The sequence below is a fragment of the Kitasatospora sp. NPDC036934 genome, from assembly GCF_055608425.1.
Genome location: NZ_JBVJQR010000016.1, coordinates 1 through 114481, shown reverse-complemented (window position 1 = coordinate 114481; position 114481 = coordinate 1). Strand labels below are relative to the sequence as shown.

General features: G+C 72.1%; 97 protein-coding genes, 1 tRNA gene and 3 pseudogenes (1 of these 101 cut by a window edge). 42 read left to right on the top strand and 59 right to left on the bottom strand.

Features of this window, described 5'->3' with window-relative positions; translation table 11 throughout:
- The 4 genes from mshB to ACZ7BZ_RS24845 all read left to right on the top strand — a co-directional run.
- Positions 1–159 carry the final stretch of an N-acetyl-1-D-myo-inositol-2-amino-2-deoxy-alpha-D-glucopyranoside deacetylase gene (gene mshB, locus ACZ7BZ_RS24860; RefSeq protein WP_470360206.1) on the top strand. Its footprint begins 771 nt before the window's first position, so only the last 159 of its 930 coding nucleotides appear in the window; its start codon lies beyond the left edge, outside the window; its stop codon occupies positions 157–159.
- A complete protein-coding gene (locus ACZ7BZ_RS24855) occupies positions 156–614 on the top strand; it encodes a DUF6113 family protein (protein WP_470360205.1) in 459 nt (152 codons plus the stop codon). The genes mshB and ACZ7BZ_RS24855 overlap by 4 nt, the downstream gene beginning before the upstream one ends.
- A gap of 239 nt (positions 615–853) precedes the next feature.
- Positions 854–3208 (top strand): peptidoglycan binding domain-containing protein, encoded by a 2355-nt coding sequence (locus ACZ7BZ_RS24850; RefSeq protein WP_470360204.1) that lies wholly within the window; start codon positions 854–856, stop codon positions 3206–3208.
- 160 nt (positions 3209–3368) lie between these two features.
- A complete protein-coding gene (locus ACZ7BZ_RS24845; RefSeq protein WP_470360203.1) occupies positions 3369–5090 on the top strand; it encodes an ABC transporter family substrate-binding protein in 1722 nt (573 codons plus the stop codon).
- Positions 5091–5099: 9 nt separating this feature from the next.
- Here ACZ7BZ_RS24845 and ACZ7BZ_RS24840 read toward each other — a convergent pair whose 3' ends face one another.
- The 19 genes from ACZ7BZ_RS24840 to ACZ7BZ_RS24750 all read right to left on the bottom strand — a co-directional run bounded on the left by ACZ7BZ_RS24840 (position 5100) and on the right by ACZ7BZ_RS24750 (position 31541).
- Positions 5100–6149: an ABC transporter ATP-binding protein gene (locus ACZ7BZ_RS24840; protein WP_470360202.1), complete on the bottom strand. Its 1050-nt coding sequence runs from the start codon at positions 6147–6149 to the stop codon at positions 5100–5102.
- Between the two features lie 167 nt (positions 6150–6316).
- Positions 6317–7483, bottom strand: coding sequence for an ABC transporter ATP-binding protein (locus tag ACZ7BZ_RS24835; protein ID WP_470360201.1), 1167 nt, complete (start codon positions 7481–7483; stop codon positions 6317–6319).
- Complete coding sequence (locus tag ACZ7BZ_RS24830; RefSeq protein ID WP_470360246.1) at positions 7473–8528, bottom strand: ABC transporter ATP-binding protein; 1056 nt, start codon at positions 8526–8528, stop codon at positions 7473–7475. Before ACZ7BZ_RS24830 ends, ACZ7BZ_RS24835 begins: the two co-directional genes overlap by 11 nt.
- Positions 8529–8541: 13 nt before the next feature.
- Entirely contained in the window at positions 8542–9456 is a 915-nt protein-coding gene (locus ACZ7BZ_RS24825) for an ABC transporter permease (RefSeq protein ID WP_470360245.1), read from the bottom strand.
- Between the two features lie 76 nt (positions 9457–9532).
- A complete protein-coding gene (locus ACZ7BZ_RS24820) occupies positions 9533–10459 on the bottom strand; it encodes an ABC transporter permease (RefSeq protein ID WP_470360200.1) in 927 nt (308 codons plus the stop codon).
- A 108-nt stretch (positions 10460–10567) separates the two neighbouring features.
- Positions 10568–12190 carry a peptide ABC transporter substrate-binding protein gene (locus ACZ7BZ_RS24815; protein ID WP_470360199.1) on the bottom strand — a complete coding sequence of 541 codons (1623 nt, stop codon included), beginning with the start codon at positions 12188–12190 and terminating at the stop codon, positions 10568–10570.
- A 170-nt stretch (positions 12191–12360) separates the two neighbouring features.
- On the bottom strand, positions 12361–13377 hold the full coding sequence (locus ACZ7BZ_RS24810) for an ABC transporter ATP-binding protein (protein WP_470360198.1): 1017 nt from the start codon (positions 13375–13377) through the stop codon (positions 12361–12363).
- Positions 13370–14422 carry an ABC transporter ATP-binding protein gene (locus ACZ7BZ_RS24805; RefSeq protein ID WP_470360197.1) on the bottom strand — a complete coding sequence of 351 codons (1053 nt, stop codon included), beginning with the start codon at positions 14420–14422 and terminating at the stop codon, positions 13370–13372. Before ACZ7BZ_RS24805 ends, ACZ7BZ_RS24810 begins: the two co-directional genes overlap by 8 nt.
- Before the next feature lie 19 nt (positions 14423–14441).
- Complete coding sequence (locus ACZ7BZ_RS24800) at positions 14442–15383, bottom strand: ABC transporter permease (RefSeq protein WP_470360196.1); 942 nt, start codon at positions 15381–15383, stop codon at positions 14442–14444.
- Positions 15376–16302, bottom strand: coding sequence for an ABC transporter permease (locus ACZ7BZ_RS24795; protein WP_470360195.1), 927 nt, complete (start codon positions 16300–16302; stop codon positions 15376–15378). The genes ACZ7BZ_RS24800 and ACZ7BZ_RS24795 overlap by 8 nt, the downstream gene beginning before the upstream one ends.
- A 141-nt stretch (positions 16303–16443) precedes the next feature.
- Positions 16444–18090, bottom strand: coding sequence for a peptide ABC transporter substrate-binding protein (locus tag ACZ7BZ_RS24790; RefSeq protein ID WP_470360194.1), 1647 nt, complete (start codon positions 18088–18090; stop codon positions 16444–16446).
- Between the two features lie 432 nt (positions 18091–18522).
- The gene (typA, locus tag ACZ7BZ_RS24785; protein ID WP_380457914.1) at positions 18523–20427 is read right to left on the bottom strand and encodes a translational GTPase TypA; all 1905 of its coding nucleotides are present in this window, start codon (positions 20425–20427) and stop codon (positions 18523–18525) included.
- 288 nt (positions 20428–20715) lie between these two features.
- Complete coding sequence (locus ACZ7BZ_RS24780) at positions 20716–22497, bottom strand: ABC transporter family substrate-binding protein (protein ID WP_470360193.1); 1782 nt, start codon at positions 22495–22497, stop codon at positions 20716–20718.
- Between the two features lie 93 nt (positions 22498–22590).
- Complete coding sequence (locus tag ACZ7BZ_RS24775; protein WP_470360192.1) at positions 22591–25167, bottom strand: SpoIIE family protein phosphatase; 2577 nt, start codon at positions 25165–25167, stop codon at positions 22591–22593.
- 280 nt (positions 25168–25447) lie between these two features.
- Positions 25448–28183: a SpoIIE family protein phosphatase gene (locus ACZ7BZ_RS24770; RefSeq protein WP_470360191.1), complete on the bottom strand. Its 2736-nt coding sequence runs from the start codon at positions 28181–28183 to the stop codon at positions 25448–25450.
- 139 nt (positions 28184–28322) lie between these two features.
- Positions 28323–28769, bottom strand: a complete 447-nt coding sequence (locus ACZ7BZ_RS24765; protein ID WP_380453910.1) for a (deoxy)nucleoside triphosphate pyrophosphohydrolase — start codon at positions 28767–28769, stop codon at positions 28323–28325.
- 9 nt (positions 28770–28778) lie between these two features.
- Entirely contained in the window at positions 28779–28943 is a 165-nt protein-coding gene (locus ACZ7BZ_RS24760) for an SPOR domain-containing protein (RefSeq protein WP_470360190.1), read from the bottom strand.
- A 142-nt stretch (positions 28944–29085) separates the two neighbouring features.
- The gene (locus tag ACZ7BZ_RS24755) at positions 29086–30570 is read right to left on the bottom strand and encodes a DUF4190 domain-containing protein (protein WP_470360189.1); all 1485 of its coding nucleotides are present in this window, start codon (positions 30568–30570) and stop codon (positions 29086–29088) included.
- 134 nt (positions 30571–30704) lie between these two features.
- Complete coding sequence (locus ACZ7BZ_RS24750) at positions 30705–31541, bottom strand: methyltransferase domain-containing protein (protein WP_470360188.1); 837 nt, start codon at positions 31539–31541, stop codon at positions 30705–30707.
- A 182-nt stretch (positions 31542–31723) separates the two neighbouring features.
- Between ACZ7BZ_RS24750 and ACZ7BZ_RS24745 the strand changes: the two are divergent.
- Both ACZ7BZ_RS24745 and ACZ7BZ_RS24740 read left to right on the top strand, forming a co-directional pair.
- Positions 31724–32871, top strand: a pseudogene (locus ACZ7BZ_RS24745) (dihydrofolate reductase family protein).
- A 73-nt stretch (positions 32872–32944) separates the two neighbouring features.
- Positions 32945–33610, top strand: a complete 666-nt coding sequence (locus ACZ7BZ_RS24740) for an HAD-IA family hydrolase (protein WP_470360187.1) — start codon at positions 32945–32947, stop codon at positions 33608–33610.
- 266 nt (positions 33611–33876) lie between these two features.
- Here the strand turns inward: ACZ7BZ_RS24740 and ACZ7BZ_RS24735 are convergent, their stop codons facing one another.
- The 4 genes from ACZ7BZ_RS24735 to ACZ7BZ_RS24720 all read right to left on the bottom strand — a co-directional run bounded on the left by ACZ7BZ_RS24735 (position 33877) and on the right by ACZ7BZ_RS24720 (position 36127).
- A complete protein-coding gene (locus ACZ7BZ_RS24735) occupies positions 33877–34131 on the bottom strand; it encodes a Txe/YoeB family addiction module toxin (RefSeq protein WP_470360186.1) in 255 nt (84 codons plus the stop codon).
- The gene (locus ACZ7BZ_RS24730) at positions 34128–34421 is read right to left on the bottom strand and encodes a type II toxin-antitoxin system Phd/YefM family antitoxin (protein WP_470360185.1); all 294 of its coding nucleotides are present in this window, start codon (positions 34419–34421) and stop codon (positions 34128–34130) included. Before ACZ7BZ_RS24730 ends, ACZ7BZ_RS24735 begins: the two co-directional genes overlap by 4 nt.
- Positions 34422–34576: 155 nt before the next feature.
- Entirely contained in the window at positions 34577–35650 is a 1074-nt protein-coding gene (gene ychF, locus ACZ7BZ_RS24725) for a redox-regulated ATPase YchF (protein ID WP_380453901.1), read from the bottom strand.
- 84 nt (positions 35651–35734) lie between these two features.
- Positions 35735–36127: a VOC family protein gene (locus ACZ7BZ_RS24720; protein WP_470360184.1), complete on the bottom strand. Its 393-nt coding sequence runs from the start codon at positions 36125–36127 to the stop codon at positions 35735–35737.
- Between the two features lie 162 nt (positions 36128–36289).
- Here ACZ7BZ_RS24720 and ACZ7BZ_RS24715 point away from each other — a divergent pair, with 162 nt between their 5' ends.
- The gene (locus tag ACZ7BZ_RS24715) at positions 36290–36880 is read left to right on the top strand and encodes a DUF6542 domain-containing protein (RefSeq protein WP_470360183.1); all 591 of its coding nucleotides are present in this window, start codon (positions 36290–36292) and stop codon (positions 36878–36880) included.
- A gap of 18 nt (positions 36881–36898) precedes the next feature.
- On the opposite strand, the gene ppgK is transcribed toward ACZ7BZ_RS24715, so the two are convergent.
- Together ppgK and ACZ7BZ_RS24705 are read right to left on the bottom strand one after the other, a co-directional pair.
- Entirely contained in the window at positions 36899–37645 is a 747-nt protein-coding gene (ppgK, locus tag ACZ7BZ_RS24710; protein WP_470360182.1) for a polyphosphate--glucose phosphotransferase, read from the bottom strand.
- A gap of 167 nt (positions 37646–37812) precedes the next feature.
- Positions 37813–38787, bottom strand: coding sequence for a 4-hydroxy-3-methylbut-2-enyl diphosphate reductase (locus tag ACZ7BZ_RS24705; protein WP_465740829.1), 975 nt, complete (start codon positions 38785–38787; stop codon positions 37813–37815).
- Between the two features lie 110 nt (positions 38788–38897).
- Between ACZ7BZ_RS24705 and ACZ7BZ_RS24700 the strand changes: the two genes are divergently transcribed.
- From ACZ7BZ_RS24700 to ACZ7BZ_RS24685, 4 genes are all read left to right on the top strand, one after another.
- The gene (locus ACZ7BZ_RS24700; protein WP_470360181.1) at positions 38898–40256 is read left to right on the top strand and encodes an APC family permease; all 1359 of its coding nucleotides are present in this window, start codon (positions 38898–38900) and stop codon (positions 40254–40256) included.
- Between the two features lie 10 nt (positions 40257–40266).
- Complete coding sequence (xseA, locus tag ACZ7BZ_RS24695) at positions 40267–41487, top strand: exodeoxyribonuclease VII large subunit (protein ID WP_470360180.1); 1221 nt, start codon at positions 40267–40269, stop codon at positions 41485–41487.
- 150 nt (positions 41488–41637) lie between these two features.
- Positions 41638–41898, top strand: a complete 261-nt coding sequence (locus ACZ7BZ_RS24690; protein WP_465740832.1) for an exodeoxyribonuclease VII small subunit — start codon at positions 41638–41640, stop codon at positions 41896–41898.
- 141 nt (positions 41899–42039) lie between these two features.
- On the top strand, positions 42040–42642 hold the full coding sequence (locus ACZ7BZ_RS24685) for a malonic semialdehyde reductase (protein ID WP_380453885.1): 603 nt from the start codon (positions 42040–42042) through the stop codon (positions 42640–42642).
- Positions 42643–42718: 76 nt separating this feature from the next.
- Here ACZ7BZ_RS24685 and ACZ7BZ_RS24680 read toward each other — a convergent pair whose 3' ends face one another.
- Positions 42719–43255: a DUF4245 domain-containing protein gene (locus tag ACZ7BZ_RS24680; protein ID WP_470360179.1), complete on the bottom strand. Its 537-nt coding sequence runs from the start codon at positions 43253–43255 to the stop codon at positions 42719–42721.
- Between the two features lie 215 nt (positions 43256–43470).
- Between ACZ7BZ_RS24680 and glpX the strand changes: the two genes are divergently transcribed.
- Complete coding sequence (gene glpX, locus ACZ7BZ_RS24675) at positions 43471–44511, top strand: class II fructose-bisphosphatase (protein WP_470360178.1); 1041 nt, start codon at positions 43471–43473, stop codon at positions 44509–44511.
- 180 nt (positions 44512–44691) lie between these two features.
- On the opposite strand, the gene ACZ7BZ_RS24670 is transcribed toward glpX, so the two are convergent.
- Both ACZ7BZ_RS24670 and ACZ7BZ_RS24665 read right to left on the bottom strand, forming a co-directional pair.
- Positions 44692–45069, bottom strand: a complete 378-nt coding sequence (locus ACZ7BZ_RS24670) for a WhiB family transcriptional regulator (protein ID WP_380453915.1) — start codon at positions 45067–45069, stop codon at positions 44692–44694.
- Positions 45070–45382: 313 nt separating this feature from the next.
- Entirely contained in the window at positions 45383–46192 is an 810-nt protein-coding gene (locus ACZ7BZ_RS24665; protein ID WP_470360177.1) for a DUF1707 SHOCT-like domain-containing protein, read from the bottom strand.
- A gap of 146 nt (positions 46193–46338) precedes the next feature.
- Between ACZ7BZ_RS24665 and ACZ7BZ_RS24660 the strand changes: the two genes are divergently transcribed.
- Both ACZ7BZ_RS24660 and ACZ7BZ_RS24655 read left to right on the top strand, forming a co-directional pair.
- Positions 46339–48006: a fumarate hydratase gene (locus ACZ7BZ_RS24660; RefSeq protein WP_380453879.1), complete on the top strand. Its 1668-nt coding sequence runs from the start codon at positions 46339–46341 to the stop codon at positions 48004–48006.
- 204 nt (positions 48007–48210) lie between these two features.
- Positions 48211–48402, top strand: coding sequence for a hypothetical protein (locus ACZ7BZ_RS24655; RefSeq protein ID WP_470360176.1), 192 nt, complete (start codon positions 48211–48213; stop codon positions 48400–48402).
- A gap of 7 nt (positions 48403–48409) precedes the next feature.
- Here the strand turns inward: ACZ7BZ_RS24655 and ACZ7BZ_RS24650 are convergent, their stop codons facing one another.
- A complete protein-coding gene (locus ACZ7BZ_RS24650) occupies positions 48410–49168 on the bottom strand; it encodes a GntR family transcriptional regulator (RefSeq protein WP_470360175.1) in 759 nt (252 codons plus the stop codon).
- 137 nt (positions 49169–49305) lie between these two features.
- Here ACZ7BZ_RS24650 and ACZ7BZ_RS24645 point away from each other — a divergent pair, with 137 nt between their 5' ends.
- Positions 49306–49509: a hypothetical protein gene (locus ACZ7BZ_RS24645; protein ID WP_470360174.1), complete on the top strand. Its 204-nt coding sequence runs from the start codon at positions 49306–49308 to the stop codon at positions 49507–49509.
- Positions 49510–49756: 247 nt separating this feature from the next.
- On the opposite strand, the gene ACZ7BZ_RS24640 is transcribed toward ACZ7BZ_RS24645, so the two are convergent.
- A complete protein-coding gene (locus ACZ7BZ_RS24640) occupies positions 49757–50035 on the bottom strand; it encodes a hypothetical protein (protein WP_470360173.1) in 279 nt (92 codons plus the stop codon).
- A 214-nt stretch (positions 50036–50249) separates the two neighbouring features.
- On the opposite strand from ACZ7BZ_RS24640, the gene ACZ7BZ_RS24635 reads away from it, so the two are divergent.
- From ACZ7BZ_RS24635 to ACZ7BZ_RS24625, 3 genes are all read left to right on the top strand, one after another.
- A complete protein-coding gene (locus ACZ7BZ_RS24635) occupies positions 50250–53216 on the top strand; it encodes an AfsR/SARP family transcriptional regulator (RefSeq protein ID WP_470360172.1) in 2967 nt (988 codons plus the stop codon).
- A gap of 482 nt (positions 53217–53698) precedes the next feature.
- Positions 53699–54463 carry a class I SAM-dependent methyltransferase gene (locus ACZ7BZ_RS24630; protein WP_380453867.1) on the top strand — a complete coding sequence of 255 codons (765 nt, stop codon included), beginning with the start codon at positions 53699–53701 and terminating at the stop codon, positions 54461–54463.
- A gap of 71 nt (positions 54464–54534) precedes the next feature.
- Entirely contained in the window at positions 54535–56412 is a 1878-nt protein-coding gene (locus ACZ7BZ_RS24625; RefSeq protein WP_470360171.1) for an ATP-binding SpoIIE family protein phosphatase, read from the top strand.
- Between the two features lie 62 nt (positions 56413–56474).
- Here ACZ7BZ_RS24625 and ACZ7BZ_RS24620 read toward each other — a convergent pair whose 3' ends face one another.
- Positions 56475–58658 carry an MMPL family transporter gene (locus ACZ7BZ_RS24620; protein WP_470360170.1) on the bottom strand — a complete coding sequence of 728 codons (2184 nt, stop codon included), beginning with the start codon at positions 58656–58658 and terminating at the stop codon, positions 56475–56477.
- Positions 58659–58802: 144 nt separating this feature from the next.
- On the opposite strand from ACZ7BZ_RS24620, the gene ACZ7BZ_RS24615 reads away from it, so the two are divergent.
- Positions 58803–59423, top strand: a complete 621-nt coding sequence (locus ACZ7BZ_RS24615; RefSeq protein WP_470360169.1) for a TetR/AcrR family transcriptional regulator — start codon at positions 58803–58805, stop codon at positions 59421–59423.
- Here ACZ7BZ_RS24615 and ACZ7BZ_RS24610 read toward each other — a convergent pair.
- A complete protein-coding gene (locus ACZ7BZ_RS24610; protein WP_470360168.1) occupies positions 59420–60406 on the bottom strand; it encodes a LysR substrate-binding domain-containing protein in 987 nt (328 codons plus the stop codon). The genes ACZ7BZ_RS24615 and ACZ7BZ_RS24610 overlap by 4 nt on opposite strands.
- Positions 60407–60599: 193 nt before the next feature.
- On the opposite strand from ACZ7BZ_RS24610, the gene ACZ7BZ_RS24605 reads away from it, so the two are divergent.
- The 5 genes from ACZ7BZ_RS24605 to ACZ7BZ_RS24585 all read left to right on the top strand — a co-directional run bounded on the left by ACZ7BZ_RS24605 (position 60600) and on the right by ACZ7BZ_RS24585 (position 64187).
- On the top strand, positions 60600–61151 hold the full coding sequence (locus ACZ7BZ_RS24605; RefSeq protein ID WP_380453857.1) for a peroxiredoxin: 552 nt from the start codon (positions 60600–60602) through the stop codon (positions 61149–61151).
- 3 nt (positions 61152–61154) lie between these two features.
- Positions 61155–61697, top strand: coding sequence for an alkyl hydroperoxide reductase (locus ACZ7BZ_RS24600; RefSeq protein WP_380453855.1), 543 nt, complete (start codon positions 61155–61157; stop codon positions 61695–61697).
- 134 nt (positions 61698–61831) lie between these two features.
- Entirely contained in the window at positions 61832–62173 is a 342-nt protein-coding gene (locus ACZ7BZ_RS24595) for a WXG100 family type VII secretion target (RefSeq protein ID WP_470360167.1), read from the top strand.
- 12 nt (positions 62174–62185) lie between these two features.
- Positions 62186–63799, top strand: a complete 1614-nt coding sequence (locus ACZ7BZ_RS24590) for an alpha/beta hydrolase (protein WP_470360166.1) — start codon at positions 62186–62188, stop codon at positions 63797–63799.
- Complete coding sequence (locus tag ACZ7BZ_RS24585) at positions 63786–64187, top strand: hypothetical protein (protein ID WP_470360165.1); 402 nt, start codon at positions 63786–63788, stop codon at positions 64185–64187. Before ACZ7BZ_RS24590 ends, ACZ7BZ_RS24585 begins: the two co-directional genes overlap by 14 nt.
- 11 nt (positions 64188–64198) lie before the next feature.
- Here the strand turns inward: ACZ7BZ_RS24585 and ACZ7BZ_RS24580 are convergent, their stop codons facing one another.
- From ACZ7BZ_RS24580 to ACZ7BZ_RS24565, 4 genes are all read right to left on the bottom strand, one after another.
- Positions 64199–65695 (bottom strand): AI-2E family transporter, encoded by a 1497-nt coding sequence (locus tag ACZ7BZ_RS24580; protein ID WP_470360164.1) that lies wholly within the window; start codon positions 65693–65695, stop codon positions 64199–64201.
- A gap of 515 nt (positions 65696–66210) precedes the next feature.
- A complete protein-coding gene (locus ACZ7BZ_RS24575) occupies positions 66211–66933 on the bottom strand; it encodes an aggregation-promoting factor C-terminal-like domain-containing protein (protein WP_380453845.1) in 723 nt (240 codons plus the stop codon).
- A 451-nt stretch (positions 66934–67384) separates the two neighbouring features.
- Complete coding sequence (locus tag ACZ7BZ_RS24570) at positions 67385–68719, bottom strand: PhoH family protein (protein ID WP_380453843.1); 1335 nt, start codon at positions 68717–68719, stop codon at positions 67385–67387.
- Between the two features lie 335 nt (positions 68720–69054).
- Positions 69055–69849, bottom strand: a complete 795-nt coding sequence (locus ACZ7BZ_RS24565) for an isoprenyl transferase (RefSeq protein WP_380453841.1) — start codon at positions 69847–69849, stop codon at positions 69055–69057.
- A gap of 398 nt (positions 69850–70247) precedes the next feature.
- On the opposite strand from ACZ7BZ_RS24565, the gene ACZ7BZ_RS24560 reads away from it, so the two are divergent.
- Positions 70248–71861: a chitinase gene (locus tag ACZ7BZ_RS24560; protein ID WP_470360163.1), complete on the top strand. Its 1614-nt coding sequence runs from the start codon at positions 70248–70250 to the stop codon at positions 71859–71861.
- 113 nt (positions 71862–71974) lie between these two features.
- Here ACZ7BZ_RS24560 and ACZ7BZ_RS24555 read toward each other — a convergent pair whose 3' ends face one another.
- Positions 71975–72691, bottom strand: a complete 717-nt coding sequence (locus ACZ7BZ_RS24555) for a prepilin peptidase (RefSeq protein ID WP_470360162.1) — start codon at positions 72689–72691, stop codon at positions 71975–71977.
- A gap of 269 nt (positions 72692–72960) precedes the next feature.
- Between ACZ7BZ_RS24555 and ACZ7BZ_RS24550 the strand changes: the two genes are divergently transcribed.
- Positions 72961–74175 (top strand): pyridoxal phosphate-dependent aminotransferase, encoded by a 1215-nt coding sequence (locus ACZ7BZ_RS24550; RefSeq protein ID WP_380453835.1) that lies wholly within the window; start codon positions 72961–72963, stop codon positions 74173–74175.
- A gap of 263 nt (positions 74176–74438) precedes the next feature.
- Here the strand turns inward: ACZ7BZ_RS24550 and ACZ7BZ_RS24545 are convergent, their stop codons facing one another.
- Entirely contained in the window at positions 74439–76268 is a 1830-nt protein-coding gene (locus tag ACZ7BZ_RS24545; protein WP_380453833.1) for a phosphoenolpyruvate carboxykinase (GTP), read from the bottom strand.
- 285 nt (positions 76269–76553) lie between these two features.
- Between ACZ7BZ_RS24545 and trhA the strand changes: the two genes are divergently transcribed.
- Positions 76554–77246 (top strand): PAQR family membrane homeostasis protein TrhA, encoded by a 693-nt coding sequence (gene trhA, locus ACZ7BZ_RS24540; RefSeq protein WP_470360161.1) that lies wholly within the window; start codon positions 76554–76556, stop codon positions 77244–77246.
- Here trhA and ACZ7BZ_RS24535 read toward each other — a convergent pair.
- The 3 genes from ACZ7BZ_RS24535 to ACZ7BZ_RS24525 form a co-directional block, all read right to left on the bottom strand.
- Positions 77217–77822, bottom strand: a complete 606-nt coding sequence (locus tag ACZ7BZ_RS24535; RefSeq protein ID WP_470360160.1) for a hypothetical protein — start codon at positions 77820–77822, stop codon at positions 77217–77219. The genes trhA and ACZ7BZ_RS24535 overlap by 30 nt on opposite strands.
- Before the next feature lie 745 nt (positions 77823–78567).
- A complete protein-coding gene (locus ACZ7BZ_RS24530) occupies positions 78568–79431 on the bottom strand; it encodes a hypothetical protein (protein WP_470360159.1) in 864 nt (287 codons plus the stop codon).
- Positions 79432–79439: 8 nt separating this feature from the next.
- Positions 79440–80099 (bottom strand): papain-like cysteine protease family protein, encoded by a 660-nt coding sequence (locus tag ACZ7BZ_RS24525; protein WP_470360158.1) that lies wholly within the window; start codon positions 80097–80099, stop codon positions 79440–79442.
- 253 nt (positions 80100–80352) lie between these two features.
- On the opposite strand from ACZ7BZ_RS24525, the gene ACZ7BZ_RS24520 reads away from it, so the two are divergent.
- The gene (locus ACZ7BZ_RS24520) at positions 80353–81279 is read left to right on the top strand and encodes a hypothetical protein (RefSeq protein WP_470360244.1); all 927 of its coding nucleotides are present in this window, start codon (positions 80353–80355) and stop codon (positions 81277–81279) included.
- 10 nt (positions 81280–81289) lie between these two features.
- Here ACZ7BZ_RS24520 and ACZ7BZ_RS24515 read toward each other — a convergent pair whose 3' ends face one another.
- A complete protein-coding gene (locus ACZ7BZ_RS24515; RefSeq protein ID WP_470360157.1) occupies positions 81290–81877 on the bottom strand; it encodes a hypothetical protein in 588 nt (195 codons plus the stop codon).
- Between the two features lie 29 nt (positions 81878–81906).
- Positions 81907–83580, bottom strand: a complete 1674-nt coding sequence (locus ACZ7BZ_RS24510) for an alpha/beta hydrolase (RefSeq protein WP_470360156.1) — start codon at positions 83578–83580, stop codon at positions 81907–81909.
- Positions 83581–83706: 126 nt separating this feature from the next.
- On the opposite strand from ACZ7BZ_RS24510, the gene ACZ7BZ_RS24505 reads away from it, so the two are divergent.
- Positions 83707–84051, top strand: coding sequence for a hypothetical protein (locus ACZ7BZ_RS24505; protein ID WP_470360155.1), 345 nt, complete (start codon positions 83707–83709; stop codon positions 84049–84051).
- Between the two features lie 5 nt (positions 84052–84056).
- Here ACZ7BZ_RS24505 and ACZ7BZ_RS24500 read toward each other — a convergent pair whose 3' ends face one another.
- A complete protein-coding gene (locus ACZ7BZ_RS24500) occupies positions 84057–84923 on the bottom strand; it encodes a GNAT family N-acetyltransferase (protein WP_470360154.1) in 867 nt (288 codons plus the stop codon).
- Between the two features lie 80 nt (positions 84924–85003).
- A pseudogene (locus ACZ7BZ_RS24495) lies at positions 85004–87081 on the bottom strand (thioredoxin domain-containing protein).
- A gap of 342 nt (positions 87082–87423) precedes the next feature.
- Between ACZ7BZ_RS24495 and ACZ7BZ_RS24490 the strand changes: the two are divergent.
- Together ACZ7BZ_RS24490 and ACZ7BZ_RS24485 are read left to right on the top strand one after the other, a co-directional pair.
- Positions 87424–88590 carry a serine hydrolase domain-containing protein gene (locus ACZ7BZ_RS24490; protein ID WP_470360153.1) on the top strand — a complete coding sequence of 389 codons (1167 nt, stop codon included), beginning with the start codon at positions 87424–87426 and terminating at the stop codon, positions 88588–88590.
- Between the two features lie 114 nt (positions 88591–88704).
- Positions 88705–89877: a serine hydrolase domain-containing protein gene (locus ACZ7BZ_RS24485; RefSeq protein WP_470360152.1), complete on the top strand. Its 1173-nt coding sequence runs from the start codon at positions 88705–88707 to the stop codon at positions 89875–89877.
- Between the two features lie 101 nt (positions 89878–89978).
- On the opposite strand, the gene ACZ7BZ_RS24480 is transcribed toward ACZ7BZ_RS24485, so the two are convergent.
- Together ACZ7BZ_RS24480 and ACZ7BZ_RS24475 are read right to left on the bottom strand one after the other, a co-directional pair.
- Positions 89979–90680 (bottom strand): response regulator transcription factor, encoded by a 702-nt coding sequence (locus ACZ7BZ_RS24480; RefSeq protein ID WP_470360151.1) that lies wholly within the window; start codon positions 90678–90680, stop codon positions 89979–89981.
- Positions 90677–91906: a sensor histidine kinase gene (locus ACZ7BZ_RS24475; RefSeq protein WP_470360150.1), complete on the bottom strand. Its 1230-nt coding sequence runs from the start codon at positions 91904–91906 to the stop codon at positions 90677–90679. The genes ACZ7BZ_RS24480 and ACZ7BZ_RS24475 overlap by 4 nt, the downstream gene beginning before the upstream one ends.
- 321 nt (positions 91907–92227) lie before the next feature.
- Here ACZ7BZ_RS24475 and ACZ7BZ_RS24470 point away from each other — a divergent pair, with 321 nt between their 5' ends.
- On the top strand, positions 92228–94468 hold the full coding sequence (locus tag ACZ7BZ_RS24470; protein WP_470360149.1) for an MMPL family transporter: 2241 nt from the start codon (positions 92228–92230) through the stop codon (positions 94466–94468).
- A 225-nt stretch (positions 94469–94693) separates the two neighbouring features.
- On the opposite strand, the gene ACZ7BZ_RS24465 is transcribed toward ACZ7BZ_RS24470, so the two are convergent.
- Both ACZ7BZ_RS24465 and mca read right to left on the bottom strand, forming a co-directional pair.
- Positions 94694–94885 carry a hypothetical protein gene (locus ACZ7BZ_RS24465; RefSeq protein WP_031076542.1) on the bottom strand — a complete coding sequence of 64 codons (192 nt, stop codon included), beginning with the start codon at positions 94883–94885 and terminating at the stop codon, positions 94694–94696.
- Between the two features lie 48 nt (positions 94886–94933).
- Positions 94934–95839, bottom strand: a complete 906-nt coding sequence (gene mca, locus ACZ7BZ_RS24460; RefSeq protein ID WP_470360148.1) for a mycothiol conjugate amidase Mca — start codon at positions 95837–95839, stop codon at positions 94934–94936.
- 242 nt (positions 95840–96081) lie between these two features.
- Between mca and ACZ7BZ_RS24455 the strand changes: the two genes are divergently transcribed.
- Entirely contained in the window at positions 96082–96495 is a 414-nt protein-coding gene (locus ACZ7BZ_RS24455) for a DUF4307 domain-containing protein (protein ID WP_380453786.1), read from the top strand.
- Between the two features lie 308 nt (positions 96496–96803).
- Positions 96804–97304, top strand: coding sequence for a transcription elongation factor GreA (greA, locus tag ACZ7BZ_RS24450; RefSeq protein WP_380453784.1), 501 nt, complete (start codon positions 96804–96806; stop codon positions 97302–97304).
- 139 nt (positions 97305–97443) lie between these two features.
- On the opposite strand, the gene ACZ7BZ_RS24445 is transcribed toward greA, so the two are convergent.
- The 3 genes from ACZ7BZ_RS24445 to ilvA form a co-directional block, all read right to left on the bottom strand.
- The gene (locus ACZ7BZ_RS24445; RefSeq protein ID WP_470360147.1) at positions 97444–98301 is read right to left on the bottom strand and encodes an ABC transporter permease; all 858 of its coding nucleotides are present in this window, start codon (positions 98299–98301) and stop codon (positions 97444–97446) included.
- A 1-nt stretch (position 98302) separates the two neighbouring features.
- Positions 98303–99415: an ATP-binding cassette domain-containing protein gene (locus tag ACZ7BZ_RS24440; RefSeq protein ID WP_470360146.1), complete on the bottom strand. Its 1113-nt coding sequence runs from the start codon at positions 99413–99415 to the stop codon at positions 98303–98305.
- Positions 99416–99640: 225 nt separating this feature from the next.
- Positions 99641–100852, bottom strand: coding sequence for a threonine ammonia-lyase (gene ilvA / locus ACZ7BZ_RS24435; RefSeq protein ID WP_470360145.1), 1212 nt, complete (start codon positions 100850–100852; stop codon positions 99641–99643).
- A gap of 122 nt (positions 100853–100974) precedes the next feature.
- Here ilvA and ACZ7BZ_RS24430 point away from each other — a divergent pair, with 122 nt between their 5' ends.
- Positions 100975–101457 (top strand): MarR family winged helix-turn-helix transcriptional regulator, encoded by a 483-nt coding sequence (locus tag ACZ7BZ_RS24430; protein WP_470360144.1) that lies wholly within the window; start codon positions 100975–100977, stop codon positions 101455–101457.
- Positions 101458–101470: 13 nt separating this feature from the next.
- Here ACZ7BZ_RS24430 and ACZ7BZ_RS24425 read toward each other — a convergent pair whose 3' ends face one another.
- The gene (locus ACZ7BZ_RS24425; RefSeq protein WP_380453773.1) at positions 101471–102625 is read right to left on the bottom strand and encodes a cystathionine gamma-synthase; all 1155 of its coding nucleotides are present in this window, start codon (positions 102623–102625) and stop codon (positions 101471–101473) included.
- 117 nt (positions 102626–102742) lie between these two features.
- On the opposite strand from ACZ7BZ_RS24425, the gene msrA reads away from it, so the two are divergent.
- The 3 genes from msrA (at position 102743) to ACZ7BZ_RS24410 (ending at position 104736) form a co-directional block, all read left to right on the top strand.
- Positions 102743–103408: a peptide-methionine (S)-S-oxide reductase MsrA gene (gene msrA, locus ACZ7BZ_RS24420; protein WP_470360143.1), complete on the top strand. Its 666-nt coding sequence runs from the start codon at positions 102743–102745 to the stop codon at positions 103406–103408.
- 165 nt (positions 103409–103573) lie between these two features.
- Entirely contained in the window at positions 103574–104152 is a 579-nt protein-coding gene (locus tag ACZ7BZ_RS24415) for an SMI1/KNR4 family protein (RefSeq protein ID WP_470360142.1), read from the top strand.
- Positions 104153–104370: 218 nt separating this feature from the next.
- The gene (locus ACZ7BZ_RS24410) at positions 104371–104736 is read left to right on the top strand and encodes a cupin domain-containing protein (RefSeq protein ID WP_470360141.1); all 366 of its coding nucleotides are present in this window, start codon (positions 104371–104373) and stop codon (positions 104734–104736) included.
- 89 nt (positions 104737–104825) lie between these two features.
- Here ACZ7BZ_RS24410 and ACZ7BZ_RS24405 read toward each other — a convergent pair whose 3' ends face one another.
- The 3 genes from ACZ7BZ_RS24405 to ACZ7BZ_RS24395 all read right to left on the bottom strand — a co-directional run bounded on the left by ACZ7BZ_RS24405 (position 104826) and on the right by ACZ7BZ_RS24395 (position 108573).
- The gene (locus tag ACZ7BZ_RS24405) at positions 104826–106109 is read right to left on the bottom strand and encodes a L,D-transpeptidase (protein WP_470360140.1); all 1284 of its coding nucleotides are present in this window, start codon (positions 106107–106109) and stop codon (positions 104826–104828) included.
- Positions 106110–106297: 188 nt separating this feature from the next.
- Entirely contained in the window at positions 106298–106630 is a 333-nt protein-coding gene (locus ACZ7BZ_RS24400) for a hypothetical protein (protein ID WP_380453766.1), read from the bottom strand.
- Positions 106631–107172: 542 nt separating this feature from the next.
- The gene (locus ACZ7BZ_RS24395; protein WP_380453764.1) at positions 107173–108573 is read right to left on the bottom strand and encodes a cystathionine beta-synthase; all 1401 of its coding nucleotides are present in this window, start codon (positions 108571–108573) and stop codon (positions 107173–107175) included.
- Positions 108574–108804: 231 nt separating this feature from the next.
- On the opposite strand from ACZ7BZ_RS24395, the gene ACZ7BZ_RS24390 reads away from it, so the two are divergent.
- From ACZ7BZ_RS24390 to ACZ7BZ_RS24380, 3 genes are all read left to right on the top strand, one after another.
- Positions 108805–109884 carry an SGNH/GDSL hydrolase family protein gene (locus ACZ7BZ_RS24390; protein ID WP_470360139.1) on the top strand — a complete coding sequence of 360 codons (1080 nt, stop codon included), beginning with the start codon at positions 108805–108807 and terminating at the stop codon, positions 109882–109884.
- Between the two features lie 64 nt (positions 109885–109948).
- Complete coding sequence (locus tag ACZ7BZ_RS24385; RefSeq protein WP_380453760.1) at positions 109949–111169, top strand: acetyl-CoA C-acetyltransferase; 1221 nt, start codon at positions 109949–109951, stop codon at positions 111167–111169.
- A 290-nt stretch (positions 111170–111459) separates the two neighbouring features.
- The gene (locus ACZ7BZ_RS24380; protein WP_470360138.1) at positions 111460–112401 is read left to right on the top strand and encodes a hypothetical protein; all 942 of its coding nucleotides are present in this window, start codon (positions 111460–111462) and stop codon (positions 112399–112401) included.
- Between the two features lie 133 nt (positions 112402–112534).
- Here ACZ7BZ_RS24380 and ACZ7BZ_RS24375 read toward each other — a convergent pair whose 3' ends face one another.
- The 3 genes from ACZ7BZ_RS24375 to ACZ7BZ_RS24365 form a co-directional block, all read right to left on the bottom strand.
- Entirely contained in the window at positions 112535–112903 is a 369-nt protein-coding gene (locus ACZ7BZ_RS24375; RefSeq protein WP_470360137.1) for a hypothetical protein, read from the bottom strand.
- 84 nt (positions 112904–112987) lie between these two features.
- Positions 112988–113854: a Bax inhibitor-1/YccA family protein gene (locus ACZ7BZ_RS24370; RefSeq protein WP_470360136.1), complete on the bottom strand. Its 867-nt coding sequence runs from the start codon at positions 113852–113854 to the stop codon at positions 112988–112990.
- Positions 113855–113995: 141 nt separating this feature from the next.
- A tRNA-Leu gene (locus ACZ7BZ_RS24365) sits at positions 113996–114077 on the bottom strand.
- 257 nt (positions 114078–114334) lie between these two features.
- Between ACZ7BZ_RS24365 and ACZ7BZ_RS24360 the strand changes: the two are divergent.
- A pseudogene (locus ACZ7BZ_RS24360) lies at positions 114335–114481 on the top strand (ABC transporter ATP-binding protein); the annotation flags it as partial.

The following is a 114481-nucleotide window of genomic DNA, read 5'->3' as shown; positions in this document are numbered from 1 at the left end:
AACCACCTCGGCCAGCCGCTGTTCGCCACCGAGTACTACCAGTTGGTGCGCGGGCGGGCCGGTGCGGAACGACCCGAACGCGACCTGTTCGCGGGCCTGGAGGGCGACTCCGCGGCCCCGGGCACCGACCCGACTCCCACCGAGGGGAACGTCCGATGACCGCGCCCGCCGTCAAGCCGAAGAGCCGCTCGATCGCGGTGGCCGTCCTCGGCACCCGCGACGAACGGCTGGCCGAGCCCCAACCCCCGCGCGCCGCCCGGATCGCGGCTTATGTCCTGTTCTTCCTGCTGGGCGTCGCGGTGTCGGTGTGCGGATCCTTTGTGCAGGCCCTGTGGCCACCCGTGGGGGTTCTGCTGGCGCTCGCCGCCAGCGCCGCGACCTTCTACGCGGGCCTGCGGGTCACCGGCACCCGGCTGGGCGCCGCGATGCCCGCGGCCGGCTGGTTCCTGGCGATGCTGCTGCTGATGGTGCCCCGGCCGGAGGGGGACAACGTGCTCTGGTCCAACGCCACCTCGCTGGCCTGGCTGTTCGTCGGCTCGATCCTGGGCGTGATCTGCGCCACCCTGCCGACCCGCACCAGCTGGTTCCCCGGGGTGCCCAACCCCCCTCGCTGATCCCGGCGGTCGGCCGCGTACGGTGGCGCGCACAACGCGCAGTCAGGACCACTCCGCCGTACTCTCATACCGGAGGAACCGGACGTATCAGGATCTGTCCGAAGCCGTTCACCGCTCAGTTCTTCCCAGTATGGTGGTCCCGCAGTACGTCGTACCCGACCGCCGTTTGCCCCAGGCCCGGCGACCACGAACCGCGGTCGCGCCGCACGGCCCGCCCGCGAACCCGGAGCAGAGCAGCATTGAGCAGCCGCGAATCTGACAACGCCAACCCGACGCCCCGGCGCACGGGCCCGGACGCCTACCCGTCGGGCACGCCGCCCTACGGCACCCCGGGCCTCCCCGGCGGCGACCGGGCCGCGGTCGGTGCCGACACCGGGTCGGGCGGCGAGGACGACGGTCCGAAGACCGAGACCACCCTGACCACCCGGGTCCGGATCAACATCCCCGGCTCGCGCCCGATCCCACCGGTCGTCGTCCGCAGCACCGTCAAGAACGAGACCGCCGGGACCGACGAGGGCCCGGCCGAGCCGGCCGAGCCCGGTGGCCCGCGGCACCGCTCCGCACCCGCCTCGCCCGTCCTCGGCGTGATGGACGGCGGTGGCCACCCGGCCACCCCGCCGAACCTGCCGCCGGAGTGGCAGATCCCGCCGATCCCGCCGGCGACCTCGGAGTCCGAGTCCACCGGCGCCTGGTTCCGGCCGCGACAGAAGAAGACCCCGACCGCCGAGCCCGCCCCGGCCGCCGTGCCGGCCGGGGCCCCGAGCGCGCCGGAGGCCCCGACCGGGCCCGGCACCGCCGCCGAGGCCCGTCCGCAGGCCGCCCCGAACGGCGCCCGCCCGGCCCCGGCCACCGGTGCGGCCCGGCCGAACGGCCGTCCGGTGCCCGCCCAGGGCAAGGCTCCCAACCCGGGCCCCGCGCCCACCCCGACCGCCCCCGCCACCCCGTACGGCGCCGGGGCCCCGGCCGAGGAGCCGGGCGTCTACGAGGCCGCCGACCCGTTCGCGCCGGTCGCCGACCCGTTCGCCCGGACCGGCCCCGCCGCCGGTGCGCGCGGTCCGCGCGGCGGCCGTCCGCAGCAGCAGGCTCAGCAGCAGGGCGGCCTCCCGCAGGGCCCGCCCCGGGCCAACGGGGCCCGCCCGAACGGGCCCCAGCAGGGCGGACTGCCGCAGCGCGGCGGTCGCCCGCAGGCCGGGTCGGACCCGGAGGACACCTCGGTGGACGGCTTCGCGCCGATCCGCGAGAACACCCCGCCGGCCGCCATACCCGGCCTGCCCCCGCACGACGCCCGGAGCGGCGCCCCGCGCGGCACCGACGGCCGTCCCCAGCCGGGCCTGTTCGCCTCCGCCCCGACCGGCACCGACCCGTTCGCCGCCCAGCGCCCGGCCGCCCCCGACCAGGACCCCTTCGCCACCCCGGCGGGCCCCGGCGGGCTGTTCCCGGGCGCGCCCCAGCCGGCCCCGCAGCCCGGCCCCGGCGGGCCCCGGCAGCCCGGCCGCGACCCGGAGGTCACCGAGGTCACCCCGCTTCCGGTCCCCGGTCCTCCGGCCGGTCCCGGCGCCGGCGCCACTCCGGTTCCCGCGCCCGGCCCGGCCCCCGCCAAGGCCAAGGCCGAGCCGGCCGCCCCCGCCAAGGCCAAGCGCGGTGGCGCCAAGAAGCTCGTCAAGCTCGGCGTCTACGCCGTCGGCGGGGTGCTCTTCCTCGGCGCCGCCGCGTACGGCACCGGCCTGATGCTCAACCAGTCCGACGTCCCCAAGGGCACCGTGGTGCTCGGCACGGACATCGGCGGCAACGGCCGCGACCAGGCGATCCACGCGCTGGACGCCTCGGTCGGCAAGGCCGGGCAGCAGCCGCTGAAGCTGAAGATCGGCGACCAGTCGGTCGACCTCGACCCGACCGTCGCCGGATTGAGCTTCGACACCACGGCCACCGTGGACGGCCTCGCCGCGCACAGCTACAACCCGGTCGACGTGATCAAGTCGATCCAGGGCGGCACCAAGGCCGTCGCCCCGGAGGTCCGGATCGACCGCGCCAAGCTCAAGGCCGCGCTGGACTCGCTGGCGGCCGGCTCGGGCCAGGGGCTGCAGGAGGGCTACGTCAAGTTCGCCGACAACGGCGACCCGGTCGTGGTCCCCGGCAAGGCCGGCCAGGCGGTGGACACCAACGCCGCCCTGGACGTGATCGAGCAGGCCTACCGCGACCGCGCCGCCGGCAAGCCCGACCAGCCGATCGCGCTGGCCGTCACGGCCGCCCAGCCCAAGGTCTCCACCCAGGCCCTGCAGGCCGCCGCCGACAGCCTCGGCAAGCAGGTGACCAGCGGCAAGGTGCACATCGTGGCCGGTACCAAGTCCTGGGACTTCGGCCCCAAGACGGCCGCCAAGGTGCTCACGCTGGCCCCGGACGCCTCCGGCAAGATCGCGCCCAAGTGGGATCTCGACGCGCTGAACTCCCAGCTGAACGGGGTGTTCGACAAGGTGAAGACCAAGAAGAACGGCCAGAGCGCCGCGATCACCCCGCAGGACGTCGCGGACGCCGTCGGCTCGCTGTTCGACAAGACCGGCGACAAGGAACGCACCTACAAGTTCCCCACCGCCTGACGCCACCCGTCGCCGTCGGCACCGACGAACCGGACACGAACGAGGGGCGGGACGACCGCATCCACCGGATGCCACCGTCCCGCCCCTCGACAACTCCCCCTCCCGGTCAGCAAGATGTGACGCCACACCATCCGCCACAGTCACCCCGGGAGCCACGCCGATGGGCCGCCGCCTCCAGCACCACCGGACGGCACTGCTCGCCGGTCTCGCCGTCCTCACCCTCTCCCTGGCGCTCTGCTCCTGCTCCTCCGGGTCGGACGGCGCCGCCGCGGACGCGGTGCCCGGCGCCAACGCCGGGATGCCCAAGCTCACCTCGGTCGACATCAACGCCCACGACCGCGCCCAGCTCCGCCCGGGCGGCACCCTGAACCTGGCGATCGCCCAGTTCTCCCACCAGTGGTCGCCGATCCAGACCGACGGCACGGTGTCCTCGACCGTCGCGGTCAGCAAGCCGCTGCTGCCGACCTTCTTCCGCTCGGACGCGGCCGGCACCCAGACCGTCAACCCGGCCTACCTCCAGGAGGCCCACTCCGAGATCAGGGACGGCCGCCAGGTGGTCACCTGGACGCTCAACCCGAAGGCCCACTGGTCCGACGGCACCCCGATCACCTGGCGCGACATCGAGGCCAACTGGCGTGCCCTGAACGGCAAGGACCCGGCCTACCGGCCCTCCAGCACCTCCGGCTTCGAGCAGGTCACCTCGGTCGAGCGGGGCAAGGACGACTTCCAGGCCGTGATGACCTTCGACCGGCCGTTCTCCGAGTGGCAGTCGATGTTCAACAGCGCCGCCAACGCCCCGCTGCTGCCCGCGAGCAAGGTCGCCACCCCGGACCTCTTCAACTCGGCCTACCTGGACGCCATCCCGCTCACCGCCGGCCCGTTCAAGGTCGAGCGCCTGGACCCGGCCGCGCAGACCGTCACCCTGGTCGCCGACCCGACCTGGTGGGGCGACAAGCCCGTGCTGGACCGGATCGTCTTCCACGCCATGCTGCCCGACGCGATGCGCACCGCCTTCGCCAAGGGCGGGATCGACCTCCTCGACAACGGCCCCGACCTGGCCGGTTACCAGGTCATCAGGAACACCAAGGGCGCGGCCGTCCGCCGGGCCGGCGGGCCGGACTTCCGCCAGCTCACCCTGAACGCCCGCAGCCCGCTGCTCACCGACCCGACCGTCCGCCAGGCCGTCTTCCAGGCGATCAACCGGGACGCCCTGATCCGCACCGACCTCAACGGCCTGGACTGGCCCGCCGTCCCGCTCAACAACCACCTGCTGGTCGCCAACCAGAACGGCTACCGCGACAACTCCCTGGGCCTGTCCCGCTTCGACCCGGCCGAGGCCGCCCGCAAGCTGGACTCGGCGGGCTGGAAGCTCGACGGCGACGTACGGAAGAAGGACGGCCGCGAGCTGAACCTGCGGATGGTCGTCCCGACCGGGGTCGCCGTCGCCCAGAACGAGACGACGTCCCTCTCCAAGATGCTCAAGGACGTCGGGATCAAGGTCACCCCGGTGACCGCCGCCCCCAACGACTTCTTCGACAAGTACGTCAACCGCGACGACTTCGACATCGCCGTCTACGCGCTGCTCGGCACCCCGTTCCCGGCCAGCGGCAGCCGTGCCAGCTACGCCCAGAACAGCGCCGGAAACCGGGCCGGCGCGGGCAGCGCGGCCGCGGACGCCGCCCTCGACCGGGCGGCCGGCGCCACCGACGCCGGCACCGCCTCCGAGGCGATCAACCAGGCCGACGGCGAACTCTGGAAGGTGGCCGGCGTGCTGCCGCTCTACCAGCGCCCCCAGCTGTACGGCGCCCGCGCCGACCTCGCCAACATCGGCGCCCAGGGCCTGTCCGACATCGTCTGGGAGAACGTCGGCTTCACCAAGTAGCGCCGGCCCTCAGCCGTGCAGGGTCTCCCGCCAGTAGTGGCAGGCGCTGCGGCGCCCCGGCAGCTCGGCCCCGTCCTCGGTCGCCACCGGTACCAGCGGCGGGAGTTCGGTCAGGCAGCGGTCCTGCACCCGGTCGCAGCGGGGGTTGAAGGCGCAGCCCTCCGGGACCCTCAGCAGGCTGGGCGGCAGCCCCTTGATGGCGTGCAGGTCCTGGCCCTTCTGGTCCAGCCGCGGGATCGATGCCAGCAGGCCCTTGGTGTACGGGTGAGCGGGCCGCGCGTACAGCTCGTGCACCGGCGCCGTCTCGACGATCCGGCCCGCGTACATCACGGCGATCTTGTCGGCCACGTCGGCGACCACGCCCAGGTCGTGGGTGATCAGGATCAGGCCCATGTTGAACTCGGCCTGCAGCTCCGCCAGCAGGTCCATCACCTGGGCCTGCACCGTCACGTCCAGGGCCGTGGTGGGCTCGTCCGCGATGATCAGGTCGGGCTCCAGGGAGAGCGCCATGGCGATCATGATGCGCTGGCGCATCCCGCCGGAGAACTGGTGCGGGTAGTCGCCGACCCGCTGCCTGGCCGCCGGGATGCGCACCCGCTCCATCAGCTCGACGGCCTTCGTCTTCGCCTCGGCGCGCGACAGCCCCTGGTGCACCCGGTACATCTCGCCGAGCTGGTAGCCCACACTGAGCACCGGGTTGAGCGCCGACAGCGCGTCCTGGAAGATCATCGCGATCTGCCGGCCCCGGACCGTCCGCCGGACCCTGGGGCTCATGGCCAGCAGGTCCTCGCCCCGGAACAGGATCCGCCCCGAGGTGATCTTGGCGGGCGGCATGTCCAGGATGCCCATGACCGCCTGCGCGGTCACCGACTTGCCCGAGCCGGACTCGCCCAGCACCGCCAGCGTCTCCCCCGCCGACACCGAGTAGCTCACTCCGTTGACGGCCTTGGCCACGCCGTCCTGGGTGTGGAACTCGACGTGCAGGTCCTCGACCTCCAGCAACGGCGTCCCGGGCACCAGGTTCTCCCGTCCGCCGCCGGTCACCTCCACCGCGTCCATGTGGGCAGCCCTCCTCAGCGCAGCAGCGACCATCGACAGGCGCAGAGCAACTATCAAGGAAGTGCAGCCACTTGGGGAGCCCGCGGCAGATCTCGGTTCCATCACGGCGAAGGGCGCGCCCTCGTCGCGAGGACGCGCCCTGGGGCGGCAGCCGATCCGGCGCGCCGTCAGCCGGGGGCCTGCCCGTCGCCCTTCTCCGCCGCGCCCTGCCCGATCTCGCGCTCCGCCGCACGATCACGCTCCGCCGCGCCCTGCCCGATCTCGCGCTCCGCCGCGAAGTGACAAGCCGAGTCGTGCCGCGCCGCCCCCGACAGCCAGCCCGGCGCGGCCAGCAGCGGGACCTCCACCGCGCACCGCTCCTGCGCCTTCCAGCACCGGGTGCGGAACCGGCACCCCGAGGGCGGGTTGGCCGGCGAGGGCACGTCCCCGGTGAGCACGATCCGGTCCCGGGTCTCGCGCGCCGTCGGGTCCGGCACCGGCACCGCCGAGAGCAGCGCCTGGGTGTACGGGTGGGTCGCATGGTCGTAGATCTGGGTGTCGCTGCCGATCTCGACCATCTTCCCCAGGTACATCACCCCCACCCGGTCCGAGATGTGCCGAACGATGGAGAGGTCGTGGGCGATGAACATGTACGACAGGTTGAACTCGCCCTGCAGCTGCTCCAGCAGGTTGATCACCTGCGCCTGGACGGACACGTCCAGGGCCGAGACCGGCTCGTCGCAGATGATGATCTCCGGCTTGAGCGCCAACCCCCGGGCGATGCCGATGCGTTGGCGCTGACCGCCGGAGAACTGGTGCGGGTACCGGTTGATGTACTCGGGGTTGAGCCCGACCACGTCCAGCAGGTCCTGGACGGCCTTGCGGCGGTCACCCCTGGGCGCCACCTCGGGGTGGATCTCGAAGGGCTCACCGATGATGTCGCCGACCGTCATGCGCGGGTTCAGCGAGGTGTACGGGTCCTGGAACACCATCTGGATGTTGCGCCGGACGGCCTTCAGCGCGGATCCGGACAGCCGGGAGATCTCCTCCCCCTTGTAGCGGACGGACCCTCCGGTGGCCGGTTCCAAGTTCATCAGCACCTTGGCCAGGGTGGACTTCCCGCACCCGGACTCGCCGACGACGCCGAGCGTCTCGCCCTGCATCAGGTCGAAGCTGACCCCGTCGACCGCCTTGACGGCGCCGACCTGCTTCTTGAACAGGACGCCCTGGGTCAGCGGGAAGTGCTTGACGAGGTCCCGGACTTCGAGGATGGGCTCCCCGCGCGGCACCTCCTGCGTGAAGGCGGCCCCCTCCGGCACCACCGCGCCCAGTGCGCTGGCCCCGTTACCGGTCATGGAGGGTCTCCTTCCAGAAGAAGCAGGCGCTGCCGCGGCCCTCCAGCGGCGTCCCGTCGTCCTCGATGACCTCGAACAGCTCGGGCACCTCGGTCCGGCAGACGTCCTGCGCGCGGGGGCAGCGCGGGTTGAAGGCGCAGCCCTTGGGGATCCGCAGCAGGTTGGGCGGCAGGCCCTTGATGGCGTAGAGCTCCTGGCCCTTCTGGTCCAGCCGCGGGATGGAGTCCAGCAGGCCGCGGGTGTACGGGTGCGCGGGCCGCGCGTACAACTCGTGCACCGGGGCGGTCTCGACGATCCGGCCCGCATACATCACCGCGATCTTGTCCGCGACGTCCGCCACGACGCCCAGGTCGTGGGTGATCAGGATGAGCCCCATGTGGTACTCGGACTGCAGTTCGGCGAGCAGGTCCATCACCTGCGCCTGGACGGTGACGTCCAGGGCGGTGGTGGGCTCGTCCGCGATGATCAGGTCCGGTTCCAGGGCCAGCGCCATCGCGATCATGATGCGCTGGCGCATGCCGCCGGAGAACTGGTGCGGGTAGTCGTTCACCCGCTGCTTGGCCGCCGGGATGCGCACCCGGTCCATCAGTTCGACGGCCTTGCCGGTGGCCTCCCTGCGGGAGACGCCGTGGTGCGCCCGGAACATCTCGCCGAGCTGGAAGCCCACGCTGAGCACCGGGTTGAGCGCGGACAGCGCGTCCTGGAAGATCATCGCGATCTTCTGGCCGCGGATCCTGCGCCGCTCCTCCTTGCCCATCTTGAGCATGTCCTGGCCCCGGTAGCGGATCTCGCCGCGCGGGATCCGAGCCGGTGGCATGTCCAGGATGCCCATGATCGCCTGCGCGGTCACCGATTTGCCGGAGCCGGACTCGCCCAGCACCGCCAGCGTCTCACCGGCGGAGACGGAGTAGTCGACCCCGTTCACGGCCCTGGCGACGCCGTCCCTGGTGACGAACTCGACGTGCAGGTCCCGCACGTCGAGCAGCGGCCCCTGGTACGCCGCGTCCCGTCCGTGCCCGGTGGTGTCCACCGCTGTACTCACGATGCGCTCCCCTCGCTCAGCGAAGCTTCGGATCGAGGGCGTCGCGCACCGCGTCGCCCATCATGATGAAGGCCAGCACGGTGATGGAGAGCGCCGCGGCCGGGAAGAACAGCACGTAGGGCGCCGTGCGGATCACCTTCTGGGCGGAGGAGATGTCGATGCCCCAGGAGATGGTCGGGTCCTGCAGGCCGATGCCGAGGAAACTCAGCGTCGCCTCGGTGGCGATGTAGCCGCCGAGCGCGATGGTCGCCACCACGATCACCGGCGCGACCGCGTTCGGCAGGATGTGCCGGAGCATCAGCCGTCCCGTCCCGGCCCCCAGCGCCCTGCCCGCCACCACGTAGTCGGACTGTTTGACGGTCAGCACCGCGCCGCGCATGACGCGGGCGATCTGGGTCCAGCCGAGGACGGCCAGGGCCAGCACCACGGTCCACACCGTGCGGATGGTGAACGCGTTCAGCAGCACCAGGGCACCGAGCAGCAGCGGGATGCCGAAGAAGATGTCGATGATCCGGGAGATCACCGCGTCGACGGCTCCACCGTAGTACCCGGCGACCATGCCGGTCAGCCCACCGAGCAGGGTGACCGCCGCGGTCACGAAGATGCCGACGGTGATCGAGGCCCGGGCGCCGTAGACCACCCGGGCGTAGATGGACCGGCCCTGCGCGTCGTAGCCGAACCAGCCGGCACCGAAGAAGTCCGTCCAGTCCGGCCGCTTGAGGTAGTCGTGCACCAGGTCGGCCTTGCGCGGGTTGGCGTCGGTGAAGGCCCAGGGGAAGATCGCCATGACGACCAGCAGCAGGATCAGCACCACCGAGAGCAGGAAGATCGGCCGCCGGCGCAGGTCCCGCCAGGCGTCGCCCCAGAGGCTGCGGGCCTGTTCCCGCTTCTCCGGGTCGGGTTCGACCAGGGTCTCCTGCTCGACGGCCATACCCTGCTCCCCCGCGTAGTCGAGGCGGGAGATGCCCGGCTTGGGGTGGGGTCGGTACGAGTCCTCGTCGTGGATGTCAGGCATAGCGGATCCTCGGGTCCAGGACCGCGTAGAGCAGGTCGACGAGCAGGCTGGCGACCAGGTAGATGATCACCAGGACGGTCACGATGCCGACCACGGTCGGGCCTTCCTTCTGGTTGATCGCCCGGTACAGGACGTTGCCGATGCCCTGCACGTTGAAGATGCCCTCGGTGACGATCGCACCGCCCATCAGCGCGCCGAGGTCGGTGCCGAGGAAGGTGACCACCGGGATCAGCGAGTTGCGCAGCAGGTGGCGGGAGATGATGGTCCGTCGGCGCAGCCCCTTGGCGGTCGCGGTACGGATGTAGTCGGCCCGCAGGTTCTCGCCGATGGAGGTCCGGGTGAGCCGGGCGACGAACGCGAGCGAGAGCGAGCCCAGGACGGCGGCCGGCAGGATGAGCTGGGTGAGGTCGTAGCTGTCCTGCACCGTCGGCGTGACCCAGCCCAGGTTGGTGGCGAACACGGTCTGCGCGATGTAGGCCAGAACGAAGACCGGGATCGAGATCACCACCAGGGTCAGGATCAGCACCAGGGTGTCCGCGATGCTGCCGCGCTTCAGCCCGGAGAGCACGCCGAAGGCGAGTCCCACGACCAGCTCGAAGGAGAAGGCCAGCAGCGCCAGCCGGATGGTGACCGGGAAGGCGTCCGCCATGATGTCGGCGACCGGTCGGCCGGTGAAGCTGGTGCCGAAGTCCCCCTGGAAGAGGTTCCCCATGTAGTGCAGGTACTGCTTCCAGACCGGCTGGTCCAGGTAGTACGTGTGCTTGATGCTCGCGACCACGGTCGGGTCGGCGGCCTTGTCGCCGAACAGGGCGACCACCGGGTCGCCCGGCAGCGTGTAGACCATCACGAAGATCAGCAGTGTGGTGCCGAAGAACACCGGGATCATCTGCAGCACCCGCCGCAGCACGTAACTGCCCATCGAGCCTCCTTCCTAGGTGCCCGACCGGGCGGGCCGGGCGGGCAGGGAGACCGCGCCCCGCCCTCCGTGCGGGGAGGACGGGGCCGGCGCGGGGATCAGGGGCCGGGATCAGCCCTTGACCTCGACCTGCGTCCAGGCCGGGTTGCCGAAGGAGTCGAACTTCACGTTCTGCACCTTGGTCGAGTAGCCCGAGTTGGTGCGGTAGTACCAGAGCGGGATGGTCGGCATCCCGGTCGCCAGCACCGCCTCGGCCTGCTGGTAGCCGGTCACCGTGTCGGCGACGCTGGCGGCCTCGTCGGCCTTGGTGGCGGCGGCGTCGAACTGGGGGCTGCTGTACCCGGTGTCGTTGGAGGCGGCGCCGGTGCGGTAGACATCGGCCAGGAAGTTCGCGTTCAGCGGGTAGTCCTGCACCCAGCCGGTGCGGAAGGCACCGTTGAGCTGGTGCGAGGTGATGGCCTGGCGGGCGGTCTTGAAATCGGGCTTGGGGTCTCCCAGGCAGTCGACGCCGGTGTTCTGCCGGATCGAGTTGCAGACCGCGTCGACCCACTCCTTGTGGCCGCCGTCCGCGTTGTAGGTGATCAGCACCTTGTTGCCGGGGACGCCGCCGCCCTGCTGGATCAGCTGCTTGGCCTTGGCGACGTCGAAGTTGCAGAAGTCCCCGCAGGTGCCCGCCTTGTAGCCCTCGACGCCCTCGGCCACCCAGGCGCTGGCGGGCGCCCGGGAACCCTGCAGCACGGTCTTGGTGATGGTCGCGCGGTCGATCGCCATCGACAGGCCCTGACGTACCTGGGCCTTCTCGGGCGCTGCCCAGTCGGCCTGGTAGAGCGTGAAGCCGATGTTCTGGATGGCGCCCTGCGGGGCGTCCACCGCCCGGTCGCCGAGGTCGTTCTTGTACGTCGCCAGAGCGGACGGCGGCACCTGGTCCATCACGTCCAGGTTGTTGGACTGCAGGTCGGCGTAGGCGGCCTCGGACGTGGTGTACATCTTGAAGACGATGCCGCCGTTCTTCGGCTTGTCCACGCCCTTGTAGCCCGGGTAGGACTTGGTGACCACCTGGCTGTTGTGCGACCAGCTGACGAACTGGTACGGACCGTTGCCCACGGGCTTCTGCCCGTATCCGGCCGGATCGTTGAAGAAGGCGTCCGGCAGCGGCGAGAAGGCGATGTAGCCGAGCTTGTACTCGAAGTACGAGACCTTGTGGTTCAGCTTGACGGTGAAGTGCAGGTCGTCCGTGACGGTCAGCCCGGACATCTTGGTCGCGGTCGGGCTGCCGGTGGCCGGGTGGACGTCCTGGTAGCCCTCGATGTCCGAGAACCAGGAGCTGTTGATCTGGTTGTTCGCCGGGTTGGCAGCCCAGTTCCAGGCGTCGACGAAGTTCTTGGCGTGCACGGGGGTGCCGTCGTGGAACGTCCAGCCGTCGTTCATCGTGACGGTGAAGGTCTGGGAGTCACTCGTGTCGATCGCGCTCGCGACCTGCATCCGGATCTTGGCGTTGGTGGGGTCGTAGTCCACCAGGCCCTTGAACAGGTTCTGGATGATGCGACCGCCGCCGACCTCGTTCGCGTTGGCGGGCTGCAGCGGGTTCTGCGGCTCGTTGCTCTGGTAGCTGAAGGTCTTGGTGGCGTCCGACGAGCTACTGCCTCCTCCACCGCTGCTGCTGCACCCGGTGGCCACCAGGACCACGGACGTCGCAGCGGCGAGGACCAGGCGAGCGCGGGCGGCTACGGGCATGGAGGTCCCTCCTCAGGGTGTGTGTCGCATCACACCCCATGAGAAGCGCGCCCGGGCGACGGCGCGAGTCGGGGGCACCCGGACGGGTGCCTCGACGCGCTGCGGAGTTGACGGAACGCCGGAAGGGCCCGTGGCCGGAGCCACGGGCCCTTCCGGGTGCGTACGGGACGTCAGGCCGCGGCCGACTCCCGGACCTCGGCGAAGTGGCAGGCCGACTCGTGGGCGGCCGGGCCCTCCAGCGTGGTCGGGATCGCCAGCAGCGGGACCTCCGTCGAGCAGCGCTCCTCCGCCTTCCAGCAGCGGGTGCGGAAGCGGCAGCCGGACGGCGGGTTGGCCGGCGAGGGGATGTCCCCGGCGAGGATGATCCGCTCGCGGTTCTCGCGCGCCGCCGGGTCCGGCACCGGCACGGCCGACAGCAGCGCCTGGGTGTACGGGTGAGTGGCGTTCTCGTAGATCTGCTCGTCGGAGCCGATCTCGACCATCTTGCCCAGGTACATCACGCCGACGCGGTCGGAGATGTGCCGGACGATGGAGAGGTCGTGCGCGATGAACATGTAGGAGAGGCCGAACTCGCCCTGCAGCTGCTCCAGCAGGTTGATCACCTGCGCCTGGACGGACACGTCCAGGGCGGAGACCGGCTCGTCGCAGATGATGATCTCCGGCTTGAGCGCGAGGCCGCGGGCGATGCCGATGCGCTGGCGCTGACCGCCGGAGAACTGGTGCGGGTACCGGTTGATGTACTCAGGGTTCAGACCCACGACGTCCAGCAGGTCCTGGACGGCCTTGCGGCGGTCGCCCTTGGGCGCCACCTCGGGGTGGATCTCGAAGGGCTCACCGATGATGTCGCCGACCGTCATGCGCGGGTTCAGCGAGGTGTACGGGTCCTGGAACACCATCTGGATGTTGCGCCGGACGGCCTTCAGGGCCGCGCCGCCCAGGGTGGAGATGTCCTCGCCCTTGAACAGCACCTGGCCGGAGGTGGCCCGCTCCAGGTTCATCAGCACCTTGGCCAGCGTGGACTTGCCACAGCCGGACTCGCCGACGATGCCGAGCGTCTCGCCCTTCTTCAGCTCGAAGCTGATGCCGTCGACGGCCTTGACCGCGCCGACCTGCTTCTTGAAGAGGACGCCCTGGGTCAGCGGGTAGTGCTTGACCAGGTCCTTGACCTCCAGGATGTTCTCAGCCATGGAGGGTCTCCTTCCAAAGGTGGCACGCGCTGCGGCGGCCGGTGAGCTCCGTGCCGTCCTCGTCGGTCACGTGGTGCAGCGCCGGGGCCTCCGTGCGGCACAGGTCGGTGGCGACGTCGCAGCGGGGGTTGAACGCGCAGCCGGCCGGAACCTTGAGCAGGTTCGGAGGCAGGCCCTTGATCGCGTACAGCTCCTGGCCCTTCTGGTCCAGGCGCGGGATCGAGCGGAGCAGGCCCTTGGTGTACGGGTGCGCGGGGTTCGCGTACAGGTCGTGCACCGGGGCGGTCTCGACGATCCGGCCCGCGTACATCACGGCGATCTTGTCCGCGACGTCGGCGACCACGCCGAGGTCGTGGGTGATCAGGATCAGGCCCATGTTGTACTCGGCCTGGAGCTCCGCCAGCAGGTCCATCACCTGGGCCTGGACGGTGACGTCCAGGGCGGTGGTGGGCTCGTCGGCGATGATCAGGTCGGGCTGCAGCGACAGCGCCATGGCGATCATGATGCGCTGGCGCATGCCGCCGGAGAACTGGTGCGGGTAGTCGTTCACCCGCTGCTTGGCGGCCGGGATGCGCACCCGGTCCATCAGCTCGATGGCCTTGGCCTTGGCCTCGGCCTTGGAGGCGCCCTGGTGCACCCGGAACATCTCGCCGAGCTGGTAGCCCACGCTGAGCACGGGGTTGAGCGCGGACAGCGCGTCCTGGAAGATCATCGCGATCTTCCGGCCGCGGATCTTGCGCCGCTCCTCGTTGCTCATCTTGAGCATGTCCCGGCCGCGGTACAGGATCTCGCCCTGGGTCACCTTGCCCGGGGGCATGTCCAGGATGCCCATGATGGTCTGGGCCGTCACGGACTTGCCGGAGCCGGACTCGCCGAGCACGGCGAGGGTCTCGCCGGCCGCGACGGAGTAGTTGACTCCGTTCACGGCCTTGGCGACGCCGTCCCGGGTGTGGAACTCCACGTGGAGGTCCTTGACCTCCAGGAGCGGGGTTCCGACTTCGAGACGATCGTTCTTCTGGCTGTTGTTCTCGATCACGGTGGTCATCGGGTCGTCACCTCTTCTCTCAGCGGAGCTTCGGGTCGAGGGCGTCGCGCACCGCGTCGCCGAGCATGATGAAGGCCAGCACGGTCAGGCTGAGCATGCCGGCGGGGAAGAACAGGGCGAACGGCGCCGTACGGATCACCTTCTGGGCCGAGTTGATGTCGATGCCCCAGGAGATGGTCGGGTCCTGCAGGCCGATGCCGAGGAAGCTCAGCGTCGCCTCGGTGGCGATGTAGCCGCCGAGCGCGATGGTCGCGACCACGATCACCGGAGCGATCGCGTTCGGCAGGATGTGCTTGAACAGGATCCGGGTGGTGCCTGCGCCGAGCGCCTTGGCCGCGGTCACGAAGTCGGACTGCTTGACCGTGATCACCGAACCGCGCATGACACGGGTCATCTGGGTCCAGCCCAGGGCGACCAGCGCGAAGACCACGCTCCACACGGTGCGCGAGGTGAAGGCGTTGAGGATCACCAGCGAGCCGAGCAGCAGCGGGATGCCGAAGAAGATGTCGGTGACGCGGGAGATGATCGTGTCGACCCAGCCGCCGAAGTAGCCGGCGAGCATACCGGTGATGCCGCCGAGGATCGTCACGCCGAAGGTGACGCAGATGCCGACCACGACCGAGGCGCGGGCACCGTAGATGACGCGGGCGTAGATGCTGCGGCCCTGGAGGTCGTAACCGAACCAGTCCGCCTGGAACAGGTTCCCGTAGTTCGGCTTCGTCAGGTAGTGGTTGCGCAGGTCGCCGGCCCGCGGGTCCACCGAGGTGAACAGGCCCGGGGCGATCGCGATCACGATCAGCAGCAGGATCAGCAGCGCGGAGATCACGAAGATCGGCTTGCGACGCAGGTCGTGCCACGCGTCGGAGCCGAGGCTGCGGGCCTTCTCCGGCTTGGCGACCGCGGCGACCGCGGCCTGGGCCGGGATCTCCTCGGCCGTCTTCTTCTCGGTCAGGTCAGGCATAACGGATCCTCGGGTCCAGGACCGCGTAAAGCAGGTCGACGATCAGGCCGGCGGCGAGGTAGACGAGCACCAAGAAGGCGACGAAACCGGAGACGGTCGCGCCCTCCTTCATGTTGATCGCCTGGTAGAGGGCGTGGCCGACACCCTTGACGTTGAAGATGCCTTCGGTGACGATCGCGCCGCCCATGAGGGCGCCCAGGTCGGTACCGAGGAAGGTGACCACCGGGATCATCGAGTTGCGCAGCAGGTGAGTGCCGATCACCTTCCGGCGCGGCAGGCCCTTGGCCACCGCGGTCCGGACGTAGTCGGCCTTGATGTTCTCGGCTATGGAGGTACGGGTGAGGCGCGCGACGTACGCCAGCGAGAGCGAGCCGAGCACGATGGCCGGCAGCGTCAACTGAGTGATGTCGTTGCTGTCCTGAACGGTCGGGGTCACCCACTTGAGGTTCTGTCCGAAGATCGTCTGGAAGACGAAGCCCAGCACCGGGACCGGGATCGAGATCAGCAGCAGGGTGAGGACCAGCGCGCCCTTGTCGAACGCCTTGCCGCGGCGCAGGCCGGCGAACAGGCCGATGCCGATGCCGAGCACGATCTCGATGACGAACGCGAACAGCGCCAGCCGGACCGTGACCGGCAGCGCCTCGGTGATCTTGTCGAGCACCGGTCGGCCGTCCAGTGAGGTCCCGAAGTCACCGGTGAGCAGCTTCCCCATGTAGGTGAAGTACTGCTGCAGCAGCGGCTGGTCGAGTCCCTGCTGGTGCTTCAGGGCTGCGAGCTGCACCGGGTCCGGCGCCTTGTCGCCCCACAGTGCTGCCAGCGGGTCGCCGGGCAGCAAGTGCACCATGAAAAAGATGAGTGCGGTCGTTCCGAGGAACACCGGGATCATCTGGAGCAGTCGCCTCGCGACAAAGCGCCCCATCGTGCCTCCATGTATGACTCTGCCGGGCCCGTCAACCCGGCAAGAGATAAGTCGGCGTGCCAACGGCCGGTGCCAGTCCTCGCCCTCGTGGGGATGGGACGGGCACCGGCCGTTGTCACCGGGTCAGGCGGTGCCGACCGATTACTTCTTCTTCTTGACCTCGACGTCGGTGTAGACCGGGTCGCCGAAGGAGTTGAACTTCACGTTCTGAACGTTGTTGGAGTAGCCGGAGTTGGTCTTGTAGTACCAGAGCGGGATCTGCGGCATGTCCTTGGCCAGAACGGCCTCGGCCTGCTGGTAGAGCTCCGCGGTCTTCTCGACCGTGGTGGCCGCGTCGGCCTCGTGCGCCAGCTTGTCGAACTCGGGGCTGGAGTAGCTGCCGTCGTTCGCCGCGGCACCGGTGCCGTAGACGTCACGCAGGAAGTTGGCGTTCAGCGGGTAGTCCTGCACCCAGCCGGTACGCATCATGCTGGTGACCTGCTTCTTCGTGATGATGTCACGAGAGGTCTTGAAGTCCGGCTTCGGGTCACCGAGGCACTCGACGCCGGTCGCCTGGCGGATGGAGTTGCAGACCGCGTCCACCCACTCCTTGTGACCACCGTCGGAGTTGTAGAGGATGGTGATCTTGTTGCCCGGGACGCCGCCACCCTCCTGGATGAGCTGCTTGGCCTTGGCCGGGTCGTACTTGCACGCGTCGCCGCAGGTGCCGGCCTTGTAGCCCATGACGCCGGGCGCCACGAACGAGTCGGCGGGCTGACGGCTGTTGTTCAGCACGGTCTTGGTGATGGTGTCGCGGTCGATCGCCATCGACAGGCCCTGACGGACCTTGGCCTTGTCCGCGCCCTGCCACTCGGGCTGGTACATCGCGAACGAGATGTTCTGGATCGCGCCCTGCGCGGAGTCGACGGCGCGCTTGCCCAGGTCGTCCTTGTACTTCGGCAGGTCGGTCGAGTCGACCTGGTCCAGGACGTCCAGGGTGTCGGACATCAGGTCCTTGTACGCGGCCTCGGGGGCGGTGTAGTTGCGGAAGATGATTCCGCCGTTCTTCGCCTTGTTGATGCCGGTGTACTTGTCGTACGCCTTCAGCGTGACGGCCTTGTTGTGCTCCCACGAGACGAACTGGTAGGGGCCGTTGCCGACCGGCTTCTCGCCGTAGCCCTTCGGGTCCGCGAAGAAGCCCTCCGGCAGCGGGAAGAAGGCCGAGTAGCCGAGCTTGTACGTGAAGTACGAGACGGGGGCGGTCAGTTCGATGGTGAAGTGGGTGTCGTCGACGACCTTGAGGCCGGACATCTCCTTGGCGGTCGGGTCGCCCTTGTCCGGGTGGACGGCGTCGTAGCCGACGATGTCCGAGAACCAGTCGGAGTTGATCTGGCTGTTGGCCGGGTTGGCGGACCAGTTCCAGGACTTGACGAAGGACTGCGAGGTGACCGGGGTGCCGTCGTGGAAGGTCCAGCCGGACTTCAGCGTGACGGTGTAGTTCTTCGCGTCGGTGGTCTCGATCTTGTCGGCCACCTGGTTGCGCAGCGCACCGGTCGCGGGGTCGTAGTCGACGAGGCCCGTGAAGAGCTGCTTGACGATACGGCCGCCCTGGTTCTCCATGGCGTTGGCCGGCTGCAGCGGACGCTGCGGCTCCGCGCTCTGGTAGCTGAAGACGCCCGCCGGGTCAACCGCGGCACTGTCCGAGCTCCCGCCGGAGGAGTCGCTGCCGCCGCTGCTGCTACAAGCAGTCGCGGCGAGCGCGACAGCAACAGCTGCGACAACCCACTTGGCCTGGCTCACACCACGCATCGGTGTGCCTCCTGAATTCGACGATTGCGACGAGGAAGGCACCGCGGAACGGTAGTAACCGGACCCGCAATGCCGTCCGCGCTCGTGGTTTCGGCGCGCACCCCTGCGCGTTCACCCTTGACCCGAGCCTGACTGCACCCACTATCCGTCACGCACGGACACGAAAGTGACCAGTGACGATCTCAATTAGGTCACATGAACAGTCGGTAAGTTTCGAAAACCGGACATTTGAGACATAGCCAGACAGGCACCAAACGGACAGTCGTCACGGATGACGAACTGCCACGTTCGCTCAGCGGACACCTGGGTGTGATGAGCGCTATTCGGTTAATAGCGGCCCCGACAACTTGGAGTAGTTGAAAAAGTTCGCCCCCCTCTCCATTGGAAAGGGGGGCGAAGCATTCCGGCCAAAGGCCGATCAAGCCGTCCGGATCACGCCTTCTTGGCGCGCGAGGCGGTGCGACCGCGGTCCTTCTGGTCGAGCACGACCTTGCGGATGCGAACCGTCTCCGGAGTCACCTCGATGCACTCGTCCTCGCGGCAGAACTCCAGCGACTGCTCCAGCGAGAGCTTGCGCGGCGGGACGATCGACTCGGCCACGTCGGCGTTCGACGACCGCATGTTGGTGAGCTTCTTCTCCTTGGTGATGTTCACGTCCATGTCGTCGGAGCGCGAGTTCTCACCGACGATCATGCCCTCGTACACCTCGGTGCCCGGCTCGCAGAAGAGCACGCCGCGCTCCTGCAGGTTGGTCATCGCGAAGGCGGTGACCACACCGGCCCGGTCGGCGACCAGCGAGCCGTTGTTGCGGGTGGTCAGCGTGCCGAACCACGGCTCGTGGCCCTCGTGGATCGAGTGGGCGATGCCGGTGCCGCGGGTGTTGGTGAGGAACTCGGTGCGGAAGCCGATCAGGCCGCGGGACGGCACGACGAACTCCATCCGGACCCAGCCCGAGCCGTGGTTGGACATGTTGTCCATCCGGCCCTTGCGGATGCCCATGAGCTGGGTGACGGCACCCATGTGCTCCTCGGGCACGTCCACGGTGAGGCGCTCGACCGGCTCGTGGGTCTTGCCGTTGACCTCCTTGGTGACCACCTGCGGCTTGCCGACGGTCAGCTCGAAGCCCTCGCGGCGCATGGTCTCGATCAGGATGGCCAGCGCCAGCTCACCGCGGCCCTGCACCTCCCAGGCGTCCGGACGCTCGGTGTCCAGCACGCGCAGCGAGACGTTACCGATCAGCTCGCGGTCCAGGCGGTCCTTCACCTGACGGGCGGTGACCTTGCGGTCCACCTTGGCGCCGGACTTGGCGTCCGCGCCCTTGCCGCTGCCGCCACGGCCGACCAGCGGCGAGGTGTTGGTGCCGATGGTCATCGAGATGGCCGGCTCGTCCACCGTGATCAGCGGCAGCGCGATCGGGTTCTCCGGGTCGGCCAGGGTCTCGCCGATCATGATGTCGCCGATGCCGGCGACGGCGCAGATGTCACCGGGGCCCGCCACCTCGGCCGGCTTGCGGGTGAGCGCCTCGGTCATCAGCAGCTCGGAGATACGGACGTTGGAGATCGAGCCGTCGCGCTTGATCCAGGCCACGGTCTGGCCCTTGCGCAGCTCGCCCTGCTCGACGCGCAGCAGCGCGATGCGGCCGAGGAAGTTGTCCGCGTCCAGGTTGGTGACGTGGGCCTGGAGCGGCGCGTCCTCGTCGTAGCTGGGGGCCGGCACGTGCTCCAGCAGGGTGGAGAAGAACGGCTCCAGGCTGGTGCTGTCGGCCGGGACGGTGCCGTTCTCCGGCTTGGTCAGCGAGGCGACGCCGTCACGGGCACAGGCGTAGACGATCGGGAACTCGATCTGGTCCTCGTCCGCGTCCAGGTCCAGGAACAGGTCGTAGGTCTCGTTGATGACCTCGTCGATCCGGGAGTCCGGGCGGTCCGTCTTGTTGATGCACAGGATGACGGGCAGGCGGGCCGAGAGCGCCTTGCGGAGCACGAAGCGGGTCTGCGGCAGCGGGCCCTCGGAGGCGTCGACCAGCAGGACGACCGCGTCCACCATCGACAGGCCGCGCTCCACCTCGCCACCGAAGTCGGCGTGGCCCGGGGTGTCGATGATGTTGATGGTGATCGGCGCGCCACCATCCTTCGGGTGGTACTTGACCGCCGTGTTCTTCGCGAGAATGGTGATGCCCTTCTCGCGCTCCAGGTCGTTCGAGTCCATCATGCGGTCGTCGAGGTGCTGGTGGGCGGCGAAGGCGCCGGCCTGCTTCAGCATGGCGTCGACCAGGGTCGTCTTCCCGTGGTCGACGTGGGCGACGATGGCGACGTTACGGATGTCGTTGCGCGTGGGCATGCCTAGCGGATTCTCCCGGAATCGTGGGTTACGGCGGGCCCGGCCGCGAGACGCGCACTTGCGGCCCTCGGCCGCTGCCACCCGTTCCGCCTGCTACTACCGGTCCACCCGCCGGGCATCTGGACATGCCTCGGCTTTTCCCTATGGTACGGGGAAGCGCCCAAGGGGGCAGAAACGAGCAGGTCGGGCGGGACCAAGATCACAGGCGGGTCACACCCTCTTCACCCGGCGGTCGCGTTCCGACACCCTTCCGTTCGTGACCCGACACCCCCGGGCCGCGCGGGGCGTCTAACGCTTCCAGCCCACGTCCTGGAACCGCGGCCACCCGAACCCGAACACCCCGGCCCCGACCACCCCGGCCCGCACCCCGACCAGCTCCGGCCGCTGGTACAGCGGCACCGAGTGCCCGAGCTCCCAGATCCGTACGTCCGCCTCCTGCAGCAGGTCCAGCCGGGCCGCCGGATCGAGTTCGGCGGCCGCCCGGTCGAACAGCCGGTCGATCTCCTCCGTGCCGCTGCGACCGTAGTTCCGGCCGGAGTCGAGCGCCCCGTCGGCGTCCGGCCGGGGCTTGGCGTACACGGCGCGCTGCTCGGCGGCCGGGCTGGGGCCGGCCGGCCAGGAGAAGAGCGCCAGGTCGTAGTCCCCGGCGGCCAGGTGGTCCTGGACGAAGGTGTCGGTGGGCGCGGTCTGCGGCTTCACCGCGATGCCGTAGCGGGCGAGGTCGGCGGCGAGCGCGTCGGCGGTGCGCCGGGCGGTCGCGGAGCCGGCCGGGAGGAGCAGGCCCAGGGTGAGTTCCCTGCCGTCCTTGACCCGGGTGGTGCCGCTCGCCAGCTTCCAGCCGGCCTCGTCCAGCAGCCGCGCCGGGTCGTCCGGCCCGATCGCGGCGCTGTCGTCCCGGTAGCCCTCCTGGTCGGCGGCGAGCAGGTGGCTGCCGAGCGGGGCGCCGGGCAGCCCGAGCGGGCCGAGCGCGGCCAGGGCGATCCGTCCCCGGTCGAGCGCCCGGGCCACCGCCCGCCGTACGCCCGGTTCGGTGAGCGGCCCGCGCTCGGCGTTGAGGGTGAGCTGGGTGAGCGAGGCGGCGGCCGCCCGGTGGACGGTGACCCCGGGCAGCGACTCGGCCCGCCGCAGCGCCGCCTCGGGCGCGGCGGCGGGCGGAGCGGCGGCGGGCAAAGGGGACGACGAGGGGGACGACGTCGCGACCGGCTCCGCCCGGTCCACCGTCGCGGTGAGCGGGGCGATGTCCAGCCGCCCCCGGTCCAGCGCGTCCAGCCGCCGCTCGGGCGGCGCGGCCAGGAAGTCGATCCGGTCCGTCTTCGGCAGGTCCCCCCACCAGAGCGGGTTGCGCTGCACGGTGACCCGCCCGTCCTCGGCGTCGTACCGGGTGAGGGCGTACGGCCCGGCGCTCAGGTGCCCGGTGCCGGCCAGCGCCCGGTTGAAGGTCTCCGGCGTGGCCGTCTCGGCGGCCGGGTAGAGCGGCCCGAACAGCGCCCGCCACTCGGCGTAGGGCCGCCGGAAGGTCACCTTGACCTCGTGCGGGTCACCGCCCTGGGTGACCGAGTCGACGGCGTCGTACCCTGCGGCCCGCCTGCCCCGGTAGGCCGGGTCCAGCCCGGACAGGGCGGCCCGCTGGGCGGTGAGGTCGGCGGCCGTCAGCGGGGTGCCGTCGCTCCAGACGGCGTGCGGGTTGAGCCGGTAGGTGACCACCTGGGGCTGCTGCCCGGGCGGGGTGGACTCGGCGCCGACCAGGTAGTCCGGGTCGGGGACGAGCCGGCCGTGCTCGTCGGGCCGGAACAGCGAGGGGTAGAGCGCGTGGGCGAGCAGCGCCGAGTCGGTGTCGGCGCCGCGCTGGTAGACGTTGAGCGTGGTCGGGACGCCGTCCAGTGCCCAGTGCAGTGTGCCGCCGTCCTGGACGGCGTCGCGGTCGGCGGGCCGGACGTCCCCGGTGGTGGCGGTGGGGTCGGCCGAGGCGGGTGCGGCCGAGGGGCCGCGGACCGGGTCGTCGGAGCAGCCGCCGAGAGCGGCGGCGAGCAGCAGCGCGACGGCTGCGGCGGTGAGCTGGCGGACGCGCATGGCGGACATCGAACGCCGCCCGCCCGCCCCGGCCCGCGCCGACACGACGTCCCCCCGGGCGACTGCACCCGGACGGCCCAGCGCCGGACCCGGTTACAGCGCCAGCTCGAACCAGACGATCTTGCCCTTGGGCGTGCGCCGACTACCCCAGCGCTCGGCCAGCAGGCTGACCAGCTGCAGGCCTCGGCCGCCCTCGTCGGTCTCCTGGGCGCGCCGCTGCCGGGGCTGGGCGTAGCCGTCGTCCCAGACCTCGCAGACCATGCTGCGGTCGCGCAGCAGGCGCAGCCGGATCTCGCCCCGCCCGTGCTTGAGCGCGTTCGTGACCAGCTCGCTGACCAGCAGCTCGGTGGTGTCGACCAGTTCCTCCAGCCCACGGGCGAGCAGCCAGCTGCAGGCCAGTTCGCGGGCCTTGGCGACGGAGGTGGGCTCGGGCGGCAGGAACCAGTTGCCGACGGCGTCCTCGGGGAAGGCGTGCACCTTGGCCATCAGCAGCGCGATGTCGTCCTCGCCGTGGTGCGGGTCGAGTTCGCCGAGGACGTGGTCGCAGAGGTCCTCCAGGCCCTTGCCGCGGTCGGCGAGCGCGGCCCGGAAGGCGCGCAGGCCCTCGTCCAGCTGGTGCTTGCGGCTCTCCACCAGGCCGTCGGTGTAGAGGCCGAGCACGGCGCCGTCCGGGAGGGTCAGTTCGACCTCCTCGAAGGGCTCGCCGCCGACGCCGAGCGGCAGACCGGGCGGCACGTCGAGCATCCGGGCGGGCTCGCCGGGGCTGAGCAGGACGGGCGGCAGGTGGCCGGCGTTGGCGAACACGCAGCGGCGGGTGACGGCGTCGTAGACGGCGTAGACGCAGGTGGCCAGGTAGACCTCGCGGGCCTCCTCGTCGGCCGTCGAGGTGAGCCGGCCGTACGGGGCGGGCGGGCCGGCCGGGACGGAGTCGTCGCCGAGGCCGCGGGCGATCTCGTCCAGCGCGCCGAGCACCTCGGCCGGGTCGAGGTCGAGCATGGCCAGGGTCCGTACCGCGGTGCGCAGTTGGCCCATGGCGACGGCGGCGCGCAGGCCACGGCCCATCACGTCGCCGATGACCAGGGCGGTGCGGTTGCCGGGCAGCGGGATGACGTCGAACCAGTCGCCGCCGACCTCGGTGTTGTTGTTGCTGGGCAGGTAGCGGCAGGCGATCTCCAGGCCGCTGGCGGCCGGGTTGCCCGGGGGCAGCAGGCTGCGCTGGAGGATCAGCGCCCGCTCGTGCTCGCGGCGGTAGAGCCGGGCGTTGTCGATGCAGACGGCGGCGCGGGCGACGAGTTCCTCGGCGATCGCCACGTCGCGGGCGTCGAAGGGCTCGCTGCCGATGGCCCGGGAGAGCTGGACGAGGCCGAGGACCTGGTCGCGGGCGACCAGCGGGACGATCAGGGTGGAGCGCAGCAGCGGGTCGCGACCGGGCTCGGGGACGACGCTGCGGCCGGTGCGCAGCGCCCGGGCGTGCGGGGAGCGGCGCGGGTAGCAGAGGGTGCCGCCGGCTTCGGCGATCGGCAGGCCGGTGACGGAGCCGAGCACCGAGGAGGCCCCACCGATCACGCTGGAGACGGCGACCCGGCGCAGTTCGCCGCTGCCGTCGGTGAGCACGGTGTCGCCGAGCCGGCCGGCGCTGGGGACGGTCTCGCCGGAGAGCAGCGCGGTGTAGAGGTCGACGGTGGCGAGGTCGCAGAACGGCGGAACGACGACGTCCAGGAGTTCCTTGGCGGTGGTCTCCAGGTCGAGGGTGGAGCCGATGTGCGCGCTGGCCTCGTTGAGCAGGGCGAGGTTGCGGCGCACGCCGTCGGCCTCGCGCTCGGCGACGTGCCGGCTGGTGACGTCGGAGACCTGCCCGGCGACGCCCATCGGCTGCCCGGCCGCGCCGTTGAGCCGGTACAGCGAGACGGCCCAGAGCCGGTTGCCCTCCCGGGTCGGGACGGCGCTGTGGAAGCGCAGGTCGAAGACGGGTTCGCCGGTGGCGAGGACCTTGCGCAGGGCGGCGCTGAGCCGGTCGGCCTCGGACGGCGGGAAGAGGTCGTGCGGGGTGAGGCCCTCGAGGTCGGTGGGGACGAGGCCCATCCCGGAGGCGAAGGCGTCGTTGACCCGCTGCAGCCGCAGCCGGTCGTCGAAGAGCACGAAGCCGGTGGGCGTCTGGCCGAAGACGGCCTCGGAGGCGGCGAGGTCGGTCTCGATCCGGCGCAGTCGGCCGAGGTCGACGGCCAGACAGGTGGCGCCCGCGGTGGGCAGGGCGCTGTCGGGCATCAGGTAGAGCTCGGCGAGGCCCTCGCCGCCGACGGCGTCCCGGTAGGGGGTGGTGCCGACCCACTCCTCGCCGGCCAGGGTGCGCTCCAGCCGGGCTCGGCCGCGCTGCCAGAGTTCGCGGGGGACGAAGGTGGTGATCGGGTCCGAGCCGACGGCTTCGGCGGCGGCGACACCGAAGAACTCGGCGGCGCGCTCGCTCCACTGGCTGATCCGCCCGTCCGGGCCGATCGCGAAGGTGGCGACCCGGATGTAGTCGTAGATCGAGCCCGGGTCCCCGGCGCCCCAGGGCCTGGGTTCGGCCGTGGGGTTGGCGCCCCGGTGCCCGGACCGGTCCGGGCCCGCGGCGCCGACGGCCGGCGGGGCCGCCGGTGCGGGCAGGTGCGGGGACCCGACCTGCCCGGGCACAGCGGCATGACCGCTGCTGCTCGGCGCGTTCCGCGCCGGAGTGCTGTTCAACGGACCGACCCCTCCAACCCGCGACCGTCCGGATGTCGAGAAGACCGAGTATTCATCATCGAGGGGTGCGTTCACACGCCCTCAACATCACAACATCAGATCGGGCGAAGGTTTTTGTCCTACCGCCCGCGCAACCACAATGCCACGCCCGCGCCCCCTTCCGGGGCGCGCGCTCCCCCTGGGCGCCCGATGGCATATGCAGCACCGTTCTCCTGCGGTTCTACTCGCGTCACTCTGTCGGGTCACTACCCGGCAGCGCGAGCTCGAACCAGACCACCTTGCCGATCCCCTCGGCCCTGGCGCCCCAGTGCAGCGCCAACCGGTGGACCAGCTCCAGACCCCGGCCGCCCTCGTCGGCCTCGGCCGCGTGGCGCTCCCGGGGCGGGTCCGGCAGCGGGTCGGAGATCTCGACCAGCAGCGTCTCGCCGAGCGTCAGCCGCACCCCGATCGGGGCACTGGCGTACCGGACGGCGTTCGTGACCAGCTCGCTGACCAGCAGTTCGGCGGTGTCGGTGAGGTCCTCGACGCCCCACTCGGCGAGCGTGGCGCGGACCAGCCGGCGGGCCCGGGAGACGGCGGTGGGTTCGGCGGGCAGGGTCCAGCCGGCCGTCGGGGTGCCGGCCTGGCCGTGCCCGAGCCGGGCCAGCAGCAGGGCGACGTCGTCCGGCTCGCGGCCCTGCTCCATGGTGTCGAGCACCGCCTCGCAGGCGGCCTGGATGGAGGCGTGCGGGTCCTGGAGCACGGTGACCAGCCGGCCGAGGCCGACGTCGAGGTCCTTGTCCCGGGACTCCACCAGGCCGTCGGTGCACAGCGCGAGCAGGCTGCCCTCGGGGATCTTCAGTTCGACCGATTCGAACGGAACTCCGCCCACGCCGAGCGGGGCGCCGGAGGGCAGGTCGAGGATCCGGCCGACCCCGCCGGGCAGCGGGCCGCCGGTGCGGGTCGGCTCGGTGGCCTCCTCGCCGGGCACCACCAGCACCGGCGGGATGTGCCCGGCCTTGGCCACCGTCAGCATCGCCGTGCCCGGGTCGAAGACGGCGTAGACGCAGGTGGCCAGCAGCGCCTCGTCCGGGCCCTGGGCGAGGTCGTCGGCCAGCTCGTGGACGTGCCGCAGCAGGACGTCCGGCGGCAGGTCGAGGGCGGCCAGCACCCGGACGGCGGTGCGCAGCCGGCCCATGGTGGCGGCGGCCCGCAGGCCGTGGCCCATCACGTCGCCGACCACCAGCGCGGTGCGGTCGCCGGGCAGCGGGATGACGTCGAACCAGTCGCCGCCGACCTCGGTGCCGCTGCTGCCGGGCACGTACCGGTAGGCGACCTCGACACCGGTGGGCTGGGGGACCTGCTGCGGGAGCAGGGTGCGCTGGAGGGTGAGCGCGGCGGTGCGCTCGCGGGCGTACAGCCGGGCGTTGTCCAGCGAGCTGCCGGCCCGGTCGGCGAGTTCGACGGTGAAGGCGAGGTCATCGCGGTCGAAGCCCTCGCGGTAGCCGGCCCGGCTGACCAGCAGCAGGCCGATCACGATGCCGCGGGCGCGCAGCGGGACGACCAGCATCGAGTGGACGCCTAGGTCGTGGGCGGCCTGCATCTTGGGGTCGCCGGGGTAGGTGACGTCGTCCAACTGGTCGGCGCCGGAGAGCAGTTCGGGCACGCCGGTGCGCAGCACCCGGCCGCAGGCGGAGTCCTCGGCGAAGGTGATCCGGGCGCCGCGCCGGAGCATCACCTCGACCTCGGGGCCGTCCTGGACGGAGGCGGTGCCGAGTTGGAGCAGCGAGGTGCGCCGGTCGTGGCCGTGCCGGGGCAGGTCGTCGCCGTGGGCGACGGCCTGGAGCAGGATCACCGCGGAGTGGTCGGTCAGCCGGGGGACGACGGAGCTGGCGAGTTCCTGGGCGATCCGGGCGGCGTCGAGCAGGTCGCCGACCCGGGAGCCGAACTCGTTGAGCAGCGAGAGCCGGCGCCGGGCGTGCTCGACCTTGGCCACCGCGCGGTAGCGCTCGGTCACGTCCATCACGGTGCCGGAGATGCCGAGCACCCGGCCGGACCGGTCGGTCATCCGGCTGTAGGAGATCGAGCGGTAGCCGGCCCGGGTGGTGACCGGGGACGCGAGGGTGACGTCGATGACCGGCTCGCCGGTGGCCAGCACCTGGCGCTGGATCGCGGTGATCTCGTCGGCGGCCCGCTCGGGCAGGGTCTCGCCGATGGTGCGGCCGACGTGGTCCTCCAGGGCGACGCCGTTCATCTCGGCCAGGGTCTGGTTGACGGCGGTGTAGCGCAGGTCGGTGTCCAGGATCGCGATGCCCAGCGGGGACTGTTCGAACAGCGCGTCGCGCACCGCTAGGTCCCGCTCGACGGCCCGCACGCCGGCTGCCTCGGCGAGGTTGACCTGCAGGAACGGGGTGCCGTCGCCGTCCACCAGCAGGGAGATCCGGGCGTCCACGGCGACCGGCACGCCGTCCCGGTCGCGCAGTTCGGCGTTGCCCGCCCAGCGGCCGTTGCGCAGGGTGTCCTGGACGGCGGCCCGGATCCGGGCGACCTGCTCCTGGTCCGGGATCAGTTCCTCGATCCGGCGGCCGACCAGCAGCTCGCTCGGCCAGCCGAGCAGCTCCTCGGCGGCCGGGCTCCACAGCACCACCCGGCCCGCGGTGTCCAGGATCGCGATGGCGACCTTGAGCATGTCCAGCAGGCTGCCGTCGGGGGGCGCGCCCAGGCCCTGCCGGGCGTCGGCCGGCCCGCCGGGGAACGGCCGGCCGGGGCGACTGCGCAGGCCGGACTGGACACCGGCCTCGGGGACGGCCAGGGTCGGCGCCGGCTGGACGGGCTGCGGCGCGGCGCCCGGGACGGCGGAGCCGCCGCGCCGACGGCCGGACGGCGGCTGCGGGGCGGCCGGACGGGCGGCGCGGCGCAGCCGGGCGCGGGCGGCGGCGGTGCCCGCCCGCCGCGCTCCCCCGCCGCCGTTCCCGGTTGTCGACACCGACGGGGCCTCCGGCTCTGGTCGGGATCGGCGTCGCCGGCTGGGACGGCTCACCGACTGGTGACGAATAGTGCCGAAAAGTGACATACCCAGCAGAGCCCAGGCTATCCCGGCTGCCGGGTCGTCTTGTCCGATTGACCTATCCGGCGGCTTGCGCGTCGCCCGCCGTCGCCAGCAGCGCCGCGACCTGCGGAAGCACCTCCCGGTCGTGGCCGATCCAGTCCACCGACTCCAGCTCCGCCGGGCCCAGCCAGCGCAGTTCGTCGTGGTCCGCCAGCGCACTCGGCTCGCCGGCCAGCAACTCGGCGGCCCAGAACCGCAGCTCCAGCCCCGGGCGCACGGTCCACGCGCCGGGCAGCCGCCGCAGCGCCCGCGCCCGTACGCCCAGTTCCTCCCGCAGTTCGCGCTCCAGCGCCTGCGCCTCGGTCTCGCCGGGCTCGGTCTTGCCGCCGGGGAACTCCCAGCGCCCGGCGACCGCTGCGGGCGAGTTGCGGCGGGCGGCGAGCACCCGGCCGCCTCGGATCAGCACCCCGCCGACGACGATCCGGAGCGGGGTCCCGGTGGTGGTCTCGCCGGTCTGGTCCATGCCCCGAGCCTAGGGGACCGGATCCGGCTCCTGGGACTCGACCCAGTAGAGCTGCTTGTGGCCGCGCGCCTCGAACTCGGCCGCCAGGCGGTGTGCCTCGGCCTCGGGCAGGTCCGCGGCGACCAGGAAGCGGTTGCCGTTGTCGTCCTGTCGCATCACCCGGAAGGTGCTCATGCCGGGAGGGTACCGGGGAGCGCACCCGGTGTCCCCGGCCGGCGTGGGGGTCGGGCCGGGGACACCGGGGTGACCCTACGGGCCGTTCGCTACCGGCAGGTACGGGCGCGGTTAACGCCGGGTAACCCGGCGGCCGGGCGGCTCAGACCCGGAGGTCGGGCACCTGCTCGCCGGTGGACAGGCCGAGCGAGCGCCGGACGTCCACGCTGAGCGGAGTGGTCTTGGCGACCAGCGCGCGGGCCCGGCGAAGGTCCCCCGCCAGGTCGCTGCCGGTGGCCGCGGCGTCCCAGGCGGCGGCCGCCTGGGACTGGGTCTCGGCCAGCTTGTCGATCTTCGGCTGGACGTCGGTCGGCCACTCGGCGGTCGGCCGGCGCAGCGCGGCGGCCTCGGCCCGCGAGGCCATGGCCATCCTCCGGGCCCAGGACCGGTACTCGGCCTCGGCGACGGCCACGTCCTTGGCGGGCGCGTCCACATAGGCCGTGTTGAAGCCCCGGACGGCCTCCAGGTAGGCCAGCTGAACCGAGGTCAGGCTGCGGCGGTCGGTGCGGACGGTCCCCAGGTGCTGGTCCTCGCGGTCCTCGAAGGCGCAGGTGACGTACCGTTCGCCGACCGCCCAGTTGCCGGCGCTCGGGTAGAGGTAGACGTCGTCCATGCCGTCCGGGACGGCCCACTGGTCCAGCGCGTAGTCGTCGAGCACCGTGCGGCACAGCGTCGCGGCCCGCTCGCGCACGACGGCCGCGCCCGGGTAGGGGCCCCCGCCGTCGGGGACCTTCGCGGTGCCGGCCACCTCGCCGTTGTGCCGCTCCGAGCAAGCCACCCGGCGCACCCAGGAGACCGTCTCGTCGCCGTTCTCGTCCGGCTTCCCGCTCAGGCCGGAGGAGGTGTAGCAGTCCCCGGCCTTCAGGGCGGACCAGCGGACGGATCCGGCCGGCGGCTTCTGGGCGTACCCGCCGCCGCGCCCGTCCCGCGCGGGACCGAAGTCCCCCGCGCCCAGGGCGAGCGACAGCAGCACCGTGCCCGCCGCCCCGAACACCAGACCGGTCACCGCCATGCCGCGGCCGCGCTGCCCGCGCCGCCTGATCTGGAACAGCGCGATGACCCCGAACACCAGGGCCACCGGTGAGAGCAGGCTCAGGCCGGTCGCCAGCGAGCCGACGGCGAAGCCGTTGGTGCGCGGCTCCGGCCGGGGGTCGTACGGGTTGAGGGGGGTGTGGGGGTACGGCGGGTAGGGGTGGGGCGGCTGGTGCGGGGCCGGGTTCTGCCGCGGCCGCGGGGCCGCGGGCCGGAAGCCGGACTCGGCGGCGGGTGACACCGAGGCCCAGCCGCCGGCCGGCAGCGGCGGGGGCGGCGGCGGGGGCGGGGCCTGCGACGGCGCCGGGGCGGGCGGGTCGGCCGGCGGGGCCCATGGGTCCCGCGGGTCCGGGGCGACCTTCGTCCCCGGGAGCTCCGGGGTCTCCGGCGCCTTCAGTGCCTCCGGCGCCGCGCCGTCGGGGCTCTCGGGGCTCTCGGGGTTCACTACGGCCCCGGCGTCCGGTGCGGCCCCGGTGTCCGGTTCCTTTTCCTTGCGGAAGTCCACCCGCGGGTCCGGCCCCGCGGCGGCGGGCGGCCCGGACTCAGGCTTGGACACGTCGGCTCCCCCGACCCGCCGGAGCGGGCCTCTTACTCGGCGTTTCGGCTCTCGACACCGCCGCTCGGGCCGGGCGGGCCCGATCTGGACGGTCGCGCGACTTTACCCGATCTTTCCGAACACCCGCCCGGCCGTCACCGCCCTGGTCCGGCCTCCGGGACCTGGGCCAGGATCTCGCCGTGGAGCATCGAGAACCACCCGTCCTCGGCGGCGCTCCACTCCCGCCAGCCGTCCGCGATCCGGGCCAGCTCGTCCCGGTCCGCGAAACCCCGCTCCACCGCCGTCCGGCCGAAGGCCGTGCCGGTCACCCGGTCCGCCCACATCCCGCCCCACCAGTCACGCCGCTCGGGCGTCGCGAACGTCCAGGTGCCGGTGCTAGCGGTGACCTCGGTGAGGCCGGCCGCGCGGGCCCAGGACAGCAGCCGCCGCCCGGCGTCCGGCTCGCCGCCGTTGGCGCGGGCGGTCCGCCGGTACAGCTCCAGCCAGCGGTCCAGCGCCGGCACCTCCGGGAACCAGGTCATCGAGGCGTAGTCGACGTCCCGGGCGGCGACCACCCCGCCGGGGGCGGTCACCCGGCGCATCTCGCCCAGCGCGGCCACCGGATCGGCCACGTGCTGCAGCACCTGGTGGGCGTGCACCACGTCGAACTCACCGTCCCGGTACGGCAGTCGGTGCACATCGGCGAGCTCGAACACCACGTTGGACAGGCCGCGCCCGGCGACGTACCCGGCGGCCTGCTCCAGCACCTCGGCGGAGGCGTCCACGGCCACCACCCGCCCGGCCGGGCCGACCAGTTCGGCCAGGTCGGCGGTGATGGTGCCGGGGCCGCAGCCGACGTCCAGCAGCGCCTGGCCGGGCCGCAGCCGGTCCAGCAGGTAGGCGGCCGAGTCGGCGGCGGTGCGGGAGCGGTGCGAGCGCAGTACGGCCTCCTGGTGGCCGTGGGTGTAGGCGGTGGGCTGTGGTCCGGACATGGCTCCCCCTGAGGGTGGTCGGTGTTCCGTCGTTCCGTCTCCGCGACACCTCGACGCTACGCCTCATCCCGCATGGCGAGAAAATCCGTCTCACATAGCGACCACCGCACGCCCCGGCCGCCCCGGGCCGCCGTACCGTGGAGGCGCCCCGACCGAACGGCCCCGACAGAACGGTCCCGCCCATGCCCGGCCCCGGCCAGCGCCCCTTCGTCCTGCTGAGCGCCGCCGTGTCGCTCGACGGCCACCTCGACGACGCCTCCCCCGAGCGCCTGCTGCTCTCCAGCGCCGCCGACTTCGACCGGGTCGACGCGGAGCGGGCGGCCGCCGACGCGGTCCTGGTCGGCGGCAACACCCTGCGCGCCGACAACCCGCGGCTGCTGGTCAACGACCCCGCCCGGCGGGCCGCCCGGGTGGCGGCCGGGCGCCCGGAGCACCCGCTGAAGGTGACGCTCAGCGCGAGCGGCGCCCTCGACGCCGACCTGCGCTTCTGGCACACCGGCGGCACCAAGCTCGCCTACACCACGGCGGCCGGGGCGGCGGTGCTGGCGCCCCGGCTCGACGGGCTGGCCGAGGTGGTCCCGCTCGGCGACTCGGTGGACCTCGGCGCGGTGCTGGACGACCTGGGCGCGCGCGGGGTGCGCCGGCTGATGGTGGAGGGCGGCGGCGGGGTGCACACCCAGTTCCTGGCCCGGGGCCTGGCGGACGAACTCCAGCTGGCGGTCGCCCCGCTGCTGGTCGGCCAGGAGGGGGCGCCCCGGTTCGTCCGCCCGGCCGCGTTCCCGGGCGGCCCGGCCCGGCGGATGCGCCTGCTGGAGGCACGTACGGTGGGCGACGTCGTCCTGCTCAGGTACGCCCCGAAGGAGCCCGCGCCGTGACCCACCCCGCCGCCACCGACCTCGACCACCTGCGCCGGGCGGTCGAACTCTCCCGCCGCTGCCCGCCCTCGGCGACGGCCTTCTCGGTCGGCGCGGTGGTCGTCGGCGCCGACGGCGAGGTGCTGGCCGAGGGCTACAGCCGGGAGGCGGACCCGCACGACCACGCCGAGGAGGCGGCCCTGGCCAAGCTCCCGGCGGGCGACCCCCGACTGCGCGGGGCGACCGTCTACAGCAGCCTGGAGCCCTGCGGCCGACGGGCCTCGCGCCCGGTGCCGTGCGCCCGGCTGCTCATCGCGGCGGGCGTGCCGCGGGTGGTGGTGGCCTGGCGCGAGCCGGACCTCTTCGTCACCGACTGCCAGGGCACGGCCCTGCTGGAGGCGGCCGGGGTCGCGGTGGTGGAGCTGCCGGAGCTGGCCGAGGAGGCCCGGGCGGTCAACGCCCACCTGCTCCCGTGATCTTTTGTATCATCTAGAAACAAAAGCCTCACCCGCCCTCCCTCCTTCCGCCCCCTCCTCCTGGAGCAGCCCCATGACCGCCACCCCCACCCGGCTCACCGCCCGCGCCCTCCTGCTCGACATGGACGGCACCCTGGTCAACTCCGACGCCGTGGTCGAGCGCTGCTGGACCCGCTGGGCCGAGCGGCACGGCCTCGACCCGGTCGCGGCGCTCACCGTCGTCCACGGCCGCCAGGGCCACGCGACCATGGCCGTCCTGCTGCCGGACCGCCCGGTCGAGGTCAACCTCGCCGAGAACGAGCAGATGCTCGCCGAGGAGCGCGCCGACACCGACGGCGTCGTCCGGATCCCCGGCGCCGACGCCTTCCTCGCCTCGCTGGCCGGCCTCCCGCACGCCCTGGTCACCTCCGCCGACCTGCCGCTGGCCCAGGTCCGGATGGACGCCGCCGGCCTGCCGATGCCGCCCGTCCTGGTCACCGCCGAGTCCGTCGGCGCCAGCAAGCCCGACCCCGAGGGCTTCCTCAAGGGCGCCGCCGCCCTCGGCTTCGCCCCCGCCGACTGCCTCGCTTTCGAGGACTCCGGCGCCGGCATCGCCGCCGCCCGCGCGGCCGGCATGCGCGTCATCGGCATCGGCCCCCGCGCCGCCGCCCACCACCCGGACGCCCTCGCCGCCACCCTCGACGCCGTCACCGTCGCCACCGCCCCCGACGGCGTCCTGACCATCACCGTCCAGGCCTGACCGCCCGGGCGGACCGACCGGGCCGCGACAGCGTGGGGCGGGCCGCCGATGAGCCGGCCACCGGTTCGTGTCCCGCGCGGGCGATCACCGCCTCCTCACGGTCGTCCGTGACCGCGTTGAGCACCTCGGCACAGCGTGCACGGGACTCCGGTCATCGTCTCGCCGGAGGACTACCGGATCCTGATCGCCCAGTGCCGCTACCACCAAGAGAACTGAGGCCGAGTCAGCACGGAATCAGCCCGGCGCATCGAACTCGCAGCCAGCCATCAGTAGTGGTAGCGGGCCGCCAGGATGAGGATCTCCCGGTCCGTGACCGAGTAGCCGAGGCGGTGCTCGTCGTCGATCCGCCGCGACCAGGCGCCCGGCGGCTGGAACTTCAACGGCTCGGGCTTGCCGATGCCGGAGAACGGATCCCGCAGAGCCTCCTCGATGAGCCTGTTCGGCCGGGCGAGGATCCAGCGGTCGTCCTTGAGCCAGGAGGTGTAGTCCTCCCGGCCCTGCTCCTCGAAGACGAGCCTCACGTGACGCCCTGCCCCGCATCGGCCACATCGGGGTCGATCAGCTCACGCTCGACCAGCTTGGTCCGCCCCAGGGCGTTCTCGTACGCCTTGAGCGATCGCCGGGCGTTCGCAGGCGAACGCAGCAGGTACGAGCCCTCACGCAGGGCCGCGTAGTCCTCGGCGGACACCAGCACGGCGTTCCCGTGCCCGGAGACGATCTCGATGGCGCCGTGGTCATCGTTGACCTTCTTGACCCGTGGGAGTCCGGCCCCTTCGAGCCGTGCGGTCGGCCAGACGTTGAAGCGGAACATCCAAGACAGTGCTCCGACCTGCAAGAACAGGGTTTCGGCGGCTCTCATCCAGCACCGATCCAGCACCGCCATGACGAAGGGGTCGACTCCCAAAGGAGCCGACCCCTTCCGAGCTGCACACTTGACGAATCACCTAGCGCACAGTAAGGCGCCGATCACACGTTGAAGCGGAACTCCACCACGTCGCCGTCCTGCATGACGTAGTCCTTGCCCTCGATGCGGGCCTTGCCCTTGGCGCGGGCCTCGGCGATGGAGCCGGTCTCGACCAGGTCGTCGAAGGAGATCACCTCGGCCTTGATGAAGCCCTTCTGGAAGTCGGTGTGGATGACTCCGGCGGCCTCGGGGGCGGTGGCGCCCTTCTTGATGGTCCAGGCGCGGGTTTCCTTGGGGCCGGCCGTGAGGTAGGTCTGCAGGCCGAGGGTGTCGAAGCCGACCCGGGCGAGGGTGGCGAGGCCGGGCTCCTCCTGGCCCATGGACTGGAGGAGTTCGAGGGCCTCGGCGTCGTCGAGCTCGATCAGCTCGGACTCGATCTTGGCGCTGAGGAAGATCGCCTCGGCCGGGGCGACCAGCTCGCGCTGGGCGTTCTTGAAGTCCTCGTCGGCCAGCTCGTCCTCGTCCACGTTGAAGACGTAGAGGAAGGGCTTCGCGGTCAGCAGGTGCAGCTCACGGATCGGGGCGGTGTCGAAGCCGGCCTCGAAGAGGGTCTTGCCGGTCTCCAGGACCGCCTGCGCGGCCTCGGCGGCGGCCAGTACGGGGGCGGTCTCCTTCTTGAGGCGCGCCTCCTTCTGGAGCCGCGGCAGAACCTTCTCGATGGTCTGGAGGTCGGCCAGGATCAACTCGGTGTGGATGGTCTCGATGTCGTCCTTGGGCGACACCTTGCCGTCCACGTGCACCACGTCCGGGTCGGTGAAGGCGCGCACGACCTGGCAGATCGCGTCCGACTCGCGGATGTTGGCGAGGAACTTGTTGCCCAGGCCCTCGCCCTCGCTCGCGCCGCGCACGATGCCGGCGATGTCGACGAAGTCGACGGTGGCCGGGAGGATGCGCTGGGAGCCGAAGATCTCGGCGAGCTTGGCCAGCCGCCCGTCCGGGACGCCGACGACGCCGACGTTCGGCTCGATGGTGGCGAACGGGTAGTTGGCCGCCAGCACGTCGTTCTTGGTCAGGGCGTTGAACAGGGTCGACTTGCCGACGTTCGGCAGGCCGACGATTCCGATCGTGAGCGACATGAAGCGCAGTCCCGTGGGCTTGGAGGAGTTGGGTCGGCACCGTACGGGCCGACCCCCAAGTCTACGGGCAGCTCCCCCGGAGGCTCACGCCTCGGTCTGCGCGGGCAGCGGCTCCAGGAACTCCAGCCGGTTGCCCAGCTTGTCGGCGGAGTAGAAGCGGCGGTGGCCGGGGTGGTGGTCGTCCCAGGCCACCTCGTGGCCGTGGGCGGTGAGCCGCTCGGCCAGGGCGTCCAGGGAGCGCACCAGGATGCCGGGGTGCCCCTTCTTCGCCGGGCGGAAGTCCGGGGTGACACCGAGGTGCACCTCGACCCCGCCGCCGCGGAACCAGCAGCCGCCGCGGGCCGCCAGCACCGGCGGCTTCGCCAGTTCCGTCATGCCGAGCACGCCGGACCAGAAGGCGCGGCACTCGTCCTCGGCGCCGGCCGGGATGTCGAGCTGGACGTGGTCGAGGCGTTCGAAGGTGAATGCGGTGGTCATGCGGCCCCCCGTACGGTGATCAGATGATCATGATGTGTCGACTCGGCCGAGCAGGTCAGCCCCTTGAGTGACGATCACAGGAGTACGCCATCCTGGGACACGGGACAAGACCTGAACGGTCCATTACACAGTGTGGCGATGATCGGACCGTACGTTGGGCGGGTGGAGCAGAGCATCCGTACCCAGCCGCCAGGGCCCAGACGCCGTCCGCCGAACGGCGCGGCCTCGGCCGCCGTCCCCGGCCCCGGCCGGGCGCCCGAGAGCGCCGGAGCCCCCGCGGCTCCCCCCTCCCGGCTGCGCCCGGTGGCCGACCGGCCCGCCGCGCGCCCCGCCCCGAAGCGCCGGCTGCGCGTCTACGGGCGGCGCCGGACCGGTCGGCCGACCCGGCTGACCGCGATCGGCACCGGCGTGGTCGCGGTGCTGGCCACGCTCGCGGTGGCCGGCCTGGACCGGGTGCTCTTCGACGACCTCGGCTGGCTGTTCGGCCTCGGCTACCTGGTGGTCTGCTTCCAGCTGGCCGTCCGGGTCCGCTACGCCGACCTGCTGGCCGCCCCGATCAGCGGGCCGATCGCCTTCGCGCTCGGCCTGCTGCTGCTCGCCCCGGTCACCTCCGAGGGCGTCACCGCCCAGGTGGTGGCGCTGGCGACCGGGCTGGCGCTGCGGGCCGGCTGGCTGTTCTCCGGCACCGGGCTGGCCGCGCTGATCGTGCTGGCCCGCTTCGTCGCCCAGCGCCGGTTCCACCGCTCCCGCTGACGGCCCGGCGCGCGGGTGTCAGCCCGCTGCCCGGGCCGCCGCCATGGCCGCCCCGACGATGCCCGCGTCGTTGCGCAGCTCCGCCGGCACCACCCGCGCCCCGCGGTCCTTCAGCAGCGGCAGGAACTTCTCGTGCTTGCGGCTCACCCCGCCGCCGATCACGATCAGCTGCGGCGAGAACAGCATCTCCACCAGGTCCAGGTACTCGTCGACCCGCCCGGCCCACTGCTCCCAGCTCAGGTCGTGCCGCTCCTTGGCGGCCGAGGACGCCCGGCGCTCGGCGTCCTTGCCGCGCAGCTCCAGGTGGCCCAGCTCGGTGTTGGGCACCAGCGCGCCGTCGACGAAGAGCGCACTGCCGATGCCGGTGCCGAAGGTGAGCACCAGGACCACGCCCGGCTCGCCCCGCCCGGCGCCGTGCGCGGTCTCGGCGAGGCCGGCCGCGTCCGCGTCGTTGAGGACGGTCGCGGGCAGGTCCAGCGCGTCGCGGAACAGGGCCTCGGCGTCCAGGCCGATCCAGCCCTTGTCCACGTTGGCCGCGGTCCGGGTGCGGCCTCCGACCACCACACCGGGGAAGGTCAGCCCGACCGGGCCCTGGTGGTCGAAGTGCCGGACCACCTCGCGGACGGCGGCGACCACGGCCTCCGGCTCGGACGGCTGGGGGGTGAGCACCTTGTGCCGCTCCTGGGCCAGCACGCCCCGGGCGAGGTCGACCGGGGCACCCTTGATGCCCGAACCGCCGATGTCCACGCCGAATACCGCCGTCATCGCTCCACCCTCCGCCGTCCGGCCGCGGACCGGCTCGTCCACAGCCTGTGCACAAAGTTACGAGAGCCCGGGCGGGGGTGCACAGCAAAGAGCACCCCCGGTCCCGGACGGCGAAGGACCCGGCGCCCGCACCGGGCGCCGGGTCCGACGCGTTCGGCCGAAACGCGTTACAGCTTGCCCGCCGCCTCGGAGCGCAGGTCGCGGCGCAGCTCCTTGGGCAGCGAGAAGATCAGGTGCTCCTCGGCGGTCTTGACCGTCTCGACCGTGTCGTAACCGCGCGCGGCCAGGAACTCCAGCACGCCGTCGACCAGGATCTCCGGCACCGAGGCGCCGCTGGTCAGCCCGACCGTGGTGACGCCCTCCAGCCAGGACTCCTGGATCTCCTCGGCGAAGTCGACCAGGTGGGCCGCCTTGGCGCCGTACTCCAGGCCGACCTCGACCAGCCGGACCGAGTTGGAGGAGTTCTTGGAGCCGACCACGATCAGCAGGTCGGTCTCCGGGGCCAGCTGCTTGACCGCGACCTGGCGGTTCTGGGTCGCGTAGCAGATGTCGTCGCTGGGCGGGCTGACCAGCGCCGGGAAGCGCTTCTTCAGCTCGCCGACGGTGGCCATGGTCTCGTCCACCGACAGCGTGGTCTGGGACAGCCAGACGATCCTGGACTCGTCCCGCACCTGGACATTGGCCACGTCCTCGGCACCGTCCACCAGGTGGATCCGGTCCGGGGCCTCGCCCATGGTGCCGATGACCTCCTCGTGGCCCTCGTGGCCCACCAGCAGGATGTCGTAGCCCTCGTCGGCGAAGCGCACGGCCTCCTTGTGCACCTTGGTGACCAGCGGGCAGGTCGCGTCGATGGTGGCGAGCTTGCCGGCCCGCGCCTCGTCGTGGACGGCCGGGGCGACGCCGTGGGCGGAGAACACCACGATCGAGCCCTCGGGCACCTCCTCCGTCTCGTCGACGAAGATCGCGCCCTTCTTCTCCAGGGTCTGCACCACGTACTTGTTGTGGACGATCTGCTTGCGGACGTAGATGGGCGCCCCGTACTGCTCCAGGGCCTTTTCCACGGCGATCACGGCGCGGTCGACACCCGCGCAGTAGCCCCGGGGGGCGGCGAGCAGGACACGGCGCTGCGCGGTGTTGGACATGGGTCCATCGTACGGGCGGTCGGGAGGCCCGCCGCCCGGGACGGGGAGCCGCGCCGACGGCGGGCGCTTTCCGGTCGCAGAGGGGTGGAAAGTGCTCAAATCTGGTCTCCATGAGCGCTGTGAGCGAGCAGCCGACGCCGAGCGGCCTGCGCCGCACCCTGGGCGTCCGCGATCTGATGGTCTACGGACTGCTGTTCATCGCCCCGATGGCCCCGGTCGGCGTGTTCGGCGTGCTGGACGCCAAGAGCCACGGCGCCGTCGCCACCGTCTACCTGGCGGCGACCGTCGCGATGGGCTTCACCGCCTTCTCGTACGCCCAGATGGTGCGCGCGGTGCCGCAGACCGGCTCGGTGTTCGCCTACGCGCGGGCCGGGCTGGGCGAGGGGCCGGGGTTCGTCGCCGGGTGGATGGCCATGCTGGACTACTTGCTGATCCCCGCGGTGGCCTACCTGTTCTCCGGGATCGCGCTGCACTCGCTGGTGCCGGAGGTCTCCCGCTGGGTGTGGACGGCGGTCGCCGTGGTGGTGACCACGGCGCTCAACCTGACCGGGGTGCGGACGGCGGCCGCGGTCGGCTTCGCCGTGCTCGCGCTGGAGATCGCGGTGCTGGTGGTGTTCGTGGTCGCGGCCGTGGTGGTGCTGGCGCGGGACGGCGCGCGGCGCGGCTGGGACACCCCGTTCACCGCCGTCGGGGTCTTCTCGCCGACCGCGGTGCTCTCCGCGGTGTCCGTCGCGGTCCTCTCCTACCTGGGCTTCGACGCGATCGCGACCTTCGTCGAGGAGGCGGTCGGCGCCTCGGCGGCGGTGGCCCGAGCGGTGCTGTGGTGCCTGGCGCTCGCCGGGGTGCTGTTCGTCGCCCAGACCTACCTGGCGGCGGTGCTGGAGCCGACCACCCCGCAGCAGCTGGCCGCCGACCCGGCCGCGCAGGGCTCGGCCTTCTACGACACGGTGGAGGGCGGCGTCGGCCACTGGCTGCACGTGCTGGTGGCGGCCAGCAAGGCGATCGGCGCGGCCTTCGCGGCGCTCGCCGGGCAGGCGGCGGCCGGCCGGCTGGTCTTCGCGATGGGCCGGGAAGGGCGGCTGCCGCGGCTGCTCGGGTCGGTCGACCCGGGCAGCGCGGTGCCGCGCCGGGCGCTGCTGGCGGCCGCCGTGGTCACCATGGCGGCGGCGGTCTGGGCCGCCGAGCGGGACGACGGGCTGGACCAGCTGACCTCGGTGGTGAACGTCGGCGCGCTGACCGCGTTCGCGCTGCTGCACGCCTCGGTGGTCGGCTGGTACACCGTCCGGCACGGCTCGCGGGACCGGCTGCGGCACCTGGTCGTCCCGCTGCTGGGGATCGCGGTGATCGGCGCGGTGGTCTACGAGGCCTCCACCACCGCTCAGCTGGTCGGGCTGGTCTGGCTGGCGGTCGGCCTGGTGGTGCTCGGCGTGCAGGGCGCTACGGCGGACGGTGTCGGCGGGCGCCGCTAGCCTCGTACGCATGGCCAACTCCAGCTCCCCCGAAGCCCCGCTCCCGGTCGGCAAGGTCTCCGCGCTGATCGGCGGCTGGATCGACCGGCTCGGCGCGGTGTGGGTCGAGGGGCAGATCACCCAGCTCAGCCGCCGCCCCGGGGCGGGCGTGGTGTTCCTGACCCTGCGCGACCCGCAGGCCGACGTATCGCTCACGGTGACCTGCTTCCGCTCGGTGTTCGACCAGGTCGCGGACGTGGTGCAGGAGGGCTCGCGGGTCGTCGTGCACGCCAAGCCGGAGTGGTACGCGGCGCGCGGGCAGCTGTCGCTGCGGGCCTCGGAGATCCGGCCGGTGGGCCTGGGCGAGCTGCTGGCCCGGCTGGAGCAGCTGAAGGGGCGGCTGGCCGGGGAGGGACTGTTCGCGGAGGCGCGCAAGCAGCGGCTGCCGTTCCTGCCGCAGTGCGTCGGGCTGGTCACCGGGAGGGGCTCGGCGGCCGAGCGGGACGTGCTGGAGAACGCCCGGCGGCGCTGGCCTGCCGTGCGCTTCGAGGTGCGCAACGTCCCGGTGCAGGGGGTCAGCGCGGTGGAGCGGGTGAGCGCGGCCGTCCGGGAGCTGGACGAGCACCCCGAGGTGGACGTGATCATCGTGGCCCGCGGCGGCGGCAGCGTGGAGGACCTACTGCCGTTCTCGGACGAGGGGCTGGTGAGGCTGGTCGCGGCCGCCCGTACGCCGGTGGTCAGCGCGATCGGACACGAGCCGGACCAACCGCTGCTGGACTTCGTCGCCGACCTGCGCGCCTCCACACCGACCGATGCCGCCAAACGGGTGGTTCCGGACGTCGGCGAGGAGCTGGCCAAGGTCCGCCAGCTGCGCGACCGGGCCCGCCGGCACGTGCGGTCCCGGGTCGAGCGCGAGCTGCACGGACTGGACGGGCTGCGCAGCCGCCCGGTGCTGGCCGCCCCGCACCGGATGCTGGACGGCCGCGGCCAGGAGGTGGCCGGCCTGCTGGAGCGGGCCCGGCGCACCCTGCGGCACCGGCTGGACCACGCCCAGAGCGACCTCGGGCACACCCTGGCCCGGGTGGTCGCGCTCTCCCCCTCGGCCACCCTGGAGCGCGGCTACGCGGTGCTGCAGCGGGCCGACGGCTCGGTGGTGACGGATCCGGCGCAGGTCACGGCCGGGGAGGGGTTGCACGCCCGGGTGTCGGGCGGCGGCCTCGACGTCACGGTGGCGCCGGAGCAACGGGACTAGCCGGGGGCTGGCCGTGGTCGGCCGTGGCCGGCCAGGACCGGTGACGGCTGGGGGGAGCGCGGCCGGGAGGGCGTGATCGAGTGCTCGCCGGACCCGGGTTTCGGCCCGTGGGAGCCGCCCCTGTCGGCGCCAGCCCCTACGCTGGCACGCATGGCAGAGCAGCAGGAGCAGCAGCAGGACGCGGCGGCGCCGACCCCGGACGACGCGCTGGGCTACGAGCACGCCCGGGACGCGCTGCTGGACGTGGTCCGGCAGCTGGAGAACGGCGGCACCTCCTTGGAGGAGTCGCTGGCGCTGTGGGAGCGCGGCGAGCAGCTGGCGAAGGTCTGCCAGCGCTGGTTGGACGGCGCCCGGGCCCGCCTGGACGCCGCGCTGGCCGCCGAGGAGGGCGGGGCCCCGGGCGGCGAGTGATCCCCCCCCCGGGCAGCACCCGGTGGGTGTGGGGCAGGTCACAATCACTTGGGGAATCGTTGAATCTTCACCTATGTTGGAGGAATTGATCGGCCGCGCCGGTCACTCCGACGAACCCCCTCCCGCATGAGGTGCAGAAGCATGACCACCGACGCCCTGGTACTCGACGCCGCCGCTCAGGACCTGCTGTTCCGCGAGGCCCGCACCGCGAACACCTTCACCGACGAGCCGGTCACCGAGGAGCAGGTCCAGGCCATCTACGACCTGGTCAAGTACGGCCCGACCGCCTTCAACCAGCAGCCGCTGCGCGTCGTCCTGGTCCGCTCGGCCGAGGGCCGCGAGCGCCTCGTCCAGCACCTGTCGGACGGCAACAAGGCCAAGACCGCCGCCGCCCCGCTGGTCGCCATCCTGGCCGCGGACAACGAGTTCCACGAGGAGCTGCCGACCCAGTTCCCGCACTTCCCGCAGGCCAAGGACGTGTTCTTCTCGGAGCGCGCCGTCCGTGAGCAGTCCGCCAAGCTGAACGGCGCCCTGCAGGCCGCCTACTTCATCATCGGCGTGCGCGCCGCCGGCCTGGCCGCCGGCCCGATGACCGGCTTCGACGGCGAGGGCATCAACAAGGAGTTCTTCGGCGACGGCGAGCACTCGGTGCTGGCCGTGGTCAACATCGGCAAGCCGGGCGACGACGCCTGGTTCCCGCGCTCCCCGCGCCTGGCCTACGACGAGGTCGTCACCACGGTCTGATCCGCGGCGACACGGCGAAGGGCCCGCACCGGTTCGTCCGGTGCGGGCCCTTCCGCGTTCGCGGGGCGGCCGGCCGCTACTTGAGCGCCTGGGCCAGCTCGGCCAGCTCCTCGTAGGAGGCGGTGCCGGTGATCAGGGTGGTCGCCGAGCCGGTCTGGACCGCCAGCGCACGGGCCTTCTCGCCCTGCACCCGGTCCCAACTGCGCCCGGCGCCGTCCGAGGTGCCGTCCGGCTGGGCGCCGGCGACCTTGTCGGCGAGCAGCTTCTCGCGCGGGACGTCGGCCTGCTCGACCGCCGCGTACTGGCCGGAGGGGGTCACGAAACCCAGGTGCCAGGCATTGCCCTTGCCGTTGTTGATGCCGGCCGGCGTATAGCTGACCGAGGTGGCCCGCCACTTGTCGGACAGCCCGTCCGGGGACAGCAGCGGGTACGGCGCGGCCCGCTTCGCCGAGGCCGCCGCCACCTTGTACTCGACCACGTGCACCGGGTCGCTGTTCGCGTCGTGCGGGAGGAACAGGTAACCGATCCAGACGACGAAACCGACCGCCAGCATCGACAGGACCATGTCCCGTACGGTCTGCCGACCCCTCATGCCCTTGCTCTCTGCAGCCACCCCCTCATGGTGACTCATCCACATTCCGCCGGGTCCACCCGGGGTGTGCACGTACGGGTGAAGCGGGACGAACCGGTGGTTTCCGATCCGGGGTGGCGACCCGCGCCACAGACAGTCATCTCGTGGGCAGATACGATCGCACTACCCTCACCACGGCGTTCGACCTGGCAGTAGTCGGGCGCTCACTGGCCGTCGCGTACAGAGAGGTAACGACGATGACCACGCAGTACCCGCACCACCTTCCCAGTGCCCTGGAGGTCGCGCCCGAGGCTCCGGACCGGAACCTCGCGCTCGAGCTCGTCCGGGTCACCGAGGCAGCGGCGATGGCCGCCGGCCGGTGGGTCGGCCGGGGAGACAAGAACGGAGCCGACGGTGCCGCCGTCAAGGCGATGCGCACCCTCGTCTCGACCGTCTCGATGAACGGCGTGGTCGTCATCGGCGAGGGCGAGAAGGACGAAGCCCCGATGCTCTACAACGGCGAGCGGGTCGGCGACGGCACCGGCGCCGAGTGCGACGTCGCGGTCGACCCGGTGGACGGCACCACGCTGACCGCCAAGGGCATGAACAACGCGGTGGCCGTGCTGGCCGTCGCCGACCGCGGCACCATGTTCGACCCCAGCGCCGTGTTCTACATGGACAAGCTGGTGGCCGGCCCGGAAGCCGCCGACTTCGTCGACATCACCGCCCCGCCGGCCGTCAACATCCGCCGGGTCGCCAAGGCCAAGGGCAGCGCCGTCGAGGACGTCACGGTGGTCGTACTCGACCGCCCGCGCCACGACGACCTGGTCCAGCAGATCCGCGAGGCGGGCGCCCGGATCAAGTTCATCTCCGACGGCGACGTGGCCGGCGCCATCATGGCCGCTCGCGAGGGCACCGGCATCGACCTTCTGATGGGCGTCGGCGGCACCCCCGAGGGCATCATCGCGGCCTGCGCGATGAAGTGCATGGGCGGTGTCATCCAGGGCCGGCTGTGGCCCAAGGACGAGGCCGAGCGGCAGAAGGCCCTCGACGCCGGGCACGACCTGGACCGGGTGCTCACCACCAACGACCTGGTCAGCGGCGAGAACGTGTTCTTCGTCGCCACCGGCATCACCGACGGCGAGCTGCTGCGCGGCGTCCACTACCGCTCGGAGACCGCCACCACCAGCTCGCTGGTGATGCGCTCCAAGAGCGGCACGATCCGCGAGATCAACTCCGTCCACAAGCTGTCGAAGCTGCGGGCGTACAGCGCGATCGACTTCGACCGGGCCAACTGACCCGGACACCGCGCGGCGCGGCCCCGGCGGAATCCCCCTCCGCCGGGGCCGCGTTGCGTCTCCGGCCGCCGTGGCGGGCGGGCGCGAGCTCGACGCCGGGCGCGATTCGGGTGGCGGGCGCGGTCCCGCCGAGGCCGTCGTCGGGGCGGCCGCCGTACCGGGCCGGTCCTCGGCCCGGCGTCAACCGGCTATCCGGCGCCCGGTCGTGGCCACCCGGGCCGCCTCGCGCAGCTCGGCGTCCCGGCGCCGCCGCCGGGCCAGCACCACCCGCCGCTCGGCCGCCGTCAGCCCGCCCCAGACCCCGTACGGCTCCGGCTGGGCCAGCGCGTGCTCACGGCACTCCAGCAGCACCGGGCAGCGGGCGCACACCTGCTTGGCCTGCTCCTCCCGCGACAGCCGGGCCGCCGTCGGCTCCTTCGAGGGCGCGAAGAACAGCCCCACCTCGTCCCGCCGACAGGCCGCACCGGTGTGCCACGGATTGTCCTCGCCCGCGGCCGTGCCCTGGCCACCGCCCGGGGGTTGCGGCTGCGGGCGGACGGCCGGCCGGCGCTCCAGCAACTGGGCGGCGGCGACTGGCGAGGTGGTGCGGGACTCGATCGGATGCAGCACGGCCGTACTCCTGACGAGGCTCTCGGACACGGGGAACCTCGCTCCCCTGCCGGCTGCGAACCCCCGCTGTCCAACGCCCGGGGCGGCCGCTGGGCCGCCTCCGGTGCACAGCCGTACAAGAAGCGATGTGCGGAAGGAACTACCCCGCCCGGCCGCGATTCATGCACACTGCACGCAATCGACTACGGAGTGCACCGGACACAACGCCGAGTGCCCGGCCGGGAGTTGATTCCCGGCCGGGCACTCGTCAGGTCAATTCGGGCTATTCCGTACCGAGTTGCTTGCGGACCCACTCCTTGAGCTTCTTGCCCCGGCGCGGCTTGGCCTCGCAACCGCCGAACAGGGCAAGGCCCTTGACCCGCACGACCGGAGCGTACGGGTCCGCCGCGGTCTGCTCCCGGACGTCGAAGCCGCCGAAGATGCCCACCCCGGAACCGAGCAGGGTCACGTTCTCCGGCACCCGGATGTCGACCCCGCCGAAAACCGCCGTCACGGTGATCTCCACCTCGGGGGACTCGAAGACGGCGTCGGTGAGGTCGATCTCCACCCCGCCGAACGCGGTGAAGGCCGTCAGGTGCGAGCCCACCCGCCAGCGGCCCTTGCGGGAGGCGCCGCCGAAGATCGCCACCACCGACGGGGCCTCGTGCCGCGCCGGCGCCAGCGGCCGGGCCGGCGCGGGGGCCGGCGCCGAGGCGTCCAGCGGCGGCTTGTCGAAGGACACCGACCGGTGGGCCGGAAGGTCCCTGGTCAGTGGGACCAGGTCCCCGAAGGTCTTGGCGGCGTACGCGGCCTCGATCCGCTCGGCGTGCTCGTCCGCGTCCAACCGGCCCTCGGCGTAGGCGTCCCGCAGCAGCTCCGCGGTCCGCTCGCGGTCGGCGTCCGAGACCCGCATCTCCGCCTGCGCCACCGGGGCGTTCGCCTCGGGCCTGGGCCGGGGCCTCAGTTCGGCCTGGGGCTTCGGTTCGGGCTGGGACTTCGGTTCGGCCTGGGGCTTCGGTTCGGACTTGGTCAGGGGAACGGGCGCCGGCACCGTCGGCTGCCCCGGGTCGTCCTGCGACGGCGAGTTGTCCACGGCCCAAGCCTAATCGCTCGCACTGCTGCCCGAGTGAGCCCGGTCACGCAAGGCTGACCTGTCCGCATGCGTCCGGCGGCCGGGTCCTACCCTGGATGGTGCTTCGCCGACGCAGCCGGACCACTGGACCCCTAAGGACCGCCCCGATGGCTCCCACGCCAGACTTCGAGTACAGCGACCTGCTCCCCCTGGGTGCTGACCCGACCCCGTACCGCAAGCTCACCTCCGAGGGTGTCTCCACCTTCGAGGCCGGCGGCCGCACCTTCCTCCAGGTCGAGCCCGAGGCGCTGCGCCTGCTCACCGCCGAGGCGATGCACGACATCTCCCACTACCTGCGCCCCGCGCACCTCGCCCAGCTGCGCCGCATCCTGGACGACCCGGAGGCCAGCCCCAACGACCGCTTCGTCGCGCTCGACCTGCTGAAGAACGTCAACATCTCGGCCGGCGGCATCCTCCCGATGTGCCAGGACACCGGCACCGCGATCGTCATGGGCAAGCGCGGCCAGAACGTGCTCACCTCCGGCGCGGACGAGTCCGCCATCGCCCGCGGCGTGTTCGACGCGTACACCAAGCTAAACCTGCGCTACTCCCAGATGGCCCCGGTGACCATGTGGGACGAGAAGAACACCGGCAACAACCTGCCGGCCCAGATCGAGCTGTACGCCACCGACGGCGACGCGTACAAGTTCCTCTTCATGGCCAAGGGCGGCGGCTCGGCCAACAAGTCGTACCTGTACCAGGAGACCAAGGCCATCCTGAACGAGGCCAGCATGCTCTCGTTCCTGGAGCAGAAGATCCGCTCCCTCGGCACCGCCGCCTGCCCGCCGTACCACCTGGCGATCGTGATCGGCGGCACCAGCGCCGAGTTCGCGCTCAAGACCGCCAAGTACGCCTCGGCGCACTACCTGGACAACCTGCCGACCTCCGGCGACGCCAAGACCGGCCACGGTTTCCGCGACCTGGAGCTGGAGGCCAAGGTCACCGAGCTGACCCAGAAGATCGGCATCGGCGCCCAGTTCGGCGGCAAGTACTTCTGCCACGACGTCCGCGTGGTCCGGCTGCCGCGCCACGGCGCCTCGCTGCCGGTCGCGATGGCCGTCTCCTGCTCCGCCGACCGCCAGGCGCTCGGCAAGATCACCGCCGAGGGCGTGTTCCTGGAGCAACTGGAGACCGACCCGGCGAAGTACCTGCCGGACACCACCGACGAACACCTCGACGACGACGTGGTGCGCATCGACCTCGACCAGCCGATGTCCGCGATCCGCGCCGAGCTGTCGAAGTACCCGGTCAAGACCCGGCTCTCGCTCACCGGCACGCTCGTCGTCGCCCGCGACATCGCCCACGCCAAGATCAAGGAGCGCCTGGACGCCGGCGAGGGCATGCCCAAGTACCTCCAGGACCACCCGGTCTACTACGCCGGCCCGGCCAAGACCCCCGAGGGCTACGCCTCCGGCTCCTTCGGCCCCACCACGGCCGGCCGGATGGACTCCTACGTCGACCAGTTCCAGGCGGCCGGCGGCTCCATGGTCATGCTCGCCAAGGGCAACCGCAGCAAGCAGGTCACCGACGCCTGCGCCGCCCACGGCGGCTTCTACCTCGGCTCCATCGGCGGCCCGGCCGCCCGCCTCGCCCAGGACTGCATCAAGAAGGTCGAGGTGCTGGAGTACGCCGAGCTCGGCATGGAGGCCGTCTGGCGCATCGAGGTCGAGGACTTCCCGGCCTTCATCGTCGTCGACGACAAGGGCAACGACTTCTTCCGCGAGACCACCGAGGGCCCGCTGATCACCAACCTGCGGGTGCGCTCCAAGGAGTGACCGCCCCCGCCCCGTCCGTCCCACCGCCCCGGTCGCGCCCGCCGCGCCCGGGGCGGTTTTCATCGCCTGATCAGGATCAGCAAGTCGACCCGGGCGGAGATCCTGTTCTCCGCCCGCGACTCGGCACACCGGGACGACCTGGAGGACGAACTCACCGCGCTCTTCGGGCCGGCCGTCAGCGCTCCCGAGTCGATCTGGGACTGGGTGGACGGCGCCCAGTACAAGCTGACCCAGAAGGGCCAGCACCGCGCGGCCGGACTGGTAGACCTGCTGCCGGCCGGCACCGCCGTCCACCACGACATGACCGTGCTCCACCTGGACGACGACTTCGCCACCGTCGCCCGGGTGGTCACCGAACTGCGCGAGCAGGACATCCGCCGGCCGATCGTCGACTGACCCCGTCCTACGCGTCGAAGTCGTACTCCAGGACGTAGGAGGCGGCGTCCAGGATCATCTCGTTGAGCTCGACGACCTGGCCCTCGTCGGCGAAGGCGGTGCGGCAGATCAGGATGACCGGGGTGCCGGCGGAGAGTTCGAGGCGGGCCGCCTCCTCACCGCCGGGCATCCGGGAGCGGACCTCCTCGCGGAAGTGCACGGGCTTGGCGCCGATCTCGGCCAGCCGGGCGTAGGTGCCGCCGGGGCCGGTGTCCTCGCGGGTGATCGCGGTGCCGGCGACCAGGACGGCCGGCAGGTAGGAGGTGGAGAGCAGCACCGGCTTGCCGTCCAGGACGAAGCGGCGGTGCCGCACGCACATCGGGACGCCCGGGTCCACCCCGAGCACCCGGGCCACGTGCTCGGGCGCGCCCTGCTCGGTGACCGACACCTGGTCGACCACCAGGCTGCGGTTGTCGATGTCCGCGGACCATATCGACCGGCCGGAGCCCCACTGGCCCTGCGCCAGCCGCTGGATGCCGCGCCGGCGCAGCGGCCGGAAGTCCCGGACGAACACCCCCGAGCCCTTGCGGGCCTCCACGATGCCCTCGCTCTGCAGCACGCCGAGCGCCTGGCGGGCGGTCATCCGGGCCACGCCGTACTCGTCCATCAGGTCGTTCTCGCCGGGCAGCCGGTCGCCCGCGCGGTAGCGGCCCGCGTCGATGGCCGCCTTCAGGGAGTCGGCGATCCGCTGGTACTTGGGCTGCTTGTCGCCACTGCTGCCGGTCATCGCCGCTCCCTCTCCCTCGGATGAATCGTAGGCGCGCCCGCGGCCGCTGATAAGGAGATACGACCGTTGACATCTCTAGAGATATTAGCTTCTCTAGAGATGTCTGCCAGTCGCTGACGGAGCGAAGGAGCAGTGCGGTGAGCACCCGACAGCGCAACGCCCCGGCCTACCGGCCGCACGTGGGTGAACTCGTCCTCGACCGGAGGACCGGACGCACCGGCATCTACATGGACACCATCGGCGGCGAGCACTACCTGCGCCCCGAGCACGGCGGCCGCGAATGGGCCGCCGAACCCCACCACGTCTCACCCGCCCCCGAGCCCCGCGAGTCGACTGAATGAGGCCGGCTTCGTAATTTCGGCAAAATCCAGGCAAACCGCACCATTCGGCGCCCGTAATCCCCTGGTGAATCCAGAATTCCGGAACGCCCCTCGCCTGCCGTCGAGCACGTTACGGACGAGGCCGGTCACGAAGCGTGCACCGCGGACGGTAATCGGGCACCGCAATGGCCCCGCAAACGAATTGGCGCGCACATAACCAACAGCGCCCCCGCGCCCGGAGGGACGCGGGGGCACTCGGCCGACCTCTTTACGGGCAGCCGGAGACGACGTTCTCGGGCTCATAGGTCTTGCCCGGCTCGTCGCCGGCCGGCTTGACGGGCTCGACCACGTGCTCGGCCTCGTCACCGAAGACCTCGTTCCCGAAGGCGTCCTTCCGGTCCGCACCCGGCTCGGAGTACTCGGTCGGGTGCGAGGTCGCCGCCACCGCGCCCTCGACAGCCTGGCCGGCCTCCACAGCGGCAGCCGAAGTCCGCGCCTCGCCCTCGGGCGTCGACGGCACCGGGGTCTCGCTCTGGTCGTTGGCCATTGGGCGGCCGCCTTTCGGTCATCAATTGCCTTCAGCCCGACCTGCTTGGCGCGGGCGCGGGGACAGTATCGTAGGGTTGATTAAATGTCCGATAAACATCGTGGGGCTTGCGGGGCCGTCCGGCGGAGTCGGGCGTCCGCCTAAGCTGAAGCACCGCGGCGGACCGCCGAGCGCCCTCTCACGAGATCAACACCACAGGCTATCGGGGGACTTCATGGAGTTGAGGGAGACACCGCAGGCCCCTGCGCTGCGCTTCCAAGTCCTCGGTCCGGTCCAGGCATGGCTCGACGGCAGGCCTCTTTCCCTCGGGTCCCCCCAGCAGCAAGCCGTCCTGACCACCCTCCTGCTGCAGAGCGGCCGTCCGGTCACCACCCAGGACCTCGTCGACGCCCTGTGGGGCGACCGGCCCCCGACCCAAGCCGTGGCAGCCCTCCGCACGTACGTCTCCCGACTGCGCTCCGTCATCGAACCCCGCCGGGAGATCCGCAGGCCCTCCGAGGTGCTGGTCTCCATCGCAGACGGCTATGCGCTGCGGGTCCCGAACGACGCCCTGGACCTGACGGTCTTCGAGAAGCTGTCCGCCGACGCCGCGGCCGCCCGGGCCTCCGGAGACCAGCACGAGGCGCACCGGCTCCTCACCCAGGCCCTGCAGCTGTTCAGCGGCCGTCCGCTCACCGGAATCCCCGGGCCCTACGCCGACGCCCAACGGCTGCGGCTGGCCGAACGCCAGGTGGCCGCGGCCGAGGAAACCTGCGCCGTCGCCCTCGACATCGGCCTCCACGCCGAGATCATCGGCGACCTCAACATCCTGACGGCCGAACACCCGCTGCGCGAACGACTGCGCGAACTGCTCATGCTGGCGCTGTACCGGTCCGGTCGCCAGGCCGAGGCCCTGGGTGTCTACACCGACACCCGCAAGCTGCTCATCGAGGAACTCGGGGTCGAGCCGGGAGCCAGCCTGTCCGCCATGCACTCCCGCATCCTCGCGGGGGACCCGGCGCTGGCCCTCTCGGAGGTGACCGTCTCCGGGACGGCCCGCAGGAACGGTCCCGCCGCATTCCCCGCGCCCGCCCAGCTCCCCGCCGACGTGTCGGACTTCAGCGGCCGCTCGAACCTGGTGTCCGATCTCTCGACGATCCTGCAGAACGCCACCGGCCAGGCCGTGGTGGTGACCTCGCTGGCCGGGATCGGCGGCGTCGGCAAGACCACCCTCGCCGTCCACGTCGCCCACCGCGTCCGGTCGGAGTTCCCGGACGGCCAGCTGTATGTCGACCTGCGTGGGGCCGGCACCTCTCCGGCAGACCCGGTCGTCGTCCTGGGCGACTTCCTCCACTCACTCGGCGTCACCGAGAGTCCCGACTCGCTCGAACAGCGCGCGGCCCTCTACCGCTCCCAGCTCGCCGGCCGACAGATGCTCATCCTGCTGGACAACGCACGGGACGCCGAACAGATCAAGCCGCTGATCCCAGGCGTCTCCGGCTGCGCGGTACTCGCCACCAGCCGGTCCCGGCTGGCCGGCATTCCGGGTGCGCAGCTGTTCGACGTGGAGGAGCTGACGCCGGCCGAGGCACTGTCGCTGTTCTCGGCCATCGTGGGGGAAGAGCGGGCCGCCGCTGAGCCGGAGGCCGCCATGGCGGTGGTCAAGGGGTGCGGTTTCCTGCCGCTGGCCGTCCGCATCGCGGCCGCCCGTCTGGCCAGCCGCCCGCGCTGGAGCGTCTCCGACCTGGCCCGCCGGTTAGCCGATCAGAGACGCCGTCTCGACGAACTCCAACTGGGCAACCTCGCCGTGGAGACGACCATCGGGCTCGGCTACGGACAGCTCTCCGCGGCCGAGGCCCGGGCCTTTCGGCTTCTCTCGTTGATCGACTCCACCGACATCCCGCTGGAGGCGGCAGCCGCGCTGCTCGATCTGGACGAAGACGACGCCGAGGACCTCGCGGAGGCACTGGTCGAAGCGAACATGCTGGAGTGCTTCACCCCGGGCCGCTACCGCTACCACGACCTGCTCCGCCTGTACGCCCAGCGGCAGAACGAACGGATCGGCGACGCCGAGGAACGGGAACAGGCGATTCAGCGGCTGTTCGACCTGCTGATCCCGACCATGCGCAACGCGGCCCAGGCCATCGAACCGGACGACACACTGCCGGAGCTGCTGACGACGCCCACCATGCCGGGGATCGACCTGCCGACCAGCCGGTCCGCACAGGACTGGCTGCGGACCGAGGGCGCCCTGCTCCTCAGCGCCGTCGAGACTGCCGCGAACGGTCCCGACGCCCTGCAGCGCTCGGCAGTCGATCTGCTGAACCTGATGTTCAGCATCGACCCGGACCCGACCCGCGGCCCCCGGGGATGCCGGGTCCTGGAGACCATCGGCCAGGACGCGGAACGACGTGGCGACTCGGGGGTGCTCGCCCGAGCCTACTTCGCCCTCGGCACCCTCCAGTCCGTCACCAGCGACTTCCAGGGTGCCGAGCAGTCGCTGCGTCGCAGCCTGGACCACCAGGCACCGGACGAGCCGTCCGTCCTGCTGCTGGCTACGGCCAACACGCTGGGCTGGATCCTGGGCATCGGCAACAGCAAGACCGAGGCGCTGGGGTTCCTCGAACAGGCCCGGGCCACCAGCCGGGCTGTCCGCACACCGACCGCCGAGGCACGGATCGTCGGCAACATGGCCCGGGTGCAGCACTGGCTCGGCATGACCGAGACGGCGATCCAGTCCGCCAGCGACGGTGTATCCGCAGCGCGCGAGTCCAAGAACGGTCCGCTGCTCGCGCAGACGCTGTACCAGCTCGGCGTGGTGCTCACCGGCGCCGAAGCCGTCCCGCACCTGCGGGAGGCGCATCAGCTCTACGCGTCCCAGCGGAACCGGCTCTGGGAGGGCTACACCCTCGCCCGCCTGGCTTCCGCCCTACTCGCCGCCGGGCAGCACGCCGAGGCGGCCGAGGCGGCCGGCGCGTCCTTGGCGATCGCGCAGGAGATGGACTCCGCCTACTGCCAGGGCCTGGCCAACGCCGCCCTCGGCGAGGCGTTGCTCGCCCTGGCCCAGCCGGCCCGTGGCCTCGCCTGTCTCCAGGAGGCGCACGCGATCTTCACGCGGCTCGGTGTGCCGGAGGCCTCCCCCGTGGCGGACCTCATCTCCCGACAGCACACCGAGCCCTTCTCTTCTCCCCCCGCGCCGTGAGGCCTCCGCTCCCCTGCGGAGCACCTCCCCCGATTCGCGCGTCGGCGCTCCCGCAGCCCCCCGGCTGCGGGAGCGCCATCAACGCTTCCCCGGCGCTGGATCCCACTGTGCACCCCGCCGATTGACGTTCGATAAACGTCCGATTGTCAGCCTGCGGATCGGCGAAACCGCAGGTCAGCGCCGCTGACCCGGCGCGCCGTCCGGCGTGCGGGGCCGGTCGCACCACCCGGCCCGCACCCCCGTGCTTCCGCGGACCCGGTCCACATCGGCCCGAGCATGACGAGTTGGCCGGAAAGGGACCCCATGGCGCAGTGATCACGCATATTCTCAGATGCCAGTACGCACACGAGTGTCTGCCGGCAACGTGTCGGGGTGCAGGCCGTCTGTGTGATGCGGGGAGCGTGACGTACCGCCACCGGCAGCGGCCCACGAGGCTGCGGAGGAGCCGACCGGAGGCCACGGGTGGAAGGGTGCCTCTCAACGTGACGACCGGACAGATATCCGACGCGTTCCCGGTCGGCGAGGACGCCGGCGACGACGGGCCCGACGTGCGACGACGCCGGGCGGCCCGGGCCCTGCAGGCGGTCGCCTTCGACACCATCGGCGCCGGGTACGGCGAGGCGTTCCCGGCCAAGGACGGGCAGCTGGAGTGCGGCCGGCAGCTGCTCGCCGAGCTCGAACCCGGGGCCCGGGTGCTGGACGTGGGCTGCGGCACCGGCGAGCCGACCGTCCGCCAGCTGACCGCCGGCGGGCTGCGGGTGACCGGGATGGACCTCTCGGACGGGATGCTCACGCTGGCCCGGCAGGACCGGACCGCGGGCCCGTACCCGGCCGAGTTCCACCGCATCGACCTCTACGATCTGGCCACCGAGCGCGCCGACCGGGTCTGGGGCGCGCCCGGGCTGGGGCCGGCGGGCCGCGGCGCCTTCGCCGCCGTCACCGCGTTCTTCTCGCTGATCCTGCTGCCGCAGGACGAGATCCCGACCGTGCTCGGCCGGCTGCGCGAACTGCTGCGGCCCGGCGGACTGCTGGTGCTCGGTATGGTCGAAGCGGACCTGGATCACGTTCCGCTTCCGTTCCTTGGCAGAGAGCTGCGGATCAGTGGGTATCTGAGGGAGGATCTGGAACGGGTTCTGGTCGCGGCCGGTTTCGCCGTCGAGGAGTGCTCGGGGCATCCGTACGCGCCGGCCAGTACCACGCTGCCGCCGGAGGAACAGCTGTTCCTGTGCTGTCGACGCGTCGGCTGACCGACCAGAGGACCAGCACAGCCCATCGACACACACACCTCCCGACCACACCGAATCCAGGACAGGCAGCCGTGCGCGACCAGCTCAAGACCGAGGCGGAGCAGCCGCCCGCCGTCCCGGGCCAGCGCGGCATGGTCCCGATCAGGGCGCACCCCCCGGCGAAGCCGTCGACCTCCCGGCCGGACCACACCAGGTCGCCGGAAGGGGCGGCGGAACGGGCGGCGGAACGGGTGGCGGACCGCCTCGCCTACCTCGACGCGGCGACCCGGCGGATCAACAGCGCCCTCGACCTGGCCGCGACCCTGCGCAACATCGGTCGGGTGCTGGTGCCGACGCTCGCCGACGCGGCCGTCGTCCACCTGCGCGATCCGCTGCCCAACGTCGAGCGCGAACCCGGCTTCCCGGAGGAGCTGCGGATACACCACAGCACCGGCACCCGGATCGGCCGCCGCGGCCGCAAGAGCGGCGCGGACGACCGGCACCGCTCGCGCTTCGGCTCCCGCTCGACCGCCGACACCGGCCCGGCCACCCCGGTCACCCGCGGCGGCGCGCTGGCGCACATCCTGCTGAGCCGTCGTCCCGCCGAGTCCGCCGTCCTCGGCACACCCGCCGCCGAGCGCACCGAGGCGCTGCTGCGCGAGCTGTACGGCACCCGCGGGCTGGCCCGGCTGGCCGCCGGCACCTCGGTGGTGGCCCTGCCGCTGCGCGGCCGCAAGGCCGTCCTCGGCCTGCTGGTGCTGATCCGCCGACCCCCTGAACGCACCGGCCGCCCGGCCTTCGACGCGACGGACACCGCGACCGCCGCGCACCTGGCGACCCAGGCCGGGCTGGCCGTGGACACCGCGCTGCGGTACGCCCGCGAGTGGGAGATAGCCAACGAACTCCAGCGCAGCATGCTGCCGTTGCGGCTGCCGCAGTCGCACGGGGTCCGGCTCGCCCAGCGCTACCTGCCCGGTGAGCGCGGCGCGCAGGTCGGCGGCGACTGGTACGACGCCGTGCCGCTGCCCGGCAACCGGGTCGCCCTGATCGTCGGCGACGTGATGGGCCACTCGCTCACCTCGGCCGCCATCATGGGCCAACTCCGCACCAGCGCCCAGACCTTGGCCGCACTCGACCTGTCGCCGCACGAGGTGCTCTACCACCTGGACGAACAGGCCCAACGGCTCGGCCGCGAACAGCACCTGGCCACCTGCGTGTACGCGGTGTACGACCCGATCGCCAACCGGGTGGTGCTGGCCAACGCCGGGCACGTCCCGCCCGTGCTGGTCCGCCCGGACGGCACGGCCGAGTTGGTGGAGCTGGACTCCGGGGCGCCGATCGGGGTCGGCGGGGTGGACTTCAACTCGGTCGAACTGCCCGCACCGCCCGGCTCGGCGCTGCTGCTGTTCACCGACGGCCTGGTGGAGACCCGCAGCCGCCCGCTCAGCGACGGCCTGGAGGTGCTCCGCGCCCGGATCGCGGCCGCCCGCTGGCAGTCCCCCGAGCAGCTCTGCCAGGAGGCGCTGCGGATCCTGCCGCCCGGGGACCGCGGCGACGACATCGCCCTGCTGGGCGCCTGCTTCGACGGCATCCCGGCCGGGGACGTCGCCCACTGGTACCTGCAGCCGCGCAACGAGACGCCCGGCCGGGCCCGGCGGCTGGCGGCGCACACCCTGCGCCGCTGGGGGCTGGACGAGCTGAGCGAGGCGACCGAGCTGATGGTCAGCGAGCTGGTGACCAACGCCGTCCAGCACGCGACCCGGCCGGTCACCCTGAGCCTGGTGCGCACCACCCGGCTGCGCTGCGAGGTCGGCGACGACAGCCCGCTGCTGCCGCGCCCGCGCCGTACCGGCCCGGAGGACGAACGCGGGCGCGGGCTGCAGATAGTGGCCCGGTGCGCGGACCGCTGGGGCGCCACCCGGCTGGGCACCGGCAAGGTGGTCTGGTTCGAGCAGCGGCTGCCGCAGTAGCGGCGGGCCCGGCGGGGCGGACCCCGCCGGGCACCGCGGTCACACCCCCCACGGCACCGCGGTCACACCCCCACGGGCTCCTTGGCCCGCTCATCCTTCAGCCGGGCGATCAGCTGCTCGCCCTCCATGTCGACCTTCGGCACGACCTTCTCCAGCCGCTTCGGGAACCACCAGGCCGCCTTGCCGAACAACGCCATGGCGGCCGGTACCAGCGCCATCCGCACCACGAAGGCGTCCACCAGCACGCCCACCGCGAGGGCGAAGCCGATCGGCTGGACGATCGGGTCGTGTCCGAGGACGAAGGCGCCGAACACCGAGATCATGATCAGCGCGGCCGCCGTCACCACCCGGGCGCCGCCCTTCACCCCGCCGACGACCGCCTCGCGCGGTGCCTTGCCGTGGACGTACTGCTCCTTCATCCCGGAGACCAGGAACAGCTCGTAGTCCATCGCCAGCCCGAACAGCACGCCGATCAGCAGGATCGGCACGAAGCTGACCACCGGGCCGACCTTCGGCACGTCGATCAGGCCGTCCAGCCAGCCCCACTGGTAGACCGCGACCACCGCGCCGAGCGAGGCCAGGATGCTGAGCAGGAAGCCCAGCACCGCCTTGAGCGGCACCAGCACCGAGCGGAAGGCCAGCGCGAGCAGCACCAGGGCGATGCCGACGATCACCGCGACGAACGGCGGCAGGGCCTGGCCGAGCTTGGTGGAGACGTCGATGTTGGCGGCGGTGGTGCCGGTGACGGCGATGCTCGCGCCGGTGGCGGCCCTGAGCCCGTCGCGCTGGTCGCGGATCTCCTTGACCAGGGTCTCGGTGGCCTTGTCGTCCGGGCCGGTCTTCGGGATGACCGGCACCAGGGCGGTGCCGCTCGCCTGGTCGACCTTGGGCGGCAGCAGGGTCTGCACACCCTTCAGGCCCTGCAGTCGGCCGGCCACCTCCTGTACCGCCTGTTCCGGCTTCGGCGTGCCGTGGGCGTCCACGACCACCACCAGCGGCGCGTTGAAACCCGCCCCGAAGCCTGCGCTGACCAGGTCGTACGCCTTGCGGGCGTCCGTCCCGACGGCCTGTGAACCACCGCCCGGCAAGCCGAGGTTCAGGCTCGCGGCGGGCACCGCCAGGGCACCCAGTCCGGCCAGGCCGACCAGCAGCACGGGCAGTGGGCGGCGGACCACGAAGCGGGCCCAGCGCTCGCCGAGGGTGACCTTGCCGTGGGTGGTCAGCGCCCGCTTCCAGATCGGCAGCCGGTCGATCGCGCGGCCGGTGAAGCCCAGCACCGCGGGCAGCAGCGTGATCGCGACCAGGACGGCCACCACGACGGCGCCGGAGGCGGCCAGGCCCATCACGGTGAGGAACGGGACGCCGGCGACGGCCAGTCCGGCGAGCGCCACGACCACGGTCAGGCCGGCGAAGACGACGGCGCTGCCGGCGGTGGCGGTGGCCCGGGCGGCGGACTCCTCCGGCTCCAGGCCCTCGTCCAGGTGGCGGCGGTAGCGGAACAGGATGAACAGCGCGTAGTCGATGCCGACCGCGAGGCCGACCATCAGCGCGAGCACCGGGGCGGTGGTGATGATCTCGAACGAACCGGTCAGCGCCAGCAGTCCGGCCATCGCGACGGCGACGCCGACCAGCGCGGTCAGCAGCGGCAGCCCGGCCGCGACCAGGGTGCCGAGGGTGATCACCAGCACCACGCCGGCCACCACCAGGCCGATCGCCTCGGAACCGCCCTCGATCTGGGCGAACTGGTTGTACGCGTCGCCGCCGAAGGCCACCTCCAGTCCGGCCGCGCGGGCCGGCTCGGCGGCGGCCCTGACCGCGTCCCGCTGCCGGTCGGTGACGTCGGCGAGCTTGTGGTCGAAGGAGACCAGCGCGATCGCGACCCTGCCGTCCGGGGAGACGGCTCCGGTGGCGTACGGGTCGGGCACCGCGGCCACGCCGGGGACGTGGGCGATCCGGGCGACCGCCTCGCCGACCGCCTTGGCCGCCTCGGGCGAGGTCATGCCGCCGGACGCCCCGGCCGCGAAGACCACCTGGGCCGAGCCGTGACCCTGCTCGGGGAAGGTGCCCTTGATCCGGTCCAGGGTGGCCTGGGCCTCGGTGCCCGGGACCTTGAACTCGTCGCTGGTCTTGCCCGCGAAGGCGCCCGCGGCTCCGCCGATGGCGATCAGCAGCGCGATCCAGACGGCCAGGACGGCGCGCCTCCTCCGGAAGCAGTGGCGGCCCAATCGGTACAGGTACGTGGCCACAGGTCTGACCCCTCGGGTGCGGTCGGCGGACAGGCGGGTGCCTGAGCGAACCCCTCCCACGGTAGACCCAACTTTGTCGGGTGACAAAGTTGGCCGACAAAATCGATCGACACAGTTGTCCGACCATGGCGCTACCCTGGCTGGATGGCTCATGTCCCCGCCTCCGAACGCCGACCCCAGCTGGTCCGGGCCGCGATCGACCTGATGACCCGGGAGGGCGTCGCGGCCGGCAGCACACGCGCGATCGCGGCCGAGCTGGGCGTCGCCCAGGCGACGGTGCACTACACCTTCGGCACCAAGAAGGACCTCTACCGGGCCGTCGTCGAGGAGGTGGCCGCCCAGTTCATCGACAAGGTGCGCGCCGCCTCCCCCGGTGACGGCCCGTTCGGCGAACAGGTCCGCACCCTGGTGCACGCGCTCTGGGACGCCGCCACCGGCGAGGAGGGGCGCTGCGTCCTGCTCAGCGAGTTCGAGACGCTGGCGATGCGCGACCCGGACGTGCGGGAGATCATGCTCGGGCTGCAGCTCGCCATGGAGGGCACCGCCACCGAGATGCTCACCGCCCTCGCCACCGCCCACGGACTCACCCTGGCGCTGCCCGCCGACCGGATCGCCGCCCACTTCCTCACCGGCTTCGACGGGCTGACCGCCCGCCAGCTGATCCGGCGCCACCCGGACGGACAGCCTGACCCGGGGACCCTGGCGGCACTGGACCTGCTGGTGGCGACCACGGTCGGGCTCTGCCTCGGCGCCCCGGCGGCCTAGACCCCTTCCCCTCCCCCGTCTCCCCCGTCTCCCCCGTCGACGATCCGGACCGGCAGTTCGGCCAGCACCTCGCGCAGCGCCGCACCGAAGCGCTCGTACTCGGCGCTGCGGGCCGAACCCGGCCGGGTGGCCAGCCCGATCCGGCGGCCGGGCGCCGGGGCGGCGAAGCGGACGGCGGCCAGCCGGTCGGTGCGCCCGGCCTCGACGTCCAGCGCGGTGGCCGGCAGCAGCGTCACCCCGAGGCCCCCGGCGACGAGTTGGACCAAGGTGGACAGGCCCGCCGCACGGGTGGTGGAGCCGGCCGGGTCGGCGCCGACCTCGCGGCAGATGTCGAGGGCCTGGTCGCGCAGGCAGTGGCCCTCCTCCAGCAGCAGCACGTCCAGGTCGAGCAGCACGTCGCGCGGGACGTCGATCCGCCCGGCGAGCGGGTGCTCGGGCGGGGTGACCAGCACGAAGTCCTCGTCGAACAGCGGGATGTCCCGGGTCGGCGAGGAGCCGCCGGCCGGGAGCGCGAGCAGCAGGACGTCCAGCCGCCCGGCGGCCAGCCCCTCCAGCAGCGAGGGGGTGCGCTCCTCGTGGACGTGCAGCTCCAGCTCCGGGAAGCGGTCGCGGACCAGCCGCAGCACGGTGGGCAGCAGGTACGGTGCGACGGTCGGGATCACCCCGAGGTGCAGCGGTCCGGTGAACGGACGGCGGGCGGCCTCGACCTCCTCGGTGAGGGCCTGCAGCGAGGCGAGCACCCGGCGCGCGTGCCCGTGCACACGCTCCCCCAGGGGAGTGACGATCACCTTCCGCGTCGTACGCTCGACGAGCTGGGCGCCCAGCGACTCCTCCAGCGCCGCGACCGCCCCGGACAGCGCCGGCTGGCTGGTCCCGGTCGCGGCGGCGGCCTCCCGGAAGTGCCGGTGCTCGGCCACCGCGACGAAGGCCCTGAGCTGGGCGACCGTCGGGGTGCGCGGACTGCGCGCTGTGGCGCTCCCCACAGTCGGCTCGGGTTTGCCGGCGGCGGCCCTGCGTGGGCGGGGCCGGGACGTGGGCGGTTCGGTACTGATAACAATCTCCGATCAGGCACATCCATTGTAGCTATTTCCCTGATCAGTCCACGATGTGGAATTCTGGGTCGTGTCCGGAATCCGGACAAAACTCCCCGCAGTCTCATCTTCTGGAGAAGCGAACGTGCTCACGATCGGCGACAAGTTCCCCGAGTTCGACCTCAAGGCCTGCGTCGACCTGGACGCCGCGAACGCCTTCGCCGACATCGACCACAAGACCTACGAGGGCAAGTGGAAGATCGTCTTCTTCTGGCCGATGGACTTCACCTTCGTCTGCCCGACCGAGATCGCCGCGTTCGGCAAGCTGAACGACGAGTTCGCCGACCGTGACGCCCAGATCCTCGGCGTCTCCGGCGACTCCGAGTTCGTGCACCACGCCTGGCGCAAGGACCACAAGGACCTGCGCGACCTGCCCTTCCCGATGCTGGCCGACATCAAGCACGACCTGATGCGCGCCTGCGGCGTCGAGGGCGAGGACGGCACCGCCCAGCGCGCCGTGTTCATCGTCGACCCGAACAACGAGATCCAGTTCGTCATGGTCACCGCCGGCTCCGTCGGCCGTAACCCCAAGGAGGTCCTGCGGGTGCTGGACGCCCTGCAGACCGACGAGCTGTGCCCGTGCAACTGGACCAAGGGCGAGGACACCCTCGACGCCCAGGCCCTGCTGGCGGGCTGACCCATGGCCCTCGACGACCTGAAGGCCGCCCTCCCGGACTACGCCAAGGACCTCAAGCTCAACCTGGGCTCGGTCATCGGCAACTCCGACCTCCCCGCCCAGCAGCTCTGGGGCACCGTGCTGTCCTGCGCGATGGCCACCCGCAGCCCCGGTCTGCTGCGCGAGCTGGAGCCCGAGGCCAAGGCCAACCTCTCCCCGGAGGCGTACACCGCCGCCAAGGGCGCGGCCGCGATCATGGGGATGAACAACGTCTACTACCGGACGCTGCACCTGCTCTCCGACAAGGAGTACAGCACGATGCGGGCCGGTCTGCGGATGAACATCATCGGCACCCCGGGCGTCGAGAAGATCGACTTCGAGCTCTGGTGCTTCGCCGTGTCGGCCATCAACGGCTGCGGCCAGTGCCTCGACTCGCACGAGGCCGTCCTGCGCAAGGCCGGCGTCGAGCGCGAGGTCATCCAGGCCTCGATGAAGATCGCCGCCGTCCTGCAGGCCGTGGCCGGCGTCCTCGACTCCGAGGCCGCCCTCGCCGCCGTCAACGCCTGACGCAATCCGCACCACCTGACGGGCCCCTCCGCTCACCGGAGGGGCCCGTCGGCGTTTCCGGGGCCCCGGGGGGTCCAACTCGGCTACAGTGCAAGGCGATCCGTGCACGACATTCGGTCCGAGGGGGAACCGCAGTGTCCGAACATCCGGGCTTCCGGGTCGACACCGACCTGCTCCACCAGGCCGCCGGCAAGGCCGGTGAGACGGCCGCCCCGATCCCGGACCAGACCAAGGCCGTCCTCGACTCGTCCCACCGGAGCGTCGCCGGACTGCGCGGACTCCGGTGCGGCACCGCGCTCGACGGCTGCACCGACGCCTGGCACCAGCTCCTGAACGACCTTCACACCACGATGAGCCGCCACGGCCAGCACCTCGAAACGGCCGCCCGCCGCTACGGGGGCACCGACCACCGGACCGCCGGCGGCTTCGTCCCGACGGCGGCGCAACAGCAGAACTTCGTCCAGCACTTCGGATAAGGGGCCGACGGCATGGACCTGGCGACGCTGCGCGACACCGACTTCACCCTGCTCCACGGCACCGCCGACGCGTACGACAAGCTGCGCGGCGACTTCGGACACCACCTGGAGAACTGGCGCACCGGCGTCGACCAGCGCATCGCCGCCGCCGGCTGGACCGGCCCCGCCGCCGACGCGGCGACCCCCTCCCTCCGGCTCACCACCGGCGAGTTGAAGGCGGCCCAGACCGAGATCGGACAGATCGGCAAGGTCCTCCGGGCCGGCGCCGACGCCCTCGTCCTCGCCCAGTCGGCACTGCGCAAGGCCCTGGAGGACGTGAAGAGCGCCGACATGTCGGTCAACGAACACGGCGCCGTCGCCTGGGAGGCCGCCTCCTCCGCCGACCAGCACGACCCCGACTACCAGAAGACCCGCGACCGCACCGCCAAGGCCCTCACCGCCCGCATCACCACCGCCCTCACCGAGGCCGACACCATCGACCAGGCCCTCGCCACCCGGCTCCAGCACTACACCACCCGTGCCCACGACGGCACCGGCCTCGACCCGACCGCAGCCGCCCAGGACCGCCTCGACCCGGCCCTGGCACCGGTCAACCTGATGTTCGGCGCCGTTCCCGGCCCCGACGCGCCGCCGACCGAGGTCAACGCCTGGTGGAACAGCCTCCCCGCCGACCGACAGCAGTGGATCATCGCGGAGCACCCGGACCTCGTCGGCAACCGCGACGGGATCCCCGCCGTCGTCCGTGACAGGGCCAACCGGATCCTGCTGTACCGCTACATCGAGGAGTACGCACGGGACGGATCCCCGGCCACCGGGCACCGCTGGCAGAAGCTCGAAGGCTTCCGGAAGATCAGCGAGCGGCTGCTGAACTCCGCGGGGCAGGATCCCCCGGTGTTCCTGCTCGGCATCAGCGACCAGGGCCAGGGACGCGGCATCCTGTCGTTCGGCAACCCCGACACCGCCGACAACGTCACCTCACTGGTCGGCGGCCTGGGCACCGAACTCCAGCGCATCGGCGACGGCGACGCGAACCGGGCCAAAGCCGTGTACGAGGCCGCCAGGCGCGCCGACCCGACGCGGTCGACGGCGTCGATCGCCTGGCTGGGCTACGACGCCCCGCTCACCGCCCCGGAGACCCTCGACTTCAGCCGCGCCCAGAAGGGGGTCGACGCCTACCGCAGGTTCCTCGAAGGGCAACGCGTCACCCACCAGGGACCACCGGCCCATGTCACCGCGCAGGGGCACAGCTTCGGCTCGGTCCTGGTCGGCATGGCCGCGAAGAGGCCCACCGGGCTGGCCGCCGACGACATCATCCTGGTCGGCAGCCCCGGTACGGATGCGCTCCACGCCTCGGACTTCTCTGTCGGCGCCGACCACACCTACGTCGGCGCCGCCCAGTGGGACTACGTCTCGCAGGCCGGCTGGTACACCAGGGATCCGGCGCGGGCCGATTTCGGCGCCCAGCGCTTCGCGGTCGCGGACGGCTCGCCCAACGGCTCCGCGCACTCGTCCTACTGGGACGACCGGCCCGGCGAGGACCACACCTCGGTCGACAACATCGGCGAGATCGTCACCGGCCACGGTGACCGGATCACGAGGGAGGCCCCGCGCGGTGGCCGGCGGTAACCCGGATCCACGGCCGCCCCGCCCCTCGCTCGCCGAGGCGGCCCTGCGGCAGCCGCCGCTCCTGACCCCGTCCAGTTCCCTGTGGGCGCCCCTGGCCTGGACTTCATGGATCGTGACCGCCGTCTTCGCCCTGGGGTGGCTGTTCCTCGCCGTGATCCAGAACTCGTACCGGTCGATGAACGAGGGCTGGTCCCAGGCCCAGGCCGACCGGCTGATCTACCAGCCGATACTCGGACCGGCCGCCGCTGCCGTCCTGGTGCTGCTGGTCGTCCTGATCTCCCCGGCCCGGCGCTGGGGGCTCAGGGCGATGGTGGCTCTGGCCGGCCTGGGAGCGGTTCTCGGGTGGCTGAGCGAACTGGCCGACTGGCTCTTCCTGACCGCCTGGTGATCTCCGCGAGCCTAGTCCGCGGCCGGCGCCGGCTGAGCTGCCGCCGGCTGGGCGGCCGCGGTGCGTTCGGCGGCTTCGCGGGCGGCTTCGAGGGCGGTGAAGACGGCCTGGCCGGCCTCGTTGCGGCGGCGCAGGTGGGCGACCACGGTGTTGGTGACGGCGATCAGCGGGACGGCGACCACCGCGCCGCCGATGCCGCCGATGATGCCGCCGGCCGCGACGCCGAGGACCACGCCGAGGGGGTGGACCCGGACCGCCCGGCCGAGGATGAGCGGCTGGAGGATGTGGCTCTCCACCTGCATCACCGCGATCAGCACGACCAGCACCATCAGCGCCGTCCACGGCCCCTGGGTGACCAGTGCGATCAGGACGGCGACGGTGCCGGTGACCAGGGCGCCGACCAGTGGGACGAACGCGCCGAGGAAGATGATCACGGCCAGCGGCATGGCCAGCGGCACGCCGAGCAGGTCGATGCCGATGCCGATGCAGACGGCGTCGATGAAGGCCACGCAGACGGTGCCGCGCACGTACGCGGTGAGCGTCGTCCAGGCCTTCGGTCCGGCCCCCGCCATCGCGAAGCGGGACTGCCGGGGCAGGCCGCGCAGCGCCCAGTTCCAGATCTTGGCGCCGTCGTAGAGGAAGAAGAAGGTGGTGAAGAAGGTCATCAGCAGCGCGGTCAGGATCTCGACGGCGATCTGCGCGCCGGTGATCGAGGCCGAGGTGATCTGGTCGGTGTTGGTGGTGATGGCCTTGGTGATCTGGTTGGCGAAGTCGGTGATCTGCTGCTGGGTCAGGTGCAGCGGTCCGGTGACCATCCAGTCCCGCAGCTGGTTGACGCCGGTCTTCACCTGGCTGGTGACGTCGGGCAGGTTGGTGGACACCTGCCAGACCACGAACCAGCCGACCAGTCCGATCCCGGCGAGGCCGCTGAGGAACACCCCGCCGGCGGCGAGCGACCGCGGCACCCCGCGCCGGCGCAGCCAGGAGACCGAGGGCTCCAGCAGCGCGGTGATCAGCAGCGAGGCGAGCACCGAGAAGGCGACCAGCCGCAGCATGTCGACGACGTAGAAGAGGACGTAGAGCGCGGCGCCGAGCAGCAGCAGCCGCCAGGTCGACTCGGCGGCGACCCGCAGTCCCCAGGGCACCGCCTCGGCGGGGGTGGCGGGCCGGCCGGGGTGGTGCTCCCGGCCGAGTCCGGCGTGCGCGACGGGCGGCGCAACGGGCACGGACGGCGCTGCGGGCGCGGCCGCCGCGGCAGCCGACGCCGGGCTCGCCACCGCCTCGACGGGCGGGACCGAGGCCGGGGCCACGACTGGCGCCGGTGCGGGGGCCGGATCGGCGCGCGGCACCGGCACCGGGCCGGGCGCCTCGCCGACGGCGGGTGCGGGGAGTTCGTGCGGGTCGGCCGCCATCGCGGCGCGCCGGCGCCGTTCGATCACGGCGGCCGCGCTCGCCACCACGGCCATGCCCTTGGCCACGGCCGTGAAGGCCTTTCCGCCCCGCGCCATCCTCGCTACCACCGCTTCCCTGCCGGACCCGCCGAGTGCGGCGGTACGCCGTGGGTCCCGCCACGGCCGTCGGGGATGACGCTACCCGGCGGGGACGGGGCGGGTGCGATCGCCAGGAGGTTCGATGCGATCGGTTCATTCCATGAACTCGGACAAACCACCAGATTGGTGATGTTTTCACCGGCAGGCTGATGGGGAGGAGTCCGAACGGGACCGAACGGTCACCGGGAAGGACCAACCGCCGGCGGACCGGCCGGCGCGGGGAGCAACCAGGACCCCTCCCCGCGCCCCGCGTCCGCACCCAGGACCGCACCGCCCGTGGGCGCACTGGTCAGCGCAGCCCGGGCGGCGCGGCCCGCCCTTATCCGGCAGCCACCCCGGCCCGACGGTCCCCCGGTCCGCCCCCACCAGCACGGCAGCCGCCGGGGAATGCCGCGGCCCCCGGCCACTCGTCGAACGGGACGAGTGGCCGGGGGCCGTGTGGAGTGCGCCGCCCCACGGGGCGGCGGGCCCTCCTAGTACCAGCTGTGGGCCTGCCAGAACGACCAGGCGCCGCAGGGGCTGCCGTAGCGGCTGTTCATGTAGCCGACGCCCCACTTGATCTGGGTGGCCGGGTTGGTGCGCCAGTCGGCGCCGGCCGAGGCCATCTTGGAGCCGGGCAGGGCCTGGACGAGACCGTAGGCGCCGGAGCCGCTGTTGGTCGCGGTGTAGTCCCAGCCGCTCTCGCGCTTCACGATCTGGCTGAAGCACTGGAACTGGGCGTCGTTGCCGACGATCTGCCGGGCCATGTCCTGGACGGAGCCGGGGCTGACCGAGACCGGCGGGGCACTGTTGTCCACCGCGGACATCGCCGAACGCGCCTTGGAGCGGTTGGCGGCGGCATCGGCGGCGGCGCGCTGGTCGGCGGCGGCCTTGGCGGCCTTGTCCGCGTCGGCCTTGGCCTGGGCGTCCGCGGCGGCCTTCTGGCGCGCGGCCTCCTCGGCGGCCTTCTGCTCGGCGGCGGCCTTGGCCGCGGCGTCGGCGGAGGCCTGCTGGGCGGACGCCTGCTGACCGATGTTGTCACTGACGGCCTGCGCCTGGGAGCCGGAGGGGACTTCGGCAAGCAGGGTCGCACCGGCGATGTCGACCGTCTGCGTCGTCTTGCCCTCGCTGCCCGAGGCCATGCCCACGACGGCACCGACTGCGGTGACGGCGGTGGCGGAGGCCACAGCAACTCCCCGGACCGAGATCCGAGTCACATGGATTCCTTCCAGCATCGCCCACGCGTGACCGTGCGGACGCAACATGCCCCTTGGCACGGACCTCCGCAGGTGCTCTGGTCACGGGAGGTGCTGGCCCGGCGTCCGGTCGGGTTGAGGCGACCGGGCGTTGGAATCGGGCGGCGTACGGCTCATCGGTCTTCAATTGTGCGTCCACCGACCGGAGTTGGTGGACCTTCCGGGGCCGGACTCCCGGGGTCCGGAAGCCCTGCCGCGCCGTACGCGGGGCCTGACAGAACCCTCACCATGCCGCACCGGGCACTGTCGACGCAATTCCCGCCCGCGTGGCGCATGTCACATTCACCGTACGGGAGTTCCCCCGCACGGAAAGCACTCGATGTGATGAAAGGGACGGGGCCCGCTCCGCCAGGAACGGGCCCCGCACCGCGAGTTGACCCTATTGTCCTACTATGCCCGGATCAGGGGCGGTTCACGGGTTGATGTCCTCCAGCATCTCCGTGACCAGCGCCGCGATCGGCGACCGCTCCGAGCGGGTGAGGGTGATGTGGGCGAAGAGCGGATGACCCTTCAGCTTCTCCACCACCGCCACCACGCCGTCGTACCGGCCGACCCGGAGGTTGTCCCGCTGCGCCACGTCGTGGGTGAGCACCACCCGCGAGCCCTGGCCGATCCGGGACAGCACCGTCAGCAGGACGTTGCGCTCCAGCGACTGGGCCTCGTCCACGATCACGAAGGCGTCGTGCAGCGAGCGGCCCCGGATGTGGGTCAGCGGCAGGACCTCCAGCATCCCGCGGGCGATGACCTCCTCGATCACGTCCGGGGTGGTGACCGCCGAGAGGGTGTCGAAGACCGCCTGGGCCCAGGGGCCCATCTTCTCCGCCTCGCTGCCGGGCAGGTAGCCGAGCTCCTGGCCGCCGACCGCGTACAGCGGCCGGAAGACCATGACCTTGCGGTGCTGCCTCCGCTCCAGCACCGCCTCCAGCCCCGCGCACAGCGCCAGCGCCGACTTGCCGGTGCCGGCCCGACCGCCCATCGACACGATGCCGATGTCCGGGTCGAGCAGCAGGTCCAGCGCCACCCGCTGCTCGGCGCTGCGACCGCGAAGCCCGAACGCCTCGCGCTCGCCGCGCACCAGCCGGACCCGACCGTCGCCGGTGACCCGGCCGAGCGCCCGGCCGCGCTCCGAGGTGAGCACCAGACCGGTGTGCACCGGCAGTTCCTCGACCCCCTCGACGTCCACCGCCGCGTCGTGGCCGGCCGCGAAGAGCGCGTCGACCTGCTCGGCCGCGACGTGCAGTTCGGACATGCCCGTCCAGCCGGAGGTGATCGCGAGCTCGGCCCGGTACTCCTCGGCGAGCAGGCCCACCGAGCTGGCCTTGATCCGCAGCGGGAGGTCCTTGGAGACGACGGTGACGTCGTAGCCCTCGGCCTGCAGGTTGCGGGCTACCGCCAGGATCCGGGTGTCGGCCTCGCCGCCGCCGGCCCGGTAGCCGGCCGGCAGTATCGACACGTCGGAGTGGTTGAGCTCGACCCTGATCGTCCCGCCCAGCTCGCCGACCGGGATCGGCTCGTCGAGCCGGCCGTGGCGGACGCGGTAGTCGTCGAGCAGGCGCAGCGCCTGACGGGCGAAGTAGCCCAGCTCCGGATGGTGGCGCTTGGCCTCCAACTCGGTGACGACCACCACCGGGAGGACGACCTCGTGCTCCTCGAAGCGGGTCATGGCGAGAGGGTCCGCCAGGAGCACGCTGGTGTCGAGAACGTACGTGCGCCGGTCTGGTGTCCGGCGGCTCTTGGAACTGACCACTAGGCCTCCAGAGCGGATGACCCTGCGTCACCCGCGGCATGCCGGCCCCCGCTGCCCCGGTGGCCTCGGGACCGGACTGCTTGGAGTATTCCCAGGCGGGGAGCGGTGCATTCGCGTCCCCGGCGAACTGACGGATCATTGCCGGTGAACGTTTGGCCTCGCGCGGCGCCCGGGTACGCCAGGCCTACGGCGGTCATTCCGCCCGGAAGCCCGCAGACTCCGCCCGGGAGCGGCCGGGATCGGCCCGGGACCGGCAGGGCGGCGCCCCGGCCGGCGGGTGGGGCACCACCCGGTTCGGCCCCGGAGGGCCCGGGTGGGGCCAGGCGGGCGCCGGGTCAGAGGCCCATCCGCCGGTGCCGCTGCTCGAAGGCGCGCAGCGCGCGCAGGAAGTCGACCTTGCGGAAGGCCGGCCAGTACGCCTCGCAGAAGTAGAACTCGCTGTGCGCGCTCTGCCAGAGCAGGAATCCGGACAGCCGCTGTTCGCCCGAGGTGCGGATGATCAGGTCCGGGTCGGGCTGGTTGGCGGTGTAGAGGTGCTCGGAGATGTGCTCGACGGTCAGGATCTCGGCCAGTTCCTCGATCGAGGTGCCGCGCCCGGCGTGTTCCTGGAGCAGCGAGCGGACGGCGTCGGCGATCTCGTGCCGACCGCCGTAGCCGACCGCGACGTTGACGGTGATGCCGTCGATCGCGGAGGTCTCCTCGGCGGCGCGCTTGAGCACGTCGGCAGTGTGCTGCGGAAGCAGGTCCAGCGCGCCGACCGGGTTGACCCGCCAGCGGCGGGCGGCGGCCAGGCCGGTGACGGCGTCCTCGATGATGCCGAGCAGCGGGACGAGTTCGTCGGCCGGGCGGTCCAGGTTGTCGGTGGAGAGCATCCACAGGGTGACGACCTTGACGTGGGTCTCGTCGCACCAGCCGAGGAACTCGCTGATCTTGTCGGCGCCGCGCTGGTGGCCGTACACGGTGGAGCCGCCGGCGGCCTTGGCCCAGCGGCGGTTGCCGTCGAGGATCACGCCGATGTGGTGGGGGGTGCGGCCGAGGTGGACCTCGACCCGGCGACCGTACAGCCGGTACATCCCGCCCAGCAGGGTGCGCAGCCCCGGCGTCCGTTCGGCGACATCGCGCAGACCCATGGTTTCCCGGCCCCTCCGTACTCGTTCGGGCCGGTTCGTCCCCGGCCCCGGCGCAGCCTACTCCGGCGCGCAGGCGCGCGGTAAAGCCGCAGGTAGCGGTCTGGTCACGGTCCTGTACGAAGTCTGTCGCGGCGGGCGTGTCCGGGCCCGTGGGGTGGGTGCGGCGGGGCCCGCGGGGCGGTGCGGCCGTCGTGGACACGGAACGGTCTCCGAATCCTTAAGGGAGCCGTAAACCGGTTGTCGCGTCCTTGACGCCCGGCAATGGTCTAGTCCAGCTTTTGACCCGGGGCGGAACGAAACACCCCGCCTCCAGGAGTCACCTGCGGACCTCCCCTCCCCCACACGCGGCCGCCGCGCCCCCCACCGCGGCGGCCGCTCCTTCCCCAGGAGCGTCACCCATGGCCCGTACGCCGAACCAGCCCGCGCACCGGCGCCGGCGCAGCCCCCTCCCGGCCCTCGCGGCCGGCGCCACCGCCCTCGCCCTGGCGGGCGGCGGCCTCGCCCTCTTCGCCGGCGGCGCCAGTGCGGCCGACGGCAACCTGGTCACCGACGGCGGTTTCGAGAGCGGACTCGGCGGCTGGACCTGCACCGGCGCCGCGACCGCGGTGTCCTCGCCGGTGCACTCCGGCAGCGGTGCGCTGCAGGCCACCCCGGGCGCGGGCGACACCGCCGAGTGCACCCAGACCATCAGCGTGCTGCCCAACACCAGCTACACCCTCAGCGCCTGGGTGCAGGGCCCGTACGTCTACCTCGGGGCGCGCGGCACCGGCGGCACCGACCCGTCCGCCTGGTCGAACCAGAACAGCTGGAACCAGCTCTCCAGCACCTTCACCACCGGGGCGAACGCCACCAGCGTCACGGTCTACCTGCACGGCTGGTACGGACAGAGCGCCTACCTCGCCGACGACGTCGCGCTGGTCGGCCCGGGCGGCACCGCCACCCCCTCGCCGACGGCCACCCCCAGCAGGACGCCGACCCCGACGCCGACCGCCACCGCCTCCCCGACCGGCACGGCGACGCCCACCCAGACCCCCACCGCGACGCCGACCCCCACGGCCACCCCCACGGCCACCCCGACCGCGACCCCGACCGCCACCACCCCGCCGACCACCGGCCTGCCGGCGCACGCGCTCACCGGCTACTGGCAGAACTTCGACAACGGCTCCACCCCGCAGCGCCTGAGCGACGTCCAGAACGCGTACGACATCATCGCGGTCTCCTTCGCCGACGCCGTGCCGACCCGGACCGGAGCGATCAGCTTCACCCTGGACCCGGGCCTGTCCAAGGCGCTCGGCGGCTACACCGACGCCCAGTTCCGCGCCGACATCAAGGCCAAGCAGGCGGCCGGCAAGAAGGTCGTCCTCTCCATCGGCGGCCAGAACGGCGCGATCACCGTCGGCGACGCCACCGCCGGGGCGAACTTCGCCGACAGCGCCTCCGCGATCATCAAGGACTACGGCTTCGACGGCGTCGACGTCGACCTGGAGAACGGCGTCCAGGCCGGACCGCTGGGCGACGCGCTGCACGCCCTGCAGGCCAAGGTCGGCCCCGGCTTCGTGCTGACCATGGCCCCCGAGACCATCGGGATGTACAGCACCGCCGGCGCCTACTTCCAGCTGGCGCTGAACACCAAGGACATCCTGACCGTCGTCAACACCCAGTTCTACAACTCGGGCGGCATGAACGGCTGCGACGGCAAGGTCTACAACCAGGGCACGATCGACTTCATCACCTCGCAGGTCTGCACCCACATCCAGGGCGGTCTGCGGCCCGACCAGGTGGGCATCGGGGTCCCCGCCTCCGGCAAGGCGGCGGGCGGCGGCTACGTCGACCCGTCGGTGGTGAACAACGCGCTCAACTGCCTGGCCACCGGCAACAACTGCGGCAGCTTCGTGCCGCCGGCCAAGTGGCCCACCATCCGGGGCGCGATGACCTGGTCCACCAACTGGGACGCCAACAACGGCAACGCCTTCTCGAACGCGGTCGGCCCGTTCGTCCACAAGATGCCCTGAGGGCTGTCCGCAGAGCCGCAACTCCCCTCGGCGCGCCGCTCCTTGAGGGTGGGGCCGGCGCGCCGACGGCGGGGCCCGCCGTACCGGTTCCGGTACGGCGGGCCCCTTCCGTACTACCGGGCCAGCACCGCGGTGAGCGCGCCCAGCAGCAGGAAGGGGCCGACCGGGACTTCCAGGCCGCGCCACGGGCGGCGGCGGACCAGCAGGGCGGCGACCCGCAGGGTGCCCCACAGCCCGGCGAGCACCACCGCAGCGACCAGCCCGCCGATCGCCACCCGCCAGCCGTACCAGCCGAGCAGCCCGCCCAGGGCGAGCCCGAGCGGTGAGTCGCCCGGGCCCAACGCGCCGATCTGGACGGCGACTTCGAGCAGCGCCCCGACGGTCAGCGCGACCAGCAGGCAGCGCAGCAGCACCCCGGGGCGCCCCTCGGCCAGCGCCGCCACCGCCAGCAGCGCGGCCACCCCGGCCAGCAGCGGCCCGGTCAGCCGGTAGGGCAGTCGGCGCACCCGGGCGTCCGTGAAGCCGAGGGCCACCCCGAGCCCGCCCGCCCAGGCCAGCGCCGCCGTCTGCGGCCCGTCCGCCGCGTACGCCACCGCGACCGCGACCACCGCCGCGACCGCCTCGACCGTTCCCGCCCCGGGGCCGAGCCGGCCGCGGCAGCCCGGGCAGCGCCCGGTCGGCGGCAGTGCGGCCCCCACCGCGCGGCCGCACAACGGGCAGGCCCCGCACCAGGGTTCGCCCTCGGGCACGGCGAAGCGGGCGACCAGCGCACGCAGCAGCGGAGCCACCAGGAGTCCGACCAGCACCGCCCCGGCCACGACCACCACCACCGGCACTCCCCTCCTCGTCGACGGACCGGGCCCCATCTTCCCGTCCCGAGCGGGCGGTCGGTGTGCCGTCCGTCTCGTTCCGCACCGGAATCCGCTCGGGATTCGGATGGCGTTCCTCGCATACGCGAGCATTCCGGACATCGAGCCATCGGTTTGAAAGGCCGCCCGAGGCCACCGCCTGCCGATCCAAGGGGGCCCTTCCGGACCTCGCGAGCCGTGCTCCCGAACGCCCCGCCCGGGGCCCCGGCGAGCCCCTAAAGTAGGCAGGCATGCAGGTCATCCAGTCCAGCAAGCTCGCCAACGTCTGCTACGACATCCGCGGCCCGGTGCTCGACGAGGCGATGCGGCTGGAGGAACAGGGCCACCGCATCCTCAAGCTCAACACCGGCAATCCCGCCACCTTCGGCTTCGAGGCACCCCCGGAGATCCTCCAGGACATCCTGCGCAACCTCGCGAACGCGCACGGGTACGGCGACTCCAAGGGCCTGCTCTCGGCCCGCCGCGCCGTGGTCATGCACTACGAGGAGCGCGGGCTGCACGGGCTCTCCGTCGACGACGTCTTCCTCGGCAACGGCGTCTCCGAGCTGATCCAGCTCGCCATGACCGCGCTGCTGGACGACGGCGACGAGGTGCTCGTCCCGGCTCCGGACTACCCGCTGTGGACCGCCTCGGTCTCCCTGGCCGGCGGCACCGCGGTGCACTACCGCTGCGACGAGCAGTCCGAGTGGTACCCGGACCTCGCCGACATCGAGTCCAGGGTCACCGACCGGACCAGGGCCATCGTGGTGATCAACCCGAACAACCCGACCGGCGCGGTCTACCCGCGCGAGGTGCTGGAGGGCATCGCCGAGATCGCCCGCCGGCACCAGCTGGTGGTCTACGCGGACGAGATCTACGACAAGATCCTCTACGACGACGCCGAGCACGTCCCACTGGCCACCCTGGCCCCGGACCTCTTCTGCGTCACCTTCAACGGACTGTCCAAGGCGTACCGGGTGGCCGGCTTCCGCTCCGGCTGGATGGTGCTCTCCGGCGACCGCCAGCGCGCCCACAGCTACGTCGAGGGCCTGACCGTGCTCGCCTCGATGCGACTGTGCGCCAACATGCCCGCCCAGCACGCGGTGGCCGCCGCGCTCGGTGGACGGCAGTCGATCAAGGACCTGGTGCTGCCCGGCGGCCGGCTGCTCGCCTCCCGCGACGCCGCGTACGAGCTGCTCAACGCGATCCCCGGGGTGAGCTGCGTCAAGCCCAAGGGCGCGCTGTACGCCTTCCCCCGGCTGGACCCCAAGGTCTACAAGATCAAGGACGACGCCCAGATGGTGCTGGACCTGCTGCGCTCCGAGCGCATCCTGCTGGTCCAGGGCACCGGCTTCAACTGGCCCGAGCCGGACCACTTCCGGCTGGTCACGCTGCCCCGGCCGGAGGAGATCACCGACGCGGTGACCAGGATCGGCGAGTTCCTCAGCGGCTACGCCCAGCCGTAGGGGTTACGCCCGGCCGTAGGGGTTACGCCCGGCCGTAGCGGCCGGACCGGGCCGGAGGCGCTACGCCCACCCGTAGCGGCCGCACCCGGCCGGAGGACCCGGTGGAGCGGAAAACACTACGGCCGGAGTCCCGGCCCGGGTGGTCTCCTTGGTCGGGGAAAGACCACCCGGCGGAACTCCGGCCGTCCCATCGCTCGGCCGGCGCGCGGTTCGTGCCGCGCGCCGGCCTCTCGCTCGGCTGAGGCTGAGACTAAGGCTCAGGCTCAGCCGAGGCGCGCGACCAGGCTCCGGTACTCGTCCCACAGCTCCTTCGGGGTGTGGTCGCCGAACAGCTCCAGGTGGGCCGGCACCAGCGCGGCCTCCTGGCGCCAGATGTCGGCGTCCACGGTGAAGAGCAGGTCGAGGTCCTCCTCGGACAGCTTCAGGTCACCCAGGTCGAAGCCGTCGACCTTCGGCAGCACGCCGATCGGGGTCTCGACGCCCTCGGCGGTACCCTCCAGGCGCTCGACGATCCACTTGAGCACGCGGCTGTTCTCGCCGTAGCCGGGCCAGACGAACTTGCCCTCGGCGTTCTTGCGGAACCAGTTGACGTAGTAGATCTTCGGCAGCTTGGCGGCGTCCGCCTGGGCGCCGACCTTCAGCCAGTGGGCGAAGTAGTCGCCCATGTTGTAGCCGCAGAACGGCAGCATCGCGAACGGGTCGCGGCGCAGCTCGCCGACGGTGCCCTCGGCGGCGGCGGTCTTCTCGGAGGCGATGTTGGCCCCCAGGAAGACGCCGTGCTGCCAGTCGAAGGACTCGGTCACCAGCGGGACGGCAGTGGCCCGGCGACCGCCGAACAGGATCGCCGAGATCGGCACGCCCGCCTGGTCCTCCCACTCCGGGGCGATGGTCGGGCACTGCGCGGCCGGGACGGCGAAGCGGGCGTTCGGGTGGGCGGCCGGGGTGCCGGACTCGGGGGTCCAGTCGTTGCCGCGCCAGTCGATGAGGTGCGCCGGGGGCTCCTCGGTGAGGCCCTCCCACCACACGTCGCCGTCGTCGGTGAGGGCGACGTTGGTGAAGACGGTGTTGCCCCAGAGGGTGTCGATGGCGTTGGCGTTGGTGTCCACGCCGGTGCCGGGGGCGACACCGAAGAAGCCCGCCTCGGGGTTGATCGCGTAGAGGCGGCCGTCCTCCTTGTTGAACCGCATCCAGGCGATGTCGTCGCCGATGGTCTCGACCTTCCAGCCCGGGATGGTCGGCTGGAGCATGGCCAGGTTGGTCTTGCCGCAGGCCGACGGGAAGGCCGCCGCGACGTACTTGACCTCGCCGGACGGCGGGGTGAGCTTCAGGATCAGCATGTGCTCGGCCAGCCAGCCCTCGTCGCGGGCCATGGTCGAGGCGATGCGCAGCGCGTAGCACTTCTTGCCGAGCAGGGCGTTGCCGCCGTAGCCGGAGCCGAAGGACCAGATCTCCTTGGTCTCCGGGAAGTGCGAGATGTACTTGGTGCTGTTGCACGGCCACGGGACGTCCGCCTCACCCGCGGCCAGCGGGGCGCCGACGGTGTGGACGGCCTTGACGAAGTCCCCGTCCTCGCCGAGCTGGTCGAGCACGGCCTGGCCCATGCGGGTCATCACGCGCATCGACACCGCGACGTAGGCGGAGTCGGTGATCTCGACGCCGTACGCGGCCAGCGGGGAGCCGACCGGGCCCATCGAGAAGGGCACGACGTACATCGTGCGGCCCTTCATCGCGCCGCGGAACAGGCCCTGCTCGCCCTGGAAGACGGCCCGCATCTCGGCGGGGGCCTTCCAGTGGTTGGTCGGTCCGGCGTCCTTCTCCTGCTCGGAGCAGATGAAGGTGCGGTCCTCCACGCGCGCCACGTCCGAAGGGTCCGAGGCGGCGTAGTAGGAGTTGGGGCGCTTCTCCTCGTTCAGCTTCTTGAAGGTGCCCTGCGCCACCAGCAGGTCCGCGAGGCGCTGGTACTCCTCGTCGGAACCGTCGCACCACTCGATGCGGTCCGGCTGGGTGAGCTCGGCGATCTCGCTCACCCAAGCGAGCAGCTGCTTGTGGCGGGTGGGCGCGGATGCGCTGAGAGCAGAGATCTCGTACGACACGATCGCTCCGTTTCACGCCTTCTCGGCGAGGAGACGGCGTTGCGGGGGTCTGAGGGTGCTTGCAGCGTAGCTCCGGGTCCTGGGCCTCAACGCGGCACTCCGGCGAAATTGACGCATCTTTTACTACAGTAAGTATGACTACCGGCCAGTAGTCGGCCGCGAACCTCCGGGACGGAGTGCGCGGCGCCACACTCCGATTGCTCCAAAACGTCCAAGAGTGACGAGCGCCACTTCATTACGCATCAGTAACCTACGGTTCCGTAGGTAGCGGGTAACATGCTGCGCATGACTGCTGCTGCGCTCGCGGAGAGCACTGGGGAGGATCCGGCCGAGGGCCGGGAGGGCAAGCCGAAGTGGCGCGGCTGGCTGCACGCCGGGATGTTCCCCGCCACCGTCGCCGCCGGGATCGTGCTGATCTGCCTGGCCGGCTCCACACCGGCCAAGATCGCCTGCGCGATCTACTCGATCAGCGCCTGGCTGCTCTTCGGGGTCAGCGCGGTGTACCACCGCTTCGACTGGGGCCCGCGCGGGGACGCCGTGCTCCGGCGGCTGGACCACGCGAACATCTTCCTGATCATCGCGGGCACCTACACCCCGTTCACCATGCTGCTGCTCAAGGGCGCCGACCAGCAGATGCTGCTCTGGGTCGCCTGGGGCGGGGCGCTCGCCGGGATAGCCTTCCGGGTGTTCTGGGTCGGCGCGCCGCGCTGGCTGTACACCCCCGTGTACATCGCGCTGGGCTGGGCCGCCGCCTTCTTCCTGCCGGACTTCCTGCGCGCCGGCGGGGTCGCCGTGCTGGTGCTGATGATCGTCGGCGGGGTGCTCTACAGCATCGGCGGCGTGGTGTACGGGCTCAAGCGGCCCAACCCCTCACCGCGCTGGTTCGGCTTCCACGAGGTGTTCCACGCCTTCACCCTCGGCGCCTTCATCGTGCAGTACGTCGGCGTCTCACTGGTGGCGTACAGCGTGGCCGGCTGAACCCGGCGCCCCCCGACGGGCGGTCGTCCGGTCCGCGGACCGGGTGGCCGCCCGTTCGGCCGTCCAGGGCCGCTCGTACCCGGCCCGACCCTGCGGGCGCCGCGGGTACGACGGGTGCTCGGCACCGTCCGGCACCGACTTCGGCGGCTGCGGGGAACCCGGGGACTGCGGGGAGCTCGGGGAACCCGGGGAGTGCGGATGCACCGCCTCCGCCGACTCCAGCGGGTCCGGCAGCTCCGACTCGACCTCCGGGCGCACCGCCCAGGCGGCCGACACCATCCGCCCCCGTGCCTGCCGGGCGTCCAGCGCCTCGCACACCCGGCGGCAGCGCTCGCAGTGGGCGGCGTCCGGGATGCCGCGCCGGGGCCGGTGACCGGCCGGGGAGGCCTGCCGGTGCATCGCCCGCCAGCGCCGGCCGACGTACCCCATCAGCAGCAGCGTCTCGGCCCCGGCGACCACGAGGACCAGCGGCGGGCCCTTGATCAGATAGGCCGCGACCACGGCCAGCGCGGCACCCACCACCACGACCGCGCCCCACGTCCGGGCACTCGCCCGGCTGTCGTCACTGTCGGCCACTTCGGCTCCCCTTTCCCGCCTTTCCCGGCGCCGGGCTCGTGGTCGGCTCCTGCCGCTCCACCCCTTCTCCGCTCTCGGCACGCGTCCGGCCAGCACTGACCGATTGCCACATGGTATCTACCGACAGTCACCCGGCACCGCCCCGGGGCGGCGAACGACAGATCAACGTTGCGTCAATTCCTTGTGCGGAAGCGGCACTTCCAGGACACATTACACAGAGTGATTGGATGACCACCCTGTTTTCACATTGACAGTCGCCGCCTTTCGGGAGACCGACGACGGCCCACGCCCACCGGCGCCGCGGCGGAGCGGCCCGGGACCCCGCGCTGCGCGCCGGGCTCTCCCTCGGCGGCAGCAGCCCCCAGGGCCTCTTCCTCACCGTGCTGACCCGGCGGGCCGGCGTCGAGGAGCCGACCTACGACATGCGGGTCACGCCGCCGCCCTCGGCGCGGCCACCACCGAGGCGGTGCTGCGCTGGGCGGCGGGCAACGGGCGGGAGGACATCGCGGAACTGGTCGACCACACCCACGCGCTGCTGGAGAGCGGCTTCGCCGGAGTGTGAGCGGCGGACGCGTCGACGGGGCCCGGCTCGACGAGCCGGGCCCCGTCCGGGGTCAGCGGTTGATTCCCACCGTCAGCGGGTGACCCCCGCCCTCAGCCGGTGCTGCGCGTCAGCGGTTGATTCCCACCGTCAGCGGGTGACCCCCGCCCTCAGCCGGTGCTGCGCGTCAACGGGTGGTCCGCGTCAACGGGTGCTCCGCCTCCGCCGCAGCACCGCGCCGGCACCCACCAGCGCGGTGGCGCCCAGCGCCGCGGCCGCCGTCACGGCCGGGACCGCCGAGTCGCCACCCGCCGCCGCCGTGTCCGCCGCGGCGTCCAGCGAGTACCCGCCGCCCTTGCCCTCCCGGTCGTACGCCGAGCCGGGCAGCTTGTCCCCGTACCGCTGGTGCACCAGCTGCTGGTACGCGGCCAGCGACACCCCGCCCGCGCCCACCGAGCGCCTGGCCTCGTCGTCCAGCGGCAGCACCCGGTCGTCGCGCAGCACGTACCAGGCGTTGACCTGCGGCTCCCGGAAGGCCGTACCGCCGCCGCTGTCGGCCGCCTTCGCCGCGTAGTCGCTCTCGTCGCCGCCGGAGGCGATGTTGACGACCCGCCAGGCATCGCCCTGGCGGACGGTCCAGACCGAGGCGGTCTGCCCGTCCGCCGCGACCACCTTGCTGGCCGTGAACTCCGCCTTCGCCACCGGGGCGCCCGGGGTGCCGGCCACGAAGCCGGCGTCCAGGGTGTAGACCGGCACGGTGTCCCCGGCCAGCCGGGGCGCCGCGTCGCCGGCCGCCTTCGCCTCCTCGGCGGCGCCGATGGTCAGCTGCTGGGTCGGCGGGACGCCCTTGCGGGCGAAGAAGTGACCCACCTTGTCGAGCACCGACGGGTCCTGGACGGCGCTGCGGGCCCGGGCCAGGTCGGCGGCGGGCACCGGTGCGGGGGCGCCCTGGGCCGGGGCGCCCGAGCCCGGGGCTTCGGCGTGCGCGGCCGGGGCGAGCGCCAGCGCGAGGCCGGCGGCGAACAGCGCGGTGACGGCGGCCCGACGGGCCTTGCTGAGCTCGGTCATGGTCGTCCTCACGCGCCGATCCGGTACAGGGAGTGGGTCCACGAGAACGTGTCGTTGTTCACGTAGTACCAGTAATCCGCCCAGTTGTAGCGGTAGTTGGACGGCCACGGGTCGCCCCAGTAGACCCAGTTGTTGCCGGTGTCGTAGCCGTACACGACGTGCATGTGACCGCCGCCCGAACTCCACTGGATGCGCGTCTCGACCGGCCGGTTGGCGTCCACCTCCGACTGCACGGTGCTGTAGCGCAGGTAACCGGTGACGTACGAACCCGGATTGATGCCGACCCAGTCCAGCCCGTTCTGCACATCCGCCAGCGAGGCCTGGCTGTTGGGGCAGTTGGAGTCGATCGAGCGGCCGAACGCGGCGTTGCAGAACTGGTTCTGGCTGTAGTTGTAGCCGAACCAGGAGGCGATGGTGTTCCCGCTCGCCGCCCAGCACCAGTTGGTCTGCTGTTGCTGCTGCATGGTGATGTTGAGCTTCTTGTACGTGCCGGCCAGGTCGGCCGTGCTGCCGGGCGCGGCCGCCTGGCGGACCTGGGCGAGTCGCCCGTGGACGTTCGCGGGGGCGGCGACCGCCGGGGTGGCCACCGCAGCGGTCAGCGCCGGACCGAGGACGCCGAGGGCCAGCAGGGCGACCGCGCGACGCAGCCGTATCCGTGGAACTGGCATGGGGGAATGCCTCCTTGCGAGTGGAGCGAGGTGCTGTGTGGGGGCGCGGTCCGGATCGCGCCCCGAGCATCGCGCCGCAGACGAAGGCCGGTCAACGCCCCCGGAAGGAGCCCGGTCACGGTGTGAACGGGCCCGCGCGGATGTGAACGGCACCCCGGGAACCACCGCGCGAGCTGCCCGGACCGGTGACAAACCGCCGTCCGGATGTGAATATTCACGGTCAAAACCGGTACGCACCCGCCAGGAGGCCGCCATCCACCGGAGCGACCCAGCCGACCTCGCCGCCGCCCTGCGCACCGGCCCCTTCCACCACGCCCTGCGCACCGCCATCACCACCCGCGGCCTCGCGCTCCACCGCATCCGCCGCCACCTCGCCCTGCGCGGCGTCAACGTCGGCCTCACCAGCCTCAGTTACTGGCAGCAGGGCCGCCGCCGCCCCGAACGCCCCGAATCACTGCGCGCCGTCGCCGCTCTCGAAGACGTCCTCGACCTGCCCGAACACTCCCTCACCCGGCTCCTCGGCCCCCGCCGCGCCGCCACCGCCGCCGGACCACCCGTACGCCCCTACCGCGACCTGATCTCCCCGCCCACCGCCGTCGACGACCTCCTCGCCACCCTCGCCGGCCCCCGCGACACCGGCCTCCACACCATCACCCACATCGAACGCATCCGCATCGGCCCCGACCGCCAACTCACCCGCCGCGACTCCCAGCACGCCCTGCGCGCCCACCGCGACGGCATCGACCGCTACCTCGCCCTCCACCAGGGCGACCCCGGCAGCGACACCACCCTCGTCGGCGTCCGCGCCGAGGAGAACTGCCGCCCCGGCCGCATCCGCCGCGACCAGACCCACCACCTGATCGCCGCCGAACTCCTCCTCGACCGCCGCCTCCGCGCCGGCGACACCCACCTCCTCGGCTACGGCTTCGACGACGCGCCCTCCCCCGCGCCCACCTGCGAATACATCCGCGGCTTCAACTCCGGCGCCGGCCAGTACGTCCTCCAGATCACCTTCCACCCCACCGCCCTCCCCGTCCGCTGCCACCGCATCGCCCTCCGCTCCCCCGGCGAAACCCCCTACGAGACGGAAGAACTCACCCTCGACGGCCACCACTGCGTCCACCTGGTGGCCACCGCCGTCCGCCCGTGCATCCTGGGGATCCGCTGGGACTGGGAGTGAGCGGAGGCGGTCAGTGCGACCAGTACGGGTCGTCGACGTCGGGCGCGGGCTCGTGGCCGGTCGGTCGCTCGCCGATCGGAGGGGTGCCGTAGTCCTTCTCGGGCTGGTAGCGCACCCCGAAGGCATCCGCGCTCAGCGCCACCGTCACGGTCGAGTCGGCCGTAACGGTGGCCACCGAGATCGTCAAAAGGATCTCCCCGCGCCCGGAGCAGTGAAGCCGGGTGTAGTGCGTCGTCTGACTGCCCGTGGTGGTGTCGGACCGCCGGCAATCCCCGCCCCGGAGCTGCGCCATCCGGTCCAGCAGCACCGGAACCTTCGAGGGCGCCACCTTCGTCCGGACCGACACCACTTCTCTGACATCGGAGCGCAGGTTCGGCTCGCCGTCGGCGTGCTCCTGACGCCGGTTCACGATGTAGGAACCGCCGGAGTAGGCCAGCGGCGGGGTGATCGCCGCCATGGCCACCCGCAACGTCTCGTCGAGTTGCGCCTTCGCCTCACTCGGGCTCAGCAGGCTTGCACCCCGGTCCATCAGCGCCATCGGCCCATACCCGTTGTAGAACAGCCCCACCCCGGTGGCCAGGACGACCACCGCCGCCACGGAACAGCCCAGCATGCGTCGCGACCGCTTCACCCGCGTTGACCCTGCAGTTTGACGCCCCCGCTGCCCGTGACGACGGCCGCGATGTTGTCCAGCGAGGGCCCACCGCGCCCGTTCAGGTACTTGGTGTGCGCGTCGATGGGGTTGCCACGGCTCCAGTCGTCGACGGTGAAGCGGTTCGCGCCGAAGTGCTTGCTGGACGGATCCCTGCCGTACCAGCGCTCGTCGGGGTCGAGGCTGAACTTCGACGGGGCGTGCGTCACGACGTCGTTGTCAGCGGCACCGACCCAGACGTGACCAGCGGGCATCTTGAGGTCAGCGGCCTTGTCCACGCCGACTCCCGGGCTGCCGATGAAGACCACGTCGTCCGGCGGCACGTAGTGCGACCCCGGCTGGGTGGCGAGTTTGGTCGCCTGACCGACCAGGTACGACCCGTAACTGTGTCCGACCGCGGTGACGTGCGGAGGCTGAGTGCCTTCGTGGCTCGCCCGCACCCCGCTAAGGAAGTTCGCGTACGCCGGGGCTCCGTCCTTGCCCGCCTTCGTCGACGCGGCGCCGAGGTCCATCCCCGGCGAGTCGTAGCCGAGCCAGACGACCGAGGCGACGGAGTGGCCGGCCGGAGCCTTGCTGCTCGCGGCGCGGTAGAGGTTCAGACCGTTCTCCGCCTCGTTGGTCCCGTCGTTCTCGCCGGGCCCGAGGCTCGCCATGGTGGTGGTGATCCCCGGAACGTAGGCGGAGATGTCGGTGGCGGTGTCGGGGTTCCCGTAAGAGAGGATCGCCCGCCCTTGGCCCTCGCTTCCGAGACCGAGCAAGTAGATCGGCGGCTCCTCCCCTGTGTGCTCTGAGAGGCGCTTGTCGATGGGCCCGTAGAGCGCGAGAAGGTGCTTGTCGCTGGAGTTCAGCGCCTCTGGCTTCTTGTCCCTGATGTCTCTCATCAGGTTCTCCAGTTGGTCGCGGTTCACCCTGTCCCGGATCTCCGCGGGAATGCCGTCGAGGTTGCCGAGCACCTCCGGGTGGTGGCTGAGGAACCACTGCTGGCCCTGTGGGCCGAGCCCCTTCCACCAGAAGTCGACCTCGGTGGGGGGCGCGCCCTTGAGAGGCATGTTCCGCCGCCACTCCGGGTTGGACACATCGCCGAACTGTTCCATGTACGCATCGGCGCCGGCCGTCTTCTCGTCCAGGCCCGACTTGTCCTTGGCATGGCCGGCGAACCTGTTGAGCCCGGCGGTCAGGGCGTCGTCGGCCTCCGCCGCGTCGGCCAGCGCCTTGGCGATCTGCTTGCTGATCCCGTCGGCGGCCGTCCTCTGCTTGGCTTCCCAATCCGGGGCCTGGTACGGGTTGGTCGACGCGGGCCAGCTCACCGCGCCGGTGTCGCTGACCGTGAAGCCCTTCGCCTGCGCGTCCGACAGTGCCGCGGTGAGCCTGCTTTGAGCCAGCGTCATGGCGTCGGCACAGTCACGAATCTCCTTGCCGATCAGGCCGAGCTCCGTCACCGCCGCACGCATCTTGCCGGTGAAACCGTCGAGCACCGGCATCGCGGCGTCGGCCGCCGGCCCCGACCACTGGGAGCCGTGGGCCCGGTCGGCGGTCCCGCTCTTCCAGTCCGTGACGTGTTGTGCCATGGCCTTGCACAGCGTGTCGTACGCCCCTGCCGCCGTGTAGAGGTCTGCCAGTGTGGCGTTCCTCAGGCTCGCGATGTCCATCCCAGTCCCCCTGTGCGGCCAGTGTCTCCCCCGACACTCACGGCTACCATAACCTCCGCAGCCGACACGGACGTAGGGGGGGAATCAGTGGGACAGGATCCGGGATTCACGGTCAGGCCGGGCGAGTTGACGGCCGCCGGGAACAACGCGCTGACGGTCGCCGGGAAGGTCCCCGAGGAGACGGCGAAGCTCGCGGAGCCGAGCGGCAAGGCCGCCGGGAGCCTGACCGGGTGGCAGAGCGGCCCGGCGCTGACAGGGTGCAGCGGCGCCTGGAAGACGCTGCTGGACGGGCTCGCCACGGACATGAAGACGGCCGGGGGCCACCTGATCACCTGCGCGCACGACTACCAGAACGCCGACCGCCTGCCACCGCCGACCGCATCTGCGACTGCGACTGCGACTGCGGCCCACGACCCCTTCGAAACGAAGGTGGTCGGGGTCGCCGGCGTCCATCTCACCAGGGACGCGTAACTCCGCTACGGCGCGCGGAAGTCCAGCACCAGGCAGTCCTCCACCGGCCGGTAGCCGATCTGCTGGTAGATGGAGTTGCTGGTCGAGTTGGCGAGGTCGGTGTAGAGCAGCACCTCCACCGCACCCTGGGCGAGCGCGTGGGCGGACGCGGCGGCGGTGGCGGCGCTGGCGTAGCCGCGGCCGCGGTGGTCGCGCGGAGTGTAGACCGGGCCGATGCGGGACATTCCGGCGAGCACGGGGCTGGCGCCGGCCATGGCGACGGGGTGGCCTCCTTCCTCCCAGAGGTGGAGGCCGCCGACCGCGATCCGGTCGTCCACCGTCCGGGCCACGTTGGCGCTCGTCGGGACCCTCGCCTCGAGCGTGAACTCCTGGTGCCAGCGGATCAGCAGTTCCCGGTCGGCCGGTTCGGCGAGCCGGTGGCGGCCGGCGGGCGGGCGCGGCGGGTCGGTCAACTCGCCGAGCCGGTAGAGCCGTTCCTCGACGCCGCCGGACCGGACTGCGCCGGTGGCGGCCGTCCAGGCACCGGCGAAGGCGCGGACCGCGCCGGCTTCGCCGCCGACCCCGACCACCTCGCCGAACTCGCCCCCCGCACCGGCCAGTTCGCGCGCCAGTTCGGCGGCCAGGGACTCCGACATGCAGGAGAGCCGGTGGGCGTACGGCGGGGTCCGCAGGAAGGCGCCCTGGACCGGGTCGCCCGGCCCGGCCTGCCACCAGCCGAAGACCGGCGGCCGTTCCCCGAACACGTCGAGCCCGGCCTCGGCGAGCCGGTGGGTGAGGGTGAGCAGGACGGTGTTCTCCGCCGGGCGGGCGGCCAGGAAGGCGCCCGTGTGGGCCCGGAAGTCGTCGAGCGAGGCGCTGAAGGTCCAGGTCATGACCCATCCTCGCCCCGCTCGACGGCCGCCCGCCAACGATTATTCGAGCGGGAGCTATGAGCAGGAACCACGAGCCAGAGCTACGAGCCGGACTGTTCGAGCACGGCCCCGAGCCGCTCGCCGAGCACCGCCGGGTCGGTGGTGGGCGTCTCGCAGGCGAAGTGCCGGCAGACATAGGCCGCGGGCGCCCCGTCGACCAGCGGCCGGTCGGCCAGCAGCGGCACCTCGGCCACGGCCTCCCCCGGCTCGCCGACCGCGACGACCGCACCGGGCGCCGTCCCGAGCAGGGCGGCCCGGCGCAGTGCGGCGGTGGCCGGGTGGCCGGCCGGGCCGACGACGGCGATCTCGCGCGGCCCGTCCAGCAGGGCCTCGGCGACGGCCAGGCCCCAGCCGATGAACCGCGGGGCCCGCCCGGCCAGTGCGCCGACGATGCCGAGGGCGCGTTCGGCGGCGGTGCGGTGCCGGTCGGAGCCGGTGTACGCGGCGTAGCCGAGGAGGGCTCCGGCGGCGGCGGTCCAGCCGGAGGGGGTGGCGTTGTCGGTCGGGTCCTGGGGGCGGCGGATGAGTTCCTCGGCGTCGTCGGCGGTGTCGTACAGGGCGCCGGAGGTCTCGTCGGTGAAGTGCTTGAGCACGGTGTCGAGCAGGCCGCCGGCCAGCTGGAGCCACTCGGCCTCGCCGGTGACGGCGTACAGCGCGAGGAAGCCCTCCGCGGTGTCCGCGTAGTCCTCCAGGACACCGGCGTTGTTGCCGGGCCGGCCGTCCCGGGAGGTGCGCAGCAGCCGCCCGTCGGCGGTGAGGTGGACGGCGAGCAGCAGGTCGGCGGCGCGTTCGGCGGCCTCGACGAGGTCGGGGCGCTCCAGCAGGGCGCCGGTCTCGGCGAGGGCGGCGATGGCGAGGCCGTTCCAGGCGGCGACCACCTTGTCGTCCCGGGCGGGTGCCGGCCGGGCGGCCCGCGCCTCGGACATCCGCCGCCGGATCTCCTCGTACTCGGCGAAGTCCTCGGGTTCGGAGAGGAGTTGGAGTACGGAGGTTCCGTGCTCGAAGGTCCCGTCCGCGGTCACCGCGAACAGCCGGGCGGCGGTGGCCGCGTCGGCGGGGCCGAGCAGGTCGACCAACTGGCCCGGCTCCCAGGCGTAGTAGGCGCCCTCGGCCATCGCCCCGGTCTCCTCGTCGAGGCTGTCGGCGTCCAGTGCGGAGGCGAACGCGCCTTCGGGCGTGCGGAGTTCTCGCAGCAGGAAGTCGGCCGTGGACAGCGCGACCCGCCGCCACAGCCCGGTCCCGGTGGCCCGCCACAGGTGCAGGTAGGCGCGCAGCAGCAGGGCGTTGTCGTACAGCATCTTCTCGAAGTGCGGCACCACCCAGCCGGCGTCCACCGCGTAGCGGGCGAAGCCGCCGCCGAGCTGGTCGTGGATGCCGCCGCGGGCCATCGCCTCACCGGTGCGGACGGCCATCTCCAGCGCCGCCTCGGAGCCGGTCCGGGCGTGGTGGCGCAGCAGGAACTCGATCACCATGGCCGGCGGGAACTTGGGCGCCCCGCCGAAGCCGCCGCGGGCCTGGTCGAAGTCCCGGCTGAGCGCGACCAGCGCCTGGTGCAGGTCGGCGTCGGCGGGCGGGTGGTGGGAGCCGGCCGAGTAGACGGCGGCCCGCTCGGCCAGGTCGGCCCTGATCCGCGCGGCGACCTCACCGACCTCCTGCCGCCGCTCCCGCCAGGCCGCGTCGACGCCTTCCAGCACCTGCCGGAAGGACGGCATCCCGTGCCGGGGGCTGGGCGGGAAGTACGTCCCGAAGTAGAAGGGCTCCTTGTCGGGCGTGAGGAACACCGTCATCGGCCAACCACCCTGCCCGGTCGCCGCCTGCACGGCCTCCATGTACACCGCGTCGACGTCCGGCCGCTCCTCCCGGTCCACCTTGACCGCGACGAACCGCTCGTTCAGGTACCCGGCGAGCCCGGCGTCCTCGAAACTCTCGTGCGCCATCACATGGCACCAGTGAATTATTAGAAGCATAAGTGGCAGGACGCATAGCCCACACTCAAGAGAATGGGCACGTCCCGCCGCTTGGCTTCATTGATCGCCTCCTCTCCCCATGGCCACCAATCCACCGGATTGGAAGCGTGCTGGAGGAGGTACGGCGACGTCGCGTTCGCGAGTCGGTTCATACCGTCATCGTCCCACGGGCCGGAGGGCATGCGCTGCAACTGGCGTCCGGATTCCCGGACCGGAGCCACAACTGCCGACGGTGTCCGCGCGTCGCTGCACATCCTGGGCCACGAGGCCGCACCGTTGATCGTCCTGATCCCGACCGAGCAGCAAAGGTGCTGTGCCAAACAGCCGGCCGATCGGCACCGGCGGCTAGGAGTACGGTCCTGGCCGGGGCCCGCTCCCGGAGTCTGCTCCCAGGCGCGGTTTCGCCCTGAGTACGGACGAACTCCCCCGTCCCCGAATGGTCCTCTTGATCGAGGCCGGGAACCCCCGGCGCCATTCATCGGAGGGGTCCTTTCGTGTACGAGCACGCACCGCACAGCCGCTTCTCGCTCTCCCGCCGGGGTGGCCGCCACCGGGCGGCGGCAGTCGGGAGCGCCGTGGCCGCCGTGGCCGTCACGGTCGGGGCGCTGGCACCGACCGCGGCGTTCGCGGGCGGCAGGCCGGACAGCGTCCAGGCCAGCCTGAACGCGCTGGTGAAGGACGACGGCCTGCCCGCCGCGCTGGCCACCGTCAAGGGCCGCGACGGCCACACCCGCAACTACACCGCCGGCGTCGGCGACCTCGCCACCGGGGCCAAAGTCCCCGTGGACGGGCAGGTACGGATCGGCAGCAACACCAAGACCTTCACCGCCGTCGTGGTGCTCCAACTCGTCGCCGAAGGAAAGGTGGGCCTCGACTCCCCCGTCGAGACCTACCTGCCGGGCCTGCTGCGCGGCGACGGCATCGACGGACGGAACATCACCGTCCGTCAACTGCTCCAGCACACCAGCGGCCTGCCCGAGTACGTGGACACGAACTTGATCCTCGCCAGTCCGAAGCGGTACTACGAACCGCGTGAACTTCTCGACGCGGCCCTCTCTCAGAAGGCTCACTTCGCCCCGGGCGCGCGCTGGGAGTACAGCAACACCAACTACCTGCTGGCGGGCCTGATCATCCAGAAGGTCACCGGGCGACCGCTCGGCGAGGAGGTCAACCAGCGCATCGTCGACCGCATCGGCCTGCGCCACACCTACTTCCCCGCCCCGGGGGACATGACCATCCACGAGGCCCACCCCGAGGGCTACCACCGGGACGCCGACGGCTCACTCCACGACTACACCGAGCTGGATCCGTCCTGGGGCTGGGCGGCGGGCGGCGTCGTCTCCACCAACAGCGACCTCATCCGCTTCTTCACGGCGCTGCTCGGCGGTCGCCTCCTCCCGGCGGCCCAGCTCGCCCAGATGCGCACCACCGTCCCCGCCGAGCTCATGGGCCCGGGGGTCCGCTACGGGCTGGGCCTGGTGAGCCGGCCACTGCCGTGCGGTGGCCTGTACTGGGGCCACGGCGGGGCCATTCCGGGCTACGAAACCGCCGGGGGCGCCACCGATGACGGCCGCGCCACCAGCATCGCGGTGACCATGCTCCCGAGCGGTGCGGCCGGGCAGCACCTGGAGGCCGCGGTGGGCTCCGCCCTGTGCCGCTGACCCTCCCCGATCGGGCCTGAGCACCCCCACCGGTACGACCAGCGGGTTCTGCGCACACCTGTGCGCAGAACCCGCGCGCCCTACCAATCCCCCCTGCAGCAGAGGAGTTCCTCCGTGAACGAGCACGTACAGCACAACCGGGCCCACCGACACCGCCATGGCCGGCGCGGGTTGGCGGTAGCGGTGGCCTCCGTGGCCGCCGGAGTCGTGGCGGCATCGGCGCTGGCACCGACCGCGGCGTTCGCGGGCGGCAGGCCGGACAGCGTCCAGGCCAGCCTGAACGCGCTGGTGAAGGACGACGGCCTGCCCGCCGCGCTGGCCACCGTCAAGGGCCGCGACGGCCACACCCGCAACTACACCGCCGGCGTCGGCGACCTCGCCACCGGGGCCAAAGTCCCCGTGGACGGGCAGGTACGGATCGGCAGCAACACCAAGACCTTCACCGCCGTCGTGGTGCTCCAACTCGTCGCCGAAGGAAAGGTGGGCCTCGACTCCCCCGTCGAGACCTACCTGCCGGGCCTGCTGCGCGGCGACGGCATCGACGGACGGAACATCACCGTCCGTCAACTGCTCCAGCACACCAGCGGCCTGCCCGAGTACGTGGACACCCCCGCGCTCTCGGACTTCAGCACGATCCAGCACCGCTACTTCGAGCCCCGCGAGCTCCTCGACGGCGCCCTCGCCCAGAAGGCGCGCTTCGCCCCGGGCGCGCGCTGGGAGTACAGCAACACCAACTACCTCGTCGCCGGACTCCTGATCCAGAAGGTCAGCGGTCGGCCCGTCGGCGAGGAGATCACCAAGCGCGTCATCGACCGCATCGGCCTGCGCCACACCTACTTCCCCGCCCCGGGGGACATGACCATCCACGAGGCCCACCCCGAGGGCTACCAGCAGGGCGCCGACGGCTCACTCCACGACTTCAGCGTGATGGACCCCTCGATGGCCTGGGCGGCGGGGGCGGTCGTCTCCACCAACAGCGACCTCAACTCGTTCTTCACCGCGCTCCTCGGCGGCCGGCTCCTGCCCGCGGCGCAGCTCGCCGAGATGCGCACCACCGTCCCCGCCGAGCTCCTGGGCCCGGGGATCCGCTACGGGCTGGGCCTGCAGAGCAAGCCGCTCTCCTGCGGCGGCCTCCTCTGGGGCCACGGCGGGACCATTCCGGGCTACCGCTCCCGCGGCGGGGTCACCGACGACGGCCGCGCCGCCAGCATCACGGTCACCACCATCCCCGGCGACGCAGGGGCGCAGCACATGGCGGACGCCCTGGACGCAGCCCTCTGCCGCTGAACCCACACCCGGCGTGTCCGGGTTGGCGGGACACCGGGCGGACGGCCCCGCAGCTTCCGCTGTCGGGAGCCGCGGGGCCGTCCGCGAAGTACTGCTGCGCTTCAGCCCGCCGGGTTCGTGCTCCGGGGCTCCACCAAGCCCGACTCGTAAGCCGCGATCACCGCCTGGGCACGGTCGCGCACACTCAGCTTGGCGAAGATGCTGGTGATGTAGTTCTTGACCGTGGAGACGCTGATGCCCATCGCCGACGCGATCTCGGCGTTGTCGCGGCCGGTGGCCATCAGGTGCCACACCTCGATCTCACGGGGCGTCATTTCACCGAGGTCGGACACCGTCGCCGGCGATGGCGACTGCGGCAGGCGGGGTGCGGTGACGTACGTGGAGATCAACCGGGTGAGCAGGCGCGGCGCCACCGCCGCCTCCCCGGTGTGCACGGTGCGCACGGCCGCCGAGAGCTCCTCCGGGGAGACGTCCTTGGGCAGGAACCCGGAGGCGCCGGCGCGCAGGGCAGCCACCACGTACTCGTCCATGTCGAAGGTGCTCAGCGCCAGGACCCGGCATTCGGGCAGTTCCCGCGCGATCCGCTCGGTCGCCTGGACCCCGTCGAGAACCGGCATCCGGATGTCCATCACCACGACGTGCGGCCGGTGCCGGTGCGCGAGGTCGACCGCTTGCTGCCCGTCGTGCGCCTCGGCCACCACCTCGAACGCCGGGTCCGGTGTCAGGATCAGGGCCAGGCCCCGCCGCACCAGCGGCTGGTCGTCCGCGATCAGCACCCTGATCCGCTCCGGGGTTCCCGTCATCCGAGCCGGTCCTCTCCGTCGTCCGGCGCCGCCGGCAGGCTGGCCATCACCCGGAAGCCACCACCGTCGACGCCGCCGGCCACCATGCTGCCGCCCTGCAGCGCGACCCGTTCGCGCATGCCGATCAGACCGTACCCGGTGCGGCCCGCCCCCGCTCCGGCCGCACCGTCCGCCCCCGTCAGGGCTCCCACCAGGGTGTCGGCCGGTGCGGCGGCCCCGTTGTCGCACACCTCGACGGTGACCTGGTCGGGGTGGTAGGTCAGCTGGACCCGCGCCTGGGCCCGGCCGGCATGCTTGCGAGTGTTGGTGAGGGACTCCTGGACGATCCGGAACACCGCCAGGCCGGTGCTCGGCGGCAGTGGACGCTCTTGCCCCAGGACGGTGAACTCCGTGGGCACACCGGCTCTGCGGGACTCCTCGACGAGCCCTTCGAGGTTCTCGACGCCGGGCTGCGGCGCGGCCGGCGCCCCGTCCGCCTCCTCCCGCGCGTCGCCGGCCCGGAGCACGTCGAGGAGCTGGCGCATCTCGCGCAGCGCCATCCGCCCGGAGCCCTCCAGCGTGACCAGGGCGTCGCGCACCACCTGGGTGTCACCCCCGAGGTTCGCTCTGGCGCCGCCGGCCATCAGCTGCATGGTGGTGATGTGGTGGGCCACGATGTCGTGCAACTCCCGTGCGATGCGGCGCCGTTCCTGCGCCACTGCGCGGTCGGCCAGCAGCCTGCGCCTGACCTCCACCTCGTGCTGCCAACGCTTCAGCACCTCGGCCGCGACGGTGACCAGCGCCGCGGCGAGCACGTTGACCGCCACTTCCCCAGCCGGAGGAGGCAGCGGATGCCCCTGCCCCAGGAGTGGCACGGCGGCCGCCAGCAGGGCGGCCGGCGCCGCCATCGCGATGCCGCGGGAGCGGGCCACGGCGAACAGCGCGACGCACAGCGTGCTGTTGAAGTGCTGCGGCACCGGCCCGCTCAGGTTCAGTGCCAGGCCGAGGACCAGCACACCCGCCAGTGACGCCAGCGGGTAGCGGCGCCTGGTGAGCAGCGGCATGGCCGCCAGTACGAGCAGGACCAGGGCGGTCAGGGCGATCGGCTGGCCTTCCTGCAGACCTCCGACCGTGTAGCCGAGGAGGTCCAGGGCCGCCGCCCCGACGGCCACCAGCGCGTCACTGGCCGTCCAGGGCAGGCCGTCGGCTCTCGGTGACGGCGGCTGGGGCCGGTGGTGCGTCGACATGCTGGTGCTGGTCCTTTCTGTGGCCTGCCGGCGCCGGCCTTCGCCGGTTCACCGCGGCCGCCGTCCCTGGGGCGTGTGCCGTTCCCGCGACGTCCCGCCCCCGGGGGGCCTCCACGGTCCATTCTCGCAGCGGTTCCCGACCCCGTGCAGGCACCACGGACCGATCCCCGACCAGGCCCCTGGTCCTGGTCAGGGCCGTGTACCGGGCTCAGGTCCTGATGATGTTCTCCTCCCGCGCACGGACGAGAACGCCGGGTACGCCGTGATGGTCTGGAGACGTGCCGGGATTCGCCGGCCTTCGCACCACAGCCGGAGGACATCGTGATCCGCGCCCTGACCGGATTCTCCACCAGGAATCCGTGGAAGGTGATCGCCGTCTGGGCGGTCCTGGGACTGCTCCTGACCATCCTGAGCCAGACCCTGATCTACCGAGTGACCCAGACGCAGACGGCCGACTTCCTGCCGAAGAGCTACGACTCGGCCGCCGCCACGGCGATCGCCCACGACCGCTTCGGGACGAAGCCCGACGCCAACCCGGTGACCATCCTGGTCGCGCGGACCGACGGCCGGGCCCTCACCCCCACCGACCGGGAGCAGATCGACGCCGGGGCGCAGCGGCTGAGCCGCCTCAAGGTCACCATGCCAAAGCCCAAGGACGCGGCGCCCCTCCAGCACGACTACTCGCAGATCCCCCAGGTCAGCCCGGCCATGACGGCACCTGACGGAACCTTCGAGCTGCTCTCCGCCAACCTCACCGGAAACCCCGCCGACCCGGGCCTGGAGAGCACCTTCCGAGCGTTCCGGGACAACACTCGGGCGGAGTTCGCCGCCCAGGGCCTGCGAACCGGCTTCACCGGCGCACTCGCCGACCAGGTCGACTCCACCGACGACGGGAAGACCCTCGCGACCATCGCCTCCGCCTGCGCCGTCGCGCTGATCGTGCTGCTCCACGTCCTCGTGTTCCGCAGCGTCCTGGCCGCCCTGCTGCCGCTGGTCTCGGTGGCCCTCATCGGCGGCGTGGCCAGCGGCGCGGTCGTCGGCACCGCGCTGCTCACCGGCATCAAGCTCGACCCCTCCGTACCGAGCCTCATCGGAGTGGTACTCCTGGGCATCGGCATCGACTACTTCCTGTTCATGATGTTCCGCTTCCGCGAGCAGTTGCGGGCCCGGCCCGATCGCCACCACCGCACCACTGCCGCCGAGGTCAGCCAGAAGGTCGGCACTGCGGTCACCTCGGCCGCGCTGACCATCGTCGCCGCCTTCGCCACCCTCGGGGTCGCCAGCTTCGGCCAGTTCCGGGTGCTCGGCCCGGCCGTCGCGGTCTCGGTCCTGGTCATGCTGCTGGCCAGCCTCACCCTGATGCCCGCCGTGCTCGCGGCCTGCGGACGCAAACTCTTCTGGCCCTCACGCGCCCTCAAGGCCGAACCCCGCGAGGGCGCTGCGGCCCGGTTCGGCGACCGGGTAGCCCGCCGACCGCTGACCATGGTCCTCGCCTCGCTCGCCCTCCTCGGTGCCCTGGCCGGCGGGCTGGCCGGGATCAAGATGGACTACGGCCTGGGCGGTGGCCCCCGCACCGCCTCCCAGCGCACCGCCCTCGAAATCGCCCACGCCCTGCCCGCCGGCGTGGCCGACCCGACAAGCGTCTACGTCGAAACCAAGAACGCCGGCCCCCTCTCACCTGCCGAACTGGACGGCCTGACCCAGCACCTCACCCGGGTCGCCGGCGTCGGCCAGGTGGCCAAGCCGGTCCCGAGCGAGGACCGGCAGGCCGCGCGGATCGACCTGTTCCTCACCGCGGACCCGCAGTCCCAGCAGGCCCGCGACCTGGTCTCCGGCCCGATCCGCGCAGCCGTCGCCCAGAGCACGCCCGCCGACCTGACCGCGCACGTCGGAGGCACCCCTGCCGTCTTCGCCGACGTCGCCACCGCCGTCGACCACGACCTCCGGCTGGTCTTCCCGGTCGCGGCGGTACTGATCGGCGTGATCCTGCTCCTGCTGCTGCGCAGCCTGCTCGCACCGGTGATCCTGATGCTCTCCGTCGGCCTCGGCTTCGCGGCCACCCTCGGCGCTGCCGCCCTGCTGTTCCAGCACGCCATGGACAAGCCGGGCGTCAACTTCACGCTGCCGCTGGTCCTGTTCCTGTTCGTGGTCGCGCTCGGCACCGACTACAACATCCTGATCAGCGACCGGATCCGGGAGGAGATGGAACACCCCGGGCCGCCCCGGGCCGCGGTCGCGCGCGCCCTGCGGCACACCGCCCCGGCCATCGCGACCGCCGGCCTCGTCCTGGCCGGCTCCTTCGCCAGCCTCGCGGTGACCCCGCAACCCTCCACCCAGCAGATCGGCTTCGCCACCGCGCTCGGCATCCTGCTCTCCGCGTTCCTGCTGTCCATCGTGCTGGTGCCCGCCCTGGCCGCGATCCTCGGCCGCAGCCTGTGGTGGCCCCTGCGCCCCGGACGCACGACCACCCGACCCACCGGCAGGCACCACACGGGCGCACCGCGATCGCCGCAGTCGCGGTCCCAGGGGCCCGCGCCGCAGCACCAGGACATCTACCCCTAGGAGGAGACTGACGAAGGTCTTGGTGTGGTCCGGGCTGCCGCCGTCAGGCGGTGGCCCGGATTTGTCAGATGGTGCCGCCGTGTTGGAGTCCGAGGTTGAGCGGGGTTCGCAGGATCGCATCCAGCCGCGCCCCGCACCCGTCAGCCCGCCCCGGGGCCCGGCCGAGCAGCACGGCCCGCCGGCCCGAAGCGCCCGCAGGCCCAGCAGCCCGCGGGCCCGCGGGGGTCACTCCTTGGGAGCCTCCGGCTCCTCCGTGAAGTCGACCTTCTTGAACTGCCGGTTCATCGACTTGGCCAGGAACCACGTCGCCACGCCGAGGGCGGCGAAGACGACGAAGCCGAGGAGACCGGGGGTGACCTTGGCGTCGTCGACGGCGAGGTCAGCGGCGAGGTGGACGAGGTTCACGGGGGCACTCATATCTCTATGGTGGCCCGGCTCACGCCGGGCCGGGCCGTCGGGGGTGGGTCAGTCGCGCGTGTCGGCGGCTTCGGCCGCCAGGGTGAGGGGGCGCAGTCCGGCGAACAGGTCGTCCTCCGGGAGGTCCACGTCGACCAGGGTACGGGCGAGTTCGTAGTCCTCGGTGGGCCAGACCTCGCGCTGGACGTCGAGCGGGACGCGGAACCACGGGCCGTCCGGGTCGATCTGGGTGGCGTGGGCGATCAGGGCGCGGTCGCGGGTCTCGAACCAGTCGTCGCAGCGCACCCGGGTGGTGATCTCGCGCTCCTTGCGGCCGCTCTTCTCCCAGCCGGCGATCCACTCGCCGTACGGGGAGTCCTGGCCGTGCTCGGTGAGGTACTGGTGCAGGGCGCGGATGCGGCCCATCGGGAAGCCGTGGTTGTAGTAGAGCTTGAGCGGCTGCCAGGGCTCGCCGGCCTCGGGGTAGGCGTCCGGGTCACCGGCGGCGTCGAAGGCCAGCATGGTGATCTTGTGGGTCATGATGTGGTCCGGGTGCGGGTAGCCGCCGTTCTCGTCGTAGGTCGTGATGACCTGCGGCTTGAACTCGCGGATCAGCCGGACCAGCGGCTCGGCCGCCTCTTTGACGTCCTCCAGGGCGAAGCAGCCCTCGGGCAGCGGGGGCAGCGGGTCGCCCTCCGGGAGGCCGGAGTCGACGAAGCCCAGCCAGGCCTGCTTGACGCCGAGGATCGCCCGCGCCTCGTCCATCTCCTTGCGGCGCACCTCGTGGATGTTCTCCTCGATGTACGGGTCCCCCTGGAGCTTGGGGTTGAGAACCGACCCGCGCTCGCCCCCCGTGCAGGTGGCCACCAGCACGTCCACACCCTGCTCGACGTACCTGGCCATGGTGGCCGCGCCCTTGCTGGACTCGTCGTCCGGGTGGGCGTGCACCGCCATCAGTCGCAACTGCTCAGTCAACGCCTTGCGTTCCTTCCACATCGTCGGGCGTTCCGCGAAGTCCGGTCTGCCCACCGTACGAACCGCTCACTTCGGGACCGCGTCGCCGCAAGGCCGGCCTGCGGTGCCGGTCTCCGGCGCGGCCGAGCCCCGCCCCCGCCGGACCGGCCGCGGGCGTGCCCCTCCTATAGTGACGGAATGGAGGACCGTCGCATTCCCCAGCACCGCCCGCACGGCTCCTCCCCAGGAGAGGACGGAGTCCGATGACTGCACAGAGCACCGCCCCGCGGCCGCCCGAGGGGCGCTACGGCCGCGGCGGCGACGGCGAGTCGGACCGCCGCCTGAAGGTGATCGGCGCGGTCTGCGGTGTGCTCGGCCTGGGTCTGATCGCCTGGCTGGGCGGCTCCTACCTGCTGCGCGAGTCGAAGATCAACGGTTCGGTGCCGACCTTCCAGGTGCTCTCCGACTCCGAGGTGCAGCTGCACCTGACCGTGCGCAAGAGCGACGGGACGGCCGGCACCTGTACGGTCCGCTCGCAGAGCGACGACCACGCGGTGGTCGGGGTGGCCGACTTCCCGGTCCCGGCGGCCGGGTCGAGCTACGAGGCCACCGTCACCCTGCGCACCACCGCCCGGGGGACCACCGCCGAACTGCTGGGCTGCACCCCGGCGAAGTGAGCCGGGGCAGGGCGGCACGGGCCGCCGAGCACCCGGAAAGGGCCCGCGGACGCATATTCGTTCAGCGGAACGGGCATCCGTAGGGAGTCCCGCACCCGGTTGCCGTACACCGTGGCGCAACGACACCGTCAATGCCGCGACAACGCCTCTCCCGCTTGTCGGCAGGACTTGTTAGGCTCGTGGTTTCGCCCCTTCCGCACCGGATGGTACGGGAGCGGGCGTTGCTTTGTAGTTGAGACCGATATCACCGTCGACCCTGCTGACGACGCACACCCTCAGCACCGCCCCAGCACCTACGAGGAGCACCCGTGACCCAGACCAGTGAGAACGTGACCTGGCTCACTCAGGCCGGCTATGACCAGCTCAAGGCCGAGCTGGATCACCTGACCGGGCCCTGGCGCATCGAGATCGCCCAGAAGATCGAGGCGGCGCGCGAGGAGGGCGACCTCAAGGAGAACGCCGGCTACCACGCGGCGAAGGAGGAGCAGGGCAAGTACGAGCTGCGCATCCGCCAGCTGACCCAGCTGCTGGAGCGCGCGAAGGTCGGCGAGGCCCCGGCCGACTCCGGCGTCGTGGCCCCGGGAATGATCGTCACGGTCGCGTTCGACGGCGACGAGGACGACCTGATGGAGTTCCTGCTCGCCTCCCGCGAGGTCGCCAACACCGATGACCTGGACGTCTACTCGCCGCAGTCGCCGCTTGGCCGGGCGATCGACGGCAAGAAGATCGGCGACGAGGCCACCTACGAGCTGCCGAACGGCAAGCCGGCCATGGTGAAGGTCGTCAAGGTCGTACCGCACGCCGGCTGATCCGGCCCCCGAGCACCGACACACCGCCGAGGGCGGCTGAGGAGTCCCCGGACTCCTCAGCCGCCCTCGGGCGTTCACGGCCGACCGCGACGGTTCACCCCACGGCCGAGCGGCACTCGCTCACCGGCAACCGGACGGTTCACCCCACTGCCGAGCGGTACTTGCGCACCGACAGCCAGGAGAACACCGCCGTGATCACCAGCGACCACAGCACCGACACCAGCGCCGCGTGCTGCATCGGCCAGGCGCTGTCCACCGGCCCGACCTGGTTGCCGAAGAGGTCCCGGCAGGCCTGCACCGTCGCGCTGAACGGGTTCCAGTACGCCACGCCCTGCAGCCAGCCCGGCATCGAACTGACCGGCACGAAGGCGTTGGACACGAAGGTCAGCGGGAACAGCCAGATCAGCCCGGCCGAAGTGGCCGCCTCGGGGCTGCGCACCGAGAGGCCGATCAGCGCGCCGATCCAGGAGAAGGCGTAGCCGAGCAGGAGCAGCAGCCCGAAGGCGCCGAGCGCCCTGAGCACCCCGTCGTGCACCCGCCAGCCGACCAGCAGCGCGACCAGCGCCAGCACCACCAGGGTGAACGCGGTCTGGCAGAGGTCCGCGAGGGTACGGCCGACCAGCACCGCGGAGCGGGCCATCGGCAGCGAGCGGAAGCGGTCCACCAGGCCCTTGGTCATGTCCTCCGCGATGCCGGCCGAGGCGCCGGCGACGGCGAAGGTGACGGTCTGGGCGAAGATGCCGGCCATCAGGAACTGGATGTACGTGTCGGAGCTGGAGTTCGTCCCGGGGATCTTGATCGCCCCGCCCATGACGTACGAGAACAGCAGCACGAACATGACCGGCTGCATGAGCCCGAACACCACGATTTCGGGAATCCTGGACATTCTGCGCAGATTGCGCTTGGCGACCACCCAGGAGTCGTGCAGGGTCGCGGACAAGCCCCGGCGGGGCGTCGGCATCGCCTCGCCTATGGCGTGCTCGGTGGCGGTGCTCATCTCAGCGCTCCGTTCCGGCCGTGACGGCCTGCTGCTGGTCGGGCCCCGGGCCCTCGCCGCCGTCGGCGCCGTCCGCGCCGCCTCCGCCCTTCCCCCGACCCCGGCCACCCCGACCACGGCCCTTGCCACCCGCCCCGCCGCCGCCCACCTCGGCCGACTCGGCCGACTCGGCCGACTCGGCGGCATGGCCGGTGAGGGTGAGGAAGACGTCGTCCAGGGTCGGGCGGCGCAGCCCGATGTCGTCGATCTCGATGCCCCGGCCGTCCAGTTCGCGGATCGCGTCGGCGAGCACCCGGGCGCCGCCGCTGACCGGCACGGTGATCCTCCGGGTGTTCTTCTCCACCGCCGGCTCGCCCAGGGCGTACCCGGAGAGGGCCTCGACGGCGTCCGTGACCAGCCCCGGGTCGTGCACCACGACCTCGATCCGCTCGCCGCCGATCTGCGCCTTGAGCCGGTCGGCGGTGCCGCGGGCGATCACCCGGCCGTGGTCGACCACCGCGATGTCGTGGGCGAGCCGGTCGGCCTCCTCCAGGTACTGGGTGGTGAGCAGCAGCGTGGTGCCCTGCTCGACCAGGGTCTCGATGACCTCCCAGAGCGCCAGCCGGTTGCGCGGGTCGAGGCCGGTGGTCGGCTCGTCCAGGAACATCACCGGCGGACGGACGACCAGCGCGGCGGCGAGGTCGAGGCGGCGGCGCATGCCGCCGGAGTAGGTCTTGGCGATGCGGTCCTTGGCCCCAGTGAGGTTGAACCACTCCAGCAGCTCCAGCGCGCGGGCCTTCGCGTCGCGGGTGCGCATCTGGTACAGCTCGCCGACCATGGTGAGGTTCTCGAAGCCGGTCAGGTACTCGTCGACCGCCGCGTACTGACCGGACAGTCCGATCAGGCTGCGGACCTGGTTCGGGTGCTTGAGGACGTCGACGCCGGACACCACCGCGCGGCCGGAGTCGGGGCGGAGCAGGGTGGTGAGGACGCGCACGGTGGTGGTCTTCCCGGCGCCGTTCGGGCCGAGCAGCCCGAGCACCGTGCCCTCGGGGACGTCCAGGCTGACGCCGTCCAGGGCCCGTACGTCGCCGAAGGTCTTCACCAGGTTCTCGGCTTGGATGGCTGGCGCCATGGCCTGCCTCATCTCCTCGGACGAATGTGAGCGATCTGTCCCACTTTGCCCGTCGAACGGGCGCGCGGGCGACTCGGTTCTCGGCCCCCGTTCTCGGCCACCGACACAGAACGCGATGTATCGCGAGTCTGGCAACTCGCGATACATCGCGTCAAGGGAATTGACGGAACCGCCGCCTGACGGAACCGGCGAACGCGCGCCCGGTCGGCGCCCACGCACCCCGCGTCAGTCGGCGACCACGTACCCCGCGTCCCGCAGCTCACCGACCACCAGCGCGCAGTGCTCCGGCCCCTTGGTCTCCAGGTGCAGGTCCACCTCGACCTCGGTCAGCCCGAGCCGCGGGTCGATCCGGACGTGCGCGACGTCCAGCACGTTGGCGTCCACCCCGGTCAGCACCCCCAGCAGGTCCGCCAGCGAGCCCGGCTTGTCCGCCAGCCGCACCCGCAGCGACAGGTAGCGCCCGGCCGCCGCCAGACCGTGCCGCAGCACCCGCTGCATCAGCTGCGGGTCGATGTTGCCGCCGGACAGCACGGCCACCACCGGGCCCTCGAAGGAGTCCGGCTGTTCCAGCAGGGCCGCGATCGGGGCCGCCCCGGCCGGCTCGACCACCAGCTTCAGCCGTTCCAGCCCGAGCAGCAGGGCCCGCGACAGGGCGTCCTCGGAGACCGTACGGACGCCGTCCGCCAGCGTGTTGACCACCTCGAACGGGATGTCCCCGGGCCGCCCGACCATGATCCCGTCGGCCATGGTCGCGTAGTGCTCCAGCGACACCGGCCGCCCGGCCGCCAGCGAGGGCGGGTACGCGGCCGCGCCCGCCGCCTGTACCCCGACCACCCGGACGTCCGGCCGCAGCGGCTTGACCGCCGCCGCGATCCCGGCCAGCAGCCCGCCGCCGCCCACCCCGACCAGGATGGTGCGCACCTCAGGGCACTGCTCCAGGATCTCCAGGCCGACGGTCGCCTGGCCGGTGACCACGTCCCAGTGGTCGAAGGGGTGGATGAACACCGCGCCGGTCGCCTCCGAGTACCGCTGCGCGGCCTGCAGCGCCTCGTCCACGGTGGCGCCGTGCAGCCGGACCTCGGCACCGTAGTCACGGGTCGCGGCGACCTTCGGCAGCGGCGCCGCGACCGGCATGAACACGGTCGAGCGCACCCCCAGCAGCGCGGCCGCCAGGGCCACCCCCTGGGCGTGGTTCCCGGCGCTGGCCGCCACCACCCCGCCGGCTCGCTGCACCGGCGAGAGCCCCGCGATCCGCACGTACGCCCCGCGCAGTTTGAAGGACCCGGTGCGCTGGAGGTTCTCGCACTTCAGGTGGACCGGCGCGCCGATCAACCCGGACAGGTGCCGGCTGCCCTCCATCGGGGTCACTCGGGCGACCCCGACGAGCATCTTCTGGGCGCCGCGGACGTCGTCGAGGGTGATCGGCCAGTTGTGCATGATCCCAGCCTAGGGGTGCCGACACCGGCAAGACGGGACGTCGGGCCTGTTCCCGGGCCCGCTCCGCCCGCGTACGCTGCTGCTTCTGAGCTTCTCTCACCGCATGACGATCGTGAGCCGCGATGACGACGCCCTCGCCCCAGGCCACCGACCGAGCCGAGCCCGTACACACCCAACTCCAGTACCAGCTGGCGGTGTTCGCCCGCCGGATGGAACAGGTCCGGTCCTCCGGCGGCGGCGTCGGCACCTTGGACCGGGCCGCCTACCTGCTGCTCGACCGCCTGGAGCGGCACGGACCGGCGAACGTCAAGGCGCTGGCCGAGGCGCTCGGCGTGGACTCCTCCACGGTGACCCGCCAGGTCGCCCCACTGGTCGCGGCCGGGCTGGTCGGCCGGGTGCAGGACCCGGCCGACCGTCGCGCCGTACGGCTCGCACTGACCGCCTGCGGCACCGGCCGGCTCGCCGAAGTCCGGGACGGCCGGGCCGAGTTGACCCGCCGCCTGACGGCCGACTGGCCACCCGAGGAACAGAGGGCGTTCTGCGCCCTGCTGGCCCGCTTCAACCACGCGATGGAGTCGTACACGGCGGACCAGCAGGGGCAGTGACGCGGTAACCCGCCTAGCCCAGCGCCTGCTTGAGGTCGGCCAGCAGGTCGTCGATCGACTCGATGCCGACCGAGACGCGCACCAGGTCGGCCGGCACCTCCAGCGGCGAACCGGCCGCCGAGGCGTGGGTCATCCGGCCCGGGTGCTCGATCAGCGACTCCACGCCGCCCAGCGACTCGCCCAGGGTGAACAGCTGCGCGCGGTTGCAGACCTCGACGGCCGCCTCCTCGCCGCCGGCGACCCGGAACGAGACCATGCCGCCGAAGGCCTTCATCTGCTTGGCGGCGATGTCGTGCCCGGGGTGCTCGGGCAGGCCCGGGTACAGCACCTGGCTGACCTTGGGGTGGCTCGCCAGCAGCTCGGCGACCTTCTCCGCGTTGGAGCTGTGCCGGTCCATCCGGACGCCCAGGGTCTTGATGCCGCGCAGCACCAGCCAGGCGTCGAACGGCCCGGAGACGGCGCCCATCGCGTTCTGGTGGTACGCGACCTCCTCGCCGAGGCCCGCCTCGGCCAGCACCAGGGCGCCGCCGACGACGTCGGAGTGGCCGCCCATGTACTTGGTGGTGGAGTGCACGACCGCGTCCGCGCCGAGCGCGATCGGCTGCTGCAGGTACGGGCTGGCGAAGGTGTTGTCGACCACCAGCAGCGCGCCGGCGCCGTGCGCGACCTCGGCGAGGCCGGCCAGGTCGGTGATGCCCAGCAGCGGGTTGGACGGGGTCTCCACCCACACCGCGCGGGTGTTGGGGCGCAGCGCGGCGCGGACGTCGTCCAGCTTCTGGGTGTTGGCGACGGAGAACTCGACGCCCCAGCGGGTCAGCACCTTGGCGAACAGCCGGAAGGTGCCGCCGTAGGCGTCGTTGGGGATCACGATGTGGTCGCCCGGCTTGAGGATGGTGCGCAGCAGGGTGTCCTCGGCCGCGAGGCCGGAGGCGAAGGCCAGGCCGCGGGCGCCGCCCTCGAGCGCGGCGAGGCACTCCTCCAGCGCGGTTCGGGTCGGGTTGGCGCTGCGGCTGTACTCGTAGCCGCCCCGCAGGCCGCCCACCCCGTCCTGCTTGTAGGTGGACACCTGGTAGATCGGCGTGACGACGGCCCCGGTCTGGGGGTCTGCTTCCTGACCCGCGTGGATGGCGAGGGTCTCGAAGCCGTGGGGAAGCTGGTGCTCGGTCATGGCTCCGAGCCTAACGGCCGGACGGCCGGGCGCCCGCCGGAATGCCCGGACCGGAATCCGCGGGCCGTCCGGTGCGTTCACCACGGGGCAACCCTTCCTACCCCGCTGGAGCAGGCCGTGCTGTTCGACCGCCACAAGTCCTCGCTCGTCCCCGCCGACCAGGCGCTGCCCGGCCGCCCGGCCGCGGGCTTCACCCTCACCGAGCCGCACACCGTGCTCGGCCACCCGCTCACCGGCCCGTACCCGGAGGGGCTGGAGGTGGCCGACTTCGGGCTGGGCTGCTTCTGGGGCGCCGAGCGCACGTTCTGGCGGCTGCCCGGCGTCTGGACGACGCTGGTCGGCTACCAGGGCGGCCACACGCCCAACCCGACGTACGAGGAGGTGTGCAGCGGGCTGACCGGGCACACCGAGGCGGTCCGGGTGGTCTTCGACCCGGCGGTGATCTCCTACGAGCGGCTGCTGAAGGCCTTCTGGGAGGCCCACGACCCGACCCAGGGCAACCGTCAGGGCAATGACGTGGGCACCCAGTACCGCTCCGCGCTGTACACCCACTCCCCTGCTCAGGCCGCCGCCGCGACCGCCACCCGGGACGCCTTCCAGCCCGCGCTGACCGCGCTCGGCCACGGCCCGATCACCACCGAGATCGCCCCGGCCGGCCCGTTCTACCCGGCCGAGCCGTACCACCAGCAGTACCTGTCGGACGCCAAGAACCCCAACGGCTACTGCGGTCTCGGCGGCACCGGCGCCTCCTGCCCGATCGGCATCGCCAAGACCGACGACTGAGTCCGAAGCACCCCTGCGGCGAGGTGCCGGCTGCCCTGGCCGGCTGCCGGCACCTCGCCTACACGGTCCTGCTCCGGGATGCAGATCGGTGACACTCCTGCGACCGTCTTCCGGGCTCTGCGCCTTCGTCGCCGTCCTGTCGGAGTGGAATGCAATGATCCGCCAGTGATCGACCCGCCGCACAACTACATCGACCCCGCGATCGACCCCGTGGCCTCGTCGTGGCGCCGCATCGACTCATGGCTCGCGCAGCACGCACCCGCCAGCTTTGAGTCCCTCCGGTCCCCGGCCGAGCAGCACGACATCGCACGGACCGAGTCGGCCCTGGGCTTTCCGCTCCCACCCGACCTCCGCGAGTCCCTCCTCTGCCACAACGGAGACGACTGGCCGGGCGCCCTTCCCTGTGGGCCTCTCTACTCAGCCGAGGAGATCGTCGAGGCCCGAGCGCTGCGCATGAGCATCTGGGAGCCAGACGATCCGGACCTGGCCCCCTGGTGGGCCGAGCTGTGGATCCCATTCGCGGGCGGCGACGGAGACGACCATTTCATCGAGGCGGGCCCCGGCATGTGGCACAACCACGTCGGCTACGCGAGCCACACCGAATACGGCCGCTACTCCGGCTGGCCGACGCTCGGCGCCTTCCTCCAAGGCGTGGCCGACGCCTTGGAGCACATGGAGAACCGGCACTACGGCGGCACGGTCTCCCGTCCCATGCTGAACGAGGACGGCGAGGTGTACTGGTAGAGACACCGAGGGGTGACCTAGCACTGCCCGCCGGACGGCACCGGCGCCTCCTGCCCGATCGGAGTGGCCCGCACCGAGGGCTGACCACCCGGGAGCGGGTCCGGGGCGCGGCCACCCAACGTGACCGTGCCCCGATCCGGGCGCAGACTGGAGACACCGGTAGGGCGGCCCGGCCACCCCCCGGTGGCCGGGCCGCCCTCGTGGAGAGGAGTCGTGCCATGTCCGGTCTCGTCCGCAAGAACTTCGACGATCCCGAGGAAGTCCGCCCCTTCGAGGAGGGCACGGGGGAACTGCGCCTGGTCAACCTGGACGCCGGACCGGTCGGCCGGGCGGTGTTCCAGCCGGGGTGGCAGTGGTCCAAGCACATCAAGCCGATCGCCAAGACCGACAGCTGCGAGGCCGCCCACACGGGGTACGTGGTCTCGGGCCGGATGAAGATCGTCATGGACGACGGCGAGCAGGCCGAGTTCGGCCCCGGCGACTTCATGATCTGCCCGCCCGGGCACGACGCCTGGATCCTCGGCGACGAACCGTGCGTGATCGTGGACTGGCAGGGCTTCGCGGACTACGCGCGACGCGGCTAGGGCGCCGAACGTCAGGGCCGGCGCCGGACCCGACCCCTCGGGCGGACCGCGAAGTCCGGTCCGCCCGAGGTGTCTTCCGCAGGGGTGGGTCAGACGGCGCTGCCGGCCTTCCAGTCGGCCCAGCTGAGGTTCCAGCCGTTCAGGCCGTTGTCCGGGGCGACGGTCTTGTCGCCGGAGTTCACGACCTCGACCACGTCGCCGACGATCGAGGACTTGTAGAACTTGTAGCCGTCCGTGCTGCTGTCCTGGGCGCCCTTGGCGTCCTGCAGCCCGACGCAGCCGTGGCTGGTGTTCTGCCCGCCGAAGATCGACGACGACGACCAGTAGTTGCCGTGGATGAAGGTGCCGGAGGTGGTGAGGCGCTGGGCGTGCGGCACGTCGGCGATGTCGTACTCGCTGCCCAGGTTGACGGTCTGCGAGTTCATCCGGGTCTGGGTGAACTGCTCGGAGATGACCATCTTGCCGCCCCAGGTGGTGTGTTCGGGGGAGCCGCCGGAGATCTTGTAGACGGCGCTGACGGCGCCGTCCGTGGTCACGGTGAGCTTCTTGGTGGCGAGGTCGGCGACGCTGGTCTGGGCCCGGCCGATGGTGAAGCTGACGTCCTTGGACTGGGTGCCGTAGACGCCCTTGGCGCCCTCGACGTCCTTGAGCCGCAGCTTGAGGGTGACCTTGGTGCCCTTGGCCCAGTACTCCTGCGGCCGGAAGTCGAGGCGGGTGCTGGAGAACCAGTGGCCGACGATCTCGACGCCCGGCTCGGCTATCACGGTGATCGCCGACTGGACGGCCTTCTTGTCGGTGACCGGCTTGCTGAAGTTGATCGAGACCGGCATGCCGACGCCGACCACCGAACCGTCCTCGGGGGTGAAGTAGCCCACGAAGGTGTTGGCCGGGGTCGCCGTGGTGAAGGTGGCGTTGGCGTCCGCCTCCAGCTTGTCCTTGTCGACGCCGCTGGCGGTGACGGAGTACTTGGTCCCGCTGGCCGGGGCCGCGGCCGAGGTCCAGCCGGTGTTGTCGGCGGAGAGCTGGCCGGCCAGCTCCTTGCCGGTGGAGTCGGTGACCTTGACGCTGGTCAGGGTGCCGTTGCTGACGGTCACCTTGACCGGCTCGCTGAAGCTGGCGCCGGTGGCGCCGTCCGCGGGGCTCACGGTGATCACCGCGGCCGAGGTCTTCGGGGCGCTGCTGCCGCCGGACCCGGAGCCGCCGTTGCCACCGCCCGAACCGGAGCCGCCGTTGCCGCCGCTGCCGCCGTTGCCACCGCTGTTGTCGTTGCAGGCGGCGAGCAGCAGTACGGGAGCCCCGATCAGGCCCGCGAGCACTCCGCGTCGGCTCCAGCTGCTTCCGGCCACCCGCCCCTGACCGTCCCGTGCCGTCACGTCGCGTCTCCCTGCTGATCATCCCGGGCGATTACGGATACAGAAACGCAATCCGGCCGCTCACGGTTCCATCACCGAAGGGTAAGCGATCGTATGAGATGACCCAACGTGCCGCCGTGCACGGACAAAACACCCGGCCCGCCGAAGGCGGACCGGGTGTTCACGGGTGGTGACGGCACGAACGGCCGTTATTCGGCGGACTCCTCCACGGAGTACTCGTCCCACTCGTCGCTCTCGGGGTCGAACTCGGTCTGCGCCGACTCCCAGGTCGCCGAAGCGAGTTCCACGCCCGGGACGTCGCCGAGCAGCGCGACGGGGTCGATGAAGTGGGCGAGCGAACCCGACGGGTCCACCTCGATGGCGTCGACGGACTGGGCGCGCTCGTCGTCGTCGAGGTACTCGTCCCCGGCGACCTGCTGCAGGGCCGCGGCCTTGAGCGCGCCCTCGTCGGTGATCTCCGCGATGAGCTCGATCTTGAGCTTGACGTAGCGCGGGGCGTCGGTCGTTTCAGTGCTGGTCATGTCAGCGAGCGTACGGGAACGAGGGCCCCCCGGTGCGCGCGGGAACGGCGGGCGGCGCACCGGAACGGCAGGGGCGCCCGGGCGCACGGGGAGGGCCGGTCCCTCGGAACAGGACCGGCCCCACCGCTCTCCGGCTCGGCTCCCCCACCCGGGAGCCGCGGAGCCGCGCCGTACGGCGCGGTGTTCGCCCGCGGGAGCCACCACACCCTGTCGACCGGCCGCAGCCGGACAGGGGCGGGACGACGGCGCCTCCCGCGGAGGCCCCTCCCTCCGTTACCCGGTCGGGGAGGGCGGACACGGCAGCCGGGTCAGGGCCGTCCGACGTGTCCGGAGCCGACCGCGCCCGCCGGGGAGCCGCTCCCGGTGGTCCGCTGCCGCCTCGCTCGGCGTCTTGCCGTCGACCACTACGATGCCGGGGCGTTGTTAACCACGTGCTGCGGACAGATGACGCTGGTGTACCACTTCGCCCGTGGACGAGTCCTCCGGATCCGGCCACGGGCGAACGGTGGTGAGCCGGCGTCAGCGCCGCCGGCGAACGGGCGTCAGTGCGCGGCGCGACCGGTCAGGAAGCCCAGCAGGTCCTGGCGGGTGACGATGCCCTGCGGCTTGCCCTCCACCAGCACGACCGCCGCGTCGGCCTTCTCCAGCACGGTCATCAGGTTGGTGACGGTCTCGCCCGAGCCGACCACCGGCAGCGGCTTGGACATCACCTTGTCCAGCGTGTCGGTCAGCTCGATCTCCTTGGCGAAGATGCCCTCCAGCAGCAGCTTCTCCACCACGGAGCCGATCACCTCGCCGGCCATGATGTCGGGGTGCCCGGCACCCGGGGAGACCACCGGCATCTGCGAGACGCCGTACTCGCGCAGCACCCGGACCGCCTCGGCGACCGTCTCGTTGGGGTGCATGTGGACGAACTGCGGGACGCCGCCCTGCTCGATGCTCTCCTTGCGGCCCAGCACCTCACTGATGTGGGCCTCGTCGGTGGCCGAGGGCAGGAAGCCGTAGTCGGCCATCCAGTCGTCGTTGAAGATCTTCGACAGGTAGCCGCGGCCGCCGTCCGGCAGCAGCACCACGACGACGTCGTCCGGGCCGAGCTTCTTGGCCACCTCCAGCGCGGCCACCACGGCCATCCCGCAGGAGCCGCCGACCAGCAGGCCCTCCTCCTTGGCCAGGCGGCGGGTCATCTGGAACGAGTCCTTGTCGGAGACCGCGACGATCTCGTCCGCGACGCTGCGGTCGTAGGCGGTCGGCCAGAAGTCCTCACCGACGCCCTCGACCAGGTACGGACGGCCGGTGCCGCCCGAGTAGACCGAGCCCTCGGGGTCGGCGCCGACGACCTTGACCTTCCCGCCGGACACCTCCTTCAGGTAGTTGCCGGTGCCGGAGATGGTGCCGCCGGTGCCGACGCCCGCCACGAAGTGGGTGATCTTCCCGTCGGTCTGCTCCCACAGCTCCGGACCGGTGGAGTGGTAGTGCGACGCCGGGTTGTCCGGGTTGGAGTACTGGTCCGGCTTCCACGCGTTCGGGGTCTCGCGGACCAGGCGGTCGGAGACGTTGTAGTAGGAGTCCGGGTGCTCCGGGGCGACGGCGGTCGGGCAGACGACCACCTCGGCGCCGTACGCGCGCAGGGTGTTGATCTTGTCGGTGGACACCTTGTCGGGACAGACGAAGATGCACTTGTAGCCCTTCTGCTGGGCCACGATCGCCAGGCCGACCCCGGTGTTGCCGGAGGTCGGCTCCACGATCGTGCCGCCCGGCTTGAGGGCGCCCGAGGCCTCGGCGGCCTCGATCATGCGCATCGCGATGCGGTCCTTCACCGAACCGCCGGGGTTGAAGTACTCGACCTTCGCCAGCACTGTCGCGGTGATGCCCTCGGTGACCTTGTTCAGCTTGACCAGCGGCGTGTTGCCGACCAGGTCGATGATCGAGTTGTGGTACCGCACGGGGGTCCTCCCGGTCTATGGGCATGCGAGTGCATTCGGTACCGCAAGCCTAGGGCGTGACACCCGGCCCAGCCTTCCCTTCCCGCACTCCCCGCCCCTCCGCCGCGCTCCACCAATGGCCCACCGCCACCGGCACCCCCGGTACTCCCGCCCTCCGCGCGGGTAAGAGCGCTGTGCAGACAAGGCCGCGGTCCGGGAAGGGGCGGCACCAGGACGCGAAGGGGGCACCGGATGCCAGGCGGACAGGACTCGCGGGCCCGGGTGGCCCGCCGGATCGCCACCGCGGCGGCTTACGGCGGCGGCGGGCTCGGCCTGCTCGGCGTGGGCCTGGTCGGCGTGCTGCTGACCGAGAGCAAGCTCGCCATCCAGGCCATCGGCGTCCTGGAGACGCTCCCGCCCAAGGCCGACGGCGTCTACGGCGAGGCCTTCGCCGACCGCTGCGCGCCCCCGCGGGCGCCGCTCGTACTGGCCGTCCTCGGCGACTCCACCGGCGCCGGCCTCGGAGTGGCCCGCGCCCGCGAGACCCCGGGCGCGCTGCTGGCGGCCGGCCTGGCCTCGGTGGCCGAGCGCCCGGTGCGGCTGGTCAACGTGGCCCGCTCCGGCGGCCGCTCCGCCGACCTCTCCGGCCAGCTGGAGCAGGCCCTGCGGCAGCGCCCGGACATCGCCGTGATCATGGTCGGGGCCAATGACGTGACCCGGCACAGCCCCGCCCAGCTCGCCGTCCGCCAGCTCGGCGAGGCCGTCGCGGCCCTGCGCGCCAACGGCTGCGAGGTGGTGGTGGGCACCTGCCCCGACCTCGGGACGATCAAGCCGGTGCGCCCGCCGCTGCGCTGGGTGGCCCGGCGGCTGAGCCGCCAGCTGGCCGCCGCCCAGACCATCGCGGTGGTGGAGGCGGGCGGGCGCACGGTCTCGCTGGGCTCGCTGCTGGGCCCGGAGTTCGCCGCCCGTCCGGAGATGTTCGCCGCCGACCGCTACCACCCCTCCGCCCAGGGCTACGCCACCGCCGCGATGGCCGTGCTGCCCTCGGTCTGCGCCGCGCTGGGCCTGTGGCCGGAGGACGAGCGCCCGGGCACCGCCCGCCCCGGCGGGACGACGGTGCCGGGCGAGACGGTGCTGCCGGTCGCGGTGGCCGCCGCGGCGGCGGCCGGACGCGCGGGCACCGAGGTGGCAGCCGTGGCCGCGGAGGACCCGGGCCGGCGCTGGGCGCTGCTGCGCCACCGGCTCCGGGTCGGCCCGGAGGCGCCCCGGCAGCCCGGGGCGGGCCCGGGGAATACGTCGGCCAGCTCACACGCTGGTGCCGGTGACGCTTGAGCTACCAAGCGGTAGCTTTCCTCCCGGACCGCCAGTCCGCCGTTCACTCAGCGAGGAGCCCGCAATGCCCGAAGCCGTCATCGTCAGCGCCACCCGTTCGCCGATCGGCCGGGCGTTCAAGGGCTCGCTCAAGGACGTCCGCCCGGACGACCTGACCGCCCACATCATCCAGGCCGCCCTGGCCAAGGTCCCACAGCTCGACCCCCGCCAGATCGACGACCTGATGCTCGGCTGCGGTCTGCCGGGCGGCGAGCAGGGCCACAACCTGGCCCGCATCGTGGCCGTGCAGATGGGCATGGACTACCTGCCCGGCGCGACTATCACCCGCTACTGCTCCTCCTCGCTGCAGACCACGCGGATGGCACTGCACGCGATCAAGGCCGGCGAGGGCGACGTCTTCATCTCGGCCGGTGTCGAGACCGTCTCGCGCAGCATCAAGGGCACCTCGGACGGCATGCCGGGCACCATGAACCCGATCTTCGACGAGGCCCAGGCCCGCACCGCCAAGCGCGCCGAGGAGGGCGGCGGAGAGTGGCACGACCCGCGCGAGGACGGCCTGCTGCCGGACGCCTACATCGCGATGGGCCAGACCGCCGAGAACCTGGCCGCGCTCAAGGGCATCACCCGCGCCGAGCAGGACGAGTTCGGCGTCCGCTCGCAGAACCTCGCCGAGGCCGCCATCAAGGCCGGCTTCTGGGAGCGCGAGATCACCCCGGTCACGCTGCCGGACGGCACCGTGGTGAGCACCGACGACGGCCCGCGCGCCGGCGTGACCCTGGAGGGCGTGTCCGGCCTGAAGCCGGTCTTCCGCCCGGACGGCACCGTCACCGCCGGCAACTGCTGCCCGCTGAACGACGGCGCCGCCGCGCTGGTCATCATGTCCGACACCAAGGCCCGCGAGCTGGGCATCACCCCGCTCGCCCGGGTGGTCTCCACCGGCGTCAGCGCCCTCTCCCCCGAGATCATGGGCTACGGCCCGGTCGAGGCTTCCAAGCAGGCGCTCCGGCGGGCCGGCCTGACCATCGACGACATCGATCTGGTCGAGATCAACGAGGCCTTCGCGGCCCAGGTCATCCCGTCCTACCGCGACCTCGGCATCGACCTGGACAAGCTGAACGTCAACGGCGGCGGCATCGCCGTCGGCCACCCCTTCGGCATGACCGGCGCCCGGATCACCACCACGCTGATCAACTCCCTGCAGTGGCACGACAAGCAGTTCGGCCTGGAGACCATGTGCGTCGGCGGCGGCCAGGGCATGGCGATGGTCATCGAGCGCCTCAGCTGACCATCCCCCGCAACTCCGAAGGGTCTGGACCACCCATTTGGAGTGACGCAGCGTAATTGAGGGCCGGATCACACCGAGAGGTCGATCCGGCCCTCTTCTTCGTCATTTCCGGCCCGGAAATCGACACTGCGGAGCGGATCAACTCCACTGCGTAGAACGGCGTTACCTAACAATTTGGGGACAAGCGCGAAAGTCCCGGACGAATTAGACATTCGCCACTGCGGCAACAGCCCCCCATGGGGCAGTGTGGACACGTAACCCCGTTCCGCTCCTCGCTAGGAGTACGTTCCGTGAGCGCCGTCTACACCATCCTGCTGCTGATCCTGATCACCGTGTCGACCGCCGTGCTGCTCCGTCTCCGGGGCATCTCCCGGCGGCTCGACGCACAGGCCTCGACCCAGGCCGGGCCCGCTCCGGTGGACGAGGCCGCGATACGCCGGGCCGTCGCCGAGGCGCTCGCCGCCGACCGCGAGCGGGAGATCACCGAGGCCCGGGCCTTCTGGGCCGAGCAGGAGGCCCGCGCGGCCGAGGACGCGCCGCTGTTCGACTCCCCGTTCGCCGGGGTGTTCACCGGCAGCGACGAGTGGCCGGTGTTCTTCCCCCGCCCCACCGGACCGCAGGACGCCGCCGACAACGCCGGGACGATGGACCCGGAGTTCGGCGAGGCGCTGCGCTCCGCGCTGGAGGACCTGATCACCGAGGGCGGCCCCGGCCCGGTGGATCCCGGCACCGACGGCGGCGCCCCGCTGCGCCCCGGCCACCCGGTAGGCGAGGCCACCGGCGACGCCCGGGCCCGCCGCGAGGCCGACCTACTGGCCACCGGCCTGGAGGCCGGGCTGCTGGACGCCGAGTCGGCCGTGGAGGAGGCCCCGGTCGCCGCGCCCGACCCGCGCCGCCACCCCTCGCACCCCGACTTCGTGCCGAGCCAGGCCCCGTCCCGCGAGTGGACCGACACCCGGCTCGCCGCCCTCGCCGAGGAGGCCGTCTCCCTGGTCGACGTCCGCCCGGGCCCGCTGGGCACCCTGGACGTGTACGCCTTCGCCGACGGCACCACGCTCTGCGTGGCCCCGGGCGACCGGGAGGCCGCCTACCGGCTGATCGACGCGGTCCGTGCCGGTGAGCACGTCCGACTGCTCGGCGGCTCGCGCTTCTCCGGCTCCTACTCGCTGACCTTCTCCACCGACGAGGAGGCCGTCTACGTGCTCGCCGACCGGGTGGTCGCCAGCATCTGACGCCGTCTCGCCCACCCGGCGGGACCGGAGGCCGGCCGGATCGAGGGGGTTACCGATCCGAGCCGGCCTCCGGCACGTCCGGCCCCGGACGGCCCCGGACGGCTCCGGACTGCCCGGACGGCCCCGGACTGCCTCAGGCGCAGCGCCCGGCCGTTTCCCGCACCGCGGCCACCGCCCCGGCCAGCACCTCGCCCACCGCCACCGGGCCGTCCGGCAGGGCCACTTCGGCCCTCTCGGGCAGCGCCGCGAGCGCGGCCGCCAGATCGTGCCCGGCGACGGCCAGCTGGTCCCCCGCCGCGAAGGCCCCGGCGTCCGGGAAGTCCCGCTCCGGCCCGCCCTCCGCCGCCAGGGCCAGCGCGGCCAGCCGCCGGGCCAGCACCAGCACGGCCGCCGCCCGCGAGGCGTGCCCGGGCACCGGGCCCAGCAGCTTGCTCTGCGGCAGCGAGCGGAAACGATCCGCCAGTTCGTCGACGGCTTCGACCAGGGGCTGTACGTCATGCATGCCAGGAGCCTAACCAAACGCCGCCGGGCCCCGGAGCGAAGTGCTCCGGGGCCCGGCGGCAGTGGAAGGCGACGGCGGGGTCCGTCAGTCGTCGCCGCGCAGGATCGCGATCAGCCGGAGCATCTCCATGTAGATCCAGACCAGCGACAGGGTGAGCCCGAAGGCCGCCCGCCAGGACTCGCGCTGCGGGGCGCCCTGGGCGATGGCCTCCTCGATCGCCGCGAAGTCCAGCGACAGGAAGAAGGCGCCCAGGCCGATGCCGACCAGGCCGACCAGGATGCCCAGCGGGCCGGAGCGCAGGCCCAGCTCGGCGCCGAAGGCCATCGCGACCAGGTTGACCAGCATCAGCAGCACGAAGCCCATGGCGATCGCCAGGCCGATCCGCTGGTAGCGCGCGGTGACCCGGATCCGGCCGCTCTTGTAGGCGAACAGCATCGCCGCGAAGACCGCCGCCGTGCCCAGCACCGCCTGGATCACGATGCCGTTCAGGACGGTGTTCAGCGCGTGCGACCAGGCGCCCATCGCGAAGCCCTGGAGGGCCGCGTAGGTCAGGATCAGCGCCGGGCTGGCGTCGCGCTTGAACGAGGCCACCAGGCCGACCACCATGGCCACCAGGCTGGCGGCGATGGCGAAGCCGTAGTTCTCGAACGGCAGCGCGAACCAGGCCACCGCACCGGCGGCGACCAGGGTGAGCAGCGTCATGGCGGTGCGGGCGACCACGTCGTCGAGCGTCATCCGCCCGGTGGCCGCCGGGCCGGCCGACGGCCCGTTGTACATCTCGTAGAGCTGCTCGTCCGTCAGCGGGCCCTGCCCCTGGGGCTGGGCGTACTGCGTCCCCGCGTAGGGGTTGCCGTACGGGTTCCCGGCCTGGCCGGTGCCACCGAACCCCGCGTAGCCGGGCTCGCGGGAGAAGGAACCCTCCCGCGAGAAGACCGGGTTGCTGCTTCTCATTGCTCATTCCCTCCGTGGCGGCACTGCACCGCCCGTGTACCAGGGTAATGGCTTGGCAAAAATTCCGGGATACGCCGCGAGGAGGATCCGGTGGACGGCTCCCGGCGGGGACGCCGGTGGCGCCCCCGCGGGTCGTTGCGGTGCCCGGAGCCGGACTCGAACCGGCACGGCCTCGCGGCCAAGCAGTTTTAAGCTGCCCGTGTCTGCGTTCCACCATCCGGGCGTCCTGCGAACCACCCCTGAGAGTAGTCGCCCGGATCACTCTTTCGCATGTTCCCAGCCCGGGAAGTTGTCATGTTTCCTTGCCATCTGACGAACAGTTCGGGATTCGGCCACGAAGCACGGTGATTCCGGCCACCGAGTCGCCCTCAGGGTTCCCGTCATACCGCAGGAGGAGGGTGCCGTCCCTCCCGTACGCCCAGCGGTGGTCGGGCCAACCGTTCGGCGGAGCGACGCAGAACCATGATCACGCAGCCGAGCATGGAGGTACGAATCCGCGGACCAGCAAGGAGCACCCCCGTGACCACGTCGACCGCAACCGCCGTCCGTACCGGCCTGGCGGCCGCCCGCGCCACCGGCCTCAACAAGGTCTACGGGGAGGGGGAGACCCGGGTCGTCGCCCTGGAC

Excerpts from the sequence above, each read along its gene's own strand:
- ACZ7BZ_RS24855 (WP_470360205.1), top strand. The coding sequence starts at position 156 with ATGACCGCGCCCGCCGTCAAGCCGAAGAGCCGCTCGATCGCGGTGGCC.
- ACZ7BZ_RS24845 (WP_470360203.1), top strand. The coding sequence starts at position 3,369 with ATGGGCCGCCGCCTCCAGCACCACCGGACGGCACTGCTCGCCGGTCTC.
- ACZ7BZ_RS24840 (WP_470360202.1), bottom strand. The coding sequence starts at position 6,149 with ATGGACGCGGTGGAGGTGACCGGCGGCGGACGGGAGAACCTGGTGCCC.
- ACZ7BZ_RS24835 (WP_470360201.1), bottom strand. The coding sequence starts at position 7,483 with ATGACCGGTAACGGGGCCAGCGCACTGGGCGCGGTGGTGCCGGAGGGG.
- ACZ7BZ_RS24825 (WP_470360245.1), bottom strand. The coding sequence starts at position 9,456 with ATGGCCGTCGAGCAGGAGACCCTGGTCGAACCCGACCCGGAGAAGCGG.
- ACZ7BZ_RS24820 (WP_470360200.1), bottom strand. The coding sequence starts at position 10,459 with ATGGGCAGTTACGTGCTGCGGCGGGTGCTGCAGATGATCCCGGTGTTC.
- ACZ7BZ_RS24815 (WP_470360199.1), bottom strand. The coding sequence starts at position 12,190 with ATGCCCGTAGCCGCCCGCGCTCGCCTGGTCCTCGCCGCTGCGACGTCC.
- ACZ7BZ_RS24810 (WP_470360198.1), bottom strand. The coding sequence starts at position 13,377 with ATGGCTGAGAACATCCTGGAGGTCAAGGACCTGGTCAAGCACTACCCG.
- ACZ7BZ_RS24805 (WP_470360197.1), bottom strand. The coding sequence starts at position 14,422 with ATGACCACCGTGATCGAGAACAACAGCCAGAAGAACGATCGTCTCGAA.
- ACZ7BZ_RS24800 (WP_470360196.1), bottom strand. The coding sequence starts at position 15,383 with ATGCCTGACCTGACCGAGAAGAAGACGGCCGAGGAGATCCCGGCCCAG.
- ACZ7BZ_RS24795 (WP_470360195.1), bottom strand. The coding sequence starts at position 16,302 with ATGGGGCGCTTTGTCGCGAGGCGACTGCTCCAGATGATCCCGGTGTTC.
- ACZ7BZ_RS24790 (WP_470360194.1), bottom strand. The coding sequence starts at position 18,090 with ATGCGTGGTGTGAGCCAGGCCAAGTGGGTTGTCGCAGCTGTTGCTGTC.
- typA (WP_380457914.1), bottom strand. The coding sequence starts at position 20,427 with ATGCCCACGCGCAACGACATCCGTAACGTCGCCATCGTCGCCCACGTC.
- ACZ7BZ_RS24780 (WP_470360193.1), bottom strand. The coding sequence starts at position 22,497 with ATGCGCGTCCGCCAGCTCACCGCCGCAGCCGTCGCGCTGCTGCTCGCC.
- ACZ7BZ_RS24765 (WP_380453910.1), bottom strand. The coding sequence starts at position 28,769 with ATGGACCAGACCGGCGAGACCACCACCGGGACCCCGCTCCGGATCGTC.
- ACZ7BZ_RS24760 (WP_470360190.1), bottom strand. The coding sequence starts at position 28,943 with ATGAGCACCTTCCGGGTGATGCGACAGGACGACAACGGCAACCGCTTC.
- ACZ7BZ_RS24750 (WP_470360188.1), bottom strand. The coding sequence starts at position 31,541 with ATGTCCGGACCACAGCCCACCGCCTACACCCACGGCCACCAGGAGGCC.
- ACZ7BZ_RS24740 (WP_470360187.1), top strand. The coding sequence starts at position 32,945 with ATGACCGCCACCCCCACCCGGCTCACCGCCCGCGCCCTCCTGCTCGAC.
- ACZ7BZ_RS24730 (WP_470360185.1), bottom strand. The coding sequence starts at position 34,421 with ATGTTCCGCTTCAACGTCTGGCCGACCGCACGGCTCGAAGGGGCCGGA.
- ychF (WP_380453901.1), bottom strand. The coding sequence starts at position 35,650 with ATGTCGCTCACGATCGGAATCGTCGGCCTGCCGAACGTCGGCAAGTCG.
- ACZ7BZ_RS24720 (WP_470360184.1), bottom strand. The coding sequence starts at position 36,127 with ATGACCACCGCATTCACCTTCGAACGCCTCGACCACGTCCAGCTCGAC.
- ppgK (WP_470360182.1), bottom strand. The coding sequence starts at position 37,645 with ATGACGGCGGTATTCGGCGTGGACATCGGCGGTTCGGGCATCAAGGGT.
- ACZ7BZ_RS24705 (WP_465740829.1), bottom strand. The coding sequence starts at position 38,787 with ATGTCCAACACCGCGCAGCGCCGTGTCCTGCTCGCCGCCCCCCGGGGC.
- ACZ7BZ_RS24700 (WP_470360181.1), top strand. The coding sequence starts at position 38,898 with ATGAGCGCTGTGAGCGAGCAGCCGACGCCGAGCGGCCTGCGCCGCACC.
- xseA (WP_470360180.1), top strand. The coding sequence starts at position 40,267 with ATGGCCAACTCCAGCTCCCCCGAAGCCCCGCTCCCGGTCGGCAAGGTC.
- ACZ7BZ_RS24690 (WP_465740832.1), top strand. The coding sequence starts at position 41,638 with ATGGCAGAGCAGCAGGAGCAGCAGCAGGACGCGGCGGCGCCGACCCCG.
- ACZ7BZ_RS24685 (WP_380453885.1), top strand. The coding sequence starts at position 42,040 with ATGACCACCGACGCCCTGGTACTCGACGCCGCCGCTCAGGACCTGCTG.
- glpX (WP_470360178.1), top strand. The coding sequence starts at position 43,471 with ATGACCACGCAGTACCCGCACCACCTTCCCAGTGCCCTGGAGGTCGCG.
- ACZ7BZ_RS24660 (WP_380453879.1), top strand. The coding sequence starts at position 46,339 with ATGGCTCCCACGCCAGACTTCGAGTACAGCGACCTGCTCCCCCTGGGT.
- ACZ7BZ_RS24650 (WP_470360175.1), bottom strand. The coding sequence starts at position 49,168 with ATGACCGGCAGCAGTGGCGACAAGCAGCCCAAGTACCAGCGGATCGCC.
- ACZ7BZ_RS24640 (WP_470360173.1), bottom strand. The coding sequence starts at position 50,035 with ATGGCCAACGACCAGAGCGAGACCCCGGTGCCGTCGACGCCCGAGGGC.
- ACZ7BZ_RS24635 (WP_470360172.1), top strand. The coding sequence starts at position 50,250 with ATGGAGTTGAGGGAGACACCGCAGGCCCCTGCGCTGCGCTTCCAAGTC.
- ACZ7BZ_RS24615 (WP_470360169.1), top strand. The coding sequence starts at position 58,803 with ATGGCTCATGTCCCCGCCTCCGAACGCCGACCCCAGCTGGTCCGGGCC.
- ACZ7BZ_RS24600 (WP_380453855.1), top strand. The coding sequence starts at position 61,155 with ATGGCCCTCGACGACCTGAAGGCCGCCCTCCCGGACTACGCCAAGGAC.
- ACZ7BZ_RS24590 (WP_470360166.1), top strand. The coding sequence starts at position 62,186 with ATGGACCTGGCGACGCTGCGCGACACCGACTTCACCCTGCTCCACGGC.
- ACZ7BZ_RS24580 (WP_470360164.1), bottom strand. The coding sequence starts at position 65,695 with ATGGCGCGGGGCGGAAAGGCCTTCACGGCCGTGGCCAAGGGCATGGCC.
- ACZ7BZ_RS24565 (WP_380453841.1), bottom strand. The coding sequence starts at position 69,849 with ATGGGTCTGCGCGATGTCGCCGAACGGACGCCGGGGCTGCGCACCCTG.
- ACZ7BZ_RS24560 (WP_470360163.1), top strand. The coding sequence starts at position 70,248 with ATGGCCCGTACGCCGAACCAGCCCGCGCACCGGCGCCGGCGCAGCCCC.
- ACZ7BZ_RS24550 (WP_380453835.1), top strand. The coding sequence starts at position 72,961 with ATGCAGGTCATCCAGTCCAGCAAGCTCGCCAACGTCTGCTACGACATC.
- trhA (WP_470360161.1), top strand. The coding sequence starts at position 76,554 with ATGACTGCTGCTGCGCTCGCGGAGAGCACTGGGGAGGATCCGGCCGAG.
- ACZ7BZ_RS24530 (WP_470360159.1), bottom strand. The coding sequence starts at position 79,431 with ATGACCGAGCTCAGCAAGGCCCGTCGGGCCGCCGTCACCGCGCTGTTC.
- ACZ7BZ_RS24525 (WP_470360158.1), bottom strand. The coding sequence starts at position 80,099 with ATGCCAGTTCCACGGATACGGCTGCGTCGCGCGGTCGCCCTGCTGGCC.
- ACZ7BZ_RS24510 (WP_470360156.1), bottom strand. The coding sequence starts at position 83,580 with ATGGACATCGCGAGCCTGAGGAACGCCACACTGGCAGACCTCTACACG.
- ACZ7BZ_RS24500 (WP_470360154.1), bottom strand. The coding sequence starts at position 84,923 with ATGACCTGGACCTTCAGCGCCTCGCTCGACGACTTCCGGGCCCACACG.
- ACZ7BZ_RS24480 (WP_470360151.1), bottom strand. The coding sequence starts at position 90,680 with ATGACGGGAACCCCGGAGCGGATCAGGGTGCTGATCGCGGACGACCAG.
- ACZ7BZ_RS24475 (WP_470360150.1), bottom strand. The coding sequence starts at position 91,906 with ATGTCGACGCACCACCGGCCCCAGCCGCCGTCACCGAGAGCCGACGGC.
- ACZ7BZ_RS24465 (WP_031076542.1), bottom strand. The coding sequence starts at position 94,885 with ATGAGTGCCCCCGTGAACCTCGTCCACCTCGCCGCTGACCTCGCCGTC.
- ACZ7BZ_RS24455 (WP_380453786.1), top strand. The coding sequence starts at position 96,082 with ATGACTGCACAGAGCACCGCCCCGCGGCCGCCCGAGGGGCGCTACGGC.
- ACZ7BZ_RS24445 (WP_470360147.1), bottom strand. The coding sequence starts at position 98,301 with ATGAGCACCGCCACCGAGCACGCCATAGGCGAGGCGATGCCGACGCCC.
- ACZ7BZ_RS24440 (WP_470360146.1), bottom strand. The coding sequence starts at position 99,415 with ATGGCGCCAGCCATCCAAGCCGAGAACCTGGTGAAGACCTTCGGCGAC.
- ilvA (WP_470360145.1), bottom strand. The coding sequence starts at position 100,852 with ATGCACAACTGGCCGATCACCCTCGACGACGTCCGCGGCGCCCAGAAG.
- ACZ7BZ_RS24430 (WP_470360144.1), top strand. The coding sequence starts at position 100,975 with ATGACGACGCCCTCGCCCCAGGCCACCGACCGAGCCGAGCCCGTACAC.
- ACZ7BZ_RS24425 (WP_380453773.1), bottom strand. The coding sequence starts at position 102,625 with ATGACCGAGCACCAGCTTCCCCACGGCTTCGAGACCCTCGCCATCCAC.
- ACZ7BZ_RS24410 (WP_470360141.1), top strand. The coding sequence starts at position 104,371 with ATGTCCGGTCTCGTCCGCAAGAACTTCGACGATCCCGAGGAAGTCCGC.
- ACZ7BZ_RS24400 (WP_380453766.1), bottom strand. The coding sequence starts at position 106,630 with ATGACCAGCACTGAAACGACCGACGCCCCGCGCTACGTCAAGCTCAAG.
- ACZ7BZ_RS24390 (WP_470360139.1), top strand. The coding sequence starts at position 108,805 with ATGCCAGGCGGACAGGACTCGCGGGCCCGGGTGGCCCGCCGGATCGCC.
- ACZ7BZ_RS24385 (WP_380453760.1), top strand. The coding sequence starts at position 109,949 with ATGCCCGAAGCCGTCATCGTCAGCGCCACCCGTTCGCCGATCGGCCGG.
- ACZ7BZ_RS24375 (WP_470360137.1), bottom strand. The coding sequence starts at position 112,903 with ATGCATGACGTACAGCCCCTGGTCGAAGCCGTCGACGAACTGGCGGAT.
- ACZ7BZ_RS24370 (WP_470360136.1), bottom strand. The coding sequence starts at position 113,854 with ATGAGAAGCAGCAACCCGGTCTTCTCGCGGGAGGGTTCCTTCTCCCGC.